Source organism: Agrobacterium sp. GW821-FHT14E08, from assembly GCF_058803865.1.
The window spans coordinates 113,336-228,678 of the sequence record NZ_JBXAPJ010000005.1 but is presented as its reverse complement, the minus strand read 5'-3'; the positions used below and the strand labels follow the sequence as shown (position 1 = coordinate 228,678).

95 protein-coding genes and 2 riboswitches (2 of these 97 running past the window's edge) are annotated in these 115,343 nt (G+C 59.1%); of the genes, 45 read left to right on the top strand and 50 right to left on the bottom strand.

Going from position 1 to position 115,343, the window contains the following annotated elements; all coding sequences use genetic code 11:
• On the bottom strand, window positions 1-180 hold the start of the coding sequence (gene acnA / locus AC1ROR_RS19170) for an aconitate hydratase AcnA (RefSeq protein ID WP_498590383.1). It extends 2,514 nt beyond the left edge of the window; 180 of the gene's 2,694 nt are visible here — the first part of the coding sequence; it begins with the start codon at window positions 178-180; its stop codon lies beyond the left edge, outside the window.
• A 269-nt stretch (window positions 181-449) separates the two neighbouring features.
• Here acnA and ccmA point away from each other — a divergent pair, with 269 nt between their 5' ends.
• The 5 genes from ccmA to AC1ROR_RS19145 all read left to right on the top strand — a co-directional run bounded on the left by ccmA (window position 450) and on the right by AC1ROR_RS19145 (window position 3,568).
• Complete coding sequence (gene ccmA, locus AC1ROR_RS19165; protein ID WP_498590382.1) at window positions 450-1,091, top strand: heme ABC exporter ATP-binding protein CcmA; 642 nt, start codon at window positions 450-452, stop codon at window positions 1,089-1,091.
• Window positions 1,092-1,293: 202 nt separating this feature from the next.
• On the top strand, window positions 1,294-1,953 hold the full coding sequence (gene ccmB / locus AC1ROR_RS19160; RefSeq protein WP_498590381.1) for a heme exporter protein CcmB: 660 nt from the start codon (window positions 1,294-1,296) through the stop codon (window positions 1,951-1,953).
• Window positions 1,954-2,026: 73 nt separating this feature from the next.
• Window positions 2,027-2,788 carry a heme ABC transporter permease gene (locus AC1ROR_RS19155; RefSeq protein WP_498590380.1) on the top strand — a complete coding sequence of 254 codons (762 nt, stop codon included), beginning with the start codon at window positions 2,027-2,029 and terminating at the stop codon, window positions 2,786-2,788.
• A gap of 4 nt (window positions 2,789-2,792) precedes the next feature.
• Window positions 2,793-2,966 carry a heme exporter protein CcmD gene (gene ccmD / locus AC1ROR_RS19150; protein WP_035221713.1) on the top strand — a complete coding sequence of 58 codons (174 nt, stop codon included), beginning with the start codon at window positions 2,793-2,795 and terminating at the stop codon, window positions 2,964-2,966.
• On the top strand, window positions 2,963-3,568 hold the full coding sequence (locus tag AC1ROR_RS19145; RefSeq protein WP_035221715.1) for a DsbE family thiol:disulfide interchange protein: 606 nt from the start codon (window positions 2,963-2,965) through the stop codon (window positions 3,566-3,568). Before ccmD ends, AC1ROR_RS19145 begins: the two co-directional genes overlap by 4 nt.
• A gap of 18 nt (window positions 3,569-3,586) precedes the next feature.
• On the opposite strand, the gene AC1ROR_RS19140 is transcribed toward AC1ROR_RS19145, so the two are convergent.
• The 7 genes from AC1ROR_RS19140 to AC1ROR_RS19110 form a co-directional block, all read right to left on the bottom strand.
• A complete protein-coding gene (locus AC1ROR_RS19140) occupies window positions 3,587-4,774 on the bottom strand; it encodes a GGDEF domain-containing protein (protein WP_498590379.1) in 1,188 nt (395 codons plus the stop codon).
• Between the two features lie 121 nt (window positions 4,775-4,895).
• Window positions 4,896-5,492 carry a DUF2585 domain-containing protein gene (locus tag AC1ROR_RS19135; protein ID WP_498590378.1) on the bottom strand — a complete coding sequence of 199 codons (597 nt, stop codon included), beginning with the start codon at window positions 5,490-5,492 and terminating at the stop codon, window positions 4,896-4,898.
• Window positions 5,489-6,139: a septation protein A gene (locus AC1ROR_RS19130; RefSeq protein ID WP_498590377.1), complete on the bottom strand. Its 651-nt coding sequence runs from the start codon at window positions 6,137-6,139 to the stop codon at window positions 5,489-5,491. The genes AC1ROR_RS19135 and AC1ROR_RS19130 overlap by 4 nt, the downstream gene beginning before the upstream one ends.
• A 2-nt stretch (window positions 6,140-6,141) precedes the next feature.
• Complete coding sequence (ftsY, locus tag AC1ROR_RS19125) at window positions 6,142-7,563, bottom strand: signal recognition particle-docking protein FtsY (RefSeq protein ID WP_498590376.1); 1,422 nt, start codon at window positions 7,561-7,563, stop codon at window positions 6,142-6,144.
• Window positions 7,564-7,594: 31 nt separating this feature from the next.
• The gene (gene mtaB / locus AC1ROR_RS19120) at window positions 7,595-8,869 is read right to left on the bottom strand and encodes a tRNA (N(6)-L-threonylcarbamoyladenosine(37)-C(2))-methylthiotransferase MtaB (protein ID WP_498590375.1); all 1,275 of its coding nucleotides are present in this window, start codon (window positions 8,867-8,869) and stop codon (window positions 7,595-7,597) included.
• Window positions 8,866-9,768, bottom strand: a complete 903-nt coding sequence (gene dapF / locus AC1ROR_RS19115) for a diaminopimelate epimerase (RefSeq protein WP_498590374.1) — start codon at window positions 9,766-9,768, stop codon at window positions 8,866-8,868. Before dapF ends, mtaB begins: the two co-directional genes overlap by 4 nt.
• Before the next feature lie 121 nt (window positions 9,769-9,889).
• On the bottom strand, window positions 9,890-10,960 hold the full coding sequence (locus AC1ROR_RS19110) for an MBL fold metallo-hydrolase (protein ID WP_142174286.1): 1,071 nt from the start codon (window positions 10,958-10,960) through the stop codon (window positions 9,890-9,892).
• 326 nt (window positions 10,961-11,286) lie between these two features.
• Here AC1ROR_RS19110 and ffh point away from each other — a divergent pair, with 326 nt between their 5' ends.
• From ffh to trmD, 5 genes are all read left to right on the top strand, one after another.
• Window positions 11,287-12,855: a signal recognition particle protein gene (gene ffh, locus AC1ROR_RS19105; protein ID WP_137038338.1), complete on the top strand. Its 1,569-nt coding sequence runs from the start codon at window positions 11,287-11,289 to the stop codon at window positions 12,853-12,855.
• 11 nt (window positions 12,856-12,866) lie between these two features.
• Entirely contained in the window at window positions 12,867-13,184 is a 318-nt protein-coding gene (locus AC1ROR_RS19100) for a chorismate mutase (RefSeq protein WP_003492497.1), read from the top strand.
• A 33-nt stretch (window positions 13,185-13,217) separates the two neighbouring features.
• Window positions 13,218-13,595: a 30S ribosomal protein S16 gene (gene rpsP / locus AC1ROR_RS19095; protein WP_035221728.1), complete on the top strand. Its 378-nt coding sequence runs from the start codon at window positions 13,218-13,220 to the stop codon at window positions 13,593-13,595.
• A 120-nt stretch (window positions 13,596-13,715) separates the two neighbouring features.
• On the top strand, window positions 13,716-14,282 hold the full coding sequence (rimM, locus tag AC1ROR_RS19090; protein WP_035221730.1) for a ribosome maturation factor RimM: 567 nt from the start codon (window positions 13,716-13,718) through the stop codon (window positions 14,280-14,282).
• Window positions 14,283-14,286: 4 nt separating this feature from the next.
• Window positions 14,287-14,985, top strand: a complete 699-nt coding sequence (trmD, locus tag AC1ROR_RS19085) for a tRNA (guanosine(37)-N1)-methyltransferase TrmD (protein WP_498590373.1) — start codon at window positions 14,287-14,289, stop codon at window positions 14,983-14,985.
• Here trmD and AC1ROR_RS19080 read toward each other — a convergent pair.
• The gene (locus AC1ROR_RS19080) at window positions 14,967-15,713 is read right to left on the bottom strand and encodes a sulfite exporter TauE/SafE family protein (RefSeq protein WP_142174288.1); all 747 of its coding nucleotides are present in this window, start codon (window positions 15,711-15,713) and stop codon (window positions 14,967-14,969) included. The two genes, trmD and AC1ROR_RS19080, sit on opposite strands and share 19 nt — an antisense overlap.
• Window positions 15,714-15,978: 265 nt before the next feature.
• Between AC1ROR_RS19080 and rplS the strand changes: the two genes are divergently transcribed.
• From rplS to AC1ROR_RS19060, 4 genes are all read left to right on the top strand, one after another.
• Window positions 15,979-16,518, top strand: coding sequence for a 50S ribosomal protein L19 (gene rplS / locus AC1ROR_RS19075; RefSeq protein ID WP_003492508.1), 540 nt, complete (start codon window positions 15,979-15,981; stop codon window positions 16,516-16,518).
• A gap of 235 nt (window positions 16,519-16,753) precedes the next feature.
• Complete coding sequence (locus AC1ROR_RS19070; protein ID WP_498590372.1) at window positions 16,754-18,490, top strand: type I secretion system permease/ATPase; 1,737 nt, start codon at window positions 16,754-16,756, stop codon at window positions 18,488-18,490.
• Window positions 18,483-19,796: an HlyD family type I secretion periplasmic adaptor subunit gene (locus AC1ROR_RS19065; protein WP_498590371.1), complete on the top strand. Its 1,314-nt coding sequence runs from the start codon at window positions 18,483-18,485 to the stop codon at window positions 19,794-19,796. Before AC1ROR_RS19070 ends, AC1ROR_RS19065 begins: the two co-directional genes overlap by 8 nt.
• Window positions 19,797-19,977: 181 nt before the next feature.
• Window positions 19,978-20,916, top strand: coding sequence for a calcium-binding protein (locus AC1ROR_RS19060; protein WP_035221741.1), 939 nt, complete (start codon window positions 19,978-19,980; stop codon window positions 20,914-20,916).
• Window positions 20,917-21,039: 123 nt separating this feature from the next.
• Here the strand turns inward: AC1ROR_RS19060 and AC1ROR_RS19055 are convergent, their stop codons facing one another.
• Window positions 21,040-22,317 (bottom strand): MFS transporter, encoded by a 1,278-nt coding sequence (locus tag AC1ROR_RS19055; RefSeq protein ID WP_142174292.1) that lies wholly within the window; start codon window positions 22,315-22,317, stop codon window positions 21,040-21,042.
• 427 nt (window positions 22,318-22,744) lie between these two features.
• Here AC1ROR_RS19055 and leuC point away from each other — a divergent pair, with 427 nt between their 5' ends.
• A complete protein-coding gene (gene leuC / locus AC1ROR_RS19050; RefSeq protein ID WP_035221746.1) occupies window positions 22,745-24,154 on the top strand; it encodes a 3-isopropylmalate dehydratase large subunit in 1,410 nt (469 codons plus the stop codon).
• Window positions 24,155-24,214: 60 nt separating this feature from the next.
• On the opposite strand, the gene AC1ROR_RS19045 is transcribed toward leuC, so the two are convergent.
• Complete coding sequence (locus AC1ROR_RS19045) at window positions 24,215-24,721, bottom strand: DinB family protein (protein ID WP_498590370.1); 507 nt, start codon at window positions 24,719-24,721, stop codon at window positions 24,215-24,217.
• Window positions 24,722-24,818: 97 nt separating this feature from the next.
• On the opposite strand from AC1ROR_RS19045, the gene AC1ROR_RS19040 reads away from it, so the two are divergent.
• Complete coding sequence (locus tag AC1ROR_RS19040) at window positions 24,819-25,415, top strand: TetR/AcrR family transcriptional regulator (RefSeq protein WP_498590454.1); 597 nt, start codon at window positions 24,819-24,821, stop codon at window positions 25,413-25,415.
• 12 nt (window positions 25,416-25,427) lie between these two features.
• Here AC1ROR_RS19040 and AC1ROR_RS19035 read toward each other — a convergent pair whose 3' ends face one another.
• The 7 genes from AC1ROR_RS19035 to AC1ROR_RS19005 all read right to left on the bottom strand — a co-directional run bounded on the left by AC1ROR_RS19035 (window position 25,428) and on the right by AC1ROR_RS19005 (window position 33,724).
• Window positions 25,428-26,888, bottom strand: coding sequence for a M48 family metalloprotease (locus AC1ROR_RS19035; RefSeq protein WP_498590453.1), 1,461 nt, complete (start codon window positions 26,886-26,888; stop codon window positions 25,428-25,430).
• Between the two features lie 307 nt (window positions 26,889-27,195).
• Complete coding sequence (locus AC1ROR_RS19030) at window positions 27,196-27,906, bottom strand: thiamine ABC transporter ATP-binding protein (protein WP_142174296.1); 711 nt, start codon at window positions 27,904-27,906, stop codon at window positions 27,196-27,198.
• Entirely contained in the window at window positions 27,903-29,528 is a 1,626-nt protein-coding gene (gene thiP / locus AC1ROR_RS19025) for a thiamine/thiamine pyrophosphate ABC transporter permease ThiP (RefSeq protein WP_498590369.1), read from the bottom strand. The genes AC1ROR_RS19030 and thiP overlap by 4 nt, the downstream gene beginning before the upstream one ends.
• Before the next feature lie 19 nt (window positions 29,529-29,547).
• On the bottom strand, window positions 29,548-30,561 hold the full coding sequence (gene thiB, locus AC1ROR_RS19020; protein ID WP_498590368.1) for a thiamine ABC transporter substrate binding subunit: 1,014 nt from the start codon (window positions 30,559-30,561) through the stop codon (window positions 29,548-29,550).
• Between the two features lie 37 nt (window positions 30,562-30,598).
• Window positions 30,599-30,709, bottom strand: a riboswitch (TPP riboswitch).
• A 45-nt stretch (window positions 30,710-30,754) separates the two neighbouring features.
• Entirely contained in the window at window positions 30,755-31,147 is a 393-nt protein-coding gene (locus AC1ROR_RS19015; protein ID WP_498590367.1) for a VOC family protein, read from the bottom strand.
• 92 nt (window positions 31,148-31,239) lie between these two features.
• The gene (locus AC1ROR_RS19010; protein ID WP_498590366.1) at window positions 31,240-33,066 is read right to left on the bottom strand and encodes an ABC-F family ATP-binding cassette domain-containing protein; all 1,827 of its coding nucleotides are present in this window, start codon (window positions 33,064-33,066) and stop codon (window positions 31,240-31,242) included.
• Window positions 33,067-33,070: 4 nt separating this feature from the next.
• Window positions 33,071-33,724 carry a thiamine diphosphokinase gene (locus AC1ROR_RS19005; RefSeq protein WP_498590365.1) on the bottom strand — a complete coding sequence of 218 codons (654 nt, stop codon included), beginning with the start codon at window positions 33,722-33,724 and terminating at the stop codon, window positions 33,071-33,073.
• Window positions 33,725-33,813: 89 nt separating this feature from the next.
• A riboswitch (SAM riboswitch) is annotated at window positions 33,814-33,890 on the top strand.
• An 82-nt stretch (window positions 33,891-33,972) separates the two neighbouring features.
• Between AC1ROR_RS19005 and metA the strand changes: the two genes are divergently transcribed.
• A complete protein-coding gene (metA, locus tag AC1ROR_RS19000; RefSeq protein WP_035221761.1) occupies window positions 33,973-34,899 on the top strand; it encodes a homoserine O-acetyltransferase MetA in 927 nt (308 codons plus the stop codon).
• A 72-nt stretch (window positions 34,900-34,971) separates the two neighbouring features.
• The gene (locus AC1ROR_RS18995; RefSeq protein WP_035221762.1) at window positions 34,972-35,991 is read left to right on the top strand and encodes an aldose epimerase family protein; all 1,020 of its coding nucleotides are present in this window, start codon (window positions 34,972-34,974) and stop codon (window positions 35,989-35,991) included.
• Window positions 35,992-36,005: 14 nt separating this feature from the next.
• On the opposite strand, the gene mtgA is transcribed toward AC1ROR_RS18995, so the two are convergent.
• On the bottom strand, window positions 36,006-36,653 hold the full coding sequence (gene mtgA / locus AC1ROR_RS18990; RefSeq protein ID WP_237681266.1) for a monofunctional biosynthetic peptidoglycan transglycosylase: 648 nt from the start codon (window positions 36,651-36,653) through the stop codon (window positions 36,006-36,008).
• A gap of 234 nt (window positions 36,654-36,887) precedes the next feature.
• Between mtgA and AC1ROR_RS18985 the strand changes: the two genes are divergently transcribed.
• A complete protein-coding gene (locus AC1ROR_RS18985; protein ID WP_498590364.1) occupies window positions 36,888-37,802 on the top strand; it encodes a polyprenyl synthetase family protein in 915 nt (304 codons plus the stop codon).
• A gap of 30 nt (window positions 37,803-37,832) precedes the next feature.
• Here AC1ROR_RS18985 and AC1ROR_RS18980 read toward each other — a convergent pair whose 3' ends face one another.
• The 6 genes from AC1ROR_RS18980 to AC1ROR_RS18955 all read right to left on the bottom strand — a co-directional run bounded on the left by AC1ROR_RS18980 (window position 37,833) and on the right by AC1ROR_RS18955 (window position 46,369).
• Window positions 37,833-38,495, bottom strand: a complete 663-nt coding sequence (locus tag AC1ROR_RS18980) for a YiaD family glycine zipper/OmpA-like lipoprotein (RefSeq protein WP_035221765.1) — start codon at window positions 38,493-38,495, stop codon at window positions 37,833-37,835.
• A 66-nt stretch (window positions 38,496-38,561) separates the two neighbouring features.
• The gene (gene ispG, locus AC1ROR_RS18975; RefSeq protein ID WP_142174304.1) at window positions 38,562-39,812 is read right to left on the bottom strand and encodes a flavodoxin-dependent (E)-4-hydroxy-3-methylbut-2-enyl-diphosphate synthase; all 1,251 of its coding nucleotides are present in this window, start codon (window positions 39,810-39,812) and stop codon (window positions 38,562-38,564) included.
• 120 nt (window positions 39,813-39,932) lie between these two features.
• Complete coding sequence (locus tag AC1ROR_RS18970) at window positions 39,933-41,123, bottom strand: MFS transporter (RefSeq protein WP_035221767.1); 1,191 nt, start codon at window positions 41,121-41,123, stop codon at window positions 39,933-39,935.
• A gap of 12 nt (window positions 41,124-41,135) precedes the next feature.
• Window positions 41,136-41,936 (bottom strand): DeoR/GlpR family DNA-binding transcription regulator, encoded by an 801-nt coding sequence (locus AC1ROR_RS18965; RefSeq protein ID WP_035221770.1) that lies wholly within the window; start codon window positions 41,934-41,936, stop codon window positions 41,136-41,138.
• A gap of 127 nt (window positions 41,937-42,063) precedes the next feature.
• Complete coding sequence (gene pyc / locus AC1ROR_RS18960; RefSeq protein ID WP_498590363.1) at window positions 42,064-45,525, bottom strand: pyruvate carboxylase; 3,462 nt, start codon at window positions 45,523-45,525, stop codon at window positions 42,064-42,066.
• 106 nt (window positions 45,526-45,631) lie between these two features.
• A complete protein-coding gene (locus AC1ROR_RS18955; protein WP_035221773.1) occupies window positions 45,632-46,369 on the bottom strand; it encodes a helix-turn-helix transcriptional regulator in 738 nt (245 codons plus the stop codon).
• A 335-nt stretch (window positions 46,370-46,704) separates the two neighbouring features.
• On the opposite strand from AC1ROR_RS18955, the gene AC1ROR_RS18950 reads away from it, so the two are divergent.
• Window positions 46,705-48,468, top strand: coding sequence for a glucan ABC transporter ATP-binding protein/ permease (locus tag AC1ROR_RS18950; protein ID WP_080836209.1), 1,764 nt, complete (start codon window positions 46,705-46,707; stop codon window positions 48,466-48,468).
• 530 nt (window positions 48,469-48,998) lie between these two features.
• On the opposite strand, the gene AC1ROR_RS18945 is transcribed toward AC1ROR_RS18950, so the two are convergent.
• A complete protein-coding gene (locus AC1ROR_RS18945) occupies window positions 48,999-57,494 on the bottom strand; it encodes a glycoside hydrolase family 94 protein (RefSeq protein WP_498590362.1) in 8,496 nt (2,831 codons plus the stop codon).
• A 574-nt stretch (window positions 57,495-58,068) separates the two neighbouring features.
• Here AC1ROR_RS18945 and AC1ROR_RS18940 point away from each other — a divergent pair.
• Entirely contained in the window at window positions 58,069-59,247 is a 1,179-nt protein-coding gene (locus tag AC1ROR_RS18940; protein ID WP_498590361.1) for a M20 aminoacylase family protein, read from the top strand.
• Between the two features lie 76 nt (window positions 59,248-59,323).
• Here AC1ROR_RS18940 and AC1ROR_RS18935 read toward each other — a convergent pair whose 3' ends face one another.
• A complete protein-coding gene (locus AC1ROR_RS18935; protein WP_003505150.1) occupies window positions 59,324-59,467 on the bottom strand; it encodes a hypothetical protein in 144 nt (47 codons plus the stop codon).
• Window positions 59,468-59,696: 229 nt separating this feature from the next.
• Between AC1ROR_RS18935 and AC1ROR_RS18930 the strand changes: the two genes are divergently transcribed.
• Window positions 59,697-60,806 (top strand): NAD(P)/FAD-dependent oxidoreductase, encoded by a 1,110-nt coding sequence (locus AC1ROR_RS18930; RefSeq protein ID WP_498590360.1) that lies wholly within the window; start codon window positions 59,697-59,699, stop codon window positions 60,804-60,806.
• Between the two features lie 2 nt (window positions 60,807-60,808).
• On the opposite strand, the gene AC1ROR_RS18925 is transcribed toward AC1ROR_RS18930, so the two are convergent.
• The 4 genes from AC1ROR_RS18925 to denD all read right to left on the bottom strand — a co-directional run bounded on the left by AC1ROR_RS18925 (window position 60,809) and on the right by denD (window position 65,575).
• Window positions 60,809-61,783, bottom strand: a complete 975-nt coding sequence (locus AC1ROR_RS18925; protein ID WP_498590359.1) for a threonine ammonia-lyase — start codon at window positions 61,781-61,783, stop codon at window positions 60,809-60,811.
• Between the two features lie 112 nt (window positions 61,784-61,895).
• Window positions 61,896-63,680 carry an IlvD/Edd family dehydratase gene (locus tag AC1ROR_RS18920; protein WP_498590358.1) on the bottom strand — a complete coding sequence of 595 codons (1,785 nt, stop codon included), beginning with the start codon at window positions 63,678-63,680 and terminating at the stop codon, window positions 61,896-61,898.
• Window positions 63,681-63,689: 9 nt separating this feature from the next.
• The gene (locus AC1ROR_RS18915; protein WP_498590357.1) at window positions 63,690-64,592 is read right to left on the bottom strand and encodes an NAD(P)-dependent oxidoreductase; all 903 of its coding nucleotides are present in this window, start codon (window positions 64,590-64,592) and stop codon (window positions 63,690-63,692) included.
• Window positions 64,589-65,575, bottom strand: a complete 987-nt coding sequence (denD, locus tag AC1ROR_RS18910; RefSeq protein ID WP_498590356.1) for a D-erythronate dehydrogenase — start codon at window positions 65,573-65,575, stop codon at window positions 64,589-64,591. The genes AC1ROR_RS18915 and denD overlap by 4 nt, the downstream gene beginning before the upstream one ends.
• A gap of 198 nt (window positions 65,576-65,773) precedes the next feature.
• Here denD and AC1ROR_RS18905 point away from each other — a divergent pair, with 198 nt between their 5' ends.
• From AC1ROR_RS18905 to AC1ROR_RS18880, 6 genes are all read left to right on the top strand, one after another.
• Entirely contained in the window at window positions 65,774-67,219 is a 1,446-nt protein-coding gene (locus AC1ROR_RS18905) for an FAD-binding oxidoreductase (RefSeq protein WP_498590355.1), read from the top strand.
• Window positions 67,220-67,336: 117 nt separating this feature from the next.
• Window positions 67,337-68,053, top strand: coding sequence for a FadR/GntR family transcriptional regulator (locus AC1ROR_RS18900; RefSeq protein ID WP_035221793.1), 717 nt, complete (start codon window positions 67,337-67,339; stop codon window positions 68,051-68,053).
• A 206-nt stretch (window positions 68,054-68,259) separates the two neighbouring features.
• A complete protein-coding gene (locus AC1ROR_RS18895) occupies window positions 68,260-69,420 on the top strand; it encodes a fumarylacetoacetate hydrolase family protein (protein WP_035221794.1) in 1,161 nt (386 codons plus the stop codon).
• A gap of 21 nt (window positions 69,421-69,441) precedes the next feature.
• Window positions 69,442-69,972, top strand: a complete 531-nt coding sequence (locus AC1ROR_RS18890) for a TRAP transporter small permease (protein ID WP_080836225.1) — start codon at window positions 69,442-69,444, stop codon at window positions 69,970-69,972.
• A gap of 4 nt (window positions 69,973-69,976) precedes the next feature.
• Window positions 69,977-71,254 (top strand): TRAP transporter large permease, encoded by a 1,278-nt coding sequence (locus tag AC1ROR_RS18885; protein WP_035221797.1) that lies wholly within the window; start codon window positions 69,977-69,979, stop codon window positions 71,252-71,254.
• 41 nt (window positions 71,255-71,295) lie between these two features.
• Window positions 71,296-72,303, top strand: coding sequence for a TRAP transporter substrate-binding protein (locus AC1ROR_RS18880; RefSeq protein ID WP_080836231.1), 1,008 nt, complete (start codon window positions 71,296-71,298; stop codon window positions 72,301-72,303).
• Window positions 72,304-72,408: 105 nt separating this feature from the next.
• On the opposite strand, the gene acs is transcribed toward AC1ROR_RS18880, so the two are convergent.
• Window positions 72,409-74,361, bottom strand: coding sequence for an acetate--CoA ligase (gene acs / locus AC1ROR_RS18875; protein ID WP_498590354.1), 1,953 nt, complete (start codon window positions 74,359-74,361; stop codon window positions 72,409-72,411).
• Between the two features lie 235 nt (window positions 74,362-74,596).
• Here acs and AC1ROR_RS18870 point away from each other — a divergent pair, with 235 nt between their 5' ends.
• Complete coding sequence (locus AC1ROR_RS18870) at window positions 74,597-75,298, top strand: DUF1013 domain-containing protein (RefSeq protein ID WP_035221801.1); 702 nt, start codon at window positions 74,597-74,599, stop codon at window positions 75,296-75,298.
• Window positions 75,299-75,357: 59 nt separating this feature from the next.
• On the opposite strand, the gene AC1ROR_RS18865 is transcribed toward AC1ROR_RS18870, so the two are convergent.
• Window positions 75,358-76,017, bottom strand: a complete 660-nt coding sequence (locus tag AC1ROR_RS18865) for a YggS family pyridoxal phosphate-dependent enzyme (protein ID WP_498590353.1) — start codon at window positions 76,015-76,017, stop codon at window positions 75,358-75,360.
• Between the two features lie 192 nt (window positions 76,018-76,209).
• On the opposite strand from AC1ROR_RS18865, the gene leuS reads away from it, so the two are divergent.
• The 3 genes from leuS to holA are packed head-to-tail and all read left to right on the top strand — an operon-like array spanning window position 76,210 to window position 80,427.
• On the top strand, window positions 76,210-78,840 hold the full coding sequence (leuS, locus tag AC1ROR_RS18860; protein WP_498590352.1) for a leucine--tRNA ligase: 2,631 nt from the start codon (window positions 76,210-76,212) through the stop codon (window positions 78,838-78,840).
• Between the two features lie 46 nt (window positions 78,841-78,886).
• Window positions 78,887-79,378 (top strand): LPS assembly lipoprotein LptE, encoded by a 492-nt coding sequence (locus AC1ROR_RS18855; RefSeq protein ID WP_142174393.1) that lies wholly within the window; start codon window positions 78,887-78,889, stop codon window positions 79,376-79,378.
• Window positions 79,379-79,389: 11 nt separating this feature from the next.
• Window positions 79,390-80,427 (top strand): DNA polymerase III subunit delta, encoded by a 1,038-nt coding sequence (holA, locus tag AC1ROR_RS18850; RefSeq protein WP_498590351.1) that lies wholly within the window; start codon window positions 79,390-79,392, stop codon window positions 80,425-80,427.
• A 78-nt stretch (window positions 80,428-80,505) separates the two neighbouring features.
• On the opposite strand, the gene fdxA is transcribed toward holA, so the two are convergent.
• The 4 genes from fdxA to AC1ROR_RS18830 form a co-directional block, all read right to left on the bottom strand.
• Window positions 80,506-80,844: a ferredoxin FdxA gene (gene fdxA / locus AC1ROR_RS18845; RefSeq protein ID WP_035222116.1), complete on the bottom strand. Its 339-nt coding sequence runs from the start codon at window positions 80,842-80,844 to the stop codon at window positions 80,506-80,508.
• A gap of 158 nt (window positions 80,845-81,002) precedes the next feature.
• The gene (locus tag AC1ROR_RS18840; protein ID WP_498590350.1) at window positions 81,003-81,419 is read right to left on the bottom strand and encodes an RNA-binding S4 domain-containing protein; all 417 of its coding nucleotides are present in this window, start codon (window positions 81,417-81,419) and stop codon (window positions 81,003-81,005) included.
• A gap of 4 nt (window positions 81,420-81,423) precedes the next feature.
• Window positions 81,424-84,489, bottom strand: a complete 3,066-nt coding sequence (locus tag AC1ROR_RS18835; RefSeq protein WP_498590452.1) for a helicase-related protein — start codon at window positions 84,487-84,489, stop codon at window positions 81,424-81,426.
• 426 nt (window positions 84,490-84,915) lie between these two features.
• Window positions 84,916-86,241 (bottom strand): ubiquinone biosynthesis hydroxylase, encoded by a 1,326-nt coding sequence (locus tag AC1ROR_RS18830; protein WP_498590451.1) that lies wholly within the window; start codon window positions 86,239-86,241, stop codon window positions 84,916-84,918.
• Between AC1ROR_RS18830 and tesB the strand changes: the two genes are divergently transcribed.
• The 6 genes from tesB to AC1ROR_RS18800 all read left to right on the top strand — a co-directional run bounded on the left by tesB (window position 86,217) and on the right by AC1ROR_RS18800 (window position 93,736).
• Window positions 86,217-87,101 carry an acyl-CoA thioesterase II gene (tesB, locus tag AC1ROR_RS18825; protein WP_498590349.1) on the top strand — a complete coding sequence of 295 codons (885 nt, stop codon included), beginning with the start codon at window positions 86,217-86,219 and terminating at the stop codon, window positions 87,099-87,101. The genes AC1ROR_RS18830 and tesB overlap by 25 nt on opposite strands.
• Before the next feature lie 213 nt (window positions 87,102-87,314).
• A complete protein-coding gene (locus tag AC1ROR_RS18820) occupies window positions 87,315-87,665 on the top strand; it encodes a P-II family nitrogen regulator (RefSeq protein WP_498590348.1) in 351 nt (116 codons plus the stop codon).
• A gap of 29 nt (window positions 87,666-87,694) precedes the next feature.
• On the top strand, window positions 87,695-89,044 hold the full coding sequence (locus AC1ROR_RS18815) for an ammonium transporter (RefSeq protein ID WP_142174320.1): 1,350 nt from the start codon (window positions 87,695-87,697) through the stop codon (window positions 89,042-89,044).
• A gap of 218 nt (window positions 89,045-89,262) precedes the next feature.
• Complete coding sequence (locus tag AC1ROR_RS18810; RefSeq protein ID WP_498590347.1) at window positions 89,263-91,935, top strand: DNA translocase FtsK; 2,673 nt, start codon at window positions 89,263-89,265, stop codon at window positions 91,933-91,935.
• Window positions 91,936-91,985: 50 nt separating this feature from the next.
• Window positions 91,986-92,711 carry an outer membrane lipoprotein carrier protein LolA gene (locus tag AC1ROR_RS18805; RefSeq protein ID WP_051796093.1) on the top strand — a complete coding sequence of 242 codons (726 nt, stop codon included), beginning with the start codon at window positions 91,986-91,988 and terminating at the stop codon, window positions 92,709-92,711.
• A 221-nt stretch (window positions 92,712-92,932) separates the two neighbouring features.
• A complete protein-coding gene (locus AC1ROR_RS18800) occupies window positions 92,933-93,736 on the top strand; it encodes an exodeoxyribonuclease III (protein WP_498590346.1) in 804 nt (267 codons plus the stop codon).
• 19 nt (window positions 93,737-93,755) lie between these two features.
• Here the strand turns inward: AC1ROR_RS18800 and AC1ROR_RS18795 are convergent, their stop codons facing one another.
• Window positions 93,756-94,211, bottom strand: a complete 456-nt coding sequence (locus AC1ROR_RS18795) for a cyclic nucleotide-binding domain-containing protein (protein WP_498590345.1) — start codon at window positions 94,209-94,211, stop codon at window positions 93,756-93,758.
• A 157-nt stretch (window positions 94,212-94,368) separates the two neighbouring features.
• Complete coding sequence (locus AC1ROR_RS18790; protein ID WP_035221829.1) at window positions 94,369-95,052, bottom strand: response regulator transcription factor; 684 nt, start codon at window positions 95,050-95,052, stop codon at window positions 94,369-94,371.
• A gap of 286 nt (window positions 95,053-95,338) precedes the next feature.
• Between AC1ROR_RS18790 and AC1ROR_RS18785 the strand changes: the two genes are divergently transcribed.
• Window positions 95,339-95,842: a L,D-transpeptidase family protein gene (locus AC1ROR_RS18785; RefSeq protein ID WP_498590450.1), complete on the top strand. Its 504-nt coding sequence runs from the start codon at window positions 95,339-95,341 to the stop codon at window positions 95,840-95,842.
• A 70-nt stretch (window positions 95,843-95,912) separates the two neighbouring features.
• On the opposite strand, the gene AC1ROR_RS18780 is transcribed toward AC1ROR_RS18785, so the two are convergent.
• Window positions 95,913-96,482: a CarD family transcriptional regulator gene (locus AC1ROR_RS18780; RefSeq protein ID WP_003505223.1), complete on the bottom strand. Its 570-nt coding sequence runs from the start codon at window positions 96,480-96,482 to the stop codon at window positions 95,913-95,915.
• Window positions 96,483-97,024: 542 nt separating this feature from the next.
• On the opposite strand from AC1ROR_RS18780, the gene AC1ROR_RS18775 reads away from it, so the two are divergent.
• Both AC1ROR_RS18775 and AC1ROR_RS18770 read left to right on the top strand, forming a co-directional pair.
• A complete protein-coding gene (locus AC1ROR_RS18775; RefSeq protein ID WP_498590344.1) occupies window positions 97,025-101,785 on the top strand; it encodes an NAD-glutamate dehydrogenase in 4,761 nt (1,586 codons plus the stop codon).
• A 110-nt stretch (window positions 101,786-101,895) separates the two neighbouring features.
• Window positions 101,896-103,272, top strand: a complete 1,377-nt coding sequence (locus AC1ROR_RS18770; protein WP_498590343.1) for an MFS transporter — start codon at window positions 101,896-101,898, stop codon at window positions 103,270-103,272.
• A gap of 180 nt (window positions 103,273-103,452) precedes the next feature.
• Here AC1ROR_RS18770 and phaR read toward each other — a convergent pair whose 3' ends face one another.
• A complete protein-coding gene (phaR, locus tag AC1ROR_RS18765) occupies window positions 103,453-104,028 on the bottom strand; it encodes a polyhydroxyalkanoate synthesis repressor PhaR (protein ID WP_003520279.1) in 576 nt (191 codons plus the stop codon).
• A gap of 242 nt (window positions 104,029-104,270) precedes the next feature.
• On the opposite strand from phaR, the gene AC1ROR_RS18760 reads away from it, so the two are divergent.
• The 4 genes from AC1ROR_RS18760 to bfr all read left to right on the top strand — a co-directional run bounded on the left by AC1ROR_RS18760 (window position 104,271) and on the right by bfr (window position 107,377).
• Window positions 104,271-105,452 (top strand): acetyl-CoA C-acetyltransferase, encoded by a 1,182-nt coding sequence (locus AC1ROR_RS18760; protein ID WP_080836261.1) that lies wholly within the window; start codon window positions 104,271-104,273, stop codon window positions 105,450-105,452.
• A 170-nt stretch (window positions 105,453-105,622) separates the two neighbouring features.
• Window positions 105,623-106,348, top strand: a complete 726-nt coding sequence (phbB, locus tag AC1ROR_RS18755) for an acetoacetyl-CoA reductase (RefSeq protein ID WP_035222128.1) — start codon at window positions 105,623-105,625, stop codon at window positions 106,346-106,348.
• 266 nt (window positions 106,349-106,614) lie between these two features.
• A complete protein-coding gene (locus AC1ROR_RS18750) occupies window positions 106,615-106,926 on the top strand; it encodes a (2Fe-2S)-binding protein (protein ID WP_080600126.1) in 312 nt (103 codons plus the stop codon).
• Window positions 106,892-107,377: a bacterioferritin gene (gene bfr, locus AC1ROR_RS18745; protein ID WP_035221841.1), complete on the top strand. Its 486-nt coding sequence runs from the start codon at window positions 106,892-106,894 to the stop codon at window positions 107,375-107,377. Before AC1ROR_RS18750 ends, bfr begins: the two co-directional genes overlap by 35 nt.
• A gap of 45 nt (window positions 107,378-107,422) precedes the next feature.
• Here the strand turns inward: bfr and AC1ROR_RS18740 are convergent, their stop codons facing one another.
• From AC1ROR_RS18740 to proB, 9 genes are all read right to left on the bottom strand, one after another.
• Window positions 107,423-107,935: an RNA pyrophosphohydrolase gene (locus AC1ROR_RS18740; protein ID WP_498590342.1), complete on the bottom strand. Its 513-nt coding sequence runs from the start codon at window positions 107,933-107,935 to the stop codon at window positions 107,423-107,425.
• Window positions 107,936-107,992: 57 nt separating this feature from the next.
• A complete protein-coding gene (locus AC1ROR_RS18735) occupies window positions 107,993-109,192 on the bottom strand; it encodes a divergent polysaccharide deacetylase family protein (protein WP_498590341.1) in 1,200 nt (399 codons plus the stop codon).
• Between the two features lie 63 nt (window positions 109,193-109,255).
• Complete coding sequence (locus AC1ROR_RS18730; protein ID WP_080836267.1) at window positions 109,256-110,584, bottom strand: S41 family peptidase; 1,329 nt, start codon at window positions 110,582-110,584, stop codon at window positions 109,256-109,258.
• The gene (locus AC1ROR_RS18725; protein WP_035222130.1) at window positions 110,574-111,971 is read right to left on the bottom strand and encodes a murein hydrolase activator EnvC family protein; all 1,398 of its coding nucleotides are present in this window, start codon (window positions 111,969-111,971) and stop codon (window positions 110,574-110,576) included. Before AC1ROR_RS18725 ends, AC1ROR_RS18730 begins: the two co-directional genes overlap by 11 nt.
• Window positions 111,972-112,130: 159 nt before the next feature.
• On the bottom strand, window positions 112,131-112,613 hold the full coding sequence (gene rlmH / locus AC1ROR_RS18720) for a 23S rRNA (pseudouridine(1915)-N(3))-methyltransferase RlmH (RefSeq protein WP_035221851.1): 483 nt from the start codon (window positions 112,611-112,613) through the stop codon (window positions 112,131-112,133).
• Between the two features lie 154 nt (window positions 112,614-112,767).
• On the bottom strand, window positions 112,768-113,244 hold the full coding sequence (gene rsfS / locus AC1ROR_RS18715; RefSeq protein WP_003492666.1) for a ribosome silencing factor: 477 nt from the start codon (window positions 113,242-113,244) through the stop codon (window positions 112,768-112,770).
• A gap of 81 nt (window positions 113,245-113,325) precedes the next feature.
• Entirely contained in the window at window positions 113,326-113,949 is a 624-nt protein-coding gene (locus AC1ROR_RS18710) for a nicotinate-nucleotide adenylyltransferase (protein WP_035221854.1), read from the bottom strand.
• A 2-nt stretch (window positions 113,950-113,951) separates the two neighbouring features.
• Entirely contained in the window at window positions 113,952-115,238 is a 1,287-nt protein-coding gene (locus AC1ROR_RS18705; RefSeq protein WP_498590340.1) for a glutamate-5-semialdehyde dehydrogenase, read from the bottom strand.
• Window positions 115,231-115,343, bottom strand: the 3' end of a protein-coding gene (proB, locus tag AC1ROR_RS18700; RefSeq protein ID WP_498590339.1) for a glutamate 5-kinase. Its footprint extends 1,057 nt past the window's final position; 113 of the gene's 1,170 nt are visible here — the last part of the coding sequence; its start codon lies off the right edge, out of view — the gene reads right to left on this strand; the stop codon is at window positions 115,231-115,233. Before proB ends, AC1ROR_RS18705 begins: the two co-directional genes overlap by 8 nt.

Sequence of the window (115,343 nt, the reverse complement as noted above, 5' to 3'; positions counted from 1 at the left end):
GACGGACTGGCCGTCCTCGAAGCGAAGCAGATTTTCCAAGAGAACCTTCATGGAATAAGGCAGCTTGGATACGCCCTTCAGGCCGTTTGCCTCGGCTTTGGGAAGGCTGAAATAGATGTAATCCTTACCGTCCACGGTAAGGACGGAACGACATTGGAAACTGTCGAGTGATTTGGCCACGGTTTAAAACCCCGCATAATCTGATAGCCAACACGCGCGTGCGGACCCCCGTGCCCTAAGGCACATCAGGATGCGGGTACGGCCATTTCCGCTGTCCGCACGTGAAAGTTACTCCTCGTAACATTCAGGTCCGGCGCAAGATGATGATCACGCCGGCCGCTGGCGTGGTTGACACCCATATAGATAATTTCGGAGAAACGTGCCAGACCATTCAACGAACCTAATCGATTTTTTTATCGAGACCACGAAATCTTGTACGGAAACGCGGCATGGATTTGACGGCGGAAAATCTTGGCGTGCGGCGCGGTGAAGATTTCATATTCATGAATGTTTCCTTCAAGTTAAGTAATGGCGAAGCGCTGGTGCTGACGGGCCGGAATGGCTCGGGCAAATCGACGCTTCTGCGCACGGTGGCCGGCCTGCTGCGGCCTGAACAGGGGCGGATAACGATAGCCGGCAAAGAGATAGAGGAAGGCGTGCGGCCCTCGGAGACATGCCATTATCTCGGCCACCGCAATGCGATGAAAACGGAACTGACCGTTTCGGAAAATCTCGAATTCTGGAAAGACTTCCTTGGCGATTTTTCCGGCGGCGCGGGTGTGGAGATCGATGAGGCGGCGGAGATCGTCGGCCTTGCCGGCATCACCCATCTGCCTTTCGGTTATCTGTCCGCGGGCCAACAACGGCGTTTTGCCATGGCGAAACTTTTGATCGCATGGCGGCCAGTGTGGATTCTCGATGAACCGACGGCGGCGCTTGATAAGGCTGCGGACGGGATGTTTACGGATCTCGTCAAGAGCCACCTGGGGAAAGGCGGTATCGTCCTGGCTGCGACCCATCAGCCTTTGGGGCTGGAGAGTGCACGGGAATTGCGGATGACGGGGTTTGCGGGTGTGGAGGCTTGGGCATGATGGCGGTGCGCGTGGGGCATACCCCCCTCTGCCCTACCGGGCATCTCCCCCTCAAGGGGGGAGATCGGCAAGAAGCTCACCAGCCGCTCGATTTTCAAGCGTCGAGATGGGCGAGACCTAGCCGCAGATCGATCTCCCCCCTTGAGGGGGAGATGCCCGGCAGGGTAGAGGGGGGTAAAGCCGCGAACACGAGGGCACCCCGATGACCGCCCTCTTCCTCCGCGACATCAAACTTTCCATCCGTGCCGGCGGCGGTGCCTTGATCGGCGTGCTGTTCTTCATGACCGTGGTTGCCGTCATCCCCTTCGGTGTCGGCCCCGATCTTAATCTGCTCGCCCGCATCGGCCCGGCCATCGTCTGGATCGGCGCGCTTCTGTCCGCCCTCCTCGGCCTCGACCGGCTGTTTCAAGCAGAACGGGACGATGGCTCCCTTGATCTGATCCTGATGCAGGAAACCCCGCTGGTCCTGACCGTGCTCATCAAATGCCTGGCGCATTGGGTGGCGACTGGCCTGCCGCTGGTGCTGGCCTCGCCGCTGCTCGGTCTTTTCATGAATATGGACGAAGTGGCGATCGGCGCCGTCATGTTGACCCTTCTCGTCGGCTCACCCGCCATCACCTTCATCGGCGCGGTTGGGGCAGCTGTTGCCGTCGCCCTGCCACGCGGCGGTCTTCTGGTCTCCATCCTCGTCCTGCCGCTTGCCATCCCTGTCCTGATCTTCGGCGTCAGCGCCTCTTACGCAGCAGTGCAGGACCCGGCACCCTTTGTGCCGCCATTTCTCATTCTGTGCGCGATCACGTTATTTTCAGCCGTGACCGGCCCTTTCTTTGCCGCTTTGGCATTGCGCAATGTTATGGATTGATGAAACCGGCCAGACGATCCCCGATTGACAGGGATCAATTGCGGGATGGCCATTCTCGGGTTACACAAACGGCATGAACGAGCAGACTTTCGCCATCACCAAATTCAGCGATCTCGCCAATCCCACGCGGTTTCTGGCGCTGGCATCACGCATCCTGCCCTGGCTCGCAATCCTGACAGCGCTGGTACTGGCCGCTGGCCTCTATCTGTCCTTCACAACCGAAGGCGATTATCAGCAGGGTTACACCGTGCGCATCATGTATGTGCACGTGCCCTCCGCATGGCTTGCCATGATGTGCTACACGGTGATGGCGGTTTCGGCCATCGGCACCCTTGTCTGGCGTCATCCGCTGGCGGATGTCAGCCACAAGGCCGCCGCCCCCATCGGCGCCGCCTTCACGCTCATCGCTCTCATCACCGGCTCGCTCTGGGGCAAGCCCATGTGGGGAACCTGGTGGGTGTGGGATGCGCGGCTGACCTCCGTTTTCGTGCTCTTCCTGATGTATCTCGGGCTGATCGCGCTCAACCGCGCCATGGATGACCCGTCCAGAGCCGCCCGCGTCAGCGCAGTGCTGATCCTTGTCGGTTTCGTGAATATTCCCATCATCAAGTTTTCGGTCGAATGGTGGAACACGCTGCACCAGCCGGCAAGCGTCATCCGCATGGGTGGCTCCGCCATTGATGCGGAATTCCTCTGGCCGCTTTTGACCATGGCAATCGGCTTCACGCTGCTGTTCTTCACCTTGCACATCGCCGCCATGCGCAATGAAATCTGGCGCCGGCGCGTGGCCGCACAGCGGCGGCTCGCCGCCCGCATGGCGAACCGGGAGGGCTGAGGTGATGACGCACGCCTTTTATATCGGCATGTCCTATGCGGCGACCGGTCTTGTCGTTCTCTGTCTCATCGCCTGGGTGGTCATGGACGGTCAGGCGCGCAAACGGGAACTGAAGGAACTGGAGGCATCCGGCGTGCGCCGCCGGGCAAGAGCCGGCTCCGCTGGTGACGCGCAATGACGCAGGCCAGCCAGGAACAGGACACCAAAGCAAAAACAAAGGGTCGCGCACGTTATGCGCTGGCACTGCTGCCGCTTCTGCTTTTCGGCGGTTTTGCCCTTGTCGCCGGAAAAATGCTCTATGACCAGGATGTCAACGGGCTGGATATCAGCGCCATTCCCTCGGCGCTCATTGGCACCAAGGCGCCGTCGCTGTCTCTGCCGCCGCTGGAAGGCTCCAACCTACCGGCGCTCACCGACGCCGCCATCAGCGGCAAGCTGACGCTGGTCAACGTCTTTGCTTCCTGGTGCATTCCCTGCCGTCAGGAACACCCGCTGCTTCAGGAACTGGCCAAAGACAGCCGCATCACCGTTGTCGGTATCAATTACAAAGACAAGCAGGACAATGCGCTGCGCTTCCTCGGCGAACTCGGCAATCCTTTTGCCGCCATCGGTGTCGATCCGAACGGCAAGGCCGCTATCGACTGGGGCGTCTATGGTATTCCAGAAAGTTATCTCGTCGGTGCTGATGGCACGATCCTTTATAAAAAGGTCGGCCCCTTCGATGCCCGCAGCGTCGAGCGCGATCTTCTGCCGGCCATCACGGCCGCAGCCGGAAACTAACCTGCCGGCCGCGATACCTCACCCCTTGGAAATCACCCTCAGCGACGGGCCTTCAGCGATCGCCGGAAGACGGGTGCCCTCCAGCACGACCTGATCGCGACCACCGCGCTTTGCGGCATACAGGCTGTCATCAGCCCGCTTGATGGCGTCGTGGATGGAATGATCTCCCCTCGCGACGGCCGAAACGCCGAAGCTTGCGGTGATCTGTGTCGCCACGCCCCGGTTGCGCCAGTCGAGCGACGAAAGACCAAGTCGCATGCCATTGGCAAGCTGGCCGGCCACGGCAGCTGTCTGGCCGGGCAAAAAGACCACGAATTCCTCACCGCCAAAGCGGGCCACCAGGGCATCCTCGGGCGCATTTCGCCTGAGAAGATCGGAAAGGCCGATAAGGACTATATCTCCGGCGGCATGGCCGTAGACATCGTTGATGCGCTTGAAATGGTCTATGTCGCAGACAATGACCACGCCCTGCGGCGTATCGTTACGAAAATCGGGAACGCGCCGGTCGAAACCGCGGCGGTTCAGCACATCCGTCAGCGGATCATGCTCCGCCGCATGCAGGTGCCGGTCAACGGTAACGGAAATCTGGCTCGCAAGCACGGAAAGCGCCAGCAGGAAGCCGAATATGCTCGCGGCAAGCTGCATGTAGAAAGCATAGTCAGATTCGAAGAATTCGCCGAGCTCGACCATCGAGCCGTTCGGCGTCATCACCAGCAGCATCCCGATGCGCACCAGGGTTTCCATCACCACAAGCGACGCGATCGCCACCATCAGCCTGTCTGCAAGCGTCACGGGCCGGTTTCGTACGAACCAGATCGGGATGGCAAGCAGCAGGGCACAAACAAAATCACCGACCACCAGTTCGCGTTTCAGATCCGGCGTGATGAAGACATGGAACGAGACGAACAAAACCGCCGCAGCCACGATAGACAGTCGCACCGTCGAATAAAGCGGCCGCTCGAAATGAATGAGCAGCGCGTGTCCGTAGAGAAAAAAGGCGGAAAAGAACAACAGGTTCGAGACGATTGCCTGAACTTCAAAAGGCAGCGAGCCAAGGACCAGAGGCGTCGCGAAACCGAAAGCCGCCGAAAGATATCCAAAACCCCAGTATCGCGCCGAAGCGTGGCCGATCCTCTGCAGGAACAGGAACACCACACCAAATGTCAGCATGATGAAGGGAAGAAGATAGGCGAAATTATCTTGCACAGTGTTCTGCCGGACGAAAAGACGAGCCTTTGAGCCCGGACACTACCCCAATGCCATTAAGAAAACTTGCATATAGCGCAGGGTTTTCGTGCCTCTCCGGCGAAAATCCCGGCAGGCATGTTCACATTTGCGGGAGCGCGTTCTGCCATTCCTTTATCGCCTCGACTGGCCAGACCAGCATCACGACGTTCAGCGTCAGATTATCGCGGATCAGCCATCCCGTGAAGATTTCGAAGAAGATGGCGATCACCACCGTCAGCCACACCGGCACACGGGCGGCGAAAAGGAAACCCAGCACCATGAAAACCGTATCCATCGCCGAGTTCAATATGCTGTCGCCGGTGTAGCCGAGCGCCATGGTCGCGGTGCGGTAACGATCAATGATGATAGGCGAGTTTTCGAGAATTTCCCACGCTGCCTCGACCAGGACCGCAAGCGAAAGCCGCATGGAAAGCGGCTTGTTGCGAAACAGCAGCCAGGCGAACCAGTAGAAGAGGAAGCCGTGGATAATATGCGACGGCGTATACCAGTCAGCCAGATGCTGGGAATTGCCCGGCGTGTTTACACCCGGTTCGAAAAGCTTCACATAACCGCATTCGCAAATGGGAATGCGGCCCATGAAATAAAGGATGACGATCTGCAGGAGAAGCAGCGCGGCGGCCACGCCGAACCATTTAAGCGAGCGCGAACGGGAAGCCGACATCTCCGCAATGGTCATTTTTCGTCCTTGTTGAGCGGTTCCAGCGAATGGCGCATGACGAGCGGCATCTGGGCCATGGTGAAGATGATGGTGATTGGCATCGTGCCCCACACCTTGAAGGCAACCCAGGTGTCGGTGGTGAACACGCGCCAGACGACCTCGTTCAGCACCGCAAGGAAGAGGAAGAATACGCCCCAGCGCAGCGTCAGCTTGCGCCAGCCCTCATCCGTCAGCTTGAAGGCCGAGTTGAAGACATAACCCAGCAGCGACTGGCCGAAAAACAGGCCGCCCAGCAGGATAACGCCGAACAGCGTGTTGACGATGGTCGGCTTCATCTTGATGAAAGTATCGTTCTGCAGCCACAGCGTCAGCGCACCGAATACGAAGACCACGATGCCTGATATCAGCGGCATGATCGGCAGCTTGCGCGTCAGCACCCATGAGACGGAAAGCGCCAGGGCCGTTGCGATCATGAAAAGACCGGTGGCGATGAAGATCGGCCCGCCGAACTCCGTCAGAACAGGGAAAGTGGAGGCCAGCCATTCGCCGCGGGAATTGGCGAAGAAGAACACCATGAGCGGGCCAAGCTCGAGCACGAATTTCAGGAGCGGGCTGATTTCCGCCACCATCTTTTCGCTTTCCTTGGAATTGCTTTCAATATCCATACTCAAACTCCCGCAATGGCCTTGGCGAAATCTTCCGCCTCGAAGGGCTCCAGATCATCAACACCTTCACCCACACCGATAAAATAGACCGGCAGCTTGTGTTTGGCGGCAATGGCAACGAGGATACCGCCCCGCGCCGTGCCATCCAATTTTGTCATAATCAGGCCCGAAACACCCGCGACATTGCGGAATATTTCCACCTGGTTCATGGCGTTCTGGCCGGTCGTCGCATCCAGCGTCTGCAGCACGGTGTGCGGTGCGTCCGGATCGAGCTTGCCGAGCACGCGCACGATCTTTTCCAGCTCCGCCATCAGTTCCGTCTTGTTCTGCAGGCGACCGGCCGTATCGATGATGAGAACGTCGCTTTTCTGCGCCCTCGCCTGTTCATAGGCGTCATAAGCCAGACCCGAGGCATCCGCTCCGAGCTTGGTGCCGATGAATTGCGAGCCTGTGCGGTCGGCCCAGATCTTGAGCTGCTCGATGGCCGCCGCGCGGAACGTATCGCCCGCCGCCAGCATCACCTTGAGGCCGGAGCCGGAAAGCTTGGCGGCAAGCTTGCCGATGGTCGTCGTCTTGCCCGTACCGTTGACGCCGACAACGAGAATGACATGCGGCTTGTGTGAAAGATCAAGCTCCAGCGGCCTGGCCACAGGCTTCAGGACCTTGGTGATCTCACCGGCCATGATGCGCGCCACATCCTCGCCGCTCACATCCTTGCCGTAACGCTCGGAAGACAGGGCGCCAGTGATGCGCATGGCGGTCTCGACGCCGAGATCCGACTGGATGAGAAGATCCTCCAGCTCGTCAAGCGTATCCTCATCCAGCTTGCGCTTGGTGAAAAGAGCCGAAATCTGTGTGGTCAGCTGTGACGACGTGCGGGCAAGTCCGGCTCGCAGGCGCTGAAACCATGTCAGCTTGGCCTGAGGCACTTCCGGAACCGGCTCTTGCCGTTCGCTCGCCGATGAGAAGCCCTTGGGCAAGGATGGTGAAACCACAGAAGGCTCGGCAGCGGCAGCCTCCGCCTCATCGAGCAGTGCATCCATCGCATCCGCATCGAGCACGCCATCCGCAACGTCCGGCAAAGCTTCGACCTGCTCTTCAGCAGCGGCTTCCGCCTGCAACAGCGACAGCGGCACGATACCCATATCGCCGGAAAGCTCGGCGCCGGGCAGAAGCGGAGCATCCTCTTCCTCGCCATCATCGGAAAGGACCTCGTCCGGGGCCGGCCCGCCGGCCGTCTCCATCTCCAGTTCGGAAACCGGGTCCTTGTCGACAGGGCCATGCGCTTCGGCGTCGCTCAGCGCCGCTTCGAAGGAGGCGTTTTGATTGCCGCGTTCAGGCGCGGCATCCTCTTGCGGCCGGTCGTCCGTTTCGGCCTTGTCCTTGCCGAACGAAAAGACTTTTTTGATGAAGCCGAGGGCCATGGTTGTTCCCGTGTCTTTATCTCGTACCGCTTCAGGCCGCGTCAGCCGCCAGAAGCTTCATGTTCAGATGTTTGTCGTTGTGGCCGGTAATCGCAACCTGCGCAAGAGTGCGCGGGGCAAGATGCGGCGCCTCCACCAGCGTGAAATTGTCGGTATGCGCAAAACCGTTGTTTTCAACGAGGATCGTCTGCACCGACCCCACCATATTTTGCAGATGCGCCAGCTTCAGCGCCTCGCCGCGCTCACGGAGCCTTGCCGCCCGCTCCTTCACCAAAGCCCGGTCAAGCTGCGGCATGCGCGCCGCCGGCGTGCCCGCACGTGGGCTATAGGGAAAGACATGCAGGCTGGAAATGCCGCATTCTTCCGCAAGCGTCGCGGCGTTTTCGAACATGTCTTCCGTCTCGGTCGGAAAACCGGCGATCATATCCGCCCCGAAAGCGATATCCGGCCGCAGTGACCGCACCTCATGACAGAAGCGAATGGCATCTGCCCGCAAATGGCGGCGTTTCATGCGTTTCAGGATCATGTCGTCGCCATGCTGGAGGGACAGGTGCAGATGCGGCATGAAACGCGGCTCATCGGCAATAAGATCCATCAGATGGTGGTCGGCCTCGATACTGTCGATCGAGGAAAGCCGCAGCCGCAGGATGTCCGGCACCTGCTTGAGCAACGTCTTCGCGAGATAACCGAGGGTAGGCTCGCCCGGCAGGTCCGCGCCATAGCTCGTGGCGTCCACCCCCGTCAGAACGATCTCGCAATAGCCGCTTTCCGTCAGCCTGCGCGCCTGATCCACCACGGCACCCATCGGCACGGAGCGGGAATTGCCGCGCCCATAAGGAATGATGCAGAAAGTGCAGCGATGATCGCAGCCGTTCTGCACCTGAATGAAGGCGCGCACATGCCCGTCTATGTGCTTCACCATCTGCGGCGCGGTCGCCTTGATGCTCATGATATCGTTGACGCGCAGCTTTTCTTCCGCCGAGACGCCGAAATCCGGCAGCGCGCGATAGGAAGCACTTTTCAGCTTTTCCTCATTGCCGAGCACAGCATCCACCTCGGGCATCTCGGCAAAGGTCTGTTTTTCCGTCTGCGCGGCGCAGCCGGTGACGATGATACGGGCATGCGGATTGTCCCGCCGCGCCCGACGGATGGCCTGGCGCGCCTGACGTACGGCCTCGCCCGTCACCGCGCAGGTATTGACCAGCACGGCATTGTTGAGCCCGGCCTTTTCAGCCTCCGCCCGCATCACTTCCGATTCATAGGTGTTGAGACGACAGCCGAAGGTTATGACCTCGACGCCGCTCATACGGCCCCCTGCTCCGCCGCAACATCCCGCGACCACGCGCCTGTGACGGGATCGACGGAACCCGACCATTCCCATTCGGCAGGGCCGGTCATGATGACGTGGTTGTCCTCGCGCCAGTCGATGGTCAGCGGCACACGGATGGGGCTGGAGGCGACATCGATTGTGACCTTTCTGCCGGTGCGGCCCGTGCGCGCCGCCGAAACCGCTGAAGCGCAGGCGGCCGAACCGCAGGCGAGTGTCAATCCAGCGCCGCGTTCCCAGGTGCGGGTGCGCAGCGCGCTGTCGGAAATCACCTGCGCCAGCGTGATATTGGCCTTTTCCGGGAACATCGGATGGTTTTCGAGCAGCGGTCCGAAACGTTCAAGATCGAACTCCATCGGATCGCGATCCACCCAGAAAACCGCATGCGGGTTGCCCATGGACATTGCGGCCGGCGAATGGAGGATCGGCGCATCGATTGGCCCAATCTGCAATTCGATGCGGCTGGTATCGTGGAACTCTTCCGAAAGCGGAATGTCGTTCCAGCGGAAACGCGGCAGGCCCATATCGACGGAAATCATGCCGTCGTCATGTTCGACGGCGTTGAGGATGCCAGCCACCGTCTGGAAGGTGAAGCTGGTATTGCCGGTTTCGGAAGACAGAGCCTGCACCACACAGCGCGTGCCGTTGCCGCAGGCCTGCGCCTTCGTGCCATCGCAATTGAGAATATCGATAAAGGCATCCGTGCCGCTGACACGCGGATCGTGAATGGCCATGATCTGGTCGAACTGGGTCGAAGGATCGGCGTTCAGCGCAATCGCCGCCGCTGGCGTGACCATATCCTTGCGGCCGCGCATGTCGATAACCAGGATCTTGTTGCCAAGCCCGTTCATCTTTGCAAATTCGACCGTATCCGCCATTGCCCTAAACCTGAAAACTGTCTGAAAATCGGATTGCATAGGGGATTTCCCCGCGCTTTCGCCCTATATGGCGGAAAGGCCGGCAAATTACCAGACTGTTACGGCGCAAACGGGGCAGCGATCAGGCGGAAGGCGCGTCGAAGACTTCGCCGGGGCGCATGGGCTGAAAACGGCTCTCATCCACCCCCTGCTCTTTCAGTGCCGCCTTGAGCGCCACGAGCGGGGCGTCCACCGCCTCATCGGTCAGCTGCACGGTACCCCAGTGATGGCCGCAGACATGCGCCGCACCACAGAGCTTCATGCCTTCCACGGCTTCGGCCGGGTTCTGGTGCTGGCCCTTCATGAACCAGCGCGGTTCATAAGCACCGAAAGGCAGGTTTGCGAGGCGGAAATCGCCGTGCTTCTTGCGCGCGGCGTGATAATTGAGGCCTTCGTGGAAGCCGGTATCACCGATATGGTAAATTTTGCCGCCGGGCGTTTCGATGACGAAGGCTGCCCATAATGCCATGCGCCGGTCGTTCAGACCGCGGGCTGACCAATGGTGGCAAGGCTCGAAGTGAATTTTCACTGCGCCCACCTCAATCACATCGTCCCAGTCACCCACTTCTATACGCGCCGCTTCGACACCGGTGCGGATGATGGCATCATTGCCGAGCGGTGTGATGAAGAGCGGCTTGTGCGCCACATGCAGGCGCTTCAGCGTTTCCATATCCAGATGGTCGTAGTGATTATGCGTCACCAGCACCAGATCGATGGGCGGCAGATCCTCGAAACGGATGCCGGGAGGATTGACCCGTTTGGGACCGACGAAACTGAAGGGGCTGGTCCGCTGCGACCAAACCGGATCGATGAGTATATTCAGCCCCGCCGTCTGGATGAGGAAGGAAGCATGGCCAATGAAGGTGACACGGATGCCCTTGCCCTCAACCCGGGTTTCCGGCTTCGCAAAGGGAAATGGGCTTGGATAGCTTTCCGGCCAGGTGGCACGCTCGCCATTAAAGCGCCATTTCAGCAGGCCCATGAAATTGCCCGGCGGCGAACCGCCGGGGTTGAAGAAGCGCACCCCGTCGAAATGATCGGAGATCGGGCCGCTATAATAGGCGCTGGCGCTCGAACGACGGGCATAGAGAGCACCGCCCGCCAGAGCGAGCAGTCCAAGCGTGGAAAAGCGAAAGAAGTTTCGACGGTTCATGCTAAAGGTATAGGGAGCTGAATGGCACCGTTCAAGCGGCGCCAATCGCGGCATGCAGCCGATCACGCAAAGATGAAATGCAGGCTTTGTCGGGCGGACAGCGGCATCGCCTTGACTTTTCCTGCACTTTCCTGTTTATCCCGCCCATCAGCTGGCAGTTTCACGACTCCAAGCCGCCGACCGGGACCCGCAAAGGTATAAAGAGATCCCGGAGGTCAACACCCGACAGCGCGATGCGCCCTCGGGTGCTTTTTGGCTTTGCGTCTTGTTTTTGCCAGCGAAAGCACCGACGTTTCGGAGACCCCGGAACGAAGAAGGAAGAAACGATGTTTGAAAACCTCCAGGACCGCCTTGGTTCCATTCTGAATGGACTGACCGGCCGTGGCGCGCTGACGGAAGCCGATGTTGCCGCCGCGCTGCGCGAGGTTCGCCGTGCGCTCCTGGAAGCGGACGTGGCGCTGGAAGTCGTGCGTTCCTTCACCGACAGGGTGCGTGAAAAGGCTGTTGGTGCCGCCGTCCTGAAGTCCATCAAGCCCGGCCAGATGGTCGTCAAGATCGTTCATGACGAGCTTGTCGAAATGCTCGGCACCGAAGGCGTCTCGATCGACCTGCATGCGGCCGCCCCGGTCGTCATCATGATGGTCGGTCTGCAGGGTTCTGGTAAAACAACCACGACAGGCAAGATCGCCAAGCGCCTGACGGACCGCGAGAAGAAGAAGGTGCTGATGGCATCTCTCGACACGCGCCGTCCCGCCGCACAGGAACAGCTTCGCCAGCTCGGCGTGCAAACCGGCGTCGACACGCTGCCCATTATCGCCGGCCAGTCGCCGACCGATATCGCCGCGCGCGCCGTGCAGGCTGCAAAACTCGGTGGCCATGACGTCGTCATTCTCGACACCGCCGGCCGTACCCATATCGACGAACCCTTGATGCTGGAAATGGCCGACATCAAGAAGAAGTCCAACCCGCATGAAATCCTGCTGGTCGCGGATTCGCTGACCGGTCAGGACGCCGTCAATCTGGCGCGCAATTTCGATGAGCGCGTCGGCATCACCGGCCTCGTGCTCACCCGTATGGATGGCGACGGACGCGGCGGTGCGGCCCTTTCCATGCGCGCCGTCACCGGCAAGCCGATCAAGCTGATCGGCATCGGCGAGCGCATGAACGAACTCGACGAGTTCCATCCGCGCCGTATCGCCGACCGTATTCTCGGCATGGGCGACATCGTCTCGCTGGTCGAAAAGGCCGCCGAAAACATCGATGCGGAAAAAGCCCGCGCCATGGCCGAAAAGATGGCCAAGGGCAAGTTCGACCTCAACGATCTCGCCGACCAGCTTGGCCAGATGAAGAAGATGGGCGGCATGGGCGGCATCATGGGGCTGATGCCCGGCATGGCCGGCATGAAGGACAAGATGGCTTCGGCCGGTATGAACGACAAGATGTTCGACCGCCAGATCGCCATCATCTCCTCCATGACCAAGGCGGAACGCGCCAATCCCGATATTCTGAAGCACAGCCGCAAGAAGCGCATTGCCGCCGGTTCCGGCACGGATGCCGCTGAAATCAACAAGCTTCTGAAAATGCATCGCGGCATGGCCGACATGATGAAGGCCATGGGCGGCAAGGGCAAAGGCGGCATCATGAAGCAGATGATGGGCGGCCTTGCCGGCAAGATGGGCCTCGGTGGCCTTGGCGGCGGCATGCCTGATCTGTCGAATATCGATCCGAAGCAGCTTGAAGCGCTCCAGAAGCAGGCTGAAGCCGCCGGTCTCGGCAAGCCGGGCGCAATGCCCGGTCTTGGTGGTCTGCCGGGCGGATTGCCGGGTCTGGGTGGCGCCAAGCTGCCGGGTCTTGGCGGCATGCCGGGCCTGCCCGGCTTTCCGAAAAAGAAGTGAGGGGGACACCAGTGAACAATGCAGAGGTGAAAGCCCAGCTTTCCGAATACCGCCAGTCGATCGACAATATCGATGCCGCACTGGTTCACATTCTTGCCGAACGTTTCCGCTGTACCAAGGCGGTGGGAGTGCTGAAGGCAAAGTACAATTTGCCGCCGGCCGACCCGGCGCGCGAGGAATACCAGATCGAACGCCTTCGCCGCCTGGCGAAGGATGCCAATCTGGACCCGGATTTCGCCGAGAAGTTCTTGAACTTCATCATCAAGGAAGTCATCCGGCATCATGAAGCAATCGCCGCCGAACATGGCGGCACCGAAAAGACCGCCTGAACGGCGGACAAGCCATCCTAAGGAGTAAATAACATGGCACTGAAAATTCGTCTCGCACGCGGTGGTTCCAAGAAGCGCCCGTATTACCAGATCGTCGTTGCTGACGCCCGTTCGCCCCGCGACGGCCGTTTCCTCGAGAAGGTCGGTTCCTGGAACCCGATGCTCGGCAAGGACAACCCGCAGCGCGTTGAGCTGAAGGCTGACCTCATCAAGGAATGGATCGCCAAGGGCGCACAGCCGACCGACCGCGTTCTGCGCTTCCTCGCTGAAGCCGGTCTTGCCGAGCGCGCCGCTCGCAGCAACCCGGAAAAGGCAAAGCCGGGCAAGCGCGCTCTGGAACGCGTTGCTGAAAAGAAGCAGAAGGCTGAAGATGCAGCCGCTGCTGCTGCGGAAGCCTCTGCTGCAGAATAATCTGCGCGGAAACTTTTGAAGAACGGGTGGCGTGGTTTTCCATGCCGCCCGTTTTTTGTTTATTTTGGCGTCAACAAACCTTAAAGCTGACGCAACCAACACCAGAAGACGGACGGCCCGATGGCAAAGCTGGAAAACCCGGTACTCATGGCAAAGATCGGCGGCGCACAGGGCCTGCGCGGCGAAGTCCGTGTCAGCACCTATACGGCCGATCCGATGGCGCTCGGCGATTATGGCAATCTGGTTACCGCCGATGGCCGCATCTTCGAAATTCTGGAAGTCCGCGAGGGCAAGAATGTCGTCGTCGTCCGTTTCAGGGGCATCAATGACCGCAATGCGGCGGAGAGCCTGAACGGTCTGGAACTGTTCGTCGACCGCGACAATCTGCCTGACGACGAGCTTGACGATGACGAGTTTTATTATGCCGATCTCGAAGGGCTGGAAGCCGTCGATGCGGAAGGCAAAAGTTATGGCGCCGTTAGCGCCGTCTATGATTTCGGCGCAGGTGATCTGCTGGAGCTGAAAGGCGCAGGCCGTCGCCCTGCCCTCATTCCCTTTTCGGAAGCAGCCGTGCTGGAAATCGACCTCGAAGCTGGTCGCATTCTCATCGATCCGATGGCCGCCGGCCTGATCGATAATCCTGACGACAAGGACGAAACCGGCGCATCGCCGTTCGGCAAGAAATAAAGTCATGACCTTCAAGGCTACCGTTCTGACGCTCTACCCGGAAATGTTTCCGGGGCATCTCGGATATTCTCTGGCGGGCAAGGCGCTCGAGCGGGGACAATGGTCGCTGGACGCCGTACAGATCCGCGAATTCGCTACCGACAAACACAGAAGCGTCGATGACACTCCGGCAGGCGGCGGCGCCGGCATGGTGCTGAAACCCGATGTGCTGGCAGCCGCCATAGACCATGTTTCGGATGGCGATGCACGCCCGCGCCTGCTGATGAGCCCGCGCGGCAAGCCGCTGTCGCAGAAGCGCGTGCGTGAACTGGCAGCGGGTGAAGGTGCGATCATCGTCTGCGGCCGTTTCGAAGGTGTCGACCAGCGCGTGATAGAGGCGCGCGGGCTGGAGGAAGTGTCGATCGGCGATTACATCCTCTCCGGCGGCGAGCCGGCGGCGCTGACGCTTCTTGATGCCGTCGTCCGTATCCTGCCGGGCGTCATGGGCAACGATCTTTCCGGCGTGCATGAAAGCTTCGAGGGCGGGCTGCTGGAACATCCGCATTATACCCGCCCGCAGATCTGGGAAGGCCGCGATATTCCGGCCGTCCTCACCTCCGGCAACCACGCCGTCATCGACAAATGGCGGCACGAGCAGGCGCTGGCGTTGACCAAGGAAAGACGCCCCGATCTTCTTGAGAAGTCTCAGGCCGAGAAGAAATAATAGGCGGTCAGCACCAGCCCGACCGCAATCACCAGCCAGCGGATGATCCATTGCGGCACCCGCCGTGCCGTATGCACCCCCGCATAGCCGCCAAGTGCGGCCGCGGGGAACATGATGAGCGCTGCCCACCAGGAAACGACACCACCGCTGACGAAGATCGTAATGGCGATAACGGCAATCACCACCGACAGCAGGTTCTTCAGCGCGTTCAGATGATGGTAGCTGCCGCCCGAGGTTATTCCGAGGATGGCCAGCATCATGATGCCCATGCCGGCGCCGAAAAAGCCGCCATAGATGGAAGCAAGCCCCTGAAACACAAGGCTCGGCAGATTGCCGGGCGAACGTTCCGCACTCGCCTTGGGTCGCAGCCATGGGCCGGCAGCGAAAACGGCGGTGGCTGCCAGAAGCAGCCACGGAACCAGCTGACGGAAGGAAGGATTGTCGAGCGACAGCAGCAGAAGCGATCCGGCCAGCCCGCCAACAACGGAAACGACAGACAGGAGGATAGCCTCCCGCCAATGGGCGCGGATTTCCGGACCATAGGCGATTACGGACGTGATGTAGCCCGGAAACTGCACGATCGCCGATGTGGCATTGGCGACGATGGGTGGCAGGCCGGCCAGCGTCATCGCCCCGAAGGTCAGGAAGGTGCCGCCACCGGCAATCGCATTGACGACGCCCGACAGAAAGCCGGTCGCAAACAGCATAAGAACGATGAATATGGACATGGCCCCTCCCAAGGTTCCCATGCCATATCCGGCAGCAAGCCGCTTCGCAACCGCCTGAGCACGGCGCATAATTGATAAAATATTGTCATGAAAGGGATGACAAATGGCGCATCCTCGTGTATGTGCCCGCGTGGAAATGGGAAATATCCCAACCGAAAGCAAAGAATGGCGAACCCGCTCCTGCCGCAAGGCATGGTCTGAAGGCATTGACCGACAGACAAAACGTTGAGCGCTCTGGCTGTTTCAGAAGAAATCAGAGGTTAACATGACCAATATCATTCAGCAGCTGGAAGCCGAACAGGCTGCCAAGATCGAAGCAAAGCGTACCCTGCCTGAGTTTTCTCCGGGCGACACGCTGCGCGTAAACGTGCGCGTTACCGAAGGTAACCGTACCCGCGTTCAGGCTTACGAAGGCGTTTGCATCGCCCGTTCCGGCGGTGGCCTTTCCGAAAGCTTCACCGTTCGCAAGATTTCCTACGGCGAAGGCGTCGAGCGCGTATTCCCGATCTACTCCCCGCTGGTCGAAGGCGTTGAAATCGTTCGCCGCGGTAAGGTTCGCCGCGCGAAGCTCTACTACCTGCGCGACCGTCGCGGCAAGGCTGCCCGTATCGTTGAAAACACCGGTACCCGCGCACGCAAGCTGAACGAGTCAGAGCGCCAGGCCGTCGCCGAAGAAAAGGCACGTCTGGAAGCCGAAAAGGTAGCAGCAGCACAGGCTCTCGCCGCCGAAAAGGCAGCAGCCGAAGCCGCAGAAGCCAAGGCAGCGGAAGAAGCAGCAAAGGCTGCGGAAACCGCAGCGGAATAAGATTTCCATTTAGATGGATTTACGGAAAGGCGGTCTTCGGGCCGCCTTTTTTGTTGTGCCGAAATGTCGGGGCGATCAAAAAAGCGGTGTAGCGGGAACACCCTGCTTTAACCCATTCCTCCATCAAAATACATCGGCCAACCGAGTTCAAAAAACAGATTGCTTTAGGTCATACTCGAACAGCATTGCCTAATTTCACTTATTGTGCAATTTTCATGCAGTTTTAGGTGTTGATATGCTTTTTTTTAATTCTTTTTTAACAAAAAATAAGAGAGCTTTTTTTGCTGTTGGTCTTGCCAGCGCATTGATGAATATACTTCATCTTTCAGGTTCTCTCTTCATGCTGGAGGTCTATGACCGCATCTTGCCGAGCAAGAGTATTCCGTCTCTTGTGGCTCTGGTCGTCCTCCTTGTGGTCCTCTATGCCTTTCTGATGGGCTTTGACGTTTTGCGAGGCCGGATATTGGCGCGCATCGCAGACAATATGGATGACGCGCTCAATCAAAGGCTTTTCAGAGCCTCGATCAGTGCGCCGCTTGTCGCCTCCGCCAAAGTCGACGGGCTACAGATCGTCGGCGATCTCGATCAGATACGGCAGTTTCTTTCCGGTCCGGGGCCCGGCGCTTTTTTTGATATTCCCTGGCTGCCGATCTATCTGCTGATCTGTTTCGCCCTGCATCCCTGGATCGGCTTCGCCGTGCTTGGCGGCGCGGTGGTCCTTGTCATGCTGACGCTTCTGACCAATTGGCTGACCGAAAGGGCGACCAAGCAGGCTTACGCCGTGCGTGGACAGAGAAACGCACTCGTCGGTAGCAGCCAGCGCAACATCGAATCCGTCAAAACCATGGGCATGATGGGGGCGGTGACATCGATGTGGGATGAGCTGCATTACCAGTATCGCGCCGTCACCCTGTCGACCTCCGATACCGCAGGCATGCTGGGTGCCATTTCCCGAACATTCCGGCTGCTGCTGCAATCCGGCGTGATGGCCATCGGCGCAGTGCTGGTCATCGACGGCAATGCGTCCGCGGGCAGCATCATCGCCGGCTCTATCCTTTCGGCAAAGGCGCTCGGCCCTGTCGAACATGTCATTGCAAACTGGCGCAGCTTCATGACTGCGCGGCAGGGCTGGAAACGCGTCAACGAATTTCTTGAAATGACGCCTGAGCCCGCTCCGCCGCTTTCCCTGCCGCGTCCGCAATTTACCGTCGCCGTCGACCGGGTAACCGGCGGTCCGCCCAATGGCGCGCGCGATACCGTTGCCGATATTTCGTTCACATTGAATGCAGGCGATGGTCTTGGGATCATTGGCCCCAGCGCCTCCGGTAAATCGACGCTGGCACGTCTCATGACCGGTATCTGGCCCTATGAGCGCGGCTCCGTGCGCTTCGATGGGGCGGCATTGAACCAGTGGGATTTCGAAGTTCTCGGCAAATCCATCGGTTATATGCCCCAGCAGGTGGAGTTGATGCCGGGAACGGTGGCGCAAAATATTGCCCGCTTCGATCGCAATGCAACGGCGGAATCCATCGTTGCCGCCGCCAAGGCCGCGCAGGTGCATGAGCTGATCCTCAATCTGCCGAATGGTTACGATACCTATATTGGCGATCGAGGGGAGGCGTTGTCGGGCGGGCAGAAACAGCGCATCGGCCTTGCACGCGCGCTTTTCGGCGAACCTTTTTTCGTGCTTCTCGATGAGCCGAACTCCAATCTCGACAGCGAAGGCGAGGCAGCCCTGCGCAATGCCATCGCGGACATCCGGGCGCGCGGCGGTATCGTTGTCGTCATTGCCCATCGCCCGAGCGCCATCGAAAGCATCAATCTTGTGATGGTGATGAGCAATGGCCGGATGTTCCGTTTCGGCACCAAAGAAGAGGTGCTCGCGCAAATCCTGCGGCAGAACATTCATCAGGTACCAGCAGCAGAGGAAGAAACACGCAAGATCGAAAACCGGGTGAGCGAAAATGGCTGAGATCAAACAAGCCAGTACGACGAATGCGTCTATTCTCACACACTCGGCAGCAGTGATCCTTCTGGCGATAGGCCTTCTGGTCGGATTGGGAAGCTGGGCGGCTCTGGCGAAACTTGCTGGCGCGGTTGTCGCAAGCGGCCGGGTTGTTGTCGAAGGTAATTCCAAAAAAATCCAGCATCTCTCCGGCGGTATCGTCAGCGAGATCGATGTCGCCGAAGGCGACAGGGTGGAGGCTGGCCAGGTTTTGCTGCGCCTTAGCGCCACAATCGTTCAGGCCAACCTGTCCATTGTCGAGAACACGCTGGCGCAGCTCTATTCACGCCGGGCGCGTCTGGGAGCGGAGCTTGCCGAAGCATCATCCTTCACTGTCCCGGAAGATCTTGAGGCCCTGACCAATTTAAAGGCTGCAAAGACTTTCATCGATAGTGAACAGAGCCTCTTCAACAGCCGTCGCAACGCGCTGAGCGGCATGAAAAAACAATTGGCGACACGCAAGGATCAGCTCGCCGACGAGGCGCGTGGTCTAAGCGTTCAGGTGGAGGCAACCGACAACGAGCTTGCCATCGTCAAGGAAGATGTTTCCAAGACGCAGGAGCTTTACAAGAAGGGGCTCGTCACGCTTCAGCGTCTCAACCTGCTGAAGCGGCAGCTTTCCAATCTCGAAGGTCAGCAGGGCCAGTATATGGCCGCACGTGCCCAGACGGTCGGCAAGCTGAGCGAACTGGACCTGCAATTGCTTCAGCTTGACGAGGACCGCAAGTCCGAGGTGACCAAAGACCTGACCTCGATCGAAGCGACCGTGGCGGAATATGAAGAGCGACTTGCGGCAACACGCGACCAGTTGGATCGCCTCGATATTCGCTCACCGATCGCAGGGCGCATCTACCAGCTCTCGGTACACAACATAAACGGCGTCATCCAGCCGGGTGAAGTGCTGATGCTGGTGGTGCCGGAGAAGGAAGAGCTCGCAATCGAAGCCAACATAGTTCCCAAAGACATTGACCAGATATACGTCGGACAACCGGTGACCATTCGGTTCACGGCATTCAATCAAAGTACCACGCCGGATGTCAGCGCGGAGGTCGCCGTCGTCGCTCCCGACCTGCAGACGGATTCCCGAACCGGAACGTCGTATTACTCGCTGCGCATCAAACCAAGCAAAGCTGGAATGGAGCATATACCCGGCGGAAGATTATACCCCGGCATGCCTGCCGAAGTATTCATACAGACAAGCGAAAGGAGTGTTCTTTCTTATTTTGTAAAACCATTCCAGGACAGGCTTAAGAAGACTTTTGTTCAGGAATAAATAACTTACAAATACGCAATAATTTGATAAAAATTTATCGAAAATATTGATAGTATTTATTTTTCTAAAAAATGAATTAATATATTGTACTGTTATTTTTTATGGATTAAATATCACATACATTTTTGCCCAAAAGTAAATTTCACATCATTTCATTCTCAAAAATTTATAGGAGAGTAACATGGCATTGAAGGTAACTTTCGGTAACGGCGGTGCTTCCACAGTTTCATCGCTTACCAGCCTGGTTGACCAGGAAGCTTATAAGCTTCTCACGGAATCCACGGCACAGATCAAGAACGGCTCCTCGCTCGACTCCGGCGTTGTCAATGTCGGCGCCGTCTCGGTTCCCGGCAGCGGCGCAGGCGGCACGGTGGATGTCGGATACGACGCCAGCAAAAACGGCTTCACCTTCGACGTATCGTCGGCATGGAATTCGGTGAAGAATGCTCTCGCCCAGTCCGATACCTCTGAAAACCTTACATTCAAGGATTTCGTTCAGGTCGACGTTCACCTTGGCGGCTCGGGGTCTTCCAATGTTGAAGTTCTCAATGCCAAGCGCGGCAACATCACGACCGGCGCCGGCAACGACACGGTCACGGTCTCTGTCGTATCGAACGACAAGGCCTGGGTAAACGCTTTCAACATCGACACGGGCGCCGGCAACGACACCATCGTGGTCAAGGCAGGCGCGTTCGACGGCGGCGTTGCTGCCGGTACCAATGTCGTGAACGGTGGCGCTGGCGTCACCGACGGTAGCTTCACCTCCGTCACCATCAATGCCGGCGCAGGCAACGACACCATTGACCTGAGCGGTGTGAACCTTGCATCGTCGCTGGTAACCGGCGGCAAGGGCATTGACCACATCATCGCAAGCGGTGGCGCCGATACCTTCGTCTTCAATCTCGGTGACATGGCCAAGAGCTTCGCCACCGATACCATCGAAGGCTTCAACGCCGCCGTGGACAAGCTGAAGCTGGTTGGCACGGTAATCGATAACTGGGCGGTGTCGACAATCGATAACGACACCATCCTCAGCTACAACGTCACTGGCGAGCATAAGGGTGAAAAAATTATTGTTTCCGGCGTTCACCTGACCGGTAGCGATTGGTTCACCGCATAATTCTCTTGAAGAGAATACTATTTAGCGTGGTTTAAAATGATCGTGGCCCGGAAATATCCGGGCCACGATTTTTATTATACGCGGACAGTCGGCAATCGCGCCGGCTGCCGCAATCTTCCAAGATCACGCCGCATTGACCTGATTGCCCATTTTACGCGCTGCGATGATGACCAGCACTCCGGCAAGCGCCAGGCAGAAGGCAAGGAAGAACATCGGCGCAATCGTGCTGCCGGTCTGATCCTTGATCCAGGGCACCACGTTCTGCGCCACGAAGCCACCCAGATTGCCGACGGAGTTGATGGCGGCGATGCCGGCCGCGGCACCCGCGCCCTTGAGGAAGCGGCCGGGCAGGCTCCAGAACACCGGCTGGCCGGCGAAAATACCGGCGGCGGCGATGCAGAGGAAGGCGAACTGCAACACCGGGTCGCTGAGCAATGCAGACATCAACAGGCAAAAGGCACCGATGAAGGCAGGGCCGACAATATAGGGCGTCTTGTTCTTTGCCTTGTCGGCGGCCAGAGGCACGACGAACAGGGCAATGGCCACAATCACCCAGGGGATGATGTTGATGAAGCCGTTGGCGGTGTTGGAAACGCCGAAGCTCTTCACGATTGTCGGCAGCCAGTAGCTGAGACCATAGGCCGCCAGCGGAAAGCCGACGTAGCAAAGTGCCATGAACAGCACGCGCGGATTGATCAGCGCCTTGAAGCCGTCCTCCGCATGGTCTTCCATGCCCTTGTTTTCTTCGGCCAGACGGTTCTTCAACCAGTCCTTCTCAGCCTGCGTCAGGAACTTCGCCTTTTCCGGCGTATCATCGAGATAGAAGAAGGTGACGATACCGGCGATAACGGCGGGAATACCTGTCGCCAGGAACACCCACTCCCATCCTGCATAACCAAGGAAACCATCGAGATCGAGCAACATGCCGCCGAGCGGCGCGCCGATGGCGTTGGCAAGCGCACTGAAGATCATGAACAGGCCGATCATGCGGCCGCGATAATCACGCGGGAACCAGAGCGTCATCAAAAACAGCACGCCCGGGAAGAAACCGGCTTCGCAAAGCCCCAGCAGGAAGCGCAGGATGTAGAACATCGTGGCGTTCTGCGTATAGGCCAGCGCGATGGTGACGGCACCCCATGAAACCAGAATACGGGCGAACCATTTGCTGGCGCCGAAACGGTTGAGGAACAGGTTGCTCGGCACTTCGAAGATGAAGTAACCGATGAAGAACAGCGAGGCGCCAAGACCATAGGCATATTCGCTGAGGCTCAGTGCATCCACCATCTGCAGCTTGGCATAGCTGACATTCTGCCGGTCGATATAAGCGATGAGATAGAGAAGGCCAAGAAACGGCATAAGCCGCCAGGTGATCTTCGAGATAAGGGATTTTTCCGATACCATATGCTTTTCCCTCCCTTCGATTGCTCGTCGAAATGCAAATGATAAGGGGACCCATCTATATGTGCATCGCAAAATACGCAAGTTGCATTGCATTATAACCATTGGGCAGACGCCGAAATACAGGCCCTTAAAGGGCTTTCCCTCATGATGCAGCGCATATAGAAATGTCCTGCGGCTGCCTTCGGCGGCTCTGTGCATTCATATTGCCGTAAAACCGGCGATCTGCTATGAAGGTTGCCATGGGATCTAAATTCGGATGTCTCGCGCAGAATGTTTATGTGCTGCAGGACCACAAGCGTCTGCCGGCACGGTTCTTTGCGCGCGTTTCCGGGGCGCTCACAAGCCGACTTAGGCTCGCCTGACAGCATTCGCTGTCCACCGCCTTTCTGAACCCTGATTACCCTTTTCCATGACAAGGCATAGAGCCATGAGCGCACCCCGCACCCTGTACGACAAGATCTGGGACGACCACGTCGTCAATCGTGACCCGGACGGAACCTGTCTTCTCTACATCGATCGTCACCTCGTCCATGAGGTGACGAGCCCGCAGGCCTTCGAAGGCCTGCGCATGGCCGGCCGGCCAGTGCATTCGCCTGCCCGCACGCTGGCCGTCGTCGACCATAACGTTCCGACCACGGCCGACCGGCTGGAAGGCATCAAGAACGAGGAAAGCCGTATTCAGGTGGAAGCGCTTGCGCAGAACGCCAAGGATTTCGGTGTCGAATATTACTCCGAGCGCGACAAGCGCCAGGGCATCGTCCACATTGTCGGCCCTGAACAGGGCTTCACCCTGCCGGGCATGACAATCGTCTGCGGCGATAGCCACACCTCCACCCACGGCGCTTTCGGCGCGCTGGCACATGGCATCGGCACGTCCGAAGTCGAGCACGTTCTGGCCACCCAGACGCTGATCCAGAAGAAAGCCAAGAACATGCTGGTGCGTGTCGATGGCAGGATTCCCGATGGCGTTACCGCCAAGGACATCATCCTCGCCATTATTGGCGAGATCGGCACGGCTGGAGGCACCGGCCATGTGATCGAATTTGCCGGCGAGGCGATCCGGTCGCTTTCCATGGAAGGCCGCATGACGGTCTGCAACATGACCATTGAGGGCGGCGCCCGTGCGGGTCTTATCGCACCTGACGAAACCACCTTCGATTACATCAAGGACAAGCCGCGCTCACCAAAGGGCGAAACGCTGGAACAGGCCATCGCCTATTGGAAAACGCTGAAATCCGATGAAGGCGCCCACTACGACAAGGTCGTTGTGCTCGACGCGGCCAATCTGCCGCCTATCGTCTCCTGGGGTTCTTCGCCTGAAGACGTCACCTCCGTTGAAGGCATCGTCCCCAATCCGGATGATATCGAAGAGGAAAACAAGCGCACATCCAAATGGCGTGCTCTGGATTACATGGGCCTGAAACCCGGCACGCGCATCACCGATATCGCCATCGACCGCGTCTTCATCGGCTCCTGCACCAATGGCCGTATCGAGGATCTGCGCGCCGCGGCGAAAATCGTCGATGGCCGCAAGGTGGCTCCCACCGTTTCTGCCATGATCGTGCCCGGCTCCGGCCTCGTGAAGGAACAGGCGGAAAAGGAAGGCCTCGACAAGATTTTCCTCGAAGCCGGTTTCGAATGGCGCGAGCCAGGCTGCTCCATGTGCCTTGCCATGAATGACGACCGCCTGAAGCCCGGCGAACGCTGCGCTTCCACCTCGAACCGCAATTTCGAGGGCCGTCAGGGCTATAAGAGCCGCACCCACCTCGTCTCCCCAGCAATGGCGGCGGCGGCGGCGATCGCCGGTCATTTCGTCGATGTGCGTGAGTGGCAATAAGTTCCTGAGGCCATCGTTTCAGGAAAGCCACCCGTCCCCACAAGGGCGGGTGGCTTTTTATTATAGCCCCTGCAAACGCCGCTGCGGCTCCGTGCCGTGCAGAAACACGGCAAAAGTATCCCAGGGTGGCGTGATGGAGAGCTGGCTCAGAATACGCGCGACCTCGCCTCTGTGAATGCCCGCATGCAGGACCATATGTGAGATCATCTCAGCGCGGGACATGTAACCCTTGTCCCCATCCGTGAAGGTGAAGGCGACAAATTCGCCAAGCGATGCCGGCGATGTTTTCTCGAGATAATCGAGATACCAGCCATCGAGAGCGGCGACATCCTTCGCAAGATCATCCAGCTGCGGCGTTGCCTCGGTATTATCCGAGAGAAAGCCATGTGCCGTTCCCATGAGGTGACTCGAAAAAATCCTCGCGACGACGTAATAGTGATTGATCAGCCGGATTGCCGTGTGCCGTTCGGATGCATTTTGGACAGGATCGAGGTGTTTCAGCTTCTCGAACAAGTCCCTGTTCGCCCATTGGTGATAGCCGAGCAGGCTCCTGAGCAGATCCCTCATCAGAATATCCTTTACATCTGAAAAATGTGAGCACTATGTTTATATTTTCGCCATGGAGGATGCCTTGTCTACTCGCATTGCAAAGCGGAAGACCGAGATGCGCAAGGAGCCGCGTCAGGAGCGTTCCCGGGCCACGGTCGATGCCGTCGTTCACGCGGCGGCTCGCATTTTGAGCGATCATGGCTGGTCGGGTTTTACCACGAACAGGGTCGCCGAAACGGCCGGCGTCAGCATCGGCTCGCTCTATCAATATTTCCCGGACAAGATTTCAATCGTGGAAGCGGTGCGCCATCGTCACCTCGAGGACTGTCTCTCTGTCATGAAGAGCGTCTCGCAAAAGCGGCAATCGCTTGCGAAATTCGTGGAAGAGCTCGTGACCGGCATGATTGGGGTACACAGCGTCCATCCCGGTCTTCACAAGGTCCTTCTGGACGATGCGCCCAGCCACGAAGGGACGAACGATCCCAACAGCGTTTTCGAACAGGAATATCTCGGTCTCTACGCTGCAGCGATCGCGGCACATATGACAGCCGGCACAAAGGTCGAAAGCAGAACCACGGCGCTGATCGTATCCGATGCCATTGACGGCATCATTCATAATGCCGCCCGCCGCGGAGAGTTACAGTCGCCCAAAGTCAGACGGGAAATGATTGTACTCGTTCACGCCTACCTGTCTCAGGCAACCGGTGAATGAGAGGCCGTCAGCTCATTCCGAAATAATCTTCACCCGCTGGCCGGGCTGAAGCGTGGCGGTGGCGCTCATCGCATTGATCATGCGGAACATGTCGAGCTTCCGGTCGGTCCCCATCATCCGCGCGGCGATCGTCGCCACGGTTTCACCGGGCTTGACCATCACCACCCGTACCCGCAGCGGCTTCAGTGAAGCGATCTCCGGCGGCGTCATCTTGCGGAAACTGGTGCGCAGCACATTGGCGATGGAATCAAGCTGCGTATTGCCCTTCGGCACCGCCGTCAGGAAACGGAATATCTGCTGGCCGACACGAATGACGGTCACGTCGAAATCCCATTTATCCGCGCTTGCCCGGGCTGTCGCAGCCTCCAGACCGTTGATCTGCGTCTCCCTGACAGTTTCCGGCAACAGGCCGGCAACCCAGCCGCTGGTCAGGTAATTGGCAAGGGTGGTCTGTTTTGGATCGGCCACACCGTCGAAACGGATGGCCATGTCACCCGGCCCCGTCGCCAGAACCGCCTCAACCTTGTTGTCGATGACGAAACCTTCCGGCACGTCGAAACGGATACCGAGCGTTCCGTGCAGGAACGTCTGGCCCCGGACGTAGCCTTCCTGCGGGCTGTCACCGTAAAGCAGGCCGTCTATGCCATCCAGAAACCAGTCGCGACCACGATCCCCGACCTGACCTTCCTGGCCAAAAGCACGGGCATGACGGCGCGCAAGCTCGATGCGCTGCGGCGTGTTGGGGTGGCTGGAAAGAAAGTCGAGGCTCTGGTCATTTTCAGGATCGGCCGAGGAGAACCGCGCATAGGCCGCCATGGAATCCAGAAAACGCGGCGATGCGTAGGGGTCATAACCCGCCTCGCCCAGCATGCGCACGCCAATCACATCGGCCTGCAATTCCTGTTGGCGCGAGAAAGCCGCAAGTCGCAGCTTGCCGCGTGCCAGCGCCTGCTTGCCGGCAAGATCGCTCGACAGCACTTCGGCAACCACACGGCTGGCAATCACCTCTGCCTCCTCCCGGCGCTGGCGCTCGATGCCGTGGTTCGCCGTGACATGGCCCATCTCATGCGAAAGCACGGCTGCCACTTCCGAAGCGTCGTTGGCAAGCGCCAGAAGCCCACGCGTTACGTAAAGATAACCGCCCGGCAGCGCAAAGGCGTTGATGGCAGGGGAATTGAGGATGGTAATGCGATAGGATTGCTGTGGGTTTTCCGAAACGGCCGTCAGCGCACCGGCAATGCGGGCAACAAGCCGTTCCGTCTTGGCGTCACGATATTCGCCGCCATAACTCGCCACGATGCGCGGATGTTCGCGCGCACCCATCTGCGCACGGGGATCGTTCTTCTGCACCTCTTCCACGGTCTGCGGATTGTCCGAGGGGCGCAGGGTGGACTGGTAGGCCGGGCTGAAAAGGGACTGGCACGACGACAGGAACACGGCAGACGCCGTCAGCACGGAACACGCGGCCGCCATCCTGCCCGAACGGCGAAGGCCTGAACGGGAGAAAAGACTCCACTGTGCAGTCATGCTATTTCTCATTCTCTATGCCTGCCCCTAACGTTCCTGATCATCCGTTAATTGCAGACCAGAATAACAGATTCGCCCCAACGAGCCATGAATGCCGAAACGGTAAAAACGATCCATCAAGTCCGGAATATTCCTGAAGAACGCAATAATTCTCGTCTTTTCTCGGGCAACAACTTGAAACTGGCAAGTGCAAATTAGCGCCATTGAAGTCATCTAAAGCGATTGCCAGCGGCACGCGTCGAAAATAAGGCGATCAGCCGTTCAGAAAACTGTCCACCGCCTTCACATTTTGTGTGGCGAAGAAATCTGCGGTCGAGCCCGCATAAACAACACGGCCGCGATCAAGAAAAACCACCCGCTGCGCCAGCTTTTTTATGTCTTCGGGGTGATGGGTGACAATAATCACCGTGTTTTTTGTTTCGCCGTGCAAGTCGAGAAGCAGGGATGCCATGCCCGCCCGCAACCCCGGATCGAGCGCCGCGAAAGGTTCGTCGAGCAGCATGACAGGTTTTTTCCTGACCAGTGCCCGCGCCAAAGCGGCTCTTTGTCTTTCCCCACCGGAAAGCGTGCCCGGCAGGCGTTTGCCAAAACCCGCAAGACCCACGCGTGTAAGCGCCACATCGATCCCCTGGCGGTCTTCCGCCCGCAGCTTCAGCCCGGGGCTGACACCGAGCGCAATATTGGTGAAAATATCGAGATGGGCAAAAAGATTATTGTCCTGGAAAATCGATGAGACCGGTCTTTCGGAAGGATCGCGCGCCTTCATATCCTCTCCGCCGATCAAGATGCGACCGGAATCGGGATCCTCAAAACCGGCGATGAGATTAAGGAGCGTCGACTTGCCCGAACCGGATGCGCCGACAACGGCGGTCACCTGACCTTGCGGGAATACGCAATCGAGATCGAAATCCTGCGTTCCGAGCCGCAGCCTCACCTTATCCAGCTCCACTGCAAAATCCGTCATATGCTCGCCCTTGCCGATTGCGATTGCCGTGAAACACCCCCTGCGGCAAGCAGCAGGCAGACAATACCAAGGATGAACGCATATCCGGCGGCATCATTGGTGCGGTAACTGCCCATATTGCTGTAAACCAGCCATGGCAGGGTGACGAAGTTTTCCGATCCGAACAGGGCAACCGCCCCGAGATCACCAAGCGACAGGGCCATGGCGAAGGAAAACGCCATGAGCAGTGGCCGCCACAAAACCGGCAGATCGGCAAACCGCAGCCGCGCCAGACCCTGAAGCCCGAGACTGGCGGAGAGCCGGCCTGTGCGCAAAAAGTGACTGTTGAAGGCAGGTTCCAGCACCCGCATGGCCAGCGGCAGAGCCATCAGCATGTTGATGAGCGCCACCAGAACGGGAGCATAAAAGCTGACATCTCCAAAGGGCCGCAACAGCAGGAACCACCCGCTTCCCAGAACAACGGGCGGCACCAGCAGCACAAGCGAAGACCCTGCCCCAAGCGTGGTGGACAGAAATCGTAGCGGTCGGGCCGTATGTCGTCCGGAACCCACGGCCTGGCGTGCGCTGATGATCGCGAAGCTGCAAAGCACGACAAGGGCTGCGGAAAGCATGGCGATCGCAAGACTGGTCGCGGCCGCGCGCAGAAAGATCGGCGCGAACAGAAGGCGCAGCAGATCCGCACTCAGACCTGAGACTGTTATGGCGACAAGCGGCACACCAATCAGCAGAACAGCAAGAACGATTGCCATCCCATCCCAAAGACGGGCGCCAATACCCTTGCCGTCAAAACGGCGAAGGGGGCGGCCAAGCGAGGCAATTTCCGCTTCGGGTGCCGGCAAAAAAGCCAGAAGGCCGAGCAGGATCGCTGTGAGGACGATCTGCAGAACCGAAAGCGCGATCGCCCGCTGCGGATCGAAATCGAACCGCAGCGCCTGATAGATCGCCACTTCCAGCGTCGTTGCCGCCGGCCCGCCGCCAAGCAGAAGCACGAGCGTGAAGCTGGTGGCGCACAACATGAAAACGAGCCCCGCAATGCCGGGAACAAGCCGCGAGACCGCCGGCCATTCGATGAAGCGGAACACCGAAACCGGCCCCATGCCGAGGCTCGCCGCCATCCGCCAATATTCGCCCGGAATACGCTCCAGCCCGGCCAGCATCAGCCGCACCGCCAGCGGCAGATTGAAGAACACGTGGGCAATGAGGATGCCGGAAAGGCCATAAATATTGAAAGGCTCATCCGCGCCGGCAAAAACGAGAGCCTTGTTCAAAACACCCTGCCTTCCCCAGATGGCAATGATGCCGAAAGCGCCGACAATCACCGGCAGCCCCATCGGCACCGCCATCAGCCGGATGATCCAGATACGCCCTCGAAAGTCCTGCCGACGGGAGAGCGCCAGCGCCACCGGCAGGCCGAGAACAATGGAGAGAAGAGTGGAAAGCGTTGCCTGATAAAGCGTGAAACGCAGGATGCGCAGCGTATAGGCATCCATGATACCGGCAGCGGAAGCCCCGGCATCGAAAAACAGAAGGGCCGCGATGGCGAGCGCCATGAACAGGAAAACGGCGGCAAACGCCGCCGTTCCGAAAATGATCGACCACCTGTAGTAGCAACGCAGCATCATGCGCGGGCGTGCCTCTTCCTTAATTCATGCTCATGGCGGCAAGCCATTCGTCGATCCAGGCCTTGCGGTTTTTTGCCACCTCTTCCGGGTCCATCAGGAAAGTCTTCTGCGGCACGACGAGCTTTGAAAAAGCCTCGGGCAAAGGCTTGGACGTTGCCGCAACCGGCATCATCCAGTTGTTTTCCGGAATCGCATCCTGAAAACCTGATGTCAGCGTGAAAGCGAGGAACTGTTTCGCCAGTTCCTTATGCGGCGCGTTTTTGAGAAGGCCGGAAACCTCGATCTGGATGTAATGCCCTTCGGAGAAAGCGGCCGCCTGGTATCGGTCGGTCTTTTCCGAGACCATATGATAGGCGGGCGACGTGGTATAGGAAAGCACCATCGGTACCTCACCCTTGGTGAAGAGACCGTAGGATTCCGACCAGCCCGGCGTGACGGTAAGAATACGCTTCCGGAGCTTCGCCCAGGCTTCCGGAGCCTTGTCGCCATAAACCGACTTTACCCAGAGCAGCAGGCCAAGCCCCGGCGTGGAAGTGCGCGGATCCTGAATGGCGATCTTCTGCGAGGGATCGCCTTCCACCAGCTCCTTCAAACTCGTCGGCGGGCTTTTCACCGTCTGCGTGTCATAGATAACGGCGAAATGACCGTAGTCATAAGGAACGAAAACATCGTCCGTGTAGCCGCCCGGCACCTTGACCGCCGATGCATCGATACCGCTGACATCGAAGAGACCGGTCTGTTTCGCTTCCGCAACAAGATTGGTGTCGAGACCAACGACGACGTCCGCCTTGGACCCCGCCCCTTCAAGCTTCAGACGATTGAGCAGCGCCACGCCATCCGCCACACCGACGAAGTTGACCGTGCAGTTGCAAACCTTCTCGAAGGCCTCCTTCACCTTGGGACCGGGACCCCATTCGGAAACGAAGCTCTCATAGGTATAGACGGTCAGTTCCTGCCTATCCTGCGCGACGGCAAGACCGGGCAGAAACAGCGACGCGGCAACAAGGGAATTCAGGAAAAGACGACGGCGCACGGGTATCTCCTCAAAACAAAAAGGGAAATAGCCGCTTGCCTTGAAGCCGTCTAATCCCTCCGCCGGTATGAACCGGATCAGGTTCTTCGGGTTGGCAAGCCTCTCAGCCTTTTGCACGCAAGTACAAAAGACACCCCGTTAGATCATGATGATGATGTAGTCCCGCTGTCGCTGATTGGCAAGATGGCCGCGATCAGCCCTGCGCCGTCATATGGACCAGTTCCCAGACGTGACCGTCGCGATCCTGAAAGCTGCCAGCATACATGAAGCCATGGTCCTGAACGGGTTTCCAGCCGCTTCCGCCGGAAGCAAGCGCCGTTTCGATCATCCGGTCGATTTCTTCGCGGCTTCCCGCCGTAAGACAGGTCAGCACCTCTGTGCTGCGCGTCGCATCGGCTATATCGCCATTGATGAAATCGCGGAAACGCTCTTCCTGAAGCAGCATCACGAAGATGTTCTCCTCAACGATCATGCAGAGCGTGCGGTCATCCGAATATTCCGGATTAAAGCTGAAACCCAGAGCCGTAAAAAAGCTTCTCGATGTCTCGATATTCTTGACCGGCAGATTAACGAAGATCATGCGCATTTTCTGAACTCCTCCGAACCGGGACAGGAAACGGCAATTCCGCCTTCCTGTCAAAGGCGGATGAGATATCAATCAAGAAATCGCAACCGCCGTCAGCCTTCGATTTCCTCACGCAGCATCTCCAGCTCCAGCCATTCCTCTTCCATGGCTTCAAGCTTTTCGCGCAGCTTTGTCATTTCCTGCGCCAGCGTGTTGAAGGCGGCCGGGTCCTTGGCAAAGAGATTGGGATCAGCCATGCGCTGCTCGCGTTTTGCGATTTCGCCCTGCGCCTTTTCCATCTCCTTGGGAAGGTTTTCGAGCGCGAATTTCTGCTTGAAGGAAAGCTTGGCCTTGGCCTTTGAAGGGTCCTGCGATGCGGAGGCGGAAGGTGCGGCCTTCGCCTTTTCCTGCTTCTCCGCCTTGCGTTTTTCTTCCGCCGCACCCTTGCGCTGCGCCATCATGTCCGAGTAGCCGCCAGCATATTCGATCCAGCGTCCGTCCGGCTGATCCGGATTGGCGGGCGCGATGGTGGAAGTGACGGTACGGTCGAGAAAATCGCGGTCGTGGCTGACAAGGATGACGGTGCCCGAAAAGCCCGCGACGACTTCCTGCAACAGATCGAGCGTTTCGATATCGAGATCGTTGGTCGGCTCGTCCAGGATCAGGAGGTTGGTCGGCCTTGCCAGAATACGAGCCAGAATAAGACGGGCGCGCTCGCCGCCGGAAAGATTGCGGATCGGCGTACGGGCCTGTTCCGGCTGGAACAGGAAGTCCTTCATATAGCCCGTCACATGTTTCAGTTCACCATTGACCAGCAGATTATCACCGCGTCCATCGGTGAGGTAATGCGCGAGCGTATCGTTTGGATTGAGATCCTCACGCTTCTGGTCAAGCGTCGCAATCTCCAGATTGGTGCCGAGCTTCACCGTGCCGCTATCGGGCTCAAGCTGACCGGTCAGCATCTTCAGAAGTGTCGTCTTGCCAGCGCCGTTCGGACCGACAAGACCGATGCAATCACCGCGATGGACGCGTAGTGAAAACGGCGCGATGATCACGCGCTCGCCGTAAGACTTGGTGATGGCTTCGGCCTCAATGACCAGCTTGCCGGATTCCCGCACGTCCGCGGCCGTCGCCTGCACCGCGCCCTGCGGTCCCTTGTGGCCGCGATATTCCGCGCGCATGGCCTGAAGCTCACCCACGCGGCGCATATTGCGCTTGCGCCTTGCGGTCACACCATAACGCATCCAGTGTTCTTCACGCTCGATGGCCTTGCCGAGCTTGTGCTGTTCCAGTTCTTCCTCTTCCAGCACCTTATCGCGCCATTCCTCGAAATGGGCAAAACCGCGGTTGAGACGACGGGACTGGCCGCGATCGAGCCACACAGTGGAGGTCGAAACCTTCTCGAGAAAACGCCGGTCATGCGAAATCAGCACCAGCGCGCTGCGCGTCTGCTGCAACTCACTTTCAAGCCATTCAATCGTGGGCAGATCCAGATGGTTGGTCGGCTCGTCCAGCATCAGAATATCGGGCTCGGGTGCCATGACACGGGCAAGGGCCGCGCGCCGCGCTTCGCCACCGGAAAGACTTTCCGGATGTTCCTGTCCCGTGAGGCCGAGATGCTCGAGCAGGTAAGTAACGCGATAGGGATCATCACCCGGCCCCAGCCCCGCTTCGGCATAGGCCTGAACGGTATCGTAACCGGCAAAATCCGGCGCCTGCTCCAGATAACGAATGGTGGCGGCCGGATGGCGGAAAACCTCGCCAGACTGCGCCTCAACCAGACCGGCGGCGATCTTCATCAGGGTTGACTTGCCCGAACCATTGCGCCCGACAAGGCAGATACGGTCACCCGGTTCCACCTGGAGATTGGCGCCATCGAGCAGCGGGGTCACGCCGAAGGTCAGCTTGATGTCATCGAGTTTCAAAATAGGGGGTGCCAAGGCGTCAGGCTCCGGTCAGATCATAAGGGCGGGCGAGCACGATGGCTTTTCCGCTTTTCAGCGAGAAATGCACGGGGCCGCCATTCGCGACATTGGAAATAGTGCGGGACGAACCGAAAGCAAGCGCGAAATCCCTGAGCGGATAACGCACATTTTCAATATCAAGCCCCGCAAGGGCAGTGAGCCCGGCGACAGAAAACAGCGAACCAGGCGGCAGATCGATATCCAGTGATCCGGCAAGCAGCGGCCGCGCCTCCTCTTCACCGGAGGTCAGCGTAACCTTCAAACCCTGTTCGGCGAGCGCCACCGCATAAAGAAGATGCTGAAGCGCATGGTCGCTTCTGGCACCTCCAAGTGCACCGACCAGCAGCAGCGAGCGCGCACCGCGGGAGAGCGCCTCCGAGACCGCAATCTCGCCATCTGTCACAGCCTTCGCAGCCGGATAGGGCTGCCGCGTCACATCCGGCCAGGTCTCGAGCAACTCCTTGCTGGCGGAATCGAAATCCCCGACCCAAAGCTCCGGCACAAGCCCAAGCGGCGCGGCATGGCGCATGCCGCCATCGGCCGCAATCACGCGGCTTTCGGCAACCGCCTCTTCAAGACGATCCGTGACCGTGACATCGCCGCCAAGCAGAATGGTGAAGCGCTCTTTATCCATGCCCTGCCTTATCGCAACTGGCACGAAAAGGGAAAGCCGAAACCCGATGAAATCAGCCTATATTGATTTTCGCCGGCTTCGGGATTATGAAACGCCTCAGTGGTGATTTGCCGACCGGCTTGCAGCCACTTTAAAGAAGTCGCTAAAGGGTCGAGGAAAAGGGCAATTTCCTGGGACCGGCCGCGATTTCGCTGCCGGTTTTTTTGTTTTCGCAACGTTCTTTACGTCATCCGAAAAGAGAGTTCGACATGCCGATCAAGATTCCCGATACGCTTCCCGCTTTTGAGACCCTCGTGCATGAGGGTGTGCGGGTCATGACCGAAACGGCGGCCATCCGGCAGGATATCCGCCCGCTCCAGATCGGGCTTCTCAACCTCATGCCGAACAAGATCAAAACGGAAGTACAGATGGCGCGGCTCGTTGGCGCCTCTCCCCTGCAGGTCGAGTTTTCGCTGATACGTATTGGCGGCCATCGCGCCAAGAATACGCCGGAAGAACATCTTCTGTCCTTCTATGAGACCTGGGAAGAAGTGCGCCACCGCAAGTTCGACGGCTTCATCATTACCGGCGCGCCCGTCGAGACGCTGGCTTACGAGGACGTGACCTACTGGAATGAAATGCAGAAGATTTTCGAATGGACGCAGACCAACGTCCATTCGACGCTGAATGTCTGCTGGGGGGCAATGGCCGCCATCTATCATTTCCATGGTGTGCCGAAACACGAACTGAAGGAAAAGGCTTTCGGAGTCTATCGTCACCGCAATCTTTGCCCCTCATCGATCTATCTGAACGGCTTTTCGGATGATTTCCAGGTACCGGTCTCGCGCTGGACGGAAGTGCGCCGCACCGACATCGAAAAACACCCGGAACTCGAAATCCTGATGGAGTCAGAGGAAATGGGCGTTTGTCTGGTGCATGAGAAAGAGGGCAACCGGCTCTATATGTTCAACCATGTTGAATATGATTCGACCTCGCTTTCGGACGAATATTTCCGCGACGTGAACTCCGGCGTCCCCATCAAGCTGCCGCATGATTATTTTCCGCACAATGATCCGGAATTAGCCCCGCTCAACCGTTGGCGCAGCCATGCCCATCTGTTTTTCGGCAACTGGATCAACGAGATATACCAGACGACGCCCTACGATCTCGAATCCATCGGCAAACTCGCTGCGTAAATTGCGGATTGCGAATTGCCGGAAAATGACGCAACGTCCGCCGGCAATTCACGGCAATCGGAGAATGACGTTATGAGCGACGCGGCGGCACGGGAGAATTTCGGTTTCACGGCGACCGGCGAAAAGGTCGAACGCGTCACCATCTCGAAAGGCGGTTTGACGGCCAAGGTCATCACCTGGGGCGCGGTCATTCAGGATCTGCGCCTCGAGGGTCACCAGCCGCCGCTCGTTCTCGGCTTCGATAAATTCGAAGACTACAAATATTCCTCCTATTTCGGCGCCACGCCCGGCCGGAATGCCAACCGGGTCGGTGACGGCAGGTTCGCCATTGACGGGCACGAATACCAGCTGGAACTGAATGAAAAGGGCGTGACCCACCTGCATGGCGGCAGCGACGGCATGGGCAAACGCAACTGGATGCTGATGGAACATGGCGAAAGCCATGCGGTTTTGCAGATCATCGATCCCGATGGCCGCGCCGGTTATCCCGGCAATTGCACGGTCACCGCCACCTATACGATCCGCGACGGCGGCGTGCTTTCTGTGGTCTATGAAACGGTGACCGACAAGCCGACCATCGCCAATGTCTGCCAGCATTCCTATTTCAACCTCGATGGTGCGGATACCGCCCTTGGACACGAGATCAGCATCGCCGCCGACTTTTACCTGCCGACCGACGAAAAGCAGATACCGACCGGCGAAATCCGCTCCGTCGAAGGCACCGTCTTCGACCTGCGCCACCCGACGCCGATGCGGCGCAAGGACAATGGCGAACAGGTTCTCTACGACCACAATTTCTGCCTCTCGCCCGAGCGCCGTGCCAAGCGCAAGGTCGCCCGCGCCTATTCCCCCGCCTCGGATATCGCCCTTGAGGTTCACACCACCGAGCCCGGTGTGCAATTCTATTCGGCCTTCAAGCTGAACGTTCCGGTTCCGGGCCTCGATGGCCGCCACTATGGCCCCTTTGCCGGCTTTTGCCTGGAAACGCAGATTTGGCCGGATGCCGTCAATCACCCTGATTTTCCGCACGCGATCCTGCGGCCGGGCGAAACCTTGCGTCAGGAAACAGATTATATTTTCACGAAGGGCTGAATGGACGGGCTGGATCAGTCCAGCACGCAACCGACATAAGCACCCGAGGCCCGGGCGCGCCGCTCAATAAGGCCAGCGAGCCGTTGCAGACCGCGACCCGGTTTGCTGGCGACCCGGTCAATGGGATTGGGCAGGGAAACGGCAAGCAGCGCCGCCTGACGGGAACTGAGCTTTGCCGCCGGCACCTTGAAATGATGCTGCGCGGCAGCCTCGATGCCATAGATGCCCGGCCCCCATTCGGCAACGTTGAGATAGATCTCCATCATCCGTTTTTTCGACCAGACGAAATCAGCCGCAATCGCCAGCGGCAGTTCCAGTCCCTTGCGCAGGAAAGAACGGCCGTTCCATAAAAACAGGTTCTTCGCCGTCTGCATCGGAATGGTGCTTGCGCCACGGGTGGAGGCCCCATCGAGCGCATTGCTGACCACGGATTGCATCTGATTCCAGTCCACGCCGCCATGGAAACAGAATTGCCCGTCCTCGGACATCATCACGGATTGCACAAGGCGCGGCGAAATATCCTCAAGCGGCACCCAGCGCCGGTCATATCCCTGCAGGGTCACCAGATCGGCAAGCATCAGCGTTGAGACCGGCCGGAAGAACGGCAGGGCATAGACCGGGATCAGCAGATAGGGCAGGATCAGCAATGCCAGCAAGGTCATGACGATGCGCTTGGCCAACGTGCGAAAATCCACCTTCGGACTGCTCCGGTCTTCCGCCAGCACGGCGTAATCTGCGTCGCTTTCAGGCGTACTGCTCAATATCCGTCCCAGCCCCGCGCCAAATCGAAGCCTTTCATAGTCCATCGCCGCCTTCAAGGCGAGTCCGGTCAAACACTTGCGCTCCGGAATCACAAAAAGGTTTGCTTGGCCCGGCGCGGCATGCCAAAGAGCGGCATGGACGCTCAGATGACGAATTTCGAAACAAGGCTGCGCGAAAACGCGGCAAAGACCGAAGCCTTGCTTGGCCGCCTGCTATCCGCAGAGACGCGCACGGACGAGATCACGCGTCCGCAAAACCTGCTCGAAGCCATGCGCCATGGCGTGCTGAACGGCGGGAAACGCCTTCGGCCTTTCCTCGTCATTGAAAGCGCTGCCCTGCTGGGTGGAGATGCCGACGCTGCCCATTATGTCGGTGCCGCACTTGAATGCCTCCATTGTTATTCGCTGGTGCACGACGATCTTCCGGCCATGGACGATGACGATCTGCGCCGCGGCCAACCGACCGTGCATCGCAAATTCGATGAGGCGACAGCCATTCTCGCCGGCGACAGCCTGCTGACGCTCGCCTTCGATATCATCGCATCGGATGAGAATCCGCTTCCGGCGGATCGCAAGGCGGCTCTGGTCTTGGCGCTGGCCCGCGCGGCGGGCATCGGCGGCATGGCGGGCGGTCAGGCGCTCGATCTTGCTGCGGAAAAAAAGGCTCCGGACGAAGCCGGCGTCATTACATTGCAGGCTATGAAAACTGGTGCTCTGCTGCGTTTTGCCTGCGAGGCAGGCGCGATCATCGCCGGCAGCGATATTTCCGAAAGGCAAAGGCTGCGCCTCTTCGGTGAAAAGATCGGCCTCGCCTTCCAGCTTGCCGACGACCTTCTGGATTTGACGGCCGATGCCGCCACCATGGGCAAGGCAACCGGCAAGGATGCCGCGCGCGGCAAGGGAACGCTCGTGGCGCTGCGCGGCGAAGACTGGGCACACAGCCAGCTGCGGGAGCAAGTGGCGGAAGCCGGCGAGCTACTGGCCCCTTATGGCGAAAAGGCCGCGATTCTCATCGCGGCCGCCAGATTCATCGCTGAAAGAAAAAGCTGAGCGGCTTCCACTCAGCTTTTCATCATCCAATCAGCCCTTGAGCGGCGAAATCAGCACTTCGACGCGACGGTTCTGGGCGCGACCGTCAGGCGTTGCATTGGATGCGATCGGCTGTGAGGCACCGAAACCGAGTGTCGAAATACGGCGCTGATCGACGCCGCGCGCACCGAGATAATTGGCAACCGAGGCGGCACGACGCTCCGAGAGGCCCTGATTGTAATCGGCGCGGCCGGTAGAATCGGTATGACCGTTGATGTCGATCAGCGTGCGGTTGAACTTGTTCAGCACGATGCCGACGGAATCGAGGGTCTGATAGAAGGGCGGGATGACCTGATCCTGATCCGTCGCGAAGGTGATGTTCGACGGCATGTTGAGAACGATGCTGTCGCCGCGGCGGCTAACCGAAACGCCCGTACCCTGAAGCTGGGCGCGAAGCTCGGCTTCCTGGCCATCCATGTAATTGCCGATGGCGCCACCGGCGAGCGCGCCGATGCCCGCACCGATAAGCGCGGCATTACGGCGGCCGGTCGGCGAACCGCCGACAGCCAGACCACCGAGCGCGCCGACGACGGCGCCGATGCCGGCACCGCCCGCGGTGTTCGACATCTTCTGCTCACCCGTATAGGGATCGGTCGTGGTGCACGAAGAAAGATAGGTCGCGCAAAGGGCAACGATCGCAATTTTTTTGATCATGTAGTTTGATGCTCCGAGAGGTTCAGGAGGTATGACAGTGGAATTCCGGCCTTTTCACGGTACTCTTTACTCCGCCGCATCTTTCCGGCCAAAACGCTTTTCGATGTAATCGGCCACAAGCGCTTCGAAATCGCCGGCAATGTTGGGACCACGCAGGGTGAGCGCCTTTTCTCCGTCGATGAAGACCGGCGCTGCCGGGCTTTCGCCGGTACCGGGCAGGGAAATGCCGATATCGGCATGTTTGCTTTCACCCGGACCGTTGACGATACAGCCCATGACGGCGACATTCAGCGCCTCGACACCGGGATATTTGTCACGCCAGATCGGCATGTTCTTGCGAATGTCGTTCTGAATGTTCTGGGCAAGTTCCTGAAACACGGTGGACGTGGTGCGCCCGCAGCCGGGACATGCCGCAACGACCGGAATGAACTGGCGAAAACCCATGACCTGCAGCAGTTCCTGCGCCACCTGGACCTCGCGGGTGCGGTCGCCATTCGGCTCCGGCGTCAGCGAAACGCGGATCGTGTCGCCGATGCCATGCTGCAGCACATAACCCATGGCGGCGGAAGAGGCGACAATACCCTTGGAACCCATGCCCGCTTCGGTAAGACCGAGATGCAGGGCGTGGTTGGACCGCTCAGACAGCATCGAATAAACGGCGATCAGGTCCTGCACCTGGCTGACCTTGGCCGAAAGAATGATACGGTTACGCGGCAGGCCGATCTCTTCGGCAAGCTCGGCGGAAATAAGCGCCGACTGCACGATGGCCTCACGCGTGACCTGACGGGCGGAGAGCGGAAAACCCTCCTCCTTGTTCCTGTCCATCAGCGCGGTCAGCAATTCCTGGTCAAGCGAACCCCAGTTGACACCGATGCGAACCGGCTTGTCATAGCGGATCGCCATTTCGATGATTTCGCCGAACTGTTTGTCCTTCTTGTCCTTGAAACCGACATTGCCCGGATTGATGCGATACTTCGCCAGCGCCTCGGCGCAGGCCGGGTGGTCGGCCAGAAGCTTGTGGCCGATATAATGGAAATCGCCGATCAACGGCACATCCATGCCCAGACGCAGCAGCCGCTCGCGGATTTTCGGCACCGCTGCGGCGCTCTCGTCCCGGTCGACGGTAATGCGCACCATTTCCGAACCGGCCCGGAAAAGCGCCGCCACCTGCTGCACGGTGGCGTCAATATCCGCCGTGTCGGTATTGGTCATCGACTGTACGACAACGGGCGCACCGCCCCCCACGATGACGCCGCCCACGTCGACGGCGACGGATGCGCGGCGGGGCTTTGGATCGTAATCGGCATGTGACGTCATGGCGGTCTCTGGAGCTTGCGGCAAGGTCTGGCAATTGAGGTGAAACAAGGGGGCCTGCTTGTCAACACCCAACGCATAAGAGCTTCTACTTTACCGCAATCATGGCAAAATTCGAGACGCCTATTCCTTGCCCGCACCATCCGCGTGCCGGGCGAGCCGCGAAAGCAGCAAAACCACCACATGCAGCAACGGCAGAGCGAGAAAGACGCTGGCAAGCCCGGTATGTTCGGCAATGAAGCCGATAGCCGAGGGCGCCACCAGAATACCGGAATAACCCATGGTGGTGACAACCGACAGGCCAATGCCAGGCGCCAGTCCCGGCATATTGCCGGCCGCCGAAAAAGCGATCGGCACCATGTTGGAGATACCGATGCCGGCAATGGCGAAACCGATGATCACAAAAGTGGAATTTCCCGCAAGGCCGGCAATCAGAAGACCGGTGATCGACATGACCGAGCAGAAACGCAGGGTCCGGACGGCCCCGAACCTGTCGCGCACCAGATCGCCGGCAAAACGCATGATCGCCATGGTCATGGAAAATGCCGCGAAAGCGAAACCGGACTGCGAGACGGAAGCACCGAGTTCGTTACGCAGATAAAGAGCGCCCCAATCGAGGATCGCACCTTCCGGGATCATCGAAAACAGCGCCATCAGGCCAATGATCCACGGCAGGGGTGTCAGCGGCAAGCCGCCCTTCGGGCGCTCTTCCTCGGCGTGCGGACGATCCGCAAGAACGCGCGGCCACGCAATAACCAGCAGGATGAGCGCGATAATCGTCAGCGCGATCGCATGACCCTGAACGCCGATGGCTGTGATGAGGTAACCGCCAAGACCGGCACCGATCAGGCCGCCGAGGCTCCAGAAGGCGTGGCACGACGACATGATGGCGCGGCGCATGTCACGCTCGACAGCCACGGCATTGGCGTTCATGGCGACATCCATGGCCCCCGTCAGACCGCCAAACAGGAAAACCGCAATCACCCCCGCCCAGATCGTGCCCGCCCAGGAGATGAAAAGCAGTGTCGGCAGAAAGATTGCCGCAGTCACAAGGCTGACCGTGCGCGATCCGAAACGGGCGATCTGGGAACCGGCGATCGGCATGAAAACCAGCGAACCAATACCAAAAACCAGAATGATCAGGCCAAGTGCACTCTCACTGAGCGATAAACGCGCCGCAAATTCCGGAATCTTCGGAGCCCAGGACCCCATCATGAAACCGTTCATCAAAAACAGCAGGGAAACGCCAAGCCTGTGACGCGTCAGATAGGATGAGCGCTTCACCGTCGGCGAAAATGTCGTGGGGCCATTCATCGGCAATATCCTTCAGACTTGACCATGGGAAAATCGAACGGCGTCATCATCGCCGCAATGAAGCTGTACGCCTCTTGCCGACAGCGCCTCGATCAGTGCCGGATCGGCATCATGTTCGAGCACCAGGGAAAGAGGCGGTGAAAAATCATGCACGTGAAAGGCCGCTCTGTGGCCAAGCTTTTCCGTGGTAACGGCGGCGACAATCCGCTGGCTGGCGCTGCAGGCAAGCCGCTTGAACACTGCATCCTCGAAAACATCCGCCGACAGGCCGGTCTCCTCCGCAACGCCGCAAACGCCGAGAATACACAGATCGGGTCGCATCAGCTCCAGTTGCCGCAACGCCATGGCGTCGATCGCAGCACCAACGGCCGGATCGACCTTGCCGCCGATCAGCACCAGATCGATATCGGCCCGCCCCGTGAGTTCAGCGGCGATCGCGGGCGTGTTCGTCACCACGGTCAGGTTGATACCGGCAGGGATAGCTCTTGCAATGGCCAGATTGGTGGAACCGGCATCGATGAAGACAACCATGCCTGGCGCGAGAAGCGGAACGGCTGCGCGCGCCAGAGAGGCCTTGCGGTCGGCATCCTCGGCAATCCGCGTCTTCAGCGGCACCGTTTTGCTATCTGAAAGCAGTGCTCCGCCATAAACGCGCAGGCATTCGCCACGTGCCGCCATCTCGCGCAGATCCCGGCGGACCGTATCTTCGGAAACGCCGAAATTCTGGGCCAGATCCTGCGCAAGCACACGACCGCTTTGCCGCAGCTGCGCGAGAATGAGCGCCTGCCGCTCGCTGACAAAATGATCGCTCATGGAAACTCATGCATAAACAGGAATAAACGTGCACGAACAGGCATATTCGAGTTTTGACGAATACGCAACAGCAAAACGCCCGCCGGAAGGCGGGCGTCTAACTCGTAACTGACGATAGGAAACGCCCTTATTCGGCGTATGATATCAGCAGATCCTTGGCGTCGATCTGATCGCCTGGCTTGACGAGAACTTCGGCGATCTTGCCCTCGCGCTCCGCATGAAGCGCCGTTTCCATCTTCATCGCTTCGATGGAGAGCAGCACGTCGCCGGCCTTGACCTCCTGTCCCTGATTAACGAAGACGCGGCTGATCACGCCCGGCATAGGCGCACCGATATGCGTGCCATTGCCGAGTTCCGCCTTACGGCGCACGGCGGAACCGGAAGCGCCATGGGCACGGTCCGGCACCTTGATTCGACGAGGCTGACCATTGATCTCGAAGAAGACTGTCACCATGCCCTTGTCGTCAGTGCCGGATGAAGCCTGATTGACGATAACCAGCGTTTTGCCGCGTTCAATATCGGCAAACAGCTCCTCGCCATCCTCCATGCCGTAGAAGTAGGCATCGGTAGGCAGCACGGAAACGGGACCATAGGTCTCGGCGGTAAGCGCGAAGTCCGTGAACACCTTCGGATACATCAGATAGGACGCGAACTCGAAATCATCGACCTTGCGCTCCAGCTTCGTCTCGATCGTCTTTCTTTCGGCATCGAGATCGGCATCCGCCAGCAACGAACCAGGACGAACCGTGTAGGGAGCCTCGCCTTTCAGCGCCTTTTTCTGCAGGGCCTCCGGCCAGCCACCCGGTGACTGCCCAAGATCGCCCTTCAGCATCGACACCACGGAGTCAGGGAAAGACACCTCACGGTCGGGATTCTCGACATCGGCAACCGTGAGATCCTGGCTCACCATCATGAGCGCCATATCGCCGACGACCTTGGAAGACGGCGTTACCTTGACGATATCGCCGAACATCCGGTTGGCATCGGCATAGGCCTGCGCCACCTCGTGCCAACGGCTCTCGAGACCGAGCGAGCGGGCCTGTTCCTTGAGATTGGTGAACTGCCCGCCCGGCATTTCATGCAGATAGACTTCCGAGGCCGGTCCCTTCAGATCGCTTTCAAAAGCCGCATATTGATTGCGCACGGCCTCCCAGTAGAAGGAAATGCGGCGGATCCATTCGGTATCGAGACCCGTATCCCGTTCCGACCCAGCAAGTGCCTCCACAATGGAGCCGAGGCATGGCTGCGACGTGTTGCCGGAGAAGGCATCCATCGCCGCATCCACGGCATCGACGCCCGCATCCACGGCAGCAAGAACAGTCGCGGCGGAAATGCCCGATGTATCATGGGTGTGGAAATGGATCGGCAGACCGGTCGCCTCACGCAGGGCCTTGAACAGAACCTTGGCGGCGGCCGGTTTCAACAGGCCCGCCATATCCTTGACGGCGATGATATGCGCACCGGCCTTTTCCAGCTCGGCGGCAAGGCTGGTATAATATTTGAGATCGTATTTCGGGCGCGCCGAATTCAGCAGATCGCCGGTATAGCAGATGGTCGCCTCGCAGAGCTTGTTCTCCTCGGCGATCGCATCCATCGAGACGCGCATATTCTCCACCCAGTTCAGGCAGTCGAAGACGCGGAAAAGATCGACCCCGCCCCTTGCTGCCTGACGAACGAAATATTTCACAACGTTGTCGGGATAGTTCTTGTAACCGACGCCGTTTGCGCCGCGCAGCAGCATTTGCAGCAGCAGGTTCGGCGCGCCTTCGCGGATCAGGGCAAGACGCTCCCATGGGTCTTCCGTCAGGAAGCGCATGGAGACATCGAAGGTCGCACCACCCCAGCATTCCAGCGACAGAAGCTCAGGCAGCGCCTTGGCATAAACGCTGGCGACGCGGGCGATATCATGCGTGCGAACGCGAGTCGCCAGAAGCGACTGGTGCCCGTCGCGCATGGTCGTGTCGGTGACCAGCACACGCTTTTCATTGCGCATCCAGTCCGCAAAGCCTTTCGGGCCGAGCTTGTCCAGCAGCTGCTTGGTGCCGTCGGGCGTCGGCGCATCGATATAGGGCACGACGGGCTTTGCCGCCTTTTCGGACGGCCTGGCGCGACCCTTGGTTTCCGGGTGGCCGTTGACCGTCACATCGGCAAGATAGGTCAGAAGCTTGGTGGCGCGGTCCTGACGCTTGACCTGTGCGAAGAGCTCCGGCGTCGAATCGATGAAACGCGTCGTATAGGTATTGTTGCGGAAGCTGTCGTGACCGATGATGGCTTCGAGGAAGGTCAGGTTGGTGGCGACGCCGCGGATACGGAATTCGCGCAGCGCGCGGTCCATGCGGTTGATCGCCTCATCCGGTCGCGGCGCCCAGGCCGTCACCTTGACGAGCAGCGGATCGTAATAGCGCGTAATGACAGCACCGGTATAGGACGTGCCGCCGTCCAGACGGATGCCGAAGCCCGAAGCGGAGCGGTAAGCGGTGATACGGCCATAATCCGGAATGAAGTTGTGTTCCGGATCTTCCGTGGTGATGCGGCACTGCAGCGCATGCCCGTTGAGGCGGATATCTTCCTGCTTCGGCACACCCGATTCCGGCGTGCCGATTGCGGCCCCCTCCAGAATATGGATCTGCGCCTTGACGATATCAATACCGGTCACGACTTCGGTGACGGTATGCTCCACCTGAATGCGTGGATTGACCTCGATGAAGTAGAACTTGCCGGTATCGGCATCCATCAGATATTCGACCGTGCCGGCGCCGATATAATTTGTCGCGGCAGCGATCTTCAGCGAATAGGCCGCCAGCTCCTGGCGTTGCGCTTCGCTGAGATATGGTGCCGGCGCACGCTCGACCACCTTCTGGTTACGACGCTGGATCGAACAATCGCGCTCGAACAGATGTACGACGTTTCCATGCGTATCGCCGAGAACCTGGCTCTCGACGTGGCGGGCGCGCTCGACCAGCTTTTCGAGATAGACCTCGTCCTTGCCGAAGGCGGCCTTCGCTTCGCGCTTGGCCTCGGTCACTTCACGCGCCAGGTCTTCCTTTTTGCGGATGGCGCGCATGCCGCGGCCGCCGCCGCCCCAGGAGGCCTTCAGCATGACGGGATAGCCGATTTCCTCGGCCATGCGCTCCACTTCCGATATATCGTCCGGCAGCGGATCGGTGGCGGGAACGACGGGCACATCAACAGAAATCGCCAGATTGCGGGCAGCCACCTTGTTGCCGAGCTGGCGCATCGTATCCGCGGTCGGTCCAATGAAGGTTATGTCGGCCTTGTTACAGGCCTCCACGAATTCCGGGCTCTCGGACAGAAGGCCGTAACCGGGATGGATCGCGTCAGCTCCGGAAAGCTTGGCAACGCGGATAACCTCTTCGATCGAAAGATAACTTTCAATCGGCCCCATATCCTTGGCGAGATGTGGCCCTCTGCCGACCTGATAGGATTCGTCCGCCTTGAAGCGGTGCAAAGACAGCTTGTCCTCTTCCGCCCAAATCGCAACGGTTTTAATCCCAAGCTCGTTGGCTGCCCGGAAAACGCGGATCGCAATTTCGGATCGGTTGGCAACAAGTATTTTCGATATTTTCAAGACGGTCTCCCCACACGCCAAAACAAAATTTCTGCTGCACTGCGGAATTAAGCAGCAAAACCCGGTCTTGGAAAGGGCAATTCGGGAGAGAACCGTCCTGTCGCCGCTAGCTCAGCAAGCCATGGCGAAAAGCAAGCGCGACGGTATGCTGCCGGTTCTTGGCGCTGAACCGGCGCTGGATTCCGTTGATATACCAGTCGACCGTGTGGTTGGAGATCGATAGCTGGCGTCCGATTTCCGTCGAGGTCATGCCGTCCGCCATCAGCGTCAGCACTTCCATTTCCCGTTTTGTAAGCTCGAGAGCGGAAACATCCGGGCCATTGTTGAGGCCATGGGCCTGACCCGAAAGGTCGAGCAGGCGCCAGAACACGGCACGCGTGGCCGCATCCAGCAGCTCGACCTGAAGCAAAGGCAATTGCCGGTCCTGGCCGCCAATGAACACCGCGCCGATAAATCCCGCGCGTCCGTGCACGGGAAAGGCATAACCGCCCTGCAGGCCATATCGACCGGCATCGTTAAAAAAGACGCTCGCCCTTTTTCGATGCATGGCGCGGGGCAGGCCCTCCAGGGCCTCTTTCCACTGGAACGGCTTGTGGACCATGCCGATCACTTTACGGACGGGATCGACGAGATTGTATTTCTTGGCCCTGTAGACCTCGATCCAGCCTTCCGGCAGATGTTGTGCGAGAATCTGGCCGGTGGAGGCAAGCTCCCCGGTCATCCGCCTGCTGACAAGGAAATATTCGAAACCATATTCGCGAATAAGAGTCACGAATTCGGAACGAACGCGGTCGGCGCTTCCCGCCTGGTAACATGCAGAGATGAAGTGAAGAATATCATGCATAAAGACACATGGCCCGGAACTTGGCTTGAAAGGAATGACCGAAGGACATGGTCCCGCGATGACGTCATGTTACTCGGGCGCCGGTCGGATGAGATTGATCATGTCATCGTTAGCAATCCCTGAAACGAACATGCAAAATCTTGTGACGGCGTCCCCTGGAGATCGGGTTCGTTTTTTTTCGGTTCGCATGCGCGGTCAGTTTGTTAAGCCGCCATTCAGACAGAAAGAGCGATAATTACACAAATTTCGCCGTCTCATGCAACCTTGCTAAAGAAGCATTGCTTGAGACCGAACAATCAACCGCTCGAAAAAGATGCCCGGACTGGATTGAAAATTTGACTTTGTTTCAGGTTTACACACGCGCTCTGCGCTATCTGACCGTACATAAATGGCGTGTGACGGTGGTTGTCATCGCCAACGTCATTCTTGCGGCGATCACCATTGCCGAACCCGTGCTGTTCGGCCGGATCATCGACGCCATTTCTTCCGGCACCAACGTCACGCCCATTCTCATTCTCTGGGCGGGCTTCGGCGTCTTCAATACCGTCGCTTACGTTGCTGTCGCACGCGAGGCGGACCGGCTGGCGCATGGCCGCCGTGCAACGCTGCTGACGGAAGCCTTCGGGCGCATCATTTCGATGCCGCTCTCCTGGCACCATCAGCGCGGCACGTCCAACGCCCTGCACACGTTGCTGCGCGCCAGCGAGACGCTGTTTGGCCTCTGGCTGGAATTCATGCGCACCCATCTGGCAACCTTCGTGGCACTCGTGCTGCTTGTCCCGACAGCCATGTCCATGGACCTGCGCCTCAGCTTCGTTCTGATTGGCCTCGGCATCGTCTACTGGTTCATCGGCAAATGGGTGATGGGCCGTACCAAGGACGGCCAGGCTTCGGTCGAAGAGCACTATCACAGCGTTTTTGCCCATGTCAGCGATTCCATCAGCAACGTATCGGTACTGCATAGCTACAACCGCATCGAGGCCGAAACGAAGGCGCTGAAATCCTTCACCGAGAAGCTGCTGAGCGCCCAATATCCGGTGCTTGACTGGTGGGCTTTCGCCAGCGCGCTGAACCGTACGGCCTCCACCGTGTCTATGATGATCATCCTCGTCATCGGCACGGTATTGGTGAAGAACGGCGAGTTGCGCGTCGGCGACGTCATTGCCTTCATCGGTTTTGCCAATCTCCTGATCGGCCGTCTCGACCAGATGCGCCAATTCGTGACGCAGATTTTCGAGGCCCGCGCCAAGCTCGAGGATTTCTTCGTGCTGGAGGATTCCGTCAAGGAACGGGAAGAGCCGGGCGATGCCCGCGAATTGTCCAATGTCTCCGGCACCGTGGAGTTCCGCAACATCAACTTCGGTTTTGCCAACACCAAGCAGGGCGTCCACGACATCTCGTTCACGGCCAAGGCCGGACAGACCATTGCAATCGTCGGGCCGACAGGCGCGGGCAAGACCACGCTCATCAACCTTCTGCAGCGTGTCTACGATCCGGATTCCGGCCAGATTCTGATCGATGGAACCGATATTTCGACGGTGACCAAGAATTCGCTCAGAAACTCCATCGCAACCGTGTTTCAGGATGCCGGCCTTTTGAACCGTTCCATCCGCGAGAACATCCGCCTCGGTCGCGAATCGGCCACGGATGCGGAAGTGATGGAAGCGGCAGCCGCTGCGGCAGCGACGGATTTCATCGATAGTCGCATCAATGGCTACCTGACGCAGGTGGGCGAACGCGGCAACCGCCTGTCCGGCGGCGAACGCCAGCGCATCGCCATCGCCCGCGCCATTCTGAAGAACGCCCCCATTCTGGTTCTCGATGAAGCAACCAGCGCACTGGACGTGGAAACGGAAGCACGCGTGAAAGCCGCGGTGGACGCGCTCAGAATGAACCGCACAACCTTCATCATCGCCCACCGCCTTTCCACGGTTCGCGATGCCGATCTGGTGCTGTTCCTCGATCAGGGCCGTATCATCGAAAAGGGCACGTTTGATGAACTCAGCCAACGCGGCGGACGCTTCACCTCGCTGCTGCGCACCAGCGGCCTTTTGACGGAAGACGAAGGCCAGCCCCGGCCGAAAGCCATCGCTTCCTGAGAATTTGGATAATCGAATAAAGAGAGGGCGGACACCGTGTTGTCCGCCCTTTTTCTTTGTCCGCTTTGTGAGTGTTACGCGGCGGAGGACATGGTCTCTTCATCCGAGCGAACAATGTTTGCCCAGACTGATCCCACGGACATTCGCTCATGCGGCAATTGATGCCCCTTCCCACGATAACCACTTGGGGGAAGTCTCGGCTGATAATAGCGAAGGGCGAGCGGCGCGTGCTGTGACAGGAGCGCACGAGTGAGACAAAGGTCACCGGACGCTACGCGCTCAAAGATTACTGACAAAGCTTTGCCGGCTAGGTTCGCCATGCTCGGACCTGTCCGGGCATCCGCGACGTACTGATTTTATCGTATTTGATTACATCCTCGGAAGAGGACGACGTTGCATTTCTCAAAAGGTTGGGGTGCCACGCAACCATGCAAGACCAAACAAATATCAGAGGCGAGGCAGCTCATAAAAATTCAGGCCCCTGCGTCACCGCAGGAGCCTGGCTTTAAAAGCGCGGAAAATCGGTCGTCTCAATCGAAGGGGATCACCCGATCGTCTGCCGACAGCGGCTTGCCATCGACGGATACGGAGACGTCCGCTGTGCCGGCCTTGCGGCTGACGGCAATGTCCTTCGCCTTTCCGTCGAGCGTGATCTTCACCGAGAAACCGCTCCAGTCCTCCGGCAGCGATGGCGAGATGTGAAGCTTGCCGTCGGTGCGGGTGATACCGAGAATACCTTCGACTGCCGCACGGTAGAGCCAGCCGGCGGAACCCGTGTACCAGCTCCAGCCGCCACGGCCCGCATAAGCGCCTTCACCGTAGACATCCGCAGTCACCACATAGGGTTCGACCCGATAGGTTTCCGACGCTGCCGCATCGAGCGCATGATTGACGGGGTTGAGCAGCTTGAAGCAGTTCCATGCCTCTTGCGCCCTACCCTGCCTGGCAAGGGCGAGAACCACCCAGGTTGCCGCATGGGTATATTGTCCGCCGTTTTCGCGCACACCCGGCGGATATCCCTTGATATAGCCCGGATCATGCGGCGCCTGCGAGAAGGGCGGCGTGAACAGCCGGATAATACCGGTCTGCTCATCGACCAGATGCTCCATGACGGCATCCATTGCCTGCCGCGACCGAGCCTCTTCACCTTCGCCGGAGAGAACGCTCCAGCTCTGGCCAAGCGAATCGATCCGGCATTCCTCGCTTTCGGCGGAACCGAGCGGCGTGCCGTCATCGAAATAACCACGCCGATAATAGCTGCCGTCCCAACCCGCCGTTTCGAGAACATTGCGCAGCTTTTCGCGATGCGCCGCCCATTTGCCGACGCGATCAGTATCGCCACGCTTCTCGGCGATCCCGATGAAATCACGCAGGGCCCCGGCCAGGAACCAGCCGAGCCAGACGCTGGTGCCCTTGCCGCCAACGCCGACACGGTTCATGCCGTCGTTCCAGTCGCCGCCGAGGATCAGCGGCAGACCGTTTTCGCCGGTGCGATGGATGGCGAGATCGAGCGCCAGCGCCGCATGTTCGTAAAGTGTGGCGGACCTGTCGCTCGTCTCCGGCTGGAAGAAAGCATCATGCTGGCCAGGCATCAATGCCGGACCTTTCAGGAAGGGAATGCTTTCATCGAGGATGGCGGCATCACCCGTGGCCGAGACATATTGGTTGATCGCATAAGCAAGCCAGACCACATCGTCCGAGATGGTGGTGCGAACACCGGCACCGGTCAACGGCAGCCACCAGTGCTGCACATCGCCTTCCGGGAACTGGCGGCCTGCCGCGCGCAGGATCTGCTTGCGGGCGAGATCCGGCTGGTAGAGCAGGAAGGCCAGCGTATCCTGAAGCTGGTCGCGGAAACCGAAGGCACCGCTCGACTGGTAGAAGGCCGTGCGCGCCAGAATGCGGCAGGCAAGCGCCTGATAGGGCAGCCAGTTATTGACCATGTGGTTGAAGCCGGCATCCGGCGTGGAAACCTGCAACTGCCCGGTAAAGCCCGTCCAGAACGCCTTGCTTTCGTCCAGCACCGTCTGGAAGTCCGCCTGGCGAACATCCTTCACCAACGCTTCGGCCTCTTCCGCATTGTCGGCATCGCCGAGAATGAAGGTCATGTGCCGTTCTTCGCCGGGCTTCAGGTGGATTTCCTGCATCAGCGCAGCACAGGGATCGCCGTCGACCTCGGTGCTGCCACTGAGTGCGGCACCGGACACGATGCCCTGCGGCGCCTGCGCCGACCCAAAGCGACCGATGAATTCCCGACGGCTGGTGGTGAAACCGCTTGCCTCGCTGTCGAGCGTCAGGAACGCCGTGCGGGCGCTATAGTCGATGCTGTAGGGGTTCGACGCGAAGATCGCATTGTTGCCGGCATCGTGCCTGCTCAGAATGAACGGCGCGGATTTCTGGCCGTTATTGCCAAGCACCCATTCCACATAGGCGTAAACCTTCAGGCGGCGGCTTTTCGAACCCTTGTTACGAACGATGACCTGCGAGAGCTTGACCGGTTTTTCACGGTCCACGGTCTGCGTCAGCTCCACCTCCAGCGTATCGGCCACGCCCGTCAGCACGGAGTAACCAAGACCATGGCGCGTTTCGAACATGGCTTCGGGATCGCGCGACAGCGCGGCGCAGGGCGTATAGAGCTTTCCTGTCTCGACATCGGCGACATAGAAGGCCTCACCCGGGCGGTTGATGACCGGATCGTTGCTCCAGGGCGTCAGCTGATAGTCGCGTGAATTGCGGCTCCAGCTGAAACCGGCACCTTCGGCAGAAATATGGAAGCCGAAATTCTCATTCGAGATGACGTTGATCCACGGATGCGGCGTGGACTGCCCGCCATTGAGGCGCACGACATATTCCTGACCGCTTCTGGCAAAACCGCCGAAACCGTTCCAGAAATCGAGATCGCCCGCATCCTCCACCGGCTCCGCCACAGGGAAGACCGGCACAGGCAGACGGGCCTGCGCGGCGTCGCTTGTGCCGTCAGGACCGCGATGGGCCGCAAACAGCGATACCGCACGGTTGATCTGGTCAACAATCTTGCCGTTGCGCACGTGGAGAACCACGCGGGAAGCGGCGAGAAGCGCGCTCCAGGTCTCTTCATCCATCAGGTCACGGCGCACGGAGAAGACGTGCGGACGTCCGCCATCGGCGGGATTGATGCGGCGCTGCGCCTCGGAAATATGATCCAGCGCATGCTGCATGTCCTGCGCATAGGACGCAGCCCGTTCGTTGACGATGACGAGATCGAAGATCACGCCGCGCGAGCGCAGATATTCATGGGCGCTCAGCGCCTCACGGGCGATATCCATATCCATATCGTCGTTGATACGCAGGCTGAAGATCGGGAAATCGCCAGAAATCGCAAGCGGCCACAAAGCGCGCTGCGAAGCGAGACCTGTTTTCAGCGTTTCCGAATCCGCACGCAGATGCATGTCGGGATAGGTCAGATAACGGCCGAGATGCTGGAAGGCGGCCGCCTGCTGCGAGGTAACGCCCACATGGCGCATCTGTACCTGCGTGCGCGTCCAGGCATGCACGAGTTCATGCGCGAAGGCATCCGGATGACGGTAACGGTCGATTGCCTTGTCGACCTCCTCGCGGCTCGGCGCGGCGATCGTCCAGAAGATCACGCTCACCTTCTTGCCCGCCGGCACGCGCACGGTGCGGCGCAGCGACAGGATAGGATCAAGCGTGAAGCCGTCGGTGCTGGAAAGCGTCGCACCGACATCGAAAGCTGCCGCTTCACGCAGCGAACGCCCGCGACCGATGAACTTGGCACGATCCGTCTCGAATTCCGTCGGCCGCGACGGGCCGGCATTGTCGGCGGCAAGATGCGCAATGACGGTGCAGGGCTCGTTCGGGCTGCGGCGGTTGCGCCAGGCTCGAATAACGTCGCCGCGGCGCCCAATCTCCGTCTGCACGAACATGCGCGAGAACAGCGGATGGGCGTTGTCGTCGTCCTCCGACGCAATCACCGGCTCCATATAGGAGGTCACTTCGATATAGCGATCCTCGGAACCGACATTGAGCAGGGTGACGCGGCGGCCCTCGGCATCATGCTCGGTGGCGACGATGCATTCGACCACGCTCTGCAGATCGCCGGTGGTTTTGTGGAATTCAGCCTTGTCGTCGGTGAAGATCGTCTTGGTCTTTTCACCTTCGATGACGCGCGGCTCCGCCGTCGCACTCCACCATTGTCCATTGGTGGTGTCGCGCAGGAAGATGAAGGTGCCCCAGCGATCCTCCGTCGGGTCGGCCTTCCAGCGGGAAATCGCCTGTCCGTTCCACTTCGAATACCCGGCACCCGTGGAGGTGAGCATGGTCGAGTAGTGGCCATTCGACAGGAACACCACTTCGCGGTCGCGCACGGCCGGGTCGGCAATGGAGCGCACTTCTGCGCGCAGGAGGTCGGCCTGTTCCTTGCCGGGAGTTTCCGGCTCGTATTTGGCGCTCATGACCGGCACTTCGCGCGGCGCCTTTTCCTGCAGCAGCAGTTCGGCGGCCTCGATCACCGGATCGGAGTGGAACAGTTCGCGCAGCACGCCGTCAAAGGCGACGTTGGCGACGGCCGCAATCGACATGCCATGGTGGTGGGCGTAATAATTGTAGACCACCGCGCAGACCTTGCCATCGGGCACACGTGTCGGCGTGAAATCCACCGCGTCGTGGAAACCGTACTGGCCAAGCGCGCCAAGCTTGCGCAGCTTGTCGAGGTTTTCGAGCGCACCGTCAGGATCATACTGGCTGGCGAGGATCGACGCATAAGGCGCGATCACCGCATTCTGGCCAAGGCCGCGCTTGAGGCCGAGCGTCGGCACACCGAAATTGGTGTACTGATAGTTCATGTTGTGGTCGCGGGCGTTGAACGCCGCTTCGGAAATGCCCCATGGCGTGCCGAGGCGACGGCCATGGTTCATCTGTTCCTTGACGATCAGATTGTTGGTCTGGTTGAGGATGCCACCCTGACGCTCCTGCATGACGAGCGGCGGCATCAGATATTCGAACATCGAGCCGGACCAGGAGACCAGCGCGCCCTGCGCGCCAATCGGCACGACCTGGCGACCGAGACGATACCAGTGCTCGGTCGGCAGATCGCCCTTGGCGATGGCGAAGAGGCTCGTCAGGCGGCATTCAGACGCCAGAAGGTCGTAGCAGGCCTCGTCCAGCTCCTTGCTTTCGACGCGATAGCCAATCGACAGAAGACGGCGATCCTTGCGGTAAAGGAAGGTGAAATCCATCGAGAAGGCAAGGTTACGGCTGCGGTCGCGCAGCGATGCGAGACGCTGGCGCAGCGGCTCCATATTGGTGAGGTCGATGGCGCTGTCGGAAATATGCGCTTCGCAGGATTCCACGAGCAATTGCGCCCAACGGGTCACTTCCGCGCTCTGCGCGGACTTCACCTCGTGATCAACATTGGTGGCAAGCTTCTGGATGTCGCGCGCCAGCACCGCAAGATTGATGACGCGGATGGAAGCAAATTCATGCTCGCGCTTGACCGAGGCCAGAGCGTTCGAGAAGCCGATGATGCGCTCCTCAAGGCGACGATGCAGCGGACGCAGGTTCTTGCGGTCGTCGGGCAGCGCCTTCAACGTTTCACGCAGAATGCCGGCGACATCGCCGATACCGTCAAGATTGCCCTGAAGATGCGCGGACGGCGCTTCCGCCCAATCACGGCAGGCGGACGAAACCGCGATCAGGTGGCCGGCGAGATTGCCGCTATCCACCGCCGAAACATAGCGCGGCCCAAGCGTCTGCAAGGTGTCGGTATGATACCAGTTGTAGAGATGGCCACGATGCTTTTCCATCTTCTCGACGGTCTGGATCGTGTTCTCGATCCGCTCCAGCGTATCGGCAAAGCTGATCCAGCCGAACTGGCGGGCCGAAATAATGGAAAGCAGATAAACGCCGATATTGGTGGGCGAGGTACGCGAAGCGACGATCGGCTCCGGCGTTTCCTGGAAGTTGTCCGGCGGCAGGTGGTTTTCCTGCGGCGTCACGAAGGCCTCGTAATAACGCCAGGTGCGACGCGCGATCTTGCGAAGCTCGAAGGAGACGTGTTCCGAAACGAACAGCCGGTCTTCGGTTTCAGCCGACTGGCTGACATACCAGGCAACGGCGGGGGACAGAACCCAGAGCAGCGTGAAGGGTATGCCGATCAGGAAAGCGTTGTCGCCCGGCAGCGCCGCAAACAGCAGGCCAAGCATCGCCACCACGGGCGCATGCCACATCTGGCGGTAATAATCGATGATGCTGCCCTGCGCGCTCGACTGCATGCTGGCGGCGGTACGCCATTCCAGCATCAGCTTGTGGCTGACGAGCAGGCGGTAAAGCGAACGGGCAATCGCATCCGTCATCATACAGGCGGCATCGGCGATGAAGACGATACGCAGCGCAACCTGCGCATTGGTGGCGCGGATTTCCGACCAGATGGTATGGAAATGCGCCTGCGGCACGATATCAGTTGAGCGCGGCACGAGACCGGACAGCAGGGACAGCGTGGGCGCGACGAACAGCGAGAAGATCAGCAGGATCTGCCAGATCAGCGCACCGAGCGGGTCCATGAAATACCAGCCGAGGATCGAGGCGAAGAACCAGGCGATCGGCGTCAGCGAGCGACGCAGATTGTCGACCATCTTCCAGCGGCCGATGGCGGTAACGCCGCGGGCACGATCGAGGATAAAGGGCAGAAGCTGCCAGTCACCACGCGCCCAGCGATGCTGGCGCGACACTTCCACCTCATAGCGGGTCGGGAAGTCCTCCACCAGTTCCACGTCGGTCACCAGCGCACAGCGCGCAAACGAGCCTTCAAGCAGATCGTGGCTGAGAATGGAGTTTTCTTCGATACGGCCCTTCAGCGCCGCCTCGAAGGCATCCACATCATAAAGACCCTTGCCGGTGAACGTGCCTTCCGAGGTCAGGTCCTGATAGACGTCGGAAACGGTAAAGACGTAAGGATCGATACCGCGGTTGATCGAGAAGACGCGCTGGAAGACGGAGGCGTCCTTGCCGGTCGTCAGCGAGGGCGTTACCCGCGGCTGCAGCAGGCCATAGCCTTCGACAACCCGTCCGGATACCGGATCGATCACCGGACGGTTGATCGGGTGGTGCATCTTGCCGACGAGCTTGGTCACTGCATCGCGCATCAGGCGCGTATCAGCATCCAGCGTCATGACGTATTTGACATCGGCAGGCACGATATTCGCGCCGCCGAGGAAGGTCGTATCCTTGTCGCCGCGCAGCAGCATGTTCAGTTCGTGCAGCTTGCCACGCTTGCGCTCCCAGCCCATCCAGCAGCCTTCAGCCGGATTGTAGATGCGGCGGCGGTGCAGCAGGTAAAAGCGCGTCTTGCCGTCAAAGGCATAACGGCTGTTCAGCGCCGCAAGCTCGCGCTTGGCATAGTCGAGAATTTCAAGGTCATCGTCGGACTGTTCATACTGCGCATCGCGCCAGTCGCTCACCAGCGAGAAATAAATCTCGCCATGCGGATTGGCGAGATAATGCACCTCGATATTGCGCATCATCTCGTCGACGCTGTCGCGGCTGGTCAGCATGCAGGGCACGGCGACCAATGTGCGGGCATCCTGCGGAATGCCATTCTTGAATTCGTATCCGACCAGCCGGAACGGTTTCACGAAGAAGGTGACGAGGGTGTTGAAGAGGCCGGTCGCGCCTTCGGATGCCGGCAATGCGAACATCAGCAGGAAGGCGGTCACGACATACCAGGGCATGCCCGCCTGCGCCAGGAACCAGCCGACAGCGAGCATGGCGAGCGCGGTGATGAGAAGGACCGGCGCGGCGATTGCCAGCCAGTTGAACTTGCGCATCGAGCGCACGATACGCTGCGACACCAGCGGCCGGTAACCCAAAGCCTTTTCAAGCTCGAAGCGACGCTGGCCGACAAGCACCGAGCCGACATTGACGCGATGAGTTTCATCCGCACCGACCGGCGTCTCCGAACGCGCCATTTCGACGGCGGCGCGCGCAACCTCCACTTCAGTCTTGGGAGAACGTCGCGCCAGAAGTTCGATAGTATTGCGGTAGGTGTTGCGCGAACCGAAATCGAGAACCTCGTAGTCGGTCTCTTCGCGCAGGACCTTGTCGATATGGCTGACTTCCTCGAACCACACCGACCATTCGGTATCGTCGATTTCGCGCAGGCTCTTGACGATGTTGCCCATCGTGACATTGCCGGATGCCAGGCGGTTATGTTCCGACATCATGACGTTTTCGGCATCCGTGCCGGCAGCGTGAAGACGCTCTTCGAGCCAGGCAACGGCAAAACCGGAGGTCTGCGAACCGTTCCTCAGACGATAAAGGAACTGCGTCGCGAAAGTCGGGTCGTCGACCAGCGAATCGACCTGCTTGAGAAGCGCTGCCGAGGCTTCCGCATCGTTCAGACGGATGATTTCATCGACGACCTCATTCGCCTTCTGGCGCATGCGGCGCGAACGCTCCACGCGGATGGAGATACGGCGAAGATTTTCGATGAGAACGAAACGGATGATCGACGGCAAAGCCCACAATTCGCCGATCTGCAACGTCTTCGAGGTCTGGTAGCCATCCACCAGCGCCGTCATGTTTTCGCGCGAAACCGTGCTGTGGGTATGGGCGACATAAAGCCAGCCGAGCGCCATGACCCGCGGGATCGTCACGCCGCCCACCGTCATCGTCGGCAGCTGGCGGTAGAATTTGCGCGGAAAATCGCGGCGGACTTCCTGGATCGCCTCTTCGATGACGTAGTGATTGTCGAGCAGCCATTCCGCCGCCGGCGTTATCGTCGCGCCATTTTCCGCATCGACGGCCGTTGTGCGATAGACCCTGAGGATTTCCTTCTCGTTCTCGCGATGACGCTCGAAGAAATCGAACTCCATGAAGCCGGGAAGACTGTCGGCGCCATCGCGCGAAAGCGCGGCGCCCGCATCATGCAGCTCCTCAACCGTCATATACGACGCGCGGATCGAATCATTGTGATCGATCTGCTTCGTCTCGGAATCACGGGCGGCGGCGGTCGGGGTAATATGAAATGACATCGGGCTCGTATTCTGAACTTTATGGAGACTTGTTCGACTTGACCGGCATTTCGTCCGTGGCGGGAACACGCACGAAAATCGGGCCACGCTATATTTATGACTTATCCTGAACCTTCGGTGAACCGGACCGGACGCTGTCCGGAACGGATCGTCATGAGCAGCACATTCGCGGGCGCATCATGGTGCGGTATAATTAATCCGGGATGTTCGCGAAGCTGGAGGTCGGTACGGCCATCGTGTTTTCGATAGGGGGAAGAAAATGCTGTCCTGCGGCCCGGCAATGCCGTTCCGACCGGATTTCGCACCCTCCCCGATGGCGAAAATTGTTCGCGCAACGTCCGATAATCCCCCGTTGACAACCTGAAGGGCAACACGAACCGAGAGGCCCGCGCTACATCCGAAAGAAGCTAATGCCCCAGGACGTCAATAGTTCCATGCCACCTGTCGCGGCACGATGCAAGCGCTGAATTTCGGGGCATTTCCGGGCAGGCACGCCCCTTACGCATGGCTGCATATGCTGCTATGTCATTTACAAAAGACGCCGGAAAAAACGGCCGAACCCGGGACTTTAAAAATGACCAGACAGACCGCAAATCTCGCATCTTTTGCCAACCATATGCCGGATGTGGTGGCCATTCGCCGCCACCTGCACCGCAATCCCGAAATCGGCCTTTCGGAGTTCAAGACGTCGGATTTTATTGCCGAACAGTTGGCGGCAATGGGTTATGAAGTCACGCGGGGGCTCGCCGGAACCGGTGTCGTCGCCACGCTCAGCAATGGCGACAGCACCCGCACGCTCGGCATCCGCGCCGATATCGACGCCCTGCCGATCCATGAAGAAACCGGGGCGGATTATGCGAGCGCCAATCAGGGTGTGATGCATGCCTGCGGTCATGACGGCCATACCGCCATGCTGCTCGGTGCGGCAAAGATCATTGCCGAGCGCAAGAATTTCGACGGAACCCTGCATCTGATCTTCCAGCCGGCGGAAGAGAATTTCGGCGGTGCCCGCATCATGATCGAGGACGGGCTGTTTGACCGTTTTCCCTGCGATGCGGTTTTTGCCCTTCATAACGATCCCGGCGTGCCCTTCGGGCAATTCGTGCTACGCGACGGGCCGATCCTTGCCGCCGTCGACGAATGCAAGATTACCGTCAACGGATATGGCGGCCACGGCGCCGAACCGCAGGATGCGGCCGACCCCATCGTTGCCGGCGCAAGCATCATCATGGCGCTGCAAACCGTGGTCTCCCGCAACATCCATCCGCAATTGTCGGCGGTCGTCACCGTTGGCGCGTTCCATGCCGGTGCTGCCAGCAATGTCATTCCCGAAACGGCGGAAATGCTGCTGACCATCCGCTCCTTCGATCCGGGCGTGCGCGACGAGCTGGAAAAGCGCATCCGGGCGATCGCCGAAGGCCAGGCGGCCAGCTACGGCATGAGTGTCACCATCGATTACGAGCGCGGTTATAATGCAACCGTCAACCACAAGGCGGAAACGGATTATGTCGCCGATCTCGCCCGGCGTTTTGCCGGACCTGAAAAGGTGGCCGAGATGCAGCGCCCTTCGATGGGTGCGGAAGACTTCGCCTATATGCTGGAGAAACGGCCCGGCTGTTATTTCTTCCTCGGCACCGCGCGCACCGATAACGACCCGCCGCTGCACCATCCGAAATTCGATTTCAACGACGATATCCTGCCGATCGGAACCGCTTTCTGGGTTGATCTCGCGGAAGATTACCTGAAGGCGTGAGCGGTCATGAAAAAGGCCGGTCGGAGGAGCGACCGGCCTTTTATTCTCAAATTACCTGATGAGAAAATCGGGAGGATCAGGGAACGAGACCGAAGATGACGGCAGCGACAAAAGCCACGCAGACGCCGACAAGAGCCGCATGAACCGAATCTTTCCAGTTGCGCGGCGACTGGGGCTGCGAGACAAAGTCTTTTACTTTTCCTGCCTTGGAATAAGACATTGTACACTCCCTTCCTGCTCGGCCCTTCAAAGCGGGCATTGCTTATTTCACTCGTAGAATAGCTTTATTCCCCACTGTTTCAGTAGAGATAAAATTCCATAAGATTGGCGCATCGGGAAAAATACCGATTGCGACTTGCCCACCGGCAAGCATCAATCTACCCATGGCTCGGGATTAACGCGGTGGAGGGCTTTTCCGTTCAAAACCAGTGGCGGGCACGGAAAAGACCATGACGGACATCGACGCCATCATCATCGGAGCCGGGGTGATCGGGCTCGCGACAGCGCGTGCACTGGCGATGCGTGGCCTTTCCGTCATCATCCTCGAAAGCGGGAAGGAATTCGGCTCTGCCACCTCCTCCCGCAACAGCGAAGTCATCCACGCCGGTCTTTATTATCCGGCCGGAAGCCTCAAGGCCCGACTTTGCGTGGAGGGCAAGGAGCGGCTCTATGCCTTCTGCCAAAGCCATGGCGTGGCACATCGCCGCTGCGGCAAGCTCATCGTCGCCACGCGCGATGAAGAAACGGCCATGCTCGCCACCCTGCGCGAAAAAGGCGAAGCTAACGGCTGCAACGACCTTGAGCTGATCGACGAGCGACAGGCGCGCCTGCTCGAACCCGCGCTCGCCTGCGTCGCAGCCCTGATATCGCCCTCGACGGGTATTATCGACAGCCACGCCTATATGCTGGCGCTGCTTGGAGATGCGCAGGATCATGGCGCAGCCCTTGCCCTGAATGCACCCTTCGAAAAGGCAGAGGCGATGGGCAATGGTTTCCGCGTTTATGTCGGCGGAGCGGAGCCCACCAGCCTGACATGCCGGCTGCTCGTCAATTCCGCCGGGCTTGTTGCACCCATGGTGGCGAGAAAGATCGAAGGATTGCCGGAGGATGATATCCCGCAGGCGCGTTTCGCCAAGGGCAGCTATTTTTCGCTGGCCGGCAAGTCGCCCTTTTCACGGCTGATCTACCCCGCGCCGCACACCCATGGCCTCGGCGTGCATCTCACGCTCGATCTCGCCGGCCAGGCCCGTTTCGGGCCGGATGTGGAGTGGGTGGACACCATCGACTATGCCGTCGATCCCCGCCGCATGGAGGGGTTTGGCGATGCGATCCGTCGTTATTGGCCGGGCCTTCCCGATAACGCGCTGATCCCGGCCTATTCCGGAATCCGGCCGAAGATTTCCGGCCCGGACGAACCGGCCATGGACTTCCGCATCGATGGGCCGGAAACGCATGGCCTTGCCGGCCTTGTCAATCTTTTCGGCATAGAAAGCCCCGGCCTAACCGCCTCGCTGGCGATTGCCGATGAGGTCGCTGCACGGCTAGACGCCCAACCTTAACCTCAGCCGAAACGGGACAAGGCGCCGGCCATGATCTCCAGATCGACATTGCCGCCGGAAGCGACTGCGATCACCGTTTCGCTTTCCAGTTCATCGCCGTGGAAGAGGGCCGCCGCCAGCGCCACCGCACCACCGGGTTCGACAACGATCTTCAGCCGGTTAAAGGCGAGAACCATAGCCCGCAGCGCTTCCTCCTCGGTCACGGCAACGCCTTTTCCGCACAGCCCGGCCATGATGGGGAAAGTAATGTTGCCGGGCTGCGGCGTGACGATCGCGTCGCAGATCGAGCCCGAGGTCGTGGCGTTACGCTCGATCTTACCCGCAGCAAGGGAGCGCGCCACATCGTCGAACCGCTCCGGTTCCGACGTCCTGACCTTGTAGTTCGGCGCTTTCGCTGCGAGTGCCAGGGAGATGCCGGAGGTGAGGCCGCCGCCACCGCAGGGCACCAGAACCTCGGCCGCACCGATGCCCAGCTCCGCGCCCTGTTCAGCAATCTCCAGCCCCACTGTCCCCTGCCCGGCAATGACCAGCGGTTCGTCATAGGGCCTGATCAGCGTCAGCCCACGCTCGCGAGAAATGCGATCTCCGATAGCGTCGCGATCTTCGTTAGCACGGTCATAGAGCACCACATCCGCGCCATAAGCGCGGGTATTGTCGATTTTGATCTTCGGCGCATCCGACGGCATAATGATGACGGCAGGAACATTGTGCAGCCGGGCGGCAAGCGCCACGCCCTGCGCATGGTTGCCGGAGGAGAAGGCGATCACGCCCTTGGCGCGCACCTCTGCCGGAAGGCCGGAGACAGCCGACCAGCCGCCGCGAAACTTGAAGGAACCCGTTCTCTGCAGGCATTCAGCCTTTACAAACAGCTTCCGCCCGGCAATTTCGTCCAGAAAAGGCGATGAGAGAAGCGGTGTGCGAACCGCATGGTTGCCGATGCGCCCACGCGCGGCCTCTATCATCGAAATATCTGTCATGTCCTGCCCCTGTGATGCGGATTTGCGGATACATTAAGAGGTCGCAATCAATTGCGAAACCGCCCGGAAAAGAAAAATCCCCGGACGTAGCCGGGGATTTTGTCCTATGTGATCAATGATTGTGCCGGGGCATCTTCTCGGCAATCCGGCGGAAATCCGCGGCCCCTTCCAGAACCGCGCCATCCGAAAGCTGCATCACCGACTGGCGGTAGATGCGCTGCCATGGCGTCGCATCCGCAGGAACGGCAGGAATGCCATCGGCCTTGCGGGCGGTAAGCTCCTCATCCGGCACCAGCGCATTGCATTGCCCCCCATTGAAATCGATGCGGATCACATCGCCCGTGCGGAGCCATGCCAGTCCGCCGCCTGCGGCACTTTCCGGCGAGGCGTTGAGGATGGACGGGCTGTCCGCCGTTCCCGATTGCCGGCCGTCGCCGATAGTCGGCAGACTGGTGATGCCCTTTTTCAACAGGGCATCCGGTGGCTGCATGTTGACGACCTCTGCCGAACCCGGCCAGCCGAGCGGCCCCGCACCGCGAATAACGAGAATGGTGCGCTCATCAATATCGAGGGACGGATCGTTGATACGGGCGTGATAGTCTTCCGAACCATCGAACACCACGCATTTGCCCTCGAAAATCCCCTCGCGGCCCGGTTCGCTCAGATAACGCTGGCGGAATTCCGCCGAGATCACGCTCGTCTTCATGATGGCGAAATCGAACAGATTGCCCTTGAGAACGAGGAAACCGGCCCGTTCCTTCAGCGGCTTGTCATAAGGCAGGATCACGTCGCGGTCGGTCGATTCCCGCCCTTCCAGATTTTCCGCCATGGTCTTGCCGGTTACGGTGGGACAGCTTCCGTCGAGCTTGCCGGCCTTGAGAAGCTCCCACATGATGGCGGGCGTGCCGCCGGCGCGGTGATATTTCTCACCCAGCCATTTGCCGGCCGGCTGAACATTGGCGATGAGCGGAATGTCGTAACCGTGGACCTGCCAGTCTTCCTCGCGAAGCTCGACGCCCGCATGTTTGGCCATGGCTGCCAGATGCGGCTGGGCGTTGGTGGAACCGCCGATTGCCGAGTTGACGCGGATCGCGTTCAAAAACGCCTCTCGCGTCATGATGTCGGAAGGCTTGATATTTTCGACAACCAGCTCGACGGCGCGGCGGCCGGTGCGATAGGCCATCTGGCCGCGTTCACGGTAAGCGGCGGGAATGGCGCCGCAGCCGGTAAGCGACATGCCGAGCGCCTCCGCCATGGCGTTCATGGTAGAGGCCGTGCCCATGGTGTTGCAATGGCCGACCGACGGGGCTGATTCCAGCGCTGCCTGCAAGAATTCCTCACGGGTGATTTCGCCAGCGCCGTATTTGCGGCGCATGCGCCAGATGACCGTGCCGGAACCAACCAGATCGCCATCATGATAACCGTCGAGCATCGGCCCGCCGGATAGAACGATGGCCGGAATATCCACCGTGCTTGCCGCCATCAATGCCGAAGGCGTGGTCTTGTCGCAACCCGTGGTCAAAACGACACCATCAAGCGGATAACCGTAAAGCACTTCCACAAGGCTGAGATAGGCAAGATTGCGGTCAAGCGCCGCCGTCGGGCGCTTGCAGTTTTCAAACATCGGATGGGTCGGAAACTCGATGGGAATGCCACCCGCATCGCGGATGCCGTCCCGCACCCGCTTGACCAGTTCCACATGGACGCGGTTACAGGGCGTCAGGTCGCTGCCGCTCTGGGCAATGCCGATGACCGGCTTGCCGGAACGCAGCTCTTCCGGCGTCACGCCGTAATTCATGAAGCGCTCCAGATAGAGCGCCGTCATGTCGAGATGGTCGGGATTGTCGAACCAGTCCTGCGACCGCAGGCGGCGCATCGGTGTCTTCTCGTCGCTCATGAACCTGCCTCAGCCCTGTTCCCGGTTGTTCAGTTTTTCGAGGTAAAGCAGGATGCCGCTATGGTCGATATCGGCACCGCCATCACCGACGAAGTCATCGAATTCCCGCGTCACCTGCTGGGTAAGCGGCAGGTTGAGAGACAGATCCTTCGCTGTCGCCAGCACGCCGTTCAGATCCTTGAGCTGGAACTTGGAGGGACCGCCAGGTACGAAATTTCGCTTCACCATGCGGTCGCCATGCAGTTCCAGAATCCGGCTTTCGGCAAAACCGCCGCGAATGGCGTTGCGGAACCCTTCACGAGATGCGCCGCCCGCTTCCACGAGCATCATCGCCTCGGCAACCGCGCCGATGGTGATGGCAACGATCTGCTGGTTGGCGAGCTTGCAGAGCTGGCCAGCACCCGAGGGACCGACATAGGTCAGCCGGCCCATCGGCGCGAAAACATCGGCAAGACCCGAGATCAGCGCCTCATCGCCACCCGCCATGATCGCAAGCGTACCGGCGGTCGCGCCCGGCACGCCGCCGGAAACCGGCGCGTCAACGTGATGAATGCCGAGCGACTGAAGCCGGGAGGAATGTTCGCGCGCAATCGGCGGCGCAATCGAGCTGCTGTCGATGACGATCGCACCCTTTTTCAGCGCTTCGGCCACGCCGGCCGCAAACAGCACCTCGCCCACAGCCTTGCCGTCGCTCAGCATGGTGATGACGATATCGGCGCCCTTGGCGGCATCCGCCGGCGATGCCGCGACGACCGCACCATCGCCAACCAGTGCCTCGGCCTTATCGACGCTACGGTTCCAGACCGTGACCGAAAAGCCGGCGCCCAGCAGGCGCCGGGCCATCGGCCCGCCCATCAGGCCCGTGCCGATAAAGGCGACAGACCGCTTCTTCTCCTCCCCGTCGACACTCATTTCAGTGAACCTCCCAGTTCGTCTTCGATATGAACCTGAATGATCTCTTCGAACGAGCTTTCGGCCGTGAAGCCCAGCTCCCGAGCGCGCTTGGCTTCGAAACCGGGGGCCCAGCCTTCGCACATGCGCATGATCATCTCGTTCGGCTCGCGGCGGATAAGGGCAACGGCCTTTTCGCCAGCGACCTTGCGCAGCGCTTCGATCTGCTCGCCGACGGTGGCGCTAAGGCCCGGCATCGACAGGTTGCGGCGCGGGCCGACCTTTTCCACGTCAATCGTTGCGCCATGGATCAGGAAACCGATGGCGGAACGTGGCGAGGCGTGCCAGTGGCGAATGCTTTCCGGCACCGGCAGAACCGCTTCCTGGCCGACCAGCGGCTCGCGCAGGATATTGGAGAAGAAGCCGGAAGCAGCCGCATTCGGCTTGCCGGGACGAATGCAGATGGTCGGCAGACGAATGCCGATGCCGTCAAAGAAACCGCGACGGCTGTAGTCGGACAGCAGCAATTCGCAGATCGCCTTTTGCGTACCATAGCTGGTCAGCGGCGTGGTGTGGAACTCGTCCGGGATCGGATAGGGAAGCGGCGCACCGAAGACGGCGATAGACGAGGTGAAGACCACGCGCGGCTTGTAACCATCCTTGCCGTTGGCAATGCGGATGGCATCGAAGAGATAACGCGTACCGTCGAGATTGATGCGATAGCCCTTGTCAAAATCGAGCTCGGCTTCACCGGAGACGATGGCAGCGAGGTGAAAAATGGCATCGGGACGGGCTTCAACAAGCTTTTCGGCCTCACCCGGCGCGGAGAGATCGGCGGCACGCGCATCGACTGCACCGGAAAAACCGGCGGGCGCTTCGGGCTGAAACACGTCGATAAGCGTGAACTTGTCGATCGGCTTGCCGCCGAGCGATCCATCCTTGACGAGACGCTGCGTCAGCTTGCGGCCAACCATGCCTGCGGCGCCGATGATTGCGATATGCATGTCTTCCTCCTCTTTGTCCCGGCCATTCTCCCGGGACCGAAAAAACATCATCGGCCAGTCGCCGATAAATTAGCTTGTAAGGTTGTCTGATAACCTTATATGATCGGATTGAAAATAGTATTTTTTCACAAACGGGCAAAAGCAAGGGCGAAAGAGCCCTGTCCGGAAATTTAGGGCGGATTGGACGGAGAGGGTGGAATGACGATCGTGAGCGAAACCGATATCGAGGAATTGCGGTTCTCGTTGAAGAACAGGCTCGGCGAGGCTTTGCTGCTGACATCGCAGGAAGACATGCTGCGCTATTGCCGCGACTGGCACGGCGATGTCACCAGCTCGGCCGTGGCCGTTATCCGCCCCCGTTCGACCAAGGAAGTCTCCGACACTGTTCGCGCTTGCGCGGAACTCGGCCTTGCCATCATCCCCCAGGGCGGTAACACCGGACTGGTGCTCGGTGGCATTCCCGATGCCCCCAAGCATCAGGTCGTATTGAGCCTCGAGCGCATGAACGCCATCCGCACCATCGATAGCGACGATTTTTCCGCCGTCGTGGAAGCCGGTTGCATTCTCTCGGAATTCAAGGATGCGGTTCAGGACAAGGGCATGTTCTTCCCGCTGTCGCTCGGTGCACAGGGCAGCTGCCGCATCGGCGGCAACGTCTCCACCAATGCCGGCGGCATCAATGTCCTGCGCTACGGCATGACCCGCGAACTGGTGCTGGGTCTGGAAGTGGTCCTGCCTGATGGCACCATCTGGAACGGGCTGTCGACACTGCGCAAGGACAATCGCGGCATCGATCTGAAGCAGCTTTTCATCGGCGCGGAAGGAACGCTCGGCATCATAACCGCCGTTGCCGTCAAGCTTTACCCCAATCCCGAACATGTCGAGACGGCGTTGCTCGGCCTCAATTCGCTTGACGATGCCATCAAGCTTTACCGACGCGCCCGCCGCGAATGCTGCGATCTCATGTCCGCCTTCGAATTCATGCCGCCCGTCGCCTTCACGCTGGCGATCGAAGCCATACCCGACCTCAAGATGCCAATCGCCGGCGACTATCCCGCCTATGTGCTGATGGAAATTTCCGGTTCGGGTCTGGTGGACACGGCCGACCTGATGGGACGCTTCCTCGAGGGCGTGATGGAAGACGGCCTAGTGCTGGACGGCGTCATCGCCTCCTCGCGGGCGCAGGCACAATTGCTGTGGCTTTTCCGCGAAGGCATGAACGAAGGCCAGGCGCTGCGCGGCAGCCATATGCGCACCGATATTTCGGTGCCGCTGTCCAAACTCGCGGCCTTCGTGGCCGAAGCCGAGGCGGAACTGGCGGAAAAGCTGCCGGAGTGCCTCGCGGTTTCCTACGGCCATGTTGGAGACGGCAACGTCCACCTCAACGTGCTGCCGCCCAACGGTTCGACGCCGGGAGAGCGCGACGCCTTCATCTACAAGTCCAAGACACTCGTGAACGAGGTGCTCGACCGCTACGTCGGCAGCATCAGCGCCGAACACGGCATCGGCCGCCTGAAACGTTCCGATTTCGAAAGCCGGCTATCCGATGTGCAGCGCCGGATGATCACGGGCCTGAAAAACGCCTTCGACCCCGATTTGAGAATGAATCCAGGTTGCCAGATAAGCCTGCAACCGGATAGCTAATCAGGAAAAGGCAAAGGCGGCCAAGCTGCCGCCTTTGAAAAACCTGCTGGCAGCGGAGGAGGAAGCTGCTGCCACGGGGGAAAACGAACCAATCGTTTCTGTGGAACGGGAGCAACCATGACGCTGGAGTTCAATCAGATACATCGCAACGACCATCTTCCCGGCCGGATCGCCGCGGAGATCGCCCGCGAGATCAATGATTCGAAACTCGGGCCGGGCGACAGGTTGCCGACGGAACATGTTCTGGCGAAAACCTTCGGCGTCAGCCGCTCGGTCATCCGCGAGGCGATCGCGCAATTGCGCAATGAGGGTTTTGTCGAAACACGGCAGGGCGTGGGCGCATTCGTCACAGATCCCCGGCAGCGACTGTCCATCCGCATCGAGCGCTCCCGTCTCAACGACCCGGAAAATTTCCGCGATCTATTCCAGCTTCGCATGCCGCTGGAAATAGAGGCGGCGGGTCTGGCAGCACTGCACCGCACGCCACAACAATTGACGCGGCTCGCTGCGGCGCTGGAAAAGATGAAGACCGCCGACGACTGGGCGACAGAGGGCGTTGCAGCCGATCTCGACTTCCACCGCATTCTGGCGGAAGCGACGCAGAACGAATATTTCCTGATGTTCCTAGGCTTTATCGCGGAACGCATCAGCTCCGCCATCAACATCGCTTTCTCCCGTGCGGTTTTTGGTGAAATTCTCGAGGTGACGATCGCCGAACATGTCGCCATCTACGAAGCTGTCGAAAGCGCCGATGCGACTGCGGCCAAGAACGCCATGCGCAAGCACCTGATGGGCGCAGCAAGCCGGGTGAACCTCGAACTGGATATATTCTGAGGATAGAATAAAGGCCTCAACCGCAAAGCTATAGGACAGGTTTCACAGCTTTCCGGCAGTCCAGAGGCGAAACACGATAATTTTGTCCGCGACACCGCTAGACTCGTCAGAAAAGTCATACTAAGAAGAATGGGATTTGGTTGTCAGACATCCAGACAATAAGACCGCAGGAGGCGGATTGTCTGGAGACTGAAGGGGAGGACTACATGGCCGGTACAAGGTCCATCGACGCTGCCGCAATTTTGCCTGAAGATTTCGAGAACGCGCTGCTCGTCGGCCGCGTCTGGTCGAAAAGCGAAGGTGGCCCCTGCCCGGTTCTGCTCAAGGGCGGTGTCCTTTACGATCTCACCTCCGTCTCGCCCACCATGTCGGAACTGCTGGAAAAGACGGATCTGGTTGAGCGGCTTGCCGACACCGGCACTTTTGTCGCTCTCGGCGCACTGGAAGCCTTTCTGGACGGTTCCGCCGGCGAACTTCTTGCCCCCAACGACATTCAGGCAGTCAAGGCCGCAGGCGTCACCTTCGCCGACAGCATGCTGGAACGCGTGATCGAAGAGCAGGCCAAGGGTGACCCGCTTCGCGCACAGGAAATCCGCGGAAGGCTGGCGCCGGTTCTCGGCGACAATCTCAAGGGACTTGAAGCTGGCTCCGAAAAAGCGGCCGAAGTGAAGAAACTGCTCCAGGAAATGGGCCTCTGGTCGCAATATCTGGAAGTGGGCATTGGCCCGGATGCGGAAATTTTCTCCAAGGCGCAGGCCATGGCTTCCGTGGGCTGCGGCGCGCTGATCGGCGTTCACCCGAAATCGCAATGGAACAACCCGGAACCGGAAGTGGTGCTGGCCATCGCTTCCGATGGTCGCATCGTCGGCGCGACACTTGGCAACGATGTTAATCTGCGCGATTTCGAAGGCCGTTCCGCCCTGCTTCTCAGCAAGGCAAAGGACAATAACGCTTCCTGCGCGATTGGTCCTTTCATCCGCCTGTTTGACGGCAACTTCACCATCGAAGACGTGAAGAAGTCGCAGATATCACTTCTGGTCGAAGGCGAAGACGGCTTCACCATGACGGGCGTCAGCCCCATGGAAGCGATCAGCCGCACACCGGAAAACCTCGCTTCGCAGCTCTTGAACCGCAACCACCAATATCCTGACGGCGCCGTCTTTTTCCTTGGCACGATGTTCGCGCCGGTGAAGGATCGCCATGGCCCAGGCCTCGGCTTCACCCATTCAAAGGGTGACCGTGTCGAAATCTCCACGCCCAAGCTCGGTAAGCTGATCAACTGGGTCACCACGACCGACGAGTGCCCGGAATGGACATTCGGCACCGCGGCCCTGATGCGCAACCTGGCGAAACGAGGGCTGCTCTAGATATTTCTTCGGGAGGGGAAAATGCAAAAGACCATCAATCTCTTTTACCGGATTCTCGAAATCATTCTCGTCCTGCTGCTCGCCGGCATGTCGATCATGGTCTTCGTCAACGTCGTCATGCGTTATACGATGAATTCCGGCATCAACATCTCGGAAGAACTGTCGCGATATTTCTTCGTGTGGCTGACCTTCATCGGCGCCGTGCTTACCTTCCGCGAAAACAGCCATATGGGCATCGAAACGCTCGTGATGTTCCTGTCGCGCCGCGCCCGCGTCGTCTGCATGATCGTGTCGAACATCATCATTCTGGCCTGTTCCGCCATCTTCTTCTGGGGCACCTGGAAACAGTCCGGCATCAATGCCAGCATGCACGCTCCCGTCACCAAGCTGTCGATGATCTGGGTCTATGGCATCGGCATGTTCACCGGCGGCCTGATGTTCATCATCGCACTGGAGCGCCTGTACCGTTATTTGACGGGCCGCGTGACAGAAGACGAAATCGCCCAGTTCGCGGGCGAGAATCTGACGATCGAACAGCTTTCGGAGCGCTGATACCATGACACTTCTCGTTTTTGTCGGCTCTCTGCTGGGAGCCATGGCTATTGGCGTTCCCGTCGCTTTCTCGCTGATGTTCTGCGGCGTCGTGCTCATGTGGTACATGGGCATGTTCAACACCGCGATCATCGCCCAGAACATGATCTCGGGCGCAGACACCTTCACGCTGCTTGCCATCCCCTTCTTCATCTTGGCCGGCGAACTGATGAATTCCGGCGGCCTTTCCCGCCGCATCATCGACTTTGCGATCGCGCTTGTCGGTCACATCCGTGGTGGTCTCGGCATCGTGGCCATCGTGGCGGCCATCATCATGGCCAGCATCTCCGGCTCGGCCGCAGCCGATACCGCAGCCCTTGCCGCAATCCTTATCCCGATGATGGCGAAGGCCGGTTACAACATTCCGCGCTCCGGTGGCCTCATCGCCGCAGGCGGTATCATCGCCCCGGTCATTCCGCCGTCCATGGCCTTCATCGTTTTCGGTGTTGCCGCCAACGTCTCGATCACCCAGCTTTTCCTTGCGGGTATCGTTCCCGGCATTCTCATGGGCATTTCGCTGATCGTCGCCTGGCTGATCGTGGTCCGAAAGGATAACGTCCAGCCGCTGCCGAAGACCTCCGCCAAGGAACGTCTGACCGCCACGGCTCGCGCCGGCTGGGCGCTCGGCATGCCTGTCATCATTCTCGGCGGCATCAAAGCAGGCATCATGACGCCGACGGAAGCTGCCGTCGTTGCGGCTGTCTACGCGCTTTTCGTCGGTATGGTGATCTATCGCGAACTGAAGCCGGCGGATCTGTTCCACGTGCTTCTGCGCGCCGCCAAGAGCACGTCCATCATCATGTTCCTGGTTTGCGCGGCACTCGTCTCCGCATGGCTTATCACGGCAGCGAACATTCCGAACGAAGTCGCAGGCTATATCGAGCCGCTGATCGACCGCCCGATGCTTCTGATGGCCGCAATGATGGTACTGGTCTTCATTGTCGGAACGGCACTCGACCTGACGCCGACCATCCTGATCCTGACGCCTGTTCTGATGCCTATCGTCAAACAGGCGGGCATTGATCCGGTCTATTTCGGTGTTCTCTTCATCATCAACAACGCCATCGGCCTGATTACGCCTCCGGTTGGCGTCGTGCTGAACGTCGTCAGCGGTGTCGGCCGCATTCCGCTTGGCAAGGTCACGATCGGCGTCTGGCCGTTCCTCGTCGCCGAAACCATCGTCCTGGCGCTGCTAGTGATTTTCCCGGACATCGTCCTCGTACCGCTGCAGTATCTCCGTTAATCCGCAACCTGTTTCTCGAACACAATCCAAGGGAGGATATTATGAGAAAGCTTCTTCTGACCACCACGGCCATCGCTTTCGCCGTTGGCGCCGCAGCTCCGGCAATGGCCGAATTCAACAGCCGTAACATCCGTGTTTCGAACGGCATCAACCAGGATCACCCCGTCGGCAACGGCATCAAGGCCATGCAGGCCTGCCTCGACGACAAGTCCGGCGGCAAGCTGAAGCTGACGGCATTCTGGGGCGGCGCTCTCGGCGGTGACCTTCAGGCAACGCAGGCCCTGCGCTCCGGCGTTCAGGAAGCCGTTGTGACATCGTCCTCGCCGCTCGTCGGCCTCATCCCGTCGCTCGGCGTCTTCGACCTGCCGTTCCTCTTTGCCAACGACAAGGAAGCCGATGCCGTCATGGACGGCGCCTTCGGCGACATGATGAACAAGAAGCTGGAAGAGCAGGGTCTCGTGAACCTCGCTTACTGGGAAAACGGCTTCCGCAATCTCTCGAACTCCAAGCATGCCGTTACGAAGTGGGAAGACTTCTCCGGCCTCAAGGTTCGCGTGATGCAGAACAACATCTTCCTCGACACCTTCCAGAACCTCGGCGCCAACGCAACGCCGATGGCTTTCGGCGAAGTCTTCTCCGCGCTTGAAACCAACGCGATCGACGCACAGGAAAACCCCTATGTAACGATCGACACCTCCAAGTTCTACGAGGTGCAGAAGTACATCACCGAGACGAACCACGCTTACACGCCGTTCCTCTTCCTCTTCTCCAAGCCGATCTTCGACAGCTACACGCCCGAAGAACAGACGGCCCTGCGTGAATGCGCAGTCGTCGGCCGCGACGAAGAGCGCAAGGTCATCCGCGACCTGAACCAGAAGTCGCTGGAAAAGATCAAGGCTGCAGGTCTCGAAGTGAACGCGTTGTCTGCGGAAGAGCAGACCCGCATTCGCGAAAAGTCGATGGTCGTCTACGAAAAGCACAAGGCTGAAATCGGTGCCGACGTCGTTGACGCCGTTCTGGCGGACCTGAAGAAGATCCGCGGCCAGTAAGCCCATCAGGTTGAAACGAAAAACACCCGGAGGTTCCGCCTCCGGGTGTTTTTGTTTGTAAAAATAGCCGACAGAAAAGGCTGCCGAAGCAGCCTTTTCAAAAGATCACGCCGTGCGGTTCTGCCGGTTGGCGATCAAATCTTCGACAACCGCCGGATCGGCGAGCGTCGATGTATCCCCCAGCGCACTGAAATCGTCCTCGGCGATTTTCCGCAGGATACGCCGCATGATCTTGCCCGAGCGGGTCTTCGGCAGGCCCGGCGCGAACTGGATCTTGTCAGGCGTCGCAACGGGTCCGATCTCGTTGCGGACGTGCTTTATCAGCTCCTCCCGCAGCGCATAATCGCCATTCTGACCCGCCATCAGCGTGACATAACAATAAATGCCCTGCCCCTTGATGGGATGCGGATAACCGACCACAGCCGCTTCCGAGACCTGATGATGCGACACCAGCGCGGACTCCACCTCGGCCGTGCCGAGGCGATGGCCGGAGACGTTCAGGACATCATCGACGCGGCCGGTGATCCAGTAATAACCGTCCTCATCGCGCCGGCAGCCGTCACCGGTGAAGTACTTGCCCTTATAGGTCGAGAAATAGGTATCGATGAAGCGCTGGTGATCGCCATAGACGGATCGCGACTGGCCCGGCCAGCTGTCGATGATGCAGAGATTGCCATCGGCCGGCCCCTCCAGCACCTTGCCTTCGGCATCGACCAGCTGCGGCTGGACGCCAAAGAACGGCCTTGTCGCCGAACCCGGCTTCAGGTCGGTCGCGCCCGGTAGCGGCGAGATGAGAATACCGCCGGTTTCCGTCTGCCACCAGGTGTCGACGATGGGGCTCTTGTCCTCACCGACCACATGGTAATACCACTCCCAGGCTTCCGGATTGATCGGCTCCCCAACCGTGCCGAGAAGCCTGATGCTGGAGCGCGAGGAGCGCTGGACGAACTGGTCGCCGGCCCCCATCAGCGATCTGAGCGCCGTCGGTGCGGTATAGAAGATATTGACCTTGTGCTTGTCAATGACTTCCCAGAAACGACCCTGGTCCGGGAAGTTGGGAACGCCCTCGAACATCAGCGTCGTCGCGCAGTTCGCAAGCGGCCCGTAGACGATGTAGGAATGGCCCGTGACCCAGCCGACATCGGCGGTACACCAATAGACCTCGCCGTCCTTGTAGTCGAAGACATATTCATGCGTCATCGACGTATAAACGAGATAGCCGCCCGTGGTGTGCAGCACGCCCTTCGGCTTGCCGGTGGAGCCTGACGTGTAAAGAATGAAAAGCGGATCTTCCGCCCGCATCTTCACCGGCGGGCAATCCGGTTTCACGGTAGCGATTTCCTGATGGTACCAGATGTCACGGCCCGGCGCCCAGCCGGTCTTGCCGCCGGTGCGGCGCACGACCAGAACCTTGTTGACGATGACATATTGCTTGGCGGCAATATCGATCGCCTTGTCGGTGTTTTCCTTGAGCGGGATCGGTTTACCACCGCGTACGCCCTCATCGCAGGTGATGACGAAAGTGGACTGGCAGTCGACGATACGGCCCGCCAGCGCTTCCGGTGAGAACCCGCCGAACACGACGGAGTGAATGGCGCCGATACGAGCGCAGGCGAGCATGGCATAGGCCGCCTCGGGTATCATCGGCATGTAGATGGTGACGCGGTCGCCCTTCTTCACGCCGTGCTTCTTCAGCACGTTCGCCAGGCGGCAGACATAGTCGTAGAGCTGGTTATAGGTGATCTTCTTGTCGATATAGGGATTGTCGCCTTCCCAGATGATCGCCGTGCGCTCACCATGGGTCTTCAGATGCCGGTCGATACAGTTATAGGAGACGTTGGTCAGGCCGTCCTCGAACCACTTGATCGGCACCCTTCCCTTGAAGGAGGTGTTCTTGACCTTGGTATAGGGTTTGAACCAGTCGATCCGCCGGCCGTGCTTGTCCCAGAACTTCTCGGGATCCTCGACGCTCTCCTGATACCATTTCTGGTAACGCTCATTGTCGATGAGCGTGCGGGCTTTCGCCGATTTGAGCACCGGATAAATCTTGGCAGACATAAACTCCTCCTGAAACCATAAATGTCTTGTTCTAAACGGGCGCCTTGAGACTCCCACCTCAGGCATGTGGTGAATTCATAGCAGGTCGATCACGCACGGCAATTAGACAAAGGCATTTGTTTTGCAAAGAATTGCAATTATGATGCAATCCGGTTATAGAGCGCCAATATCCCGGAAATTAGTGGTTGATACCACGCCCGCGACACCGGCGCGGACGGACAGAAGGACTGTATCTATGGCTCAACAATTGCTCATGCCAAAGGCTACGGCTGTATGGCTGGTTGACAACACCGCGCTGTCGTTCGATCAGATCGCCACGTTCTGCAAACTGCATCCGCTTGAAGTCAAGGCGATTGCCGACGGTGAAGCCGCGCAGGGCATCAAGGGCCTCGACCCCATCGCGACCGGACAGCTTTCCCGCGACGAGATCGCCCGCGCTGAAGGCAATCCGAACCACAAGCTCAAGCTCTCCGAGCCGAAGGTCCGCGTGCCGGAATCCAAGCGCCGCGGCCCGCGCTACACGCCGGTTTCCAAGCGTCAGGATCGTCCGAACGCCATTCTCTGGCTGGTTCGCAACCATCCGGAACTGAAGGATGCACAGATTTCGCGCCTCGTCGGCACGACCAAATCCACCATTGAGCAGATCCGCGACCGTACCCACTGGAATTCGGCCAACCTGACGCCGATGGACCCGGTAACGCTCGGCCTCTGCAGCCAGATCGATCTCGACCTCGAAGTTGAACGCGCCTCTCGCGGCCGTCCGCTGCCGACCGCCGAAGAACTTGGCAACACGCTGCAGCCGGCAACGGCAACGGAAGGTCTGGACTACAGCTTCCAGCGCGAAGAAGAAGAACAGATCGATGCAGACGCGGTCTTCAAGAAGCTCTCTTCGCTGAAGTCGACACCGAAGGACGAAGACGAGGACGATCACTACTGATCGAAAGTCTCGCGCTGTTTGAAAACCCGGCCGAAACGCCGGGTTTTTTGTTTTATGATTTATCGAGCGCCGAAGATCGCCGAGCCGACGCGCACGCTCGTTGCGCCGAATTCGACTGCGGTTTCGAAATCGCCCGACATGCCCATGGAAAGCTTCTCGAGGCCGCATTGTTTTGCAAGCTTCGCCAGAAGCGCAAAATGCGGACCGGGATTTTCCTCCGCCGGCGGAATGCACATCAGCCCCTCGACCGGCAATTTCAGCTCATCCCGGCAAAAAGCAACAAAGGTAGCCGTCTCGCGCGGATCGATGCCGGCCTTCTGCGGCTCAAGCCCGGTATTGACCTGCACATAGAAACGAAGGCTGCGGCCCTGCTTGACGCATTCTTCGGAAAGCGCGCGGGCGATCTTTTCCCGGTCGATGCTCTGCACGACATCAAATAATGCAACGGCATCCGCCGCCTTGTTGGATTGCAGCGGGCCGATCAGATGCAGCTCGATGTCAGGTGTCTTTTCTTTCAGGGCAGGCCATTTGCCCTGCGCTTCCTGTACGCGGTTCTCGCCGAACACGCGCTGGCCACCATTGATGACCGGCTGGATCGCCTCCGCGTCGAATGTCTTCGAGACGGCGACCAGTGCCACCGCCTCTGCCTTGCGGCCGGATTTCTCCGCAGCTTCCGCGATCCGCTGCCTGACATCCTCAAGACGTGCTTCGATTTCCATCACAGAACCTTTATTTGAACCATTCGCAAGCTAACTAGACGCCGATTGCCTTGATGCCAAGCGGGTTTAGCACCATTTGAGGCACGCTGGCCAAGATTGAACGCCCGGACGCCCCGCCAAACTTGACGCCCCGGTCGTTTCATGGTGAAGGTCAGCGCAAATTTTTCCCCTCGATACCCGGAATTCAGAACAATGGCCATCGAACGTTACAATCCTCGCGACGCCGAGCCGCGCTGGCAGCAGAAATGGAACGAAGACAAGGTTTTCGTGACCGACAACAGCGATCCGCGCGAGAAGTATTACGTTCTAGAGATGTTTCCCTACCCATCGGGACGCATTCACATGGGCCACGTCCGCAACTACGCCATGGGCGATGTCGTTGCCCGCTACAAGCGCGCACGCGGCTTCAACGTTCTGCACCCGATGGGCTGGGACGCCTTCGGCATGCCTGCGGAAAATGCGGCCATGCAGAACAAGGTTCACCCGAAGGACTGGACCTACCAGAACATCGCCACCATGCGCGGCCAGCTGAAGTCCATGGGCCTGTCGCTGGACTGGACCCGCGAATTCGCGACCTGCGACGTGGAATATTACCATCGCCAGCAGGCGCTGTTCGTCGATTTCATGGAAAAGGGTCTGGTTTACCGCAAGCAGTCCAAGGTCAACTGGGATCCGGTCGACCATACGGTTCTCGCCAACGAGCAGGTGATCGACGGCCGCGGCTGGCGCTCCGGCGCACTGGTCGAGCAGCGCGAACTGACGCAATGGTTCTTCCGCATCACCGATTTCAGCCAGGACCTGCTGGACGAGCTGGACACGCTCGACCAGTGGCCGGAAAAAGTGCGCCTGATGCAGAAGAACTGGATCGGCCGCTCCGAAGGCCTGTCGCTGCGCTGGCAGACCGTTGCATCCACCGCACCGGAAGGTTTTTCCGACATCACCGTCTATACGACGCGTCCGGATACCCTGTTCGGCGCATCCTTCCTGGCGATCGCCGCCGATCATCCGCTGGCGAGAGAATTGTCGGCGAACAACCCTGATATCGCCGAGTTCTGCGACGAATGCCGCCGCCATGGCACCTCCCTGGCCGCGCTGGAAACGGCAGAAAAGAAGGGCATCGATACCGGCGTCAAGGTCATACACCCGCTCGATCCGACCTGGGAACTGCCCGTCTACGTCGCTAATTTTGTGTTGATGGATTACGGCACCGGCGCAATCTTCGGCTGCCCTTCGGGTGACCAGCGGGATCTGGACTTCGCCCGCAAATACGGCCTGCCGGTCGTGGCCGTCGTCGCACCTGAAGGTCCCGATGCCGCAAGCTTCACCGTTGAAGACACCGCCTTCACCGATGATGGCGTGATGATCAATTCCGGCTTCCTGAACGGCATGAAGACGACCGATGCCTTTGAGGCAGTCGTACAGAAGCTCTCTGCCGAGATGCTGGGCAATGCGCCGCAGGCTGAGCGCAAGGTCAATTTCCGCCTGCGCGACTGGGGTATTTCCCGCCAGCGCTACTGGGGTTGCCCTATCCCGGTCATCCATTGCGAAGTCTGCGGTGTGGTGCCGGTTCCGAAAAAGGACCTGCCGGTCAAGCTGCCCGACGATGTGACTTTCGACGTGCCCGGCAACCCGCTGGACCGGCACCCGACATGGCGTCATGTCGCCTGCCCGCAATGTGGCCATGATGCGCGGCGCGAAACCGACACGATGGACACCTTTGTCGATTCCAGCTGGTATTACACCCGCTTCACCGCACCGTGGGAAGACCAGCCGACCGATCCCAAGGTCGCCAATCACTGGTTGCCGGTTGATCAGTATATTGGCGGCATCGAGCACGCCATTCTGCACCTGCTCTATTCGCGCTTCTTCACCCGCGCCATGCGCGAGACCGGTCATGTCGGCGTCAAGGAACCCTTCAAGGGCCTGTTCACGCAGGGCATGGTGGTGCACGAGACCTATAGCCACGGCGAGGGCACAGGTCGCGAGTGGATAGCACCCGCCGACCTGCGTATCGAAGAGGCGGACGGCGCACGCCGGGCATTCCTCCTGTCCTCCGGCGCGGAAGTGAAGATCGGCTCGATCGAGAAGATGTCGAAGTCGAAGAAGAACGTTGTCGACCCTGACGATATCATCGCGTCCTACGGGGCGGATACCGCACGCTTCTTCGTCCTGTCGGACTCTCCGCCGGATCGCGACGTCATCTGGTCGGAAGCTGGCGTGGAGGGTGCAAACCGTTTCGTCCAGCGCGTCTGGCGCATCATCGGCGAAGTCGCCGGGGAACTGAAGAGCGTCAAGCCGAAGCCTGCGACCGAAGGCGAAGGCCTGGCAGCCTCCAAGGCCGCCCACAAGACGCTGAAGGCTGTCCAGGAAGATCTGGACAAGCTCGCCTTCAACAAGGCGATTGCCCGCATTTACGAGCTGGTCAACGCCTTGGCAGGACCACTTGCCGATGTCGCCGCCGGCGGTAAGCCTGAAGACGTGAAGGCTGCGGCACGCGACGCCGTCGAAATCCTCATCCGCATCATCGCCCCCATGACACCGCATCTGGCGGAAGAATGCTGGTCGGCACTGGGCAACACAGGTCTCGTCGCCCAGACGCCGTGGCCAGCTTTCGTCGCCTCGCTGGTCGAGGAAAACGATGTGGTCATGCCCGTCCAGGTCAACGGCAAGAAGCGCGGCGAATTGACAATCGCGCGCGATGCGGATCAAGATGCGGTCCGCACGGCCGCCCTTGCGCTGGATGCCGTCAAATCCATTCTTGCCGGTGGCGAGCCCAAGAAAGTCATCGTGGTTCCGCAGAGGATTGTGAACATTGTTGTCTGACGTTTTTTCGAGATGGAGCCGCGTCGCGGCAGCAATTTCCGTCGTGATGATGGCTGGTCTTCTGGCGGGTTGCCAGGTGCGCCCGCTATATGGCGAAGCTTCCGGAACCAAGGAGAGACTGGCGGCCGTCAGCGTTTCCCATGCCGGAGATCGCATAACCCAGGAAGTGCGTAATCAGTTGATCTTCCTGATGTCCGGCGGCGCGGGCGAACCTGCTACGGCTCAGTACAACCTCAAGATTTCGGTTGGATCGAGCGCTACCTCGACGGAAGTCGAGAATTATGACCTGACTACACGCACGAACAACAACTATGATGGCCCTTATCCCGGCCGCGTGGTGATGAACGGACAATATGTCCTGACCCGCATCTCCGACGGTCAGATCCTGCGCTCCGCACGCCGCAGCGTAACGGCACAGGTCGATCTGCCGCAACAGGAATTCGCCAAGATCAGGGCGATCCGCGACGCTGAAAACCGGGCGGCTCGCGAACTGGCTGAAATCATCCGTACCGATATCGCCGCCACTCTCGGCCGCTGAGAGCCGGGGCCGTGGCAGAGATAAAATCGCATGAATTTGAGCGCTTCGCCGAAAACCCGGCGGAGCGCTTTCGCATTTTCGTACTTTACGGTCCGGATCGGGGCCTCGTGTCGGAGCGTGCGAGCATCATCGCGAAGAAAACCGGCATCGATCCCGACGACGCTTTTGCGTCGCTGAAGCTGACCGCATCCGATCTGCAGGGCGACCCGGGCCGTCTGCTCGACGAGGTGAATGCCATCGGCCTTTTCGGCGGTGAAAAACTTGTCTGGGTCAAAGGTGCTTCGGCCGAAAAGGCGCTGGTGGATGCCCTCCAGCTATTGGCCGAAACGCCGCCGGAAGCGAGCTTCCTGATCATCGAAGCCGGCGATATCAAAAAGGGCACGGGGCTGCGCAAGATAGCGGAACCCGCACGTTCCATCGCCGCGATCCCCTGTTATGCCGACGATGCCCGCTCGTTGAACGCACTGATCGATCAGGAGCTGTCGGCCGACAATCTGCGCATCGCGCCGGCCGCGCGGCAGAGACTGATCGAATCGCTCGGCGGCGACCGCATTGCCTCGCGCAACGAAATCCGCAAGCTTGCGCTTTATTGTCGTGGCGCGGAGGTGATCGAGGAAGACGACGTTCTGGCGATCATCGGCGATGCAAGCACGGTTTCCGCTGACGATGCCGTCGATGCCATCCTGAAAGGCGATAGAAACGCCTTTTTCCATGCGACCCAGAAGATCGTCTCCTCAAAGACGCCGATTTTCCTGGTGCTTCAGGGATGCCTCAAGCAATTCCAGCTGCTTGATCAGATGCGGGCCGAAATGGACGAGAAAAAGCAGCAGGCCGGACAGGTCATGCAGACGCTTGGACGCCACATCCACTTCCGCAGAAAGCCGATCATCGAAAGAGCGCTACGCACCTGGCAGCCTGCGGCGATCGCCCGCGAGATGAACCGTCTGCAGGCGGCCATATTGCAAAGCCGCCAGCGGCAAAGCCTGGAAGAAAGCGTGGCCCTTCTGACCCTGCTTTCGACCACGCTGCAATCCGGCCGAGGCGGCTGAATTCCAGCAAAAAGCCCTCGCGCTTACGCTGCGAGGGCTCTTAAAATCATAATACGTAGACAACAGGTCGTCGAAAACTCAGTCGCCCTGACCAGGTTCAGCGGAAAAATAAAGGTCCAGCTTACCCTCGACGCCGTCCATTTCCTTGGCTTCGGGCATCGGATCACGCTTTATCGTGATGTTCGGCCAGATCGCTGCATATTCCGCATTCAGCTTCAGCCACTTGTCGAGACCCGGCTCCGTATCGGGCTTGATCGCCTCGGCGGGACATTCCGGTTCGCACACACCGCAATCGATGCATTCATCAGGATTGATCGCGAGGAAATTTTCACCCTCATAAAAGCAGTCGACGGGGCAGACTTCAACGCAATCGGTATATTTGCAGCGAATGCAATTGTCGGTCACGACATATGTCATGATGAACTCCAGAATATGCAGGCCGGGTCTTTGGGCTTCGGAACACAAGCCGTCGCCCGGAATTCAGACAGGGCAATTTCGCAAGTGACGTAATGCCTTTGCCTTCAGATAGCAAGGATAAACAATTCTGAAAAACCGGCTCGACTTGGAGGTTTATTCTAATCTGTATTTCCGTCACTGTCTGACAGAAACTTGTCGAGCGCTCTGCGCTCTTTTTTGGTCGGACGGCCGCTGCCCGGCTCTCGCATCGCCTGCTCCAGGGGGCTCAGCCTGTCGGAAGGCGCCCGTGGCGGCGTCAGATCGTCATAGAGAAGCCTGGCCTCCTCATAGGGCCCACGCCGCTCGCCGCCGGACTTGACGACGAGTACCTTGTCCATGCGCTCGAAACCGATATCGAGCCTGTCACCCGCCTTCACCGCATGGCTTGGCTGACGGACAGTGACACCATTGACCTTAACCTGGCCAGACTGGATATAACCTTGGGCAAGGGAGCGGGATTTAGCCATGCGGGCAAAGAACAACCACTTGTCCAGACGCTGACGCGTACTCTCCAGTGGCTGTTCTTTGCTCCCCATAGGCTTACTTCTTCAGCTGCTCCTTGAGGGCAGCGAGCTTTGCGAAAGGTGAATCCGGATCGAGCGGCTTCTCCTTGCGGGGAGGCTTGGCTTCGAAACGCTGCTGACCCTGCGGTTTTCCGCCGCGGTCATTACGGTCCGGCCTGTCCTTGCGCTCGCCGCGATCCTGACGATCGTTGCGATTGCCGCGGTCAGGGCGTCCACCATCACGCTTGCGCTCACCCTCGCCACCGCGATTGGCGGCTTCGCGATTTGCGCCGTCACGATTATCGCGACGGCCTTCACCACGACGCTCGCTTTGCTCGCGCGCACCATCACGGCCTTGACCGCGATTGCCCGGACGACGGTTTTCGCTACGCTGGTTCTCGTTGCGGCCACCCGGGCGCCACAGAAGAACGGGCTTGGGTTCGGCAACCTCAGTGCTTTCCGCAGGCACGGTCTCACCAACCGCAGCTTCGTCGCTGACGGCTTGCGCGACCGGCGTTTCCTCGACGGTTTCAACAGCCGCCGTTTCGGATGCCTGTTCTTCCGAAGCGGGCTCATCCTGCTCGGCCTCAGCGCTTTCCTCTTCCGCCACCGCCTCAGTGGCGGCCGGAGCAGCAGCGCCGGTCTGGCTGGCGAGGAAGGCCTGCGCCTCTTCCGCCGTCACCTGGTCGGCACGGTAGCCGAGACCCTTGAGGATCTCCTCCATGTCGTCGAGCGTCGCGCCGAGAATGGAGAGCATCGCGGTCGTTGTCGTGAAGCGACGGCCATCATAGGCGCCTTCCGGGCGCGGCTGCTGGCCGGGCTTCCACTGCAACAGCGGACGAATGAGATCAGCCAGACGCTCGAGAATGTCGATACGGACCGCACGCTTTCCAAGGAAACGGAAACCGGCAAGCTTGTAGAACATGCGCTCAAAGGCGGGGTCCGTTACCACGGAGGTGCGGCCGGCAGCCAGCACCGGAATGAGATCGCCATAACCCGGCTTGCCGAGGCCATCATTCTTCAGCGCCCAGAGCAGCGTCACAAGCTCGGCCGGAGCCGGCTTCAGCAATGCAGGCAGGAAGACGTGATAGGCGCCAAAACGCACGCCGTAGCGACGCATGGAGGCGCGCGCATCCTGATCCAGCGACTTCACGTCTTCGGTGACGTCGCGGCGGAACAGAACGCCGAGATTTTCGACCAGCTGGAACGCCAGGCCCTTCGCCAGACCCTGAAGGTCTTCGGCGCGTGAAATATCGTCCAGCGGCTTCAGCACGGTCGCAATCTGGTGATTGACGAAACGTTCGACGCGCGCCAGCGCGTGATCGCGGGCATTGCCGCTCAACTGTTCGTCGGCAAGCAGGATCACACGCGGCTTCATGATGTTGTCACCTGCCGAAAGGCGGGCCACCGGCTCGCCCAACCAGCGAACCAGACCATCGGAGCTCAAAGCAAGATCGCCATTTCCACTGGCGTGCAGACGCGCGGCACGCGCCTCGTATTCGAGCGCGAGCGCCTTTTGCGCCGCAGCCTGCACGGCCTTCTGATCCGGCCCTTCCATTCCCGGCACCGGCGTGAACCGGAACCCGGCCAACTGGCCGACGTGATGTCCTTCTACGAAGACATCACCATTTACACTGATTTCAGCTTCAAGCATCGCATTCTCTCTCAGGCGCCTCATGAGCACAGATGTCCTGCGATCAACAAAGCGTTTCGTCAACCTTTCATGTAGCGCATCGGACAATCGATCCTCGATTTCCCGCGTCTTTTCTTGCCAGTGTGTCGGATCGGCAAGCCATCCTGGGCGGTTCGATACATAAGTCCATGTTCTGATCTGCGCAATCCTTGCAGACAGGGTATCGATCTCTCCATCCGTGCGATCGGCGCGGCGTACCTGCTCTGACATGAAATCTTCGTTCACCGCGCCGCGTTTTACGAGGTCGAAATAGAGCGTCGATATCAGGTCGGCATGCTGGGCAGGCGCGATACGGCGATAGTCGGGAAGCGCGCAGGCCTCCCATAGTTTTTCCACCCGCGCATCCGTCGTCGTCACGTCGATGATCTCGGGATAACGCGACAGATATTCCAGCGCCTGCTGGTCGATTGCGGGCAAGGCCCGGGAAAGCCCCTGGATCGTGGGTGCCACATCAAGGCTCATGCGCAGATTGGCGATGGAGGAAAAATCGAAATTTTTCGTCCGCCATTGCAGCACCTTCACCGCATCGAACTGATGGGTTTCGATACGTTCCACCAATTCGTCGTCAAAGGGATCAACGCGCCCCGTTACGCCAAAGGTGCCGTCTCGAAGGTGGCGGCCGGCGCGGCCGGCGATCTGGCCGATCTCACCCGGATTGAGATTGCGGAACTGGTAACCGTCAAATTTACGGTCCTGCGCGAAGGCGACATGATCGACATCGAGGTTAAGCCCCATGCCAATGGCGTCCGTCGCGACAAGATATTCGACATCGCCGGACTGGTAGAGCCCGACCTGGGCATTGCGCGTTCGCGGCGAAAGCGCCCCCATCACCACAGCCGCACCGCCGCGCTGGCGCCGCACCAGCTCTGCGATGGCATAAACCTCTTCCGCCGAAAAGGCGACGATGGCCGTGCGTTGCGGCAGGCGGGTAATCTTTTTCTGGCCCGCATAAAAAAGCTGCGACAGGCGCGGCCGCTCGACCACGGTAATTCCAGGCAGCAGCTTCTCAAGGATCGGGCGCATTGTGCCTGCCCCCAGAAGCAGGGTTTCCTCCCGCCCGCGCAAGTGCAGCACGCGGTCGGTGAAGATGTGGCCACGCTCCAGATCGCCGGCCAGCTGCACCTCGTCGATCGCGACGAATGCGGCCGTCGTCTCGCGCGGCATGGCTTCCACCGTGCAGACCGAATATTTGGCTTTGGGAGGGGAAATCTTTTCTTCGCCGGTAATCAGCGCCACATTCGGCGCACCCACTTTTTCAACGAGACGGGTATAGACCTCCCGCGCCAGAAGGCGCAGCGGCAGGCCGATGACACCGCTGCCATGCGCCACCATCCGCTCGATCGCATAGTGGGTCTTGCCGGTATTGGTGGGGCCGAGAACGGCCGTGACACCGCGGCCGCTCAGGATCATGGGGCGAAAATTCAACGTACTATCCGCGAATCGACTTCATCTGCTTGCCGTGCCGGCCGCCATTGCTGGTACGGTCCGCACGCACCACACATGGCAATGCCCGCCGACAAAGGCAATAGGCCTTGCCCGTAAAGTGGGTCGCGGCTGTTGCTGCAGCAACTTTTCCGTTCAGATTCAGCGGGTTGAGAGGACAAAAAGAATCCGGCGAAAACGAAATCGATTCGGTTGCGGAACAGTCTGCGAACGAATCGAATACGAATCGCTGACTCGGTGGGATTCAGCTTTTGTTCCCCACAGCATCTGGTTGGCAAACCGGCGTCCCATACCAGATTGTGAATCCGGGTAAGTCCTTGCCCGGATTCAAGTTTGCAGCACCGACTTTTGACCCCAAATACCGGAATCGGCTGTCAAGCCGCAATCGCGGTATCAGAGCGCCTCGCCGGCGAGCAAACGTGGCGCGTTCGCATCTGTCGTTCCGGCGGCCTGCCCGATGAAATAGGATTTCAGCGCCGGCAAACGATCCACAACACCCAGACCGAAATCCCGCATGATGCGGATGGGACCGACATCGTTGGAGAAAAGCCGGTTCAGCACATCCGTCGTCACCCCCATCCGCAAGGTGTCGAAACGCCGCCACGACTGATAACGCTCCAGAACATTGAGCGAGCCGATATCGAGACCGAGACGGTCAGCCTCGACCACGGTTTCGGCCAGGGCCGCGACATCCTTGAAGCCAAGATTGAGGCCTTGGCCCGAGATCGGGTGAATTCCGTGCGCTGCATCGCCGGCAAGCGCAAAACGCGGCGCGACGAAGGAGCGCGCCAGCGTCAACCCCAGCGGAAAGGCACGGCGCGGACCGACGGGTCTGACAGGGCCGAGCTTGTGGCCGAACCGGCGCTCGAGCTCTTCCTCGAACACCAGATCATCGGAGGCGACCAACCTGTCGGCATCGGCCGTCCGTTCCGTCCAGACCAGCGACGAACGGTTTCCTTTCAGCGGCAGGATGGCAAAAGGCCCAGAGGGCAGGAAATGCTCCTCCGCACAGCCCTCATGCGGCCGCTCATGTTCGACGGTGGTAACGATACCGGACTGGTCATAAGCCCAGTGCACTGTCTTGATGCCCGCCATATCCCTGAGCGCCGAGCGAACGCCATCGCAGGCGACAAGCAGCCGCGCTTCCAGCGCCGAACCGTCGGAAAGCGAGATGGATGTCGATTGCGAGCCCGCGGTAAACCCGGAAACACTAAGGCCATGGCGGATTTCTATGCCAAGGCGCTCGCACAGGCCGCGCAGCGCGCCCACCATCGCCACATTCGGAACCATATGGGCGAAGGGCCTGCCCTCTTCCACCACACCGTCGAAGGTCAGAAATACCGGACGGACAGGGTCGGCAGTTTTCGAATCAGTAACGATCATCTTGTTGATCGGCTGGGCTTCCGGCTCGATTTCACTCCATATCCCGAAAACATCGAGCATGCGCGTGGCCGCCGCGATGATGGCAGAGGCGCGGACGTCCTTCTCCCAGACATCCTCTGGAGCCGCCTCAACCACCTGCACGTTAAGATGCCGGGCCGCCTGCTTAATTGCGACAGCAACGGAAAGACCGACATATCCGCCGCCTGCGACCACCACGTCGAGCATCGCGCTTCTCCTCAAATCTTGTGCACGCATCATCGGCGCACTATAGACCATGTGACGTCTTCCTACAGCTGGAGCAGGCCGAAAAAATGTCGCATCCTTTGCAAACGTCAGACCCGATGGCCAATCTCATCGCCACGCTCGATCTCGAAAAGCTGGAAGAGAACCTGTTCCGGGGCGAAAGCCCGCAAATCGGCTGGCAGCGGGTCTTCGGCGGCCAGGTCATAGCGCAAGCCCTGATCGCGGCGCAAAGAACCGTGGATGACGACCGCCTCGCGCACTCGCTGCATGCCTATTTCATGCGCCCCGGTGATCCGCTCGTCCCCATCCTCTACCAGGTGGAGCGTATCCGCGACGGCGCCAGCTTCTGCACCCGCCGTGTGGTCGCCATCCAGCACGGCAAGGCGATTTTTTCCATGTCCGCGTCGTTTCAGCTATTCGAGGACGGCTTTAATCATCAGATAAAAATGCCTGACGTGCTGCCGCCCGAAAAACTGATGAGCGAGGAGCAGATGCAGGCAGCCTTCCTTGCCAATGCACCCGCTTCGATCCGCAAATACTGGAGCAACAAGCGCCCGATCGAGATAAGACCGGTGTCGCTGACCCATTATATCTCGAAGGAAAAACTCGAACCGCAGCAGGATATATGGGTTCGCGCCGTCGGCGAAGTACCCGACAATCCGCGGTTCCAGTCGGCCATTCTCGCCTATCTGTCGGACATGACCCTGCTCGACACATCGCTCTACGCCCATGGAACGACGATCTTCGATCCTTCCATTCAGGTGGCGAGCCTCGATCACGCCATGTGGTTCCACCGCCCCTGCCGGCTGGATGACTGGCTGCTCTATACGCAGGATAGCCCCAGCGCCTCCGGTGCGCGCGGTTTGACGCGTGGCAATATTTTCACCAGACAGGGTGAGCTGGTCGCCTCCGTCGCACAGGAAGGTTTGATCCGCAAAAGGGCAAATGATTAAATAATGTGCTTTTCTAGAAAATCGCACATTTAATAGACGCAAATTTCGTCGACAAATGCCCCTTTTTCAGACGAATTTCATATAAGTTTTATATTTCAATAACTTATATCCACCCATCAAAACTGGCACGCCCTTTGAATGTATGTCCGCAGTCGCTGTTACTGATCTGCCAGCGGCAAGGAGAGTCGGCTCCGTGCCGAGGACAAACAAAGGATGGGAAACCAGATGAAAATTGTGATGGCCATTATCAAGCCGTTCAAGCTGGATGAGGTGCGCGAAGCGCTCACCGGCGTCGGCATCCAGGGCCTGACCGTGACCGAGGTTAAGGGTTACGGACGCCAGAAGGGACATACCGAGATTTATCGCGGCACGGAATATGCGGTGAGCTTCCTTCCAAAACTGAAGATCGAGATCGCGGTTCCATCCGACGTCGTCGACAAGGCCGTTGAGGCGATCGCATCTGCGGCAAAGACCGGGCAGATCGGTGACGGCAAGATCTTTGTCCACTCTATCGAACAGGCCGTGCGCATCCGTACCGGCGAAACCAACACAGAAGCGCTTTGAAGCACGGCTGACAGGGGAGTTTTCTAGCTATGCAACTCAACAAGTTTTCAACGCTCGGCAAGCTGGGCGCCGGTGTGGCGGCCCTGATGGCACCGGCCATCGCCTTTGCCCAGGAAGCCGCGCCGGCAGTAGCGGCGGCGGCGCCCGTTCCGGAAAAAGCCGACACCGCATTCATGTATGTCGCGACGATCCTCGTGCTTTTCATGATCATTCCGGGTCTCGCCCTGTTTTACGGCGGTCTCGTCCGTACCAAGAACATGCTCTCCGTCCTCATGCAGTGCACGGTCGTCGCTGCAGTCATGATGCTCGTCTGGGTAATCTACGGTTATTCCTTCGCCTTCGGCGGTGGCACCGGCCCTTATTTCGGCGGCTTCGGCAAGCTGTTCCTCTCGGGCGTTTCGCTTGACAGCACGTCGGCAACCTTCTCCGAAGGCGTGGTGATCTACGAATACACCTTCATCGCTTTCCAGATGACCTTTGCGGCCATCACGCCTGCGCTGATCGTCGGTGCCTTTGCGGAACGCGTGAAGTTCTCCGCCGTCATCCTCTTCACCATCCTGTGGGCAACCTTCGTCTATTTCCCGATTGCACACATGGTATGGGACGCGAACGGCCTGATCTTCGGCATGGGCGCTCTCGACTTCGCTGGCGGCACGGTCGTTCACATCAATGCCGGCGTGGCAGGCCTGATCGGCGCGATCATGGTCGGCAAGCGTACCGGCTTCGGCAAGGACATGATGGCACCCCACTCCATGACGCTGACGATGGTCGGCGCGGCCATGCTGTGGTTCGGCTGGTTCGGCTTCAATGCCGGCTCCAACCTCGAAGCATCGGGCGGAGCGGTTCTGGCAACCATGAACACCTTCCTCGCAACCGCAGCAGCCGTCGTTTCCTGGTCGCTGGTTGAAAGCTTCACCCGCGGCAAGGCTTCCATGCTGGGCGCTGCTTCGGGCATGATCGCCGGCCTCGTCGCCGTCACGCCTGCGGCCGGCTCGGTTGGACCGATGGGTGCGATCGTTCTCGGCCTCATCGTTTCGCCGATCTGCTACTTCTTCGTCTCGGTCGTGAAGAACAAGTTCGGTTACGACGATACGGCTGACGTCTTCGGCGTCCACGGTATCGGCGGCATCATCGGCGCCCTCGGCACCGGCATCTTCACCTCGCCGCTGCTTGGCGGCACGGGCAAGGCGGACTTCTCCATCGCCTCGCAGGTCTGGACGCAGTTCGTCGCCGTCGCCATCACCATCGTCTGGTGCGCCATTGTCTCGGCAATCCTCTACAAGATCGTCGACGTCATCGTTGGCCTGCGGGTTCCGGTGGAAGCGGAACGCGAAGGTCTCGACCTCGCAACCCACGGCGAAGCCGCCTACCACTCTTAAGACCCGGGAAAAGGGGTTCTCCATCCCCTTACCCAAAAGAAGGCCCGCTCCGGCGGGCCTTTTTCTTTGCCGTAAATGCACATGCGACTGCAAAAAACCGCATGGTTAACACGACATTAACCAGCAAGCGGTTAGTTTTCCCTGTCAATCCGGGATCAGGTCACCTGCCGGATCTTGCCGAAACCAGGAAAAACGACGGGTTCAGGGACATGGGCAGAATGCAATCTCCGACATTCGATGGTCGTCACACGCGCTTCGTGCTGACGGCGTTTTTCGTGCGGCAGATCATGGCTCTCGCCGGTTTCGCTTTGCTGGCCACGATTTCACTGGGTATTGCGGCCCTCGCCACATGGAATGTGGCGGATCCGAGCCTCTCCTATGCCACGGGAAACCAGCCTACCAATCTTCTGGGCTACAGCGGCGCCATCTTCGCCGATATCGTGATGCAGTTCCTCGGGCTCTCCGCAATCATCTCGCTTTTGCCGGTCATTGCCTGGGCGATCGCGCTCATCGCCGGACGCAGGTTCAACCGGATACCCGCCCGCCTTGTTGCCTGGGTTGCCGGCGCGATCGTCTGCGCCGCTTCGCTCGGCTGTTTTCCAGCACCCGTAACCTGGCCGCTGCCAAACGGCATTGGCGGCGTTATCGGTGATATGATCCTGCGCTTCCCCGCCCTTTTCATCGGCGCTTACCCAACCGGCACCATAGCGACAGTGCTGGGCGTTATATTTGCGGCTCCCGCTGCCTGGCTGATGCTCTTTGCCGCCGGCCTGATGGGAAGCCCGGAAGATAGCCTGGAACTGGAAGAACGCGCGCCCGTGTCGAACAAGGCACGCGCCGTCCGTGAGGCTGAAGAAGACGATGACGACGGTGAAGGCTTCTTCGCCAATATCCTCGCTTTTGGCGCCATGGCGCATTACTGGTACATCACCCAGGCCCGCTTGCGCCGCCTGTTTGGCATCAAGTCCAAATCCCTGCATGACGAATTCGAACATCCCTATGATTTCAACGAATATGAATTCGGCACGTTGAACGAACCGTCCCGCCTCAAGACGGCGATCAACCGCCTCGACCAGCGCGCGGAACCGTCTTTCGAGGAACGCGCCGCATCGCGCCGGCAGATGTCGCCTCCCTCCATCGCACTCGATCATGATGGTGAAATGGATGACGAGCCGCATTTCGATGCGGACGGGCGACGCCTGCCCAACGGTATTCTCTCGGACGATGACAGTGCCGACGAATCCGACCCGAAGTTCATTGCAAGACAGGCACCGGGACGCGGTCAGCCCAGAATAACCGCCCCTTCCGCACGCCCCAAGCCGAGCGAGCGCGTGGCACGCGAGGCGCAGGCCTCCTTCATCGCCGCCGACGGCTTCCAGCTGCCCTCCGTCCATCTTCTGGCGGAGCCGAAGAATATCGTGCGCGACAACACACTGAGCGAGGAAGTGCTGGAGCAGAATGCCCGCCTGCTCGAAGGCGTTCTCGAAGATTTCGGCGTCAAGGGCGAGATCATTCATGTTCGCCCCGGCCCGGTCGTGACACTCTACGAACTGGAACCGGCACCCGGCATCAAATCCTCGCGCGTCATCGGCCTTGCGGATGATATCGCCCGCTCCATGAGTGCCATTGCCGCGCGCGTGGCCGTCGTTCCCGGCCGCAACGCCATCGGCATCGAGCTTCCGAACCAGACCCGCGAAACCGTGTTCCTGCGGGAACTGGTTGGCAGCCGCGATTTCGAAAACAGCAAGGCCAAGCTTGCCATGGCGCTCGGCAAGACCATTGGCGGCGAACCCGTCATCGCCGATCTCGCCAAGATGCCGCATCTGCTCGTTGCCGGCACCACCGGTTCGGGCAAATCCGTCGCCATCAACACCATGATCCTGTCGCTCATTTACCGCATGTCGCCGGAACAGTGCCGCCTGATCATGATCGATCCGAAAATGCTGGAACTGTCGATCTATGACGGTATTCCACACCTGCTCTCCCCTGTTGTCACCGATCCGAAAAAGGCCGTTGTTGCCCTGAAGTGGACGGTGCGCGAGATGGAAGAGCGCTACAAGAAAATGTCGAAGATCGGCGTTCGCAACATCGACGGCTTCAACAGCCGCGTGCAGCAAGCCCTCGACAAGGGCGAAATCCTCACCCGCACGGTGCAGACCGGCTTCGACCGCCAGACCGGCGAGGCGATGTATGAAACGGAAGAATTCGACCTGAAGCCCCTGCCCTACATCGTCGTCATCATCGACGAAATGGCCGATCTGATGATGGTAGCAGGCAAAGACATTGAAGGCGCCGTGCAGCGTCTGGCGCAGATGGCCCGCGCCGCCGGCATCCACGTCATCATGGCGACTCAGCGTCCGTCCGTCGACGTCATCACCGGCACCATCAAGGCAAACTTCCCGACCCGCATCTCCTTCCAGGTAACGTCGAAAATCGACAGCCGCACCATTCTGGGCGAACAGGGCGCGGAACAGCTGCTCGGCATGGGTGACATGCTCTATATGGCCGGTGGCGGCCGCATCCAGCGTGTGCACGGCCCGTTCGTCTCCGACAACGAAGTGGAAGAGATCGTCGCTTATCTGAAGACCCAGGGATCGCCGGAATATCTGGAAGCGATCACCGAGGAAGACGACGAGGAAGGCAATGGCGGCGGCCCGGCCGGGACAGGCAATTTCTCCGATTCGGAAGACCCTTACGATCAGGCCGTGGCGGTCGTGCTGAGGGACGGCAAGGCCTCCACCTCCTATGTGCAGCGGCGTCTGGGCATCGGTTACAACCGCGCCGCCTCGCTGATCGAGCGCATGGAACAGGAAGGCATTATCGGCCCTGCCAACCATGCCGGAAAACGCGAAATCCTCGTACCGACGGAATCAGACATCATCGAGCGATAACGTCCGCAACCAAGCGGGGTTGAGAAGCGTTATTACACGCTTTCAACGTCATGAAGCCGCCGCCTTTTATGCGGACAATCGCTGCGATGAAGGAGAACAGAATGAACGACCTCACCACCGGCGAAACTGCAGCCGCAAACGCACCGCAAAACGGCGTGACGCGACGCGGCGTGCTGACGGCATTTTCCATGGCAGCCGCCATGGCCGGCCTGTCGCCGCTCAACGCATTCGCGCAGGCCGCCGGCAATGGCGCGACCGCGCAGAAAATCGCCAACCACTTCTCGTCAGTCAAAACCATGATGGGTGAATTTGTACAATTCGGTCCCCGTGGTGAGCAGACCGGCGGCAAATTTTACATCGAGCGGCCGGGCAAGCTTCGCTTCAATTATGAGGACCCCTCGCCCATGCGCGTCATCGCCGATGGCAAGAATGTCGTCATAGGCAACATGAAGCTGAAGACATGGGATCTATATCCGCTGTCGAAGACCCCTCTCAGCCTGCTTTTGTCCGACAAGATCGACCTCGGCAACCAGAAGGTCCGGGACGTGAAGGAAGAGTCGGACCTGACCACCATCGTGCTGGGCGACAAGAGCATCTTCGGTGATTCCACCATTACCCTGATGTTCGACCCGAAAACCTTCGATCTAAGGCAGTGGACGACGACCGACGCCCAGAACAAGGACACGACCGTCATGATCTTCAACGTCCAGACGGGCGTGAACCTCGACGAACGCGTCTTCAACATCAATTACGAGGAAGTCCGCAAACGCGGCTGAGGTTTCGAACCTGCGGGAATCCTTCGAAAGGCGGCCTTGCGGCCGCCTTTTTATTTTGCGGCTAAAATCCATTCCTGTTTTCATCGCGATGTTATAAGCCTGCGCTCCGGAAACATGCTCCGAAACAACGGGCTTCGGGGCGACTGCGCATTTCCAGGAAAAGTGGCCATCGGTTTTCCGTCCGGACATGCGACAAAACACTCTAGAAGCGGAGCACATGCATGTCGTTTTCGATAACCACCTGGAACATCAACTCGGTCAGGCTCAGAATGCCGATCGTTGAGCAGTTTCTGGTGCGTTACAAACCCGATATTCTCTGCCTGCAGGAAACGAAATGCCCGAATGGCGAGTTTCCGATGAAACCGCTGAAGGCGCTCGGTTATGAGCACGTCATCATCCACGGCCAGAAGGGCTATCACGGTGTGGCCATCGCCTCGAAAATCCCGCTCACCGAAGACCATCGGCAGGACTATTGCGGCATCGGAGACGCACGGCATATTTCCGCGATTTTTCAGGTGGGATCGCGCCGCGTGCGGCTGCATAATTTCTACGTTCCCGCCGGCGGTGACGAACCAGATCGTTCGATAAACCCCAAATTTGGCCACAAGCTCGATTTTATCGAGGAAATGAAGGCGCTCCGCGCCGATGGCGTGCCGGGCACCTCTTCCATTCTCGTCGGCGATCTCAATATCGCACCGCTTGAAAATGACGTCTGGTCGCACAAGCAATTGCTGAAGATCGTCAGCCATACGCCGGTGGAAACCGACGGCATGCTCGATATCATGAAGAAGGGCAACTGGCTCGATCTGATGCGGCTGAACGTGCCTGATAATGAAAAGATTTATACCTGGTGGAGCTACCGCGCCAAGGATTGGGAAGCCGCAGACCGTGGCCGCCGTCTCGACCACATCTGGTCGTCTCAGGATCTAGGCCCTTCGCTTGAAAAAATCGACATATTGCGCGAGGCACGCGGCTGGAACCGGCCATCGGACCACGTCCCGGTTACGGCCCATTTCCGTTTCTGACCATGTGGTTTGAGCGGCGTCAGGCGAAGCGGTTCTGCAAACGGGCCGCACCTGTCGCCAGAGCCGCGATATTATGGCGAATGCGCGCCGATACGATATCGGCAACCTCCGGAAACTCCTCCACCAGCCGGTGAAAGAGGATACGCGTGATGCGGATGACCTCGGAATCCTCCGCGGCCACAGCGGTGAATTTCCGTTCGCAGAGCGTAAAAAGCGCCAGTTCGGAAAGTAGGGCACCCTTGCCGGGCGTTGCCTGCAGCGCAGGCTTGCCGTCCCTTCCTGCAGTAAAGAGCTCGAAATGGCCCGATGTCACCGCAAAGGCGCATTCAGCCGGTGAATGTTCCCGAAACAGTGTCTGGCCTGCCGAGATGCGGCGACGCTCCGCGCCGAAGGCAATCAGCCGCAGCTGGTCATCGCTGAAGCCCGCAAACAACGGCACTTGCCCCAGAAGCATGATATCGTCCGTCAACGCCATGTTTGATCGCTACTCCAGAAAGCCGCCTGCCCTATTATAGCGGTTTTCCAATATCGGTCTTCAAAATACAAGCTGTTAGAACGCCGTGCGTTTTCTCAAACGCACGGCGCCAGCTTTGGAATAGGGATGTAATGCCAGGCGATCGGACTACCCCGGTTCAGGGAACGATCTTGTAGCCGCCGTTCTCGGTCACCAGAATTTCAGCATTGGAAGGGTCGCGCTCGATCTTCTGGCGCAAGCGGTAGACATGCGTTTCGAGCGTGTGCGTGGTCACGCCGGAATTATAACCCCAGACCTCTTCCAAGAGGACATCGCGTGTAACGACGGTGCTTCCGGCGCGGTAAAGGTAACGGATGATCGCCGCTTCCTTTTCCGTCAGCCGGATTTTCTTGCCGTCTTCCGTCGTCAGCAGCTTCTGGCTGGGCTTGAACTGATAGGGACCAACGGTGAAAACCGCGTCCTCACTCTGTTCATATTGGCGCAGCTGCGCGCGGATACGCGCCAGAAGAACGGCAAAACGAAAAGGCTTTGTCACATAGTCATTCGCGCCGGCTTCAAGCCCGAGGATGGTATCGGAATCGGTGTCGTGCCCGGTCAACATGATGATCGGCGCCTTGAAACCGCCCTTGCGCAGCAACTTCACCGCTTCACGCCCATCCATATCCGGAAGACCGACATCCATGATAAGAAGATCGACCTGGGCGCTCTTGGCGGTCTGCATTGCCTGTGCGGCGTTTGCGCCGCTGAGCAGCGAGAATTCCTCATAAGGAGACAGTTGCTCGGTCAGCGTCTCCCGAAGATCGTCGTCATCGTCTACCAGAAGGATAGTGCGAGCCGTCATTCGGATTCTCAGCCTTTCTTACTTTAGCGCACCAGCCCGGAAATCGCGTTCGATTCTCGGAAAGCACGATGCGTAGTTTAAAAGAGTTAGAGCATCCTTTGTGCCTGCGAAGGGACGCATGGTGCTCTAATTGTCAGCCAATTCAGCGGTTTGCCGATAAAAGGTCAACCCATTGCCATGATATTACGAAGTGCTATGACTTCACGTTAGATAACCTGCAAAGCAAAATCTCGTGAAAAACATGAGCAAACAGCCCGTAAAGCAACATAAACGCGCATTGACGCTCATGGTTCGGCCGGCGCCTTTGAAAATAAGCCGGGCGATCGTTCAGCTCGGACATCTCACCTTTCCCGCCGCAATCGGACGCAATGGCCGCACCGCGCTGAAACGCGAGGGGGACGGAAAATCCCCCATTTCCACCACCCGCCTGCTGCACGGCTTTTATCGCGGCGATCGCAACACCGCCATCGCCACGGCATTGTCGATGCAACGGACGCGACCATCCATGCTGTGGTGCGACGAGCCGAGCAACGCCAATTACAACAGGCTGGTCAAAGCACCCTTTGCATCAAGCCATGAAGAGATGATGCGAAAGGACGGTCTTTACGACGTCTGCCTGGTGCTCGACTGGAACATCACCACCAGAAGCCGCAACCGCGGCTCGGCGATCTTCATGCACCTGATACGGCCGGGATATGAACCGACCGCAGGCTGCGTCGCTCTCCATCCCCGCGATATGCGACGTATCCTTCCGCACCTGCGCAAGGGCACGAAAATCCTCATCCTGTGAAGCGCGCCCTGCAACCGGGCAAAAAAAACCCGCCATCAAGGCGGGTTTTTTAGACGGAAAAGGCCGGTTATTAAGCGGCTTCGTCCTGAGAATCGTCCTCTTCAACGGTCTTGCCGCGCTTGGGGCCTTTGGCAAGGTTGACTTCCACCAGGCGGACAGCCTCGGTTTCAGACATTTTGTTGACGGCGGCGATTTCGCGCGCCATGCGATCGAGAGCAGCTTCGTAAAGCTGACGCTCGGAATAGGACTGCTCCGGCTGGTTTTCGGCGCGGTAGAGATCGCGCACCACTTCCGCAATCGCGATCAGATCGCCGGAATTGATCTTTGCATCATATTCCTGAGCGCGGCGCGACCACATGGTACGCTTCACACGCGCCTTGCCCTGCACCACTTTCAGTGCCCGCTCGACAAAATCGCCTTCGGAAAGCTTGCGCATGCCGATGCTCACGGCTTTTGCGACGGGAACTTTAAGACGCATCTTGTCTTTTTCGAAATCGATGACAAAAAGCTCAAGCTTCATGCCGGCGACTTCTTGTTCCTCGATGGCAGAAATGGTACCGACACCATGAGCGGGATACACAATCGCTTCACCGGTCTTGAAACCGTGATGTGCTGGAGATTTCTTCTGCTGGGTCGTCATTCGTTCTAAAAACTCCCTGTTACATACCCGGCAATGCCGGGGTTGGGTCGGTCAGGCCCTGATGAGACGGGGGAACCGTCAGGTGACTCCGCACTGGTCCAGCCGTGCACGCAAAAACACACCTTCCCGTCTTGCGGGGTTCGATAACGTAAACGCTCGATATGTCACGGAAACCGCGTGCAAAAGAGGTGTTGCTTTCGTGGTGTTTTTGGGCACACAAATGCCACGCTGTGGATCAGTGTCGTTGGTGTACCACAAAAATAGGCGCAAATCAATAATTTGCTTCGACCGTGGCCGCAACATCACATGGCAGTCCAAGAACCGCCTAAAAATTAGCCGCAAAAATACTGTCGAATGCTTTGAGACAGACCCTCATGGCAAAAGAAGCAAAAAAATTTCACTTACCGACTGAAGAAACACGAAAGCCTCTTAAACTCTTCGTAATTCCACGCCAATATCCGATTCGACTGAAAAGGCAAAATCCGTAAATTGGCGGTGCTTTTTTTAAATTAAAGTGTGATTTTTGGAGGAATCCACGTCAAATGGGCTACAGAAATAATCCAAAACGCGAAAAACAGATCGAAAAAGCGCGTCAGCAGGCAATTGCCGAAAATGTCCAATTTCTTGATCCAGGTATTCTTTATGGAAGGGCAAGCGCCGACGATATAGAATATTATTCCGCAGAGATGCTGGCAGCGAGCGCCGCTCACAGTTTCGGCGCGCTGTCGCACTGGACCGGAGAGGCGCCCCATATCAGCATTACCCAGGTGGAGGGCGTTTCCCCGCGGGATATTCCTGTAACGGTTCTCACGATTATCGGCCGCAACATGCCGTTCCTCTATGATTCCGTCATGGGCGAAGTCACAAGCAGCTATCGCGGACTTTATCTTGCGGTGCATCCGATCCTCGTTCGCGACGACACCGCCCAGGCAGGTTACCGCCTTGCGGAGCCCGAAGATGATCCCACCGAGAATATCAGCCTCATCCAGCTGCATATCGCGCCGCTGACAGCGCAGGCCGCCGCAACGCTGGAAGAAAGGCTGCGTTTCGTCCTGGCGCAGGTCCAGTTCGCCTACCGCGACTGGCGGCCCATGCTGGCAAAGCTCGATGAAGCGCTGGACGAGCTCTCAAAGCGCGGCTCGTCGCGGCGCAAGACCGAGCGGACGGAAGCCGTCGAATTCCTCAACTGGCTTCGCAACGACAATTTCACTTTCCTCGGCATGCGCGACTACACCTATTCCGGCAAGGGAAAGAACGCGAAGATCGAACGCGGTGACGGCGTCGGTCTCGGCAGTCTCAGCGATCCGGATGTGCGCGTCCTGCGCCTCGGCAAGAATGCCGTGACGACGACGCCGGAAATTCTTGCCTTCCTCGATGGCCCGGATTTCCTCATCGTCACCAAGGCGAATGTGAAGTCCATCGTGCATCGCCGCGCCTATATGGACTATATCGGCATCAAGCGCTTCGACGAGGACGGTAATGTCATCGGCGAATTGCGCATTGTCGGCCTGTTCACCGCCACGGCCTATACGCGTTCGGTCAAGCAGATACCGCTGCTGCGCGCCAAGGTGGCCGATGTTGAGCGGCACTTCGGTTTCGATCCGAACAGCCATTCCGGCCGCATCCTGCAGAACACGCTCGAAGCCTATCCCCGCGACGATCTCTTCCAGATCGAAACGGATTTGCTGATCCGCTTCATCGAACAGATCATGGAATTGAGCGACCGTCCGCGCGTGCGTGTCCTCGCCCGCATCGACCGTTTCGACCGCTTTGTCTCGGCCATCATTTTCGTGCCGCGCGAGGAATACAATTCCTATGTGCGCGAGAAGATCGGCGACTATCTGAGCAAGGTCTATGACGGGCATATTTCCGCCTATTATCCCGCCTTCCCTGAAGGGGCTGTCGCCCGCGTCCACTTCATCGTCGGCCGCACGGAAGGCAAGACGCCGCGTATCGCCCAGGATAAGCTCGAAGATGCCGTCAGCGATATCGCCGCACGCTGGATAGACCATTTTGTCGCCCTCTCGGAGCCGGGTGCGCCGGTGCTGGAGGTGGATCAGGCCTATCAGGAAGCCTTCACGCCGGAAGAGGCGATCGGCGACATGACGGATATCCTGGCCGCCGCAAAAGGCGAGCCAGTCCGCATTGAGTTCTATCAGCAGGAAGGCCAATCGGCCGACACTCTTTCGCTGAAGATATTCCATCGCGACGGCCACCTGCCGCTCTCGCGGCGCGTGCCACTGCTCGAAAATCTGGGCTTCAACGTCATCAGCGAGCGCACCTTCGACGTTGGTGTCGTTTCGGATGGCGAAAAGCGCGATATCGTGCTGCATGACATGGAATTATCCGTCGCCAAGGGCACGACGCTCGATCTGCCGCATTATGGGCAGAAACTGGAAGAGGCTTTTCTTGCCGCCTTCTCCGGCAAGGTGGATAACGACAACTTCAACCGCCTGATCCTCGCCTGCGGCCTGACCGTGCGTGAAGTGTCCGTGCTGCGCGCCTATGCCCGTTATCTGCGCCAGACCGGCATTGTCTATTCGCAGGAGCATATTTCCGAAACGCTCTTCAAATATCCGGCCATTTCCCGGAATATTTTCGCGCTTTTCAAGGCTGGCTTCGATCCATCCATCGAAGAAAAGAAGCGGCTGAAGAAACTCGCGGAGATACACAAGGCGATAGAGACAGCATTGAGCGGCGTTCCCAACCTCGACGAGGACCGTACGCTCAGGCGCTACGTCAACGCCATCGACGCAACGCTTCGCACCAACTACTTCCAGAAAAATGCCGACGGCACGCCGCGTGACCTATTGGCGTTCAAGTTCGATCCGAAGCATCTGGATGGCCTGCCCGATCCGCGTCCCTTCCGCGAAATCTTCGTTTATGGAACCGAGGTTGAAGGCGTGCACCTGCGCTTCGGCAAGGTCGCGCGCGGCGGTCTTCGCTGGTCGGATCGCGGCCAGGATTACCGCACGGAAGTGCTCGGTCTCGTCAAGGCCCAGCAGGTCAAGAATGCGGTCATCGTGCCCGTCGGCGCCAAGGGCGGCTTCTTCCCGAAGAACCTGCCCGTTGGCGGTTCCCGCGACGAGGTCTTCAACGCCGGCCGTGAAGCCTACAAGACCTACATCCGCACCCTGCTCTCCATCACCGACAATATCGTCGACGACGCCATCGTACCGCCGGCCGATACGCTGCGGCTGGATGGTGACGACCCCTATTTCGTCGTCGCCGCCGACAAGGGAACGGCAACCTTCTCCGATACGGCGAACGGCCTTGCCCACGACGCCGGCTTCTGGCTGGACGATGCCTTCGCATCGGGCGGCTCGGCCGGTTACGACCACAAGAAGATGGGCATCACCGCCCGCGGCGCCTGGGAAACGGTAAAACGCCATTTCCGTGAAATGGATACCGACATCCAGACAACACCTTTCACGGTTGCGGGTGTGGGTGACATGTCCGGCGACGTTTTCGGCAACGGCATGTTGCTGTCGGAAAAGATCAGGCTCATTGCCGCCTTCGATCACCGCGATATCTTCATCGACCCGAATCCCGATACCGACAAATCCTTTGCCGAACGCAAGCGGCTTTTCGAACTGCCGCGTTCCAGCTGGCAGGATTATGATCGCTCGGCTCTCTCCGCCGGCGCGATGATCATCTCGCGCTCCGAAAAATCGGTGAACCTGACGCCGGAAGCCGTCGCTGCCATCGGTATCGACAAGTCCGTCGCCACACCCTTCGAGATCATGACCGCCATTCTGAAGGCACCAACCGATCTTCTGTGGTTTGGCGGCATCGGCACCTACATCAAGGCGGCGGTGGAAACCAATGCCGAGGTGGGTGACAGGGCCAACGACCCCATCCGCGTCAACGCCACGGAGCTGCGCGCCAAGGTCATCGGCGAAGGCGCCAATCTGGGCATCACCCAGAAGGGCCGCATCGCTTATGCGCTGGCGGGTGGGCGTTGCAATTCCGACGCCATAGACAACTCGGCTGGCGTGAACTCCTCCGACGTCGAGGTCAACATCAAGATCGCGCTTGCCTCCGCCGTCAATAGCGGTCGCCTGACGATGCCGAAGCGCAACCAGCTTCTCGCTTCCATGACACCGGAAGTGGCGCAGCTGGTGCTCCGCAACAACTATCTACAATCGCTGGCGATATCGCTCACGGAACGGCTTGGGCTCGCAAACCGCGAAGAACTCGGCCGCCTCATGAGCGCGCTCGAGGCAACCGGGCAACTGAACCGCAAGGTTGAAACCCTGCCGAACAATGCCGAACTCAGCGAAAGATACGCCACCGGAAAGCCGCTGACCCGGCCGGAAATCGGCGTGCTTCTCTCCTATGCCAAGCTGACCCTGTTCGACGCACTCGTGGCAAGCCCGCTTCCCGACGAGCCCTATCTCCAGCATCTCCTGGTCGACTATTTCCCGGCCAAGATGCAGAAGAACTATGCCGACGATATCAAGGCGCATCGCCTGCACCGTGAAATCGTCGCGACTGCACTCGCCAATGCCGTGGTGAACCGCGGAGGTCCGGGTTTCGTGCAGAAACTCGCTGACGCAAGCGGCCTTCTGGCGGCCGATGTCGTCAAGGCGGCAGTGATCGTCGAGGATGGCTTCGGCCTCAAACGCCTGTGGGGCGAGGTTGACGCGCTTGACGGCAAGGTGGGCGGTGAAATCCAGAACGGTCTTTATGCCACGATCACCCGCATCTTCTCGGATGCGAGCCGCCTTTACCTGCAAACCGGAAGCGCGGGTGCGGGAACGAGTGACATGGCGACCGAAATCGAGCGCCTGAAAACCGCCATCAAGACGCTGTCGCCGGCAGCGGCGAAATATCGTCGCGAACTTGGTGTCACGGAAATCGACGGTGTTCCCTCCGGCCTTCTGGAAGAACTGGATACGCTTTCCCTGCTGGTCTATGTGCCGGAAATCATGCGCATTGCCGAAAGTGCAGGCACAACGCTTGCCCGAGCCGCCGAAAGCTATGCCACCGTCTCGTCGACCTTCCGTGTCGCGCGTCTGCTGGATGCCAGCCAGCGCATCACGCCCGTTGATCACTATGAGAGCCTGGCTCTCCTGCGCAGCCAGGACCAGATCGCCTTGTCGAGACGCCGGATCGTCATTTCGGCGCTCACCGAGCATGCGAAGGAGAAGGATCCGGTTCAGGCCTGGTATGCGGCAGACCGCGTGCGCGTCAACCGCATCGTTTCCGAACTCGGCGCGCTCAGCGAAAGCGGCGATACCAACCTCGCCCGCCTGACGGTGGCGGCAGGGCTGCTTGGCGATATCGTTCAGGCGCGCTGATCGTCCATCCGAAAAACGTCATCCGGGTTATTGGCCCGGATGGCGATAGATGGCACGATGCGCCGGCACCCCACCTTCTATCCTCCCCCTGATATCCGATAGGACGATGAATGACTGTCCCCACCCCGAATGCGGAAACAGTGGTTGCGAAACGCGGCATCTGGGGCTGGGTCATGTTCGACTGGGCGGCGCAGCCCTTCTTTACGGTCGTTACGACCTTCGTTTTCGGCCCTTATTTCGTCGCCCGCCTCACCGATGATCCGATTTCGGCGCAGGCGACATGGAGCAACATGGCGACGGTGTCGTCGATCATCATCGCCCTCTTCTCCCCCATCCTCGGCTCCATCGCTGACCAATCCGGCGCGAGAAAGCCGTGGATCGCCTTTTTTGCGGTCATCAAGATCGTAAGTCTCTTTTTACTTTGGTTCGCAGCACCGGGCTCACCGCTCATCCTGCCGATCATCTGCATGATCCTCGCCTCCATCGCGGCGGAATTTTCTATCGTCTTCAACGATTCCATGATGCCGCGGCTGACCAATCCGCAGAATGTCGGGCGCATTTCCAATCTCGCCTGGGGGCTCGGTTATCTCGGCGGCATGGTGGTGTTGATCGCCGTGGTGACGCTTCTCGCCGCCAACCCGCAAACCGGACTGACGATTGCCGGCATCAAACCGCTTTTCGGTCTCGATCCGGCAACCGGCGAGGACGCCAGAATAACCGGTCCATTCGCGGCACTCTGGTATCTCATCTTCATTCTGCCGATGTTTCTGCTGACCCCGGATGCCGAAAAGGGCCTGCCTTTCGGAGCCGCGATCCGCTCGGGACTGGGGGAACTCAAGATAACCCTGCGCGAATTGCGCTACCGCCCCGTGCTGTTGCGATTCTTGATCGCGCGCATGCTTTATCAGGACGGCGTCAATGGTGTGCTCATTCTGGGTGGCGCCTTTGCGGCCGGCATGTTCGGTTGGGCGACGATGGAAATCGGCCTCTTCGGCATTCTCCTCAATGTCGTCGCCATCGCAGGCTGCTTTGCGGCCGGACGCGTCGATCAGAAACTCGGTTCGCGCATCACCATTCTCATCAGTCTGGTGCTCCTGCTGCTTGCCACGCTCGGCATTGTCTCCACGGAAAAGGGCTCGACCCTGTTCGGCTGGGTACAATTATCAACGGCGGATAATGGCGGCATCTTCGCCACCGGCGCGGAAAAAGCCTATCTGCTTTATGGCGTATTGATCGGCCTCGCCTTCGGCCCCGTCCAGGCCTCGTCGCGCTCTTATCTCGCCCGCAATATCACCGTGGCGGAAGCAGGCCGTTATTTCGGCATCTATGCGCTTTCCGGCCGCGCCACGAGCTTCATGGCGACACTCTCGTTTTCCATAGCAACCTATATAAGCGGCTCTGCCCATATCGGCATGGCCACGCTCATCCTGTTCCTGGGAGCTGGATTTCTGCTGTTGCTGCGTGTGCTGGAACGGGCCGCAAACTGAAGAACCTGAAACTTATAAGACGCGCGAGTGATGATAAATCGCTCCGCATATTCGACGTCATCCTCGGGCTAGACCCGAGGATGACGGCGGAGAGGCCTGAACACCTTGGTCAACAAGCTGGAAGCTGCATCGCGGATATAGGCAAGCGAAGCGCACCGCTTCTGAATTCCACGGCCTTCATCACAGCTGGTCGAGTTTTTGCTGCAATGCGCGCAGCTGCGCCTTCAGCTCATCAATCTCGGAGGCATTCGGCTTGCGGGTTTCCTTGGGTGCCTGCGGCATTGCGAAAGGTGTGAAGCCCTGCATCGCCTGCCGGAAGAGTTCCGTGTTGCGGCGGATCTGCTCTTCCATCATCTGCAATGGCGCCTGAAAATTGCGGGCGAGCGAACCATCGCCGAAGGCCTTGGCCATATGCTCCTGCATCTGGCTCTGCTGATCGGAGAAGGTCTTCATTGAATGTTCGAGAAATGTCGGCACGACCATCTGCATCTGGTCGCCGTAATAGGAGATCAGCTGCCGCAGAAATGCCGTCGGCAACAGCGTATTGCCGGTTTTGGCTTCCTGTTCGACGATGATCTGCGTCAGCACCGCGTGGGTAATGTCTTCGGAGGACTTGGCGTCCTGAACCTTGAAGTCCTCACCACGCTTGACCATCTGCGCCAGGTCGTCAAGCGTCACATAAGTGCTAGTGCCGGTATTGTAGAGCCGCCGGTTGGCATATTTTTTAATGATTGTTTCGCCGTCGTGTTTCGCCATGCCCGCCTCCTCGCGATGATGGTATTTTTTTGTTTTTTGGTGTTATTGCTCTTCCCACCGCAAAGTGTATGCGCAAAACGAGCCCTCTGACAAATGTTTTGTGCATCGCAACAGTTTGTTTTTTGCGCAGCAATTTTTCGCAAGATTCCAGCTTGATTTAGCAACATCTTTTAAAGCAACTTTCGGCATTTGACTTGTATTGAAAGCTTTGCCAGTCTCCGCCCGCATGTGAGGAGAAACAGATGACATTGCCTTCAATCGTGATTGCCAGCGCTGCCCGCACCGCTGTCGGCTCTTTCAATGGCCACTTCGCCAATACGCCCGCCCACGAGCTTGGGGCAACGGTCATCGAGGCCGTGCTGGAACGGGCCGGTGTTGCGGCGAGTGAAATCGATGAAGTCATCCTCGGTCAGGTACTCACCGCAGGCGAAGGGCAAAATCCGGCGCGACAGGCGGCCATGAAGGCCGGCATTCCGCAGGAAGCAACCGCTTTTGGCGTCAATCAGCTCTGCGGTTCCGGCCTGCGCGCCGTCGCACTCGGCATGCAGCAGATCGTGACGGGCGACGCGGCCATCGTCATTGCCGGCGGCCAGGAATCCATGTCCATGGCGCCCCACTGCGCCCATCTGCGCGGCGGCGTGAAGATGGGCGATTTCAAGATGATCGACACCATGCTGAAAGACGGCCTGACCGACGCCTTTTACGGTTACCACATGGGGATAACGGCCGAGAACATCGCCCGCCAGTGGCAGCTTTCCCGTGATGAACAGGACCAGTTCGCCGTTGCATCGCAAAACAAGGCCGAAGCCGCACAGAACTCCGGCCGTTTCGCGGACGAGATCGTGGCCTTCACGGTTAAAGGCCGCAAGGCCGATATCGTCATCGATGCGGATGAACATATACGCGCCGGCGCCTCTCTCGAAACAATGGCAAAACTGCGCCCGGCCTTCGATAAGGAAGGCACGGTAACGGCGGGCAACGCCTCCGGCCTCAACGATGGCGCAGCCGCCACGCTCCTGATGTCGGAGCAGGAAGCGGCAAGGCGCGGCATCAAGCCGCTGGCGCGTATCGCGTCCTGGGCGACGGCCGGCGTCGATCCGCAAATCATGGGAACCGGTCCCATCCCCGCCTCTCGCAAGGCTCTGGCCAAGGCCGGCTGGTCGATCGGCGATATTGGCCTGGTCGAAGCCAACGAGGCCTTCGCCGCCCAATCCTGTGCGGTGGTGCGCGAACTCGGCCTCGATCCCGCTATCGTCAACGTCAACGGCGGTGCAATTGCCATCGGCCATCCGATCGGCGCTTCCGGCGCACGCGTCCTCAACACGTTGATCTACGAAATGCGCCGTCGCAACGTGTCCAAGGGTCTTGCAACGCTCTGCATCGGCGGCGGCATGGGTGTCGCCATGTGCATCGAAGCGCTCTGAAAGCCGCAACGCCGCTTTCCAGAAAGCAATTCCGGTTCAGCCAACAATAGGGTAGAAGCAGCCTCCCATTGGCCGCATTTCTATGGCCGTTGAGCACGACACGAATTTCAGCAGGATGAAGCATCCTCGCACATATGCAGGCGCTTCAATGACAGGTCATGGAGGCCTATATGAGCCGGGTTGCGTTGATTTCCGGCGGGACGAGCGGCATCGGCGCCGCTATCGCCCGCGCCTTGAAAGCTGCCGGCTACCGGGTGGCCGTCAACTACGCCTTCACGACGGACAGGGCGGAAGCATTCCAGAAAGAAACCGGCATTCCCGCTTTTCAATGGGACGTCCGCGACTATGATGCCTGCGTGAATGGCATTGCAAAAGTGGAAGAAACCTTCGGTCCGGTCGAGGTGCTGGTCAACAATGCCGGCATCACCCGCGACGCGATGTTTCACAAGATGACACCGCAGCAGTGGCGTGAGGTGATCGACACCAATCTCACCGGCGTCTTCAACATGACGCATCCCGTCTGGCCGGGCATGCGCGACCGCGGCTTCGGACGCATCGTCAATATTTCCTCCATCAATGGCCAGAAGGGGCAGGCGGGGCAGGCCAACTACTCCGCCTCGAAGGCAGGCGATATCGGTTTCACCAAGGCGCTCGCGCAGGAAGGCGCCAGCCGCAACATCACTGTCAACGCGATCTGCCCCGGCTATATCGGCACGGAAATGGTGAGAGCTATTCCGGAAAAAGTGCTGGCCGAACGGATTGTGCCGCAAATTCCCGTCGGCCGGCTGGGCGAACCGGAAGAAATTGCGCGTTGCGTCCTGTTTCTGGTGTCAGACGAGGCCGGCTTCATCACCGGCTCCACCATGACGGCCAATGGCGGGCAATATTTCGCCTGATAACGGTGCGCGTAGCTGTCGCGGCAATCGAAAGCGGTAAACTTTTCGTGATAATTGCTTCTGCGATTTTGCGGAGCACAAAAACTTGAACATAAAACACCGAAATAGTGAAACCGCTAAACCAATGAAAACACGATAGTTTTCGTATAGTTTAGAATGAGTCTAGAAATCCGCCCGACTTTTGGAAGGAGGTTTTTCTTGACATTTGGTGTCCTGTTTTGGTTTAAGAACGAAAACAACGTGTTGCGTCATACAGGCAGTCCATCATGCTGGTTTGCAGCTGCAATTACATCACCGATCACGATATCCGGGACGTCATCAACGAGCTCCTGGATGAGGACTGTTGGCAGCTGATCGTTCCTGCAAAAGTGTATCACGCCATGGAAAAACGCGGTCGCTGTTGCGGCTGTTTCCCGACCGTTGTCGACCTGATCATCAAAACCACGGAAGAATATCACGCCCGTCGCCACTCGACTGAGGCCGATGTTTTTGATTTTATGTCCCGCCTGAAGCGATTCCATGAAGAGAACAGGAGAGCGGACATTGAAAGGCGACAAAAAAGTCATCGAGCGGCTTAACGAGGCCCTTTTTCTCGAACTCGGTGCAGTAAACCAATATTGGCTTCACTACCGGCTTCTGAACGACTGGGGCTACACCAAGCTTGCAAAGAAGGAGCGTGCGGAATCCATCGAAGAGATGCAGCACGCCGACAAGATCATCGATCGTATTATCTTCCTCGAAGGCCATCCCAACCTTCAGACCCTGGCGCCGCTGCGCATCGGCCAGAACGTCAAGGAAGTGCTGGAAGCGGATCTCGCCGGCGAATACGACGCACGGACATCCTACAAGAAATCCCGTGATATCTGTTCCGAGGCCGGAGACTACGTCTCCATGAAGCTTTTTGAAGCCCTGCTGATTGACGAGGAGGGCCATATCGACTTCCTCGAAACTCAGCTTGAACTGCTCGGCAAGATTGGCGCGGAAAAATACGGTCAGCTCAACGCCGATTCCGCCAACGAAGCGGAATAAGCTTTCGCAATAGATCAGAGAAAAGGCGGCCACGGGCCGCCTTTTTTATTTGCCAGAAAGATGCTGGAACTCCGCCACAACCTTCTCGTACACCGCACGCTTGAAAGGTACGATCAGCTCGGGAAGGCTTTCCATTGGTTTCCAGCCCCAGGCGTCGAATTCGGCCGTATGCCCGGTCGGCGGCGGGTCGATCTGTATCTCGCTTTCATCGCCATCGAAGCGGAACGCGAACCAGCGCTGCGCCTGCCCGCGATATTTGCCCCTGAGGCCGATGCCGATCAATTCGGCAGGCAGGTCATAGTGAATCCAGTCGCTCGCTTCCGCAAGCAACGTCACCGATTTCATGCCCGTCTCTTCGTAGAGTTCGCGAATGGCGGCAGTCAAAGGCCGCTCTCCTTCGTCGATGCCACCCTGCGGCATCTGCCACAATTGCGGTGAGCCATCATATTCGGAGTTACCTTCCCTGATACGCCGGCCGGCCCAGACCAAGCCTTCGGCGTTCAGAACCATCATTCCCGCACAGGGACGGTAAGGCAAATCTTCTGCTTTGATTGTCATTGGAAACCCGCATTGTCTGGGCGCCTGAATGGCGCGGAAAATGGCCACCCGGAAGGTTTACTGCCCCGCCTGCTGCGAAACAAGCGCAGAAACACCGACAATCTCGATACCCCGCCCACCGGCTTCCCGAGACCACTTAGAAATGGAGACGATGCTTTCGTCGAAAGCTGAGGCCACACCGATCGCCTGGCCGTTACGGCGCGCGATCCGCTCCAACTCGTCCAGCTTGCGTAAAATCGCAGCTTCGGTCACGTCACCGTCGAGCAGCACATCGGCAAACCCCTGTGGCGCGGAGATGGCCTTGGCAATCCCGCCGCTCAAAGACTGCGCCGACGAGGCATCATCCAGAAAAAGCAGCCCGCGCTTGCCTATGTCACGCATAACCGGCTCCAGCGCCGCCTGCTCGGAAAGGAAGCGCCCGCCAAGATAATTCATGACACCTGTATAATTGGTGATTTTTGCCATGGAACGGTGCAGCCGGTCCATGTTGACCTTCGCCGGATCGCCCGCCAGCAGCGTGTCCGGGCCGGGATTGGTTCCGGGATAGCCGAAAGGCTCCAGGGGTATCTGCAGGAGGATTTCATGTCCCTCCCGGCGTGCTTCCTGCATCCACCGCTGCAGGCTGTTGCCGCTCGCGGCGAAACCCAGCGTCACTTCCGGCGGCAGTTCCCGGATCGCCTTTTGCGAACCCGTCTGGCTGAGACCGAGACCACCCACCACGATTGCTACACGGGTGCCGCGTGCGCCGGACCAGGGCCTTGCATATTGCTCCATCGGCCGCAAACCGTCGGCACCGATGATTGGCAGCCGGCCAAAAGCCGTCTCTTCCAGCAATTCGTCATTGGGCCGCATCGCCATACGCGGGTCCTGACCATAGGTCTGTCCGCTCATCAGGACCGGTCCGTCGCCATCACGCGGACGAGGAGAATAGACCGATACGACGTTGCCGTCCGGCATGGTCGACCGGTTGATATTCGCGCCGGAACGTCCGCTTTCCGGCTGCAGACCGGTCGTTACGCCGGAACCCGCACTGTCGGTCGCCGCTGTTTCCGGTTTATTTTCAGGAAGCTTGGGCTGAGCATCCGGCTCAGCCGCCGTCCTCTGCAAATTACCCGGAGACAAGGCCGTATAGACGGAAAGCCCGCCGATCGTCAGAACGGCAAGTGCAGACAGAACCATAATGACTGAAAAGCGCCGGTTGATACCGGCGCTTTTTTTCTGACGACCCAGAAGCGGTTTTCGCAGGTCCGAAGGCAATGAACAATCCGTCCAAACGGTTGGGCAATGGAGACAATGCGCCGGCTGACCGGCGCATCCATCTTACTGCTTGTTGACCACAGCCTTTTCCGGATTCGGCGGGAAAGACGGATCCGTCTTGGTGCCACGCAACAGGTCCAGCGCATAGTTGAGCTGGATGTCGTCCTTGGCTTCCGGCGGAACATAGGCGGAGGAACCCGAACCTTCGTCGGTTTCGCTCTGGCCCTTGATGTGGCCGGAAAGACCGGATTCACCTTCGGTGGTCACCTTGCCCTGCAATTCGGGCGGCAATGGCTGTTCGACCTTGATATCGGGCTCGATGCCCGTGCCCTGGATCGACTTGCCCGACGGCGTGTAATAAAGCGCCGTGGTCAGGCGCAGCGCACCCGCCTCACCGAGCGGAATGATCGTCTGGACAGAACCCTTGCCGAAGGAACGGGTGCCGACCACAGTTGCGCGACGCAGATCCTGCAGCGCACCGGCGACGATTTCAGAGGCCGAAGCGGAACCGCCATTGACGAGCACGATAACCGGCTTGCCATCGGTCAGATCGCCTGCCGTCGCATTGAAGCGGCGGGTCTCGTCTGGGTTGCGGCCACGGGTCGAAACGACTTCACCGCGCTCAAGGAAGGCGTCAGAGACATTGATCGCCTGATCGAGCAGACCACCCGGGTTAAGGCGCAGGTCAAGCACATAGCCCTTCAGCTTGTCGGCAGGCACATCCGCCTTGATCTTCTTGATCGCCTTTTCGAGGTCGTCATAGGTCTTCTCGGTAAAGGAGATGACGCGCAGATAACCGACATTGTCGCCTTCAACGCGGGACTTCACCGCACGAACGGCAATGACATCACGCATGACGGTGAATTCGAGCGGCTTGTCCGCGCCCTGACGGATGATCGTCAGCTTGATCGGCGTCTTGACCGCGCCGCGCATCTTTTCGACCGCCTGCTCCAGCTTCAGGCCGCGAACCGGCGTACCGTCAATTTCCGAAATGAAGTCACCCGAAAGAATACCCGCGCGGGAAGCCGGCGTGTCATCAATCGGTGTGATGACCTTGACCAGCTCGTTTTCCATGGTCACTTCGATGCCGAGGCCGCCGAACTCACCCTTTGTCTGGGTGCGCATATCGTTGGCATCCTTGGCATTCATGAAGCTCGAATGCGGATCGAGCGAGCTCAGCATGCCGTTGATGGCATTTTCCACCAGCTTCTCGTCATCCGGCGGCGTCACATATTGTGCACGCACACGCTCGAACACGTCGCCAAAGATCGACAATTCCTTATAGGTCGAAGGCCCGGCCGCCTGTGCCGGCATGCTCGCCGAATAAATCACGCTCATCGCCGTGGCGCCCATAAGCCCACCGATAAGGAGAAGCGAAACCTTACGAATCATTGTGCGCCCTTCCGGTATTTTTTGCGGTCCACCACGGTTGGGAATCAACCGGCACACCATCTTTCCTGAACTCAATGTAAAGCGTTGGCCTGTCGGTTTCCAGCGCCAATGCTGCTGCACTCGCTACTCTTTTTGCACCCATGGAGGCGATGGGCTCTCCGGAGAACACAAACATTCCCTGCCGTGTCCTCACATTGTCCATGCCCGTCATCACCACATGATATCCATCACCCGTATTGAGGATGATCATCCGGCCGTAACTGCGAAAATCTCCGGCAAACACCACAAAGCCGTCTGCAGGCGCCGTCACGATGGCTTCCGGTCCGCTCGCAACGACAATTCCCTTGGAAAAGTGGCCAGTACCATCCGCATCGCCGAAGCGCCGAAGCACCTCGCCCGCAACCGGAACCTCCAGCTTTCCCTTCAAACTTGCGAAGGGATATGCGGGCGCAATACGGTTTTTATCAGGCATTCCCGCCTCGGCCGCAGCACGCTCTTTTTCGCGCTCCGCCTCGGAAAGACGGGCCAGCCGCTGCTCTTCCGCCCGCGCCTTTTCCATCACCTCCCGCACCGAGGTAATCTCGCCTTCAAGCGAACTGACCAGCCCCTCGAGGCTCGTCGCCTTGCTCGCAAGCTCTTCAGATCGCTTGCGTTCCGCCTCCAGCTCCGCCGCCGTTTGGGTATTCTTGCGACCATTTTCAGCCAGCAGCAGGTCGAGGCGTTTTTCCTCTTCCAGACTTGCTGTCATCATACCCGTAAGATCGTCCTTTTCGCGAGCGATTGCCTGCCTGAGATCGGTCAATTCTTTGAGAGCGGAAATCAGCTTGTCAGTTTCACCGCGAATGCCGGGAACAACGGCGCCGAGAAGAATGGCGCTGCGCACCGAAGCAAGCGCATCCTCCGGCGAGACCAGAAGGGCAGGCGGCGGATTTCGTCCCATGCGCTGCAGCGCGGCCAGAACCTCGGCAAGCACACCGCGTCTCTCCCGCAAGGATGCCTTGACGCCATCTTCGCGAACCGAGAGCTTCGCCAGACGATCTTCGCCGTCGCTGATCTTGGTTTCGAGGGCCTTGCGCCGGGCAGCCGATGCGATCAACTCCTCCCGGATACGGGCGCTGTCCTGATTGAGGGACGCGATGCTCTCCTCGAGATTGCGGGTCTTGTCTTCGGAAAGGCCGATGCTGTCGACCAGTTCCTCCAGATCCTGTCGGTTCTGGTCCCGGCGCTTTTCCAGCGTTTGCAGCGCATCCGGCGACGAATCATCGCCTGCGGCGGGAACGGCGCCCGCATCATCCCGCGAATAGGTCGGACCGATCCCCATGACGAAAACAGCAATAACCGCGCCCGCAAGGGCAGCGTGCCGTTTTCGTTGAGACCTGTTGTCCATGTGAACTTTCTTTGATGCCGAAGCAGGAGCGCCGATACTAGGGATTTTGCCGCGATCTTCCAAGAGGCCCTGGAAAGGCCGCCGCCAAAGCCGTGCGCTGTCAGCGGTCTCGCGGAGCTTCATGTTGAAATTGAGACAATTCGCCGAATCGAAACCTGTTCAAACGCGATGATAGGGATGGCCCGAAAGGATCGTGACGGCCCTGTAAAGCTGTTCGGCAATCAAAATACGAACGATCTGATGCGGCCATGTGAGCTTGCCGAGATTGAGAACGGCGGCCGCCCTGTCGTAAAGGGCCGGGTCGAGACCGTCGGCGCCACCGATCGCGATCACGAGATCGCGCTTGCCGCTATCGCGCAAATCACCAAAAAATGTCGCAAAACCCGGGCTGTCCAGCGCCTTGCCGCGCTCATCCAGAAGCACGAGAACCGCCCCGTCGACCAGATGTTTTTCGAGCATCGCCGCTTCTTCGCGCTTGCGCGTCTCCGCATTCGACGCCCGGCTTTCCGCGACCTCGATCACCCGCGAAAACTCCAGCCCGATCGCCGGGCCGGTCTTGGCTAGACGCTCGATATAACGGGTCGCAAGATCCTTCTCCGGGCCGGATTTAAGCCGCCCCACCGCAAAAATCGAAATCCGCATCGCAAACCTGCATTCGTCGTGACCCAACAGGGTCACGCTCTTAACAGCATAGCCTGCGGATTCCTATGCGGCCGGTTCGCTTTCCGGCCAGACGCACCGGCCCGACATCAAACGAGATAGTCGGGAAGCTCGATGCGAAACAAGGCTCACCGCGTCAATGCAGCGTTTCTTCCGGCATATCCGGCGTCGCCCACATTTTTTCAATGTTGTAGAAGGCGCGGATTTCCGGACGGAACACATGAACGATGATATCGCCGGTATCGATCAACACCCAGTCGCCGGTCTCGAGACCCTCGACGCGGGCGTTTCCGAACCCTTCACCCTTCATATCTTTAAGAAGATGCTCGCAAATCGCCGAGACATGCCTGTTCGATCGCCCGGAGACCACAACCATGTAGTCCGCAAGCGCCGATTTTCCGGCAATGTTGAGAGATACGATATCTTCGGCCTTGGAGTCCTCGAGGCTCGCGAGGACGGTTTCAAGGGCGTGGTCGGCGGCATCGGCGCCACTGTCCTGGCCCTTCGGGATAGCAACAAATGCTCTTCCCTTGGCGTGTACTGTTGTCAGAGGTTTTCCCTTTCCAAGAATGACAAAACAGGTACTGGCGACGCGATTCTCTGCGTCGCTCAATAAAGGTGGCACCAAAGCATTAACTTTTCAAGATATGGAGGCTTCGGCTTATGGCGCATACATCATTTGTGATCATGCGTGTCATTTGTGACCATTGCGCAATGCCGTGGAGCTGAGCGTGGAGCGCGGACCATGGATGAAAACCCAGGCAGGGGCGCGTTTCTTCCACAGGACCCCCGCATCGTCCTCATCTATCCGCGCCTGACTGAAGGCCTGCGCCATGGTGGAGGAGAGATAGGAGAGGGTGGAGCCCGGCCGGTCAATCACCGCAATCGGAAAAGTCTCGGCAATCTCCCGCCATTTCTGCCAGCGATGGAAGCTTTTCAGATTATCGGCGCCCATGATCCAGATGAACCGGACATGCGGATTTTTCGCCTTCACCTTGGCAAGCGTATTGGCCGTGTAGCTGATTCCCAGCGATTTTTCGAAGGCCGTCACCTTGATGCGCGGATCGCTGACCAGCCTTTCGCACGCAGCGATGCGGTCCTCCAGAGACGCCAGTTCCGAGCGGCTTTTCAGCGGATTGCCCGGTGTCACCATCCACCAGAGCTGGTCGAGACCCAACCGGCGCAGCGCGATTTCAGCAACGAGGGCATGACCGGCATGCGGCGGATTAAAGGAGCCGCCGAAAAGCCCGACAACCATGCCGCGCTCCGCATGCGGCATGGTGAGATAACGTCTGTCGAGGCGTTTCTCGGTCGGCAAAATCAGGTCCGTGTCTGGCCGGTGCCATGCACCCGGTATTTGAACGAAGTGAGCTGCTCGACGCCAACAGGGCCCCGCGCATGCATCTTGCCGGTGGCGATGCCGATTTCCGCACCCATGCCGAATTCACCGCCATCGGCAAATTGCGTCGAGGCATTGTGCAGCAGAATGGCCGAATCGAGTTCGTTGAAGAACCGCTCCACCACATCAGGATCCTCGGCGATCACCGCTTCGGTATGATTGGATGAATAGGTGCTGATATGATCGATGGCGCCGGATATACCGTCAACGACAGCAACCGAAATGATCGCATCGAGATATTCGGTTCGCCAGTCTTCTTCCGTCGCCGCTTTCAGGCCCTCAACCGCATTGCGAACGGCCTGTGAACCACGCACTTCACATCCGGCCTCGATCAGACCCTTGATGAGCGGTTCCAGATGCGTAGAAACGGCAGCGGCATCCACCAGCAGGGTTTCGGCCGCCCCGCAAATGCCGGTACGGCGCATCTTGGCATCCACGACGATGCGTTTCGCCATGTCGAGATCGGCCGAGCTGTCGACATAGATATGGCAAATACCTTCCAGATGCGCAAAGACCGGAACCCGCGCCTCAGATTGCACCCGCGCAACGAGGCTTTTACCACCGCGCGGCACAATCACGTCAACCGTGCCATTCAATCCGCCAAGAAGCGCACCGACAGCGGCGCGGTCCGTCACCGGCACCAGCTGAATGGCATGTTCGGGAAGACCGGCAATCTTCAGGCCCTCAACGAGGCAGGCATGAATAGCACGCGATGAATGTTGCGAATCCGAACCGCCCCGCAGGATCACGGCATTGCCGGCCTTGAGGCAGAGCGCGCCGGCATCCGCCGTCACATTCGGGCGGCTTTCGTAGATAACACCGATGACGCCGAGCGGCGTGCGCACGCGCTCGATCTTCAGCCCATTTGGGCGATCCCAGGCGGCAATGACTTCGCCAACGGGGTCGGGCAGCCCGGCAACCGAGCGAATGCCTTCGGCAATCCCGGCTATCCGCGCATCGTTTAGCGTGAGCCTGTCGATGAAGGAGGCGGCAAGGCCCGCATTATCCGCCGCGGCCAGATCTTTTCGGTTGGCCGCAAGGATCGTTTCTCTGGAGGCCTCTATCGCGGAGGCCATGGCAAGAAGCGCGCGGTTCTTCTGCTCAGTCCCTGCAATGGACAACGGTCGCGAAGCAGCTTTTGCCTGAGCGCCGATGGTCATCATCAGCGCATCGATATCATGGCTCTGCTTTACGGCCTGTTCAGGCATGGACCTCATCCTTCTTCGCATTTTTGACTTTGACGGCAGCACCGGTCATCACCAGATCGTCGCGATGGATCATCGCCGCACGTCCGACATAACCGAGGATCGCCT

Bases quoted from the DNA above. Each gene is read 5' to 3' on its own strand.
- AC1ROR_RS18725 (WP_035222130.1), bottom strand. From the start codon at position 111,971: ATGGACAACAGGTCTCAACGAAAACGGCACGCTGCCCTTGCGGGCGCG.
- ftsY (WP_498590376.1), bottom strand. From the start codon at position 7,563: ATGGCCCTCGGCTTCATCAAAAAAGTCTTTTCGTTCGGCAAGGACAAG.
- AC1ROR_RS18840 (WP_498590350.1), bottom strand. From the start codon at position 81,419: ATGGGGAGCAAAGAACAGCCACTGGAGAGTACGCGTCAGCGTCTGGAC.
- rlmH (WP_035221851.1), bottom strand. From the start codon at position 112,613: ATGCGGATTTCGATTTTTGCGGTGGGGCGGCTTAAATCCGGCCCGGAG.
- ccmD (WP_035221713.1), top strand. From the start codon at position 2,793: ATGACGCACGCCTTTTATATCGGCATGTCCTATGCGGCGACCGGTCTT.
- AC1ROR_RS18865 (WP_498590353.1), bottom strand. From the start codon at position 76,017: ATGGAAATCGAAGCACGTCTTGAGGATGTCAGGCAGCGGATCGCGGAA.
- AC1ROR_RS19045 (WP_498590370.1), bottom strand. From the start codon at position 24,721: ATGAGGGATCTGCTCAGGAGCCTGCTCGGCTATCACCAATGGGCGAAC.
- AC1ROR_RS18945 (WP_498590362.1), bottom strand. From the start codon at position 57,494: ATGTCATTTCATATTACCCCGACCGCCGCCGCCCGTGATTCCGAGACG.
- ispG (WP_142174304.1), bottom strand. From the start codon at position 39,812: ATGACGTCACATGCCGATTACGATCCAAAGCCCCGCCGCGCATCCGTC.
- AC1ROR_RS18730 (WP_080836267.1), bottom strand. From the start codon at position 110,584: ATGATTCGTAAGGTTTCGCTTCTCCTTATCGGTGGGCTTATGGGCGCC.
- AC1ROR_RS18705 (WP_498590340.1), bottom strand. From the start codon at position 115,238: ATGCCTGAACAGGCCGTAAAGCAGAGCCATGATATCGATGCGCTGATG.
- mtaB (WP_498590375.1), bottom strand. From the start codon at position 8,869: ATGAGCGGCGTCGAGGTCATAACCTTCGGCTGTCGTCTCAACACCTAT.
- AC1ROR_RS18980 (WP_035221765.1), bottom strand. From the start codon at position 38,495: ATGATCAAAAAAATTGCGATCGTTGCCCTTTGCGCGACCTATCTTTCT.
- rplS (WP_003492508.1), top strand. From the start codon at position 15,979: ATGACCAATATCATTCAGCAGCTGGAAGCCGAACAGGCTGCCAAGATC.
- AC1ROR_RS18760 (WP_080836261.1), top strand. From the start codon at position 104,271: ATGACATTGCCTTCAATCGTGATTGCCAGCGCTGCCCGCACCGCTGTC.
- AC1ROR_RS18970 (WP_035221767.1), bottom strand. From the start codon at position 41,123: ATGAATGGCCCCACGACATTTTCGCCGACGGTGAAGCGCTCATCCTAT.
- AC1ROR_RS19080 (WP_142174288.1), bottom strand. From the start codon at position 15,713: ATGTCCATATTCATCGTTCTTATGCTGTTTGCGACCGGCTTTCTGTCG.
- AC1ROR_RS18815 (WP_142174320.1), top strand. From the start codon at position 87,695: ATGCAACTCAACAAGTTTTCAACGCTCGGCAAGCTGGGCGCCGGTGTG.
- AC1ROR_RS19030 (WP_142174296.1), bottom strand. From the start codon at position 27,906: ATGACGGATTTTGCAGTGGAGCTGGATAAGGTGAGGCTGCGGCTCGGA.
- AC1ROR_RS19015 (WP_498590367.1), bottom strand. From the start codon at position 31,147: ATGCGCATGATCTTCGTTAATCTGCCGGTCAAGAATATCGAGACATCG.
- ccmA (WP_498590382.1), top strand. From the start codon at position 450: ATGGATTTGACGGCGGAAAATCTTGGCGTGCGGCGCGGTGAAGATTTC.
- AC1ROR_RS18885 (WP_035221797.1), top strand. From the start codon at position 69,977: ATGACACTTCTCGTTTTTGTCGGCTCTCTGCTGGGAGCCATGGCTATT.
- AC1ROR_RS19135 (WP_498590378.1), bottom strand. From the start codon at position 5,492: ATGACCATTGCGGAGATGTCGGCTTCCCGTTCGCGCTCGCTTAAATGG.
- fdxA (WP_035222116.1), bottom strand. From the start codon at position 80,844: ATGACATATGTCGTGACCGACAATTGCATTCGCTGCAAATATACCGAT.
- AC1ROR_RS18800 (WP_498590346.1), top strand. From the start codon at position 92,933: ATGTCGTTTTCGATAACCACCTGGAACATCAACTCGGTCAGGCTCAGA.
- AC1ROR_RS19055 (WP_142174292.1), bottom strand. From the start codon at position 22,317: ATGGTATCGGAAAAATCCCTTATCTCGAAGATCACCTGGCGGCTTATG.
- AC1ROR_RS18995 (WP_035221762.1), top strand. From the start codon at position 34,972: ATGAGCGACGCGGCGGCACGGGAGAATTTCGGTTTCACGGCGACCGGC.
- AC1ROR_RS18955 (WP_035221773.1), bottom strand. From the start codon at position 46,369: ATGCATGATATTCTTCACTTCATCTCTGCATGTTACCAGGCGGGAAGC.
- acs (WP_498590354.1), bottom strand. From the start codon at position 74,361: ATGTCTGCCAAGATTTATCCGGTGCTCAAATCGGCGAAAGCCCGCACG.
- AC1ROR_RS18805 (WP_051796093.1), top strand. From the start codon at position 91,986: ATGAAGCCGCCGCCTTTTATGCGGACAATCGCTGCGATGAAGGAGAAC.
- dapF (WP_498590374.1), bottom strand. From the start codon at position 9,768: ATGGCGGATACGGTCGAATTTGCAAAGATGAACGGGCTTGGCAACAAG.
- ccmB (WP_498590381.1), top strand. From the start codon at position 1,294: ATGACCGCCCTCTTCCTCCGCGACATCAAACTTTCCATCCGTGCCGGC.
- ffh (WP_137038338.1), top strand. From the start codon at position 11,287: ATGTTTGAAAACCTCCAGGACCGCCTTGGTTCCATTCTGAATGGACTG.
- AC1ROR_RS18855 (WP_142174393.1), top strand. From the start codon at position 78,887: ATGATGGCTGGTCTTCTGGCGGGTTGCCAGGTGCGCCCGCTATATGGC.
- rpsP (WP_035221728.1), top strand. From the start codon at position 13,218: ATGGCACTGAAAATTCGTCTCGCACGCGGTGGTTCCAAGAAGCGCCCG.
- AC1ROR_RS19065 (WP_498590371.1), top strand. From the start codon at position 18,483: ATGGCTGAGATCAAACAAGCCAGTACGACGAATGCGTCTATTCTCACA.
- AC1ROR_RS19110 (WP_142174286.1), bottom strand. From the start codon at position 10,960: ATGAACCGTCGAAACTTCTTTCGCTTTTCCACGCTTGGACTGCTCGCT.
- AC1ROR_RS18930 (WP_498590360.1), top strand. From the start codon at position 59,697: ATGACGGACATCGACGCCATCATCATCGGAGCCGGGGTGATCGGGCTC.
- AC1ROR_RS18920 (WP_498590358.1), bottom strand. From the start codon at position 63,680: ATGAGCGACGAGAAGACACCGATGCGCCGCCTGCGGTCGCAGGACTGG.
- AC1ROR_RS18905 (WP_498590355.1), top strand. From the start codon at position 65,774: ATGACGATCGTGAGCGAAACCGATATCGAGGAATTGCGGTTCTCGTTG.
- AC1ROR_RS18915 (WP_498590357.1), bottom strand. From the start codon at position 64,592: ATGAGTGTCGACGGGGAGGAGAAGAAGCGGTCTGTCGCCTTTATCGGC.
- AC1ROR_RS18900 (WP_035221793.1), top strand. From the start codon at position 67,337: ATGACGCTGGAGTTCAATCAGATACATCGCAACGACCATCTTCCCGGC.
- phbB (WP_035222128.1), top strand. From the start codon at position 105,623: ATGAGCCGGGTTGCGTTGATTTCCGGCGGGACGAGCGGCATCGGCGCC.
- AC1ROR_RS19005 (WP_498590365.1), bottom strand. From the start codon at position 33,724: ATGGATAAAGAGCGCTTCACCATTCTGCTTGGCGGCGATGTCACGGTC.
- AC1ROR_RS19155 (WP_498590380.1), top strand. From the start codon at position 2,027: ATGAACGAGCAGACTTTCGCCATCACCAAATTCAGCGATCTCGCCAAT.
- AC1ROR_RS18890 (WP_080836225.1), top strand. From the start codon at position 69,442: ATGCAAAAGACCATCAATCTCTTTTACCGGATTCTCGAAATCATTCTC.
- AC1ROR_RS18780 (WP_003505223.1), bottom strand. From the start codon at position 96,482: ATGACGACCCAGCAGAAGAAATCTCCAGCACATCACGGTTTCAAGACC.
- leuC (WP_035221746.1), top strand. From the start codon at position 22,745: ATGAGCGCACCCCGCACCCTGTACGACAAGATCTGGGACGACCACGTC.
- AC1ROR_RS19035 (WP_498590453.1), bottom strand. From the start codon at position 26,888: ATGGCGGCCGCGTGTTCCGTGCTGACGGCGTCTGCCGTGTTCCTGTCG.
- mtgA (WP_237681266.1), bottom strand. From the start codon at position 36,653: ATGACCTTGCTGGCATTGCTGATCCTGCCCTATCTGCTGATCCCGGTC.
- trmD (WP_498590373.1), top strand. From the start codon at position 14,287: ATGACCTTCAAGGCTACCGTTCTGACGCTCTACCCGGAAATGTTTCCG.
- AC1ROR_RS19060 (WP_035221741.1), top strand. From the start codon at position 19,978: ATGGCATTGAAGGTAACTTTCGGTAACGGCGGTGCTTCCACAGTTTCA.
- AC1ROR_RS18795 (WP_498590345.1), bottom strand. From the start codon at position 94,211: ATGGCGTTGACGGACGATATCATGCTTCTGGGGCAAGTGCCGTTGTTT.
- leuS (WP_498590352.1), top strand. From the start codon at position 76,210: ATGGCCATCGAACGTTACAATCCTCGCGACGCCGAGCCGCGCTGGCAG.
- AC1ROR_RS18775 (WP_498590344.1), top strand. From the start codon at position 97,025: ATGGGCTACAGAAATAATCCAAAACGCGAAAAACAGATCGAAAAAGCG.
- denD (WP_498590356.1), bottom strand. From the start codon at position 65,575: ATGCATATCGCAATCATCGGCGCCGCAGGCATGGTTGGCCGCAAGCTG.
- AC1ROR_RS18750 (WP_080600126.1), top strand. From the start codon at position 106,615: ATGCTGGTTTGCAGCTGCAATTACATCACCGATCACGATATCCGGGAC.
- tesB (WP_498590349.1), top strand. From the start codon at position 86,217: ATGTCGCATCCTTTGCAAACGTCAGACCCGATGGCCAATCTCATCGCC.
- AC1ROR_RS18820 (WP_498590348.1), top strand. From the start codon at position 87,315: ATGGGAAACCAGATGAAAATTGTGATGGCCATTATCAAGCCGTTCAAG.
- thiP (WP_498590369.1), bottom strand. From the start codon at position 29,528: ATGATGCTGCGTTGCTACTACAGGTGGTCGATCATTTTCGGAACGGCG.
- AC1ROR_RS18895 (WP_035221794.1), top strand. From the start codon at position 68,260: ATGGCCGGTACAAGGTCCATCGACGCTGCCGCAATTTTGCCTGAAGAT.
- rimM (WP_035221730.1), top strand. From the start codon at position 13,716: ATGGCAAAGCTGGAAAACCCGGTACTCATGGCAAAGATCGGCGGCGCA.
- AC1ROR_RS18935 (WP_003505150.1), bottom strand. From the start codon at position 59,467: ATGTCTTATTCCAAGGCAGGAAAAGTAAAAGACTTTGTCTCGCAGCCC.
- AC1ROR_RS19130 (WP_498590377.1), bottom strand. From the start codon at position 6,139: ATGGATATTGAAAGCAATTCCAAGGAAAGCGAAAAGATGGTGGCGGAA.
- AC1ROR_RS18785 (WP_498590450.1), top strand. From the start codon at position 95,339: ATGGTTCGGCCGGCGCCTTTGAAAATAAGCCGGGCGATCGTTCAGCTC.
- AC1ROR_RS18790 (WP_035221829.1), bottom strand. From the start codon at position 95,052: ATGACGGCTCGCACTATCCTTCTGGTAGACGATGACGACGATCTTCGG.
- AC1ROR_RS18940 (WP_498590361.1), top strand. From the start codon at position 58,069: ATGACCAGACAGACCGCAAATCTCGCATCTTTTGCCAACCATATGCCG.
- AC1ROR_RS18835 (WP_498590452.1), bottom strand. From the start codon at position 84,489: ATGATCCTGAGCGGCCGCGGTGTCACGGCCGTTCTCGGCCCCACCAAT.
- AC1ROR_RS19070 (WP_498590372.1), top strand. From the start codon at position 16,754: ATGCTTTTTTTTAATTCTTTTTTAACAAAAAATAAGAGAGCTTTTTTT.
- AC1ROR_RS18740 (WP_498590342.1), bottom strand. From the start codon at position 107,935: ATGACAATCAAAGCAGAAGATTTGCCTTACCGTCCCTGTGCGGGAATG.
- AC1ROR_RS18770 (WP_498590343.1), top strand. From the start codon at position 101,896: ATGACTGTCCCCACCCCGAATGCGGAAACAGTGGTTGCGAAACGCGGC.
- AC1ROR_RS18810 (WP_498590347.1), top strand. From the start codon at position 89,263: ATGCAATCTCCGACATTCGATGGTCGTCACACGCGCTTCGTGCTGACG.
- AC1ROR_RS18925 (WP_498590359.1), bottom strand. From the start codon at position 61,783: ATGACAGATATTTCGATGATAGAGGCCGCGCGTGGGCGCATCGGCAAC.
- AC1ROR_RS19040 (WP_498590454.1), top strand. From the start codon at position 24,819: ATGCGCAAGGAGCCGCGTCAGGAGCGTTCCCGGGCCACGGTCGATGCC.
- AC1ROR_RS18880 (WP_080836231.1), top strand. From the start codon at position 71,296: ATGAGAAAGCTTCTTCTGACCACCACGGCCATCGCTTTCGCCGTTGGC.
- metA (WP_035221761.1), top strand. From the start codon at position 33,973: ATGCCGATCAAGATTCCCGATACGCTTCCCGCTTTTGAGACCCTCGTG.
- AC1ROR_RS18870 (WP_035221801.1), top strand. From the start codon at position 74,597: ATGGCTCAACAATTGCTCATGCCAAAGGCTACGGCTGTATGGCTGGTT.
- AC1ROR_RS19145 (WP_035221715.1), top strand. From the start codon at position 2,963: ATGACGCAGGCCAGCCAGGAACAGGACACCAAAGCAAAAACAAAGGGT.
- AC1ROR_RS18985 (WP_498590364.1), top strand. From the start codon at position 36,888: ATGGACGCTCAGATGACGAATTTCGAAACAAGGCTGCGCGAAAACGCG.
- AC1ROR_RS18965 (WP_035221770.1), bottom strand. From the start codon at position 41,936: ATGAGCGATCATTTTGTCAGCGAGCGGCAGGCGCTCATTCTCGCGCAG.
- phaR (WP_003520279.1), bottom strand. From the start codon at position 104,028: ATGGCGAAACACGACGGCGAAACAATCATTAAAAAATATGCCAACCGG.